General features: G+C 51.8%; 100 protein-coding genes, 1 tRNA gene and 6 pseudogenes (2 of these 107 cut by a window edge). 54 read left to right on the forward strand and 53 right to left on the reverse strand.

The features are described from left to right. From RSJ68_10135 to RSJ68_10175, 9 genes are all read right to left on the reverse strand, one after another. On the reverse strand, nt 1-324 hold the 5' portion of the coding sequence (locus RSJ68_10135) for an immunity 41 family protein (protein WNU96769.1). Its footprint begins 54 nt before the window's first position; the window shows 324 of its 378 coding nt (coding positions 1-324); its start codon is at nt 322-324; its stop codon lies beyond the left edge, outside the window. Between the two features lie 5 nt (nt 325-329). Next, nucleotides 330-1,007 (reverse strand): polymorphic toxin-type HINT domain-containing protein, encoded by a 678-nt coding sequence (locus RSJ68_10140; protein WNU96770.1) that lies wholly within the window; start codon nt 1,005-1,007, stop codon nt 330-332. Between the two features lie 163 nt (nt 1,008-1,170). Further along, on the reverse strand, nt 1,171-1,590 hold the full coding sequence (locus RSJ68_10145; GenBank protein WNU96771.1) for a DUF4265 domain-containing protein: 420 nt from the start codon (nt 1,588-1,590) through the stop codon (nt 1,171-1,173). Next, nucleotides 1,587-2,324, reverse strand: coding sequence for a polymorphic toxin-type HINT domain-containing protein (locus tag RSJ68_10150; GenBank protein ID WNU98392.1), 738 nt, complete (start codon nt 2,322-2,324; stop codon nt 1,587-1,589). Before RSJ68_10150 ends, RSJ68_10145 begins: the two co-directional genes overlap by 4 nt. A 153-nt stretch (nt 2,325-2,477) precedes the next feature. Next, entirely contained in the window at nt 2,478-2,708 is a 231-nt protein-coding gene (locus RSJ68_10155) for a hypothetical protein (protein ID WNU96772.1), read from the reverse strand. Beyond that, entirely contained in the window at nt 2,696-4,090 is a 1,395-nt protein-coding gene (locus tag RSJ68_10160) for a MafB family polymorphic toxin (GenBank protein WNU96773.1), read from the reverse strand. The genes RSJ68_10155 and RSJ68_10160 overlap by 13 nt, the downstream gene beginning before the upstream one ends. A gap of 3 nt (nt 4,091-4,093) precedes the next feature. Then, nucleotides 4,094-5,044 carry an adhesin gene (locus tag RSJ68_10165; GenBank protein WNU96774.1) on the reverse strand — a complete coding sequence of 317 codons (951 nt, stop codon included), beginning with the start codon at nt 5,042-5,044 and terminating at the stop codon, nt 4,094-4,096. A gap of 169 nt (nt 5,045-5,213) precedes the next feature. After that, nucleotides 5,214-5,462 (reverse strand): methionine-binding protein, encoded by a 249-nt coding sequence (locus tag RSJ68_10170; protein ID WNU96775.1) that lies wholly within the window; start codon nt 5,460-5,462, stop codon nt 5,214-5,216. Between the two features lie 357 nt (nt 5,463-5,819). Next, nucleotides 5,820-6,821 carry a thiamine ABC transporter substrate-binding protein gene (locus RSJ68_10175; GenBank protein ID WNU96776.1) on the reverse strand — a complete coding sequence of 334 codons (1,002 nt, stop codon included), beginning with the start codon at nt 6,819-6,821 and terminating at the stop codon, nt 5,820-5,822. Between the two features lie 62 nt (nt 6,822-6,883). Between RSJ68_10175 and RSJ68_10180 the strand changes: the two genes are divergently transcribed. From RSJ68_10180 to glmU, 4 genes are all read left to right on the forward strand, one after another. Further along, complete coding sequence (locus RSJ68_10180; GenBank protein ID WNU96777.1) at nt 6,884-7,540, forward strand: pyrimidine 5'-nucleotidase; 657 nt, start codon at nt 6,884-6,886, stop codon at nt 7,538-7,540. A 62-nt stretch (nt 7,541-7,602) separates the two neighbouring features. After that, entirely contained in the window at nt 7,603-7,893 is a 291-nt protein-coding gene (locus RSJ68_10185; protein WNU96778.1) for a spore cortex protein, read from the forward strand. 108 nt (nt 7,894-8,001) lie between these two features. Next, nucleotides 8,002-8,193, forward strand: a complete 192-nt coding sequence (locus RSJ68_10190) for a hypothetical protein (GenBank protein WNU96779.1) — start codon at nt 8,002-8,004, stop codon at nt 8,191-8,193. Between the two features lie 113 nt (nt 8,194-8,306). Beyond that, nucleotides 8,307-9,680: a bifunctional UDP-N-acetylglucosamine diphosphorylase/glucosamine-1-phosphate N-acetyltransferase GlmU gene (gene glmU, locus RSJ68_10195; protein WNU96780.1), complete on the forward strand. Its 1,374-nt coding sequence runs from the start codon at nt 8,307-8,309 to the stop codon at nt 9,678-9,680. An 850-nt stretch (nt 9,681-10,530) separates the two neighbouring features. On the opposite strand, the pseudogene RSJ68_10200 reads toward glmU, so the two are convergent. Together RSJ68_10200 and RSJ68_10205 are read right to left on the reverse strand one after the other, a co-directional pair. Then, nucleotides 10,531-10,641, reverse strand: a pseudogene (locus tag RSJ68_10200) (IS5/IS1182 family transposase). Nucleotides 10,642-11,098: 457 nt separating this feature from the next. Further along, complete coding sequence (locus RSJ68_10205; protein ID WNU96781.1) at nt 11,099-20,395, reverse strand: ESPR-type extended signal peptide-containing protein; 9,297 nt, start codon at nt 20,393-20,395, stop codon at nt 11,099-11,101. A gap of 568 nt (nt 20,396-20,963) precedes the next feature. On the opposite strand from RSJ68_10205, the gene RSJ68_10210 reads away from it, so the two are divergent. The 10 genes and pseudogenes from RSJ68_10210 (at nt 20,964) to RSJ68_10255 (ending at nt 29,063) form a co-directional block, all read left to right on the forward strand. Continuing rightward, nucleotides 20,964-21,212, forward strand: a complete 249-nt coding sequence (locus RSJ68_10210) for a BolA family protein (protein ID WNU96782.1) — start codon at nt 20,964-20,966, stop codon at nt 21,210-21,212. A gap of 155 nt (nt 21,213-21,367) precedes the next feature. After that, complete coding sequence (locus RSJ68_10215) at nt 21,368-22,714, forward strand: replication initiation factor domain-containing protein (GenBank protein WNU96783.1); 1,347 nt, start codon at nt 21,368-21,370, stop codon at nt 22,712-22,714. 45 nt (nt 22,715-22,759) lie between these two features. Further along, nucleotides 22,760-23,050: a hypothetical protein gene (locus tag RSJ68_10220; GenBank protein WNU96784.1), complete on the forward strand. Its 291-nt coding sequence runs from the start codon at nt 22,760-22,762 to the stop codon at nt 23,048-23,050. Nucleotides 23,051-23,054: 4 nt separating this feature from the next. Then, complete coding sequence (locus RSJ68_10225; GenBank protein ID WNU96785.1) at nt 23,055-23,252, forward strand: hypothetical protein; 198 nt, start codon at nt 23,055-23,057, stop codon at nt 23,250-23,252. A 170-nt stretch (nt 23,253-23,422) separates the two neighbouring features. Beyond that, nucleotides 23,423-23,665 carry a hypothetical protein gene (locus RSJ68_10230; GenBank protein WNU96786.1) on the forward strand — a complete coding sequence of 81 codons (243 nt, stop codon included), beginning with the start codon at nt 23,423-23,425 and terminating at the stop codon, nt 23,663-23,665. A 15-nt stretch (nt 23,666-23,680) separates the two neighbouring features. Next, a complete protein-coding gene (locus RSJ68_10235; protein ID WNU96787.1) occupies nt 23,681-23,992 on the forward strand; it encodes a hypothetical protein in 312 nt (103 codons plus the stop codon). A gap of 344 nt (nt 23,993-24,336) precedes the next feature. After that, nucleotides 24,337-26,031, forward strand: coding sequence for an IgG-binding virulence factor TspB family protein (locus tag RSJ68_10240; protein ID WNU96788.1), 1,695 nt, complete (start codon nt 24,337-24,339; stop codon nt 26,029-26,031). 8 nt (nt 26,032-26,039) lie between these two features. After that, complete coding sequence (locus RSJ68_10245; protein WNU96789.1) at nt 26,040-26,321, forward strand: DUF2523 family protein; 282 nt, start codon at nt 26,040-26,042, stop codon at nt 26,319-26,321. 2 nt (nt 26,322-26,323) lie between these two features. Beyond that, complete coding sequence (locus RSJ68_10250) at nt 26,324-27,499, forward strand: zonular occludens toxin domain-containing protein (protein ID WNU96790.1); 1,176 nt, start codon at nt 26,324-26,326, stop codon at nt 27,497-27,499. A 602-nt stretch (nt 27,500-28,101) separates the two neighbouring features. Next, a pseudogene (locus RSJ68_10255) lies at nt 28,102-29,063 on the forward strand (IS110 family transposase). A 169-nt stretch (nt 29,064-29,232) separates the two neighbouring features. Here the strand turns inward: RSJ68_10255 and ftsY are convergent. Continuing rightward, nucleotides 29,233-30,684 carry a signal recognition particle-docking protein FtsY gene (gene ftsY, locus RSJ68_10260; protein WNU96791.1) on the reverse strand — a complete coding sequence of 484 codons (1,452 nt, stop codon included), beginning with the start codon at nt 30,682-30,684 and terminating at the stop codon, nt 29,233-29,235. A gap of 146 nt (nt 30,685-30,830) precedes the next feature. Between ftsY and msrAB the strand changes: the two genes are divergently transcribed. Further along, nucleotides 30,831-32,399, forward strand: a complete 1,569-nt coding sequence (gene msrAB / locus RSJ68_10265) for a bifunctional peptide-methionine (S)-S-oxide reductase MsrA/peptide-methionine (R)-S-oxide reductase MsrB (GenBank protein ID WNU96792.1) — start codon at nt 30,831-30,833, stop codon at nt 32,397-32,399. A 91-nt stretch (nt 32,400-32,490) separates the two neighbouring features. Here msrAB and RSJ68_10270 read toward each other — a convergent pair whose 3' ends face one another. From RSJ68_10270 to bioH, 3 genes are all read right to left on the reverse strand, one after another. Further along, nucleotides 32,491-33,279 carry a methyltransferase gene (locus RSJ68_10270; protein ID WNU96793.1) on the reverse strand — a complete coding sequence of 263 codons (789 nt, stop codon included), beginning with the start codon at nt 33,277-33,279 and terminating at the stop codon, nt 32,491-32,493. A 148-nt stretch (nt 33,280-33,427) separates the two neighbouring features. Continuing rightward, nucleotides 33,428-34,927 carry a DASS family sodium-coupled anion symporter gene (locus RSJ68_10275; GenBank protein ID WNU96794.1) on the reverse strand — a complete coding sequence of 500 codons (1,500 nt, stop codon included), beginning with the start codon at nt 34,925-34,927 and terminating at the stop codon, nt 33,428-33,430. A gap of 314 nt (nt 34,928-35,241) precedes the next feature. Beyond that, on the reverse strand, nt 35,242-35,988 hold the full coding sequence (gene bioH, locus RSJ68_10280; GenBank protein WNU96795.1) for a pimeloyl-ACP methyl ester esterase BioH: 747 nt from the start codon (nt 35,986-35,988) through the stop codon (nt 35,242-35,244). On the opposite strand from bioH, the gene RSJ68_10285 reads away from it, so the two are divergent. The 4 genes from RSJ68_10285 to RSJ68_10300 all read left to right on the forward strand — a co-directional run bounded on the left by RSJ68_10285 (nt 35,987) and on the right by RSJ68_10300 (nt 38,738). Then, nucleotides 35,987-36,739 (forward strand): ComF family protein, encoded by a 753-nt coding sequence (locus RSJ68_10285; protein ID WNU96796.1) that lies wholly within the window; start codon nt 35,987-35,989, stop codon nt 36,737-36,739. The two genes, bioH and RSJ68_10285, sit on opposite strands and share 2 nt — an antisense overlap. A 63-nt stretch (nt 36,740-36,802) precedes the next feature. Next, complete coding sequence (gene trmL, locus RSJ68_10290; GenBank protein WNU96797.1) at nt 36,803-37,267, forward strand: tRNA (uridine(34)/cytosine(34)/5-carboxymethylaminomethyluridine(34)-2'-O)-methyltransferase TrmL; 465 nt, start codon at nt 36,803-36,805, stop codon at nt 37,265-37,267. Between the two features lie 150 nt (nt 37,268-37,417). Continuing rightward, entirely contained in the window at nt 37,418-38,143 is a 726-nt protein-coding gene (locus RSJ68_10295; protein ID WNU96798.1) for a septal ring lytic transglycosylase RlpA family protein, read from the forward strand. A gap of 262 nt (nt 38,144-38,405) precedes the next feature. Further along, complete coding sequence (locus tag RSJ68_10300; protein WNU96799.1) at nt 38,406-38,738, forward strand: zinc ribbon domain-containing protein YjdM; 333 nt, start codon at nt 38,406-38,408, stop codon at nt 38,736-38,738. A gap of 164 nt (nt 38,739-38,902) precedes the next feature. Here the strand turns inward: RSJ68_10300 and RSJ68_10305 are convergent, their stop codons facing one another. The 4 genes and pseudogenes from RSJ68_10305 to RSJ68_10320 all read right to left on the reverse strand — a co-directional run bounded on the left by RSJ68_10305 (nt 38,903) and on the right by RSJ68_10320 (nt 40,715). Then, the gene (locus tag RSJ68_10305; GenBank protein WNU96800.1) at nt 38,903-39,421 is read right to left on the reverse strand and encodes a c-type cytochrome; all 519 of its coding nucleotides are present in this window, start codon (nt 39,419-39,421) and stop codon (nt 38,903-38,905) included. Between the two features lie 394 nt (nt 39,422-39,815). Then, a pseudogene (locus RSJ68_10310) lies at nt 39,816-39,929 on the reverse strand (IS5/IS1182 family transposase). A 6-nt stretch (nt 39,930-39,935) separates the two neighbouring features. After that, nucleotides 39,936-40,106 (reverse strand): zf-HC2 domain-containing protein, encoded by a 171-nt coding sequence (locus RSJ68_10315; GenBank protein WNU96801.1) that lies wholly within the window; start codon nt 40,104-40,106, stop codon nt 39,936-39,938. An 18-nt stretch (nt 40,107-40,124) separates the two neighbouring features. Then, the gene (locus tag RSJ68_10320; protein ID WNU96802.1) at nt 40,125-40,715 is read right to left on the reverse strand and encodes a sigma-70 family RNA polymerase sigma factor; all 591 of its coding nucleotides are present in this window, start codon (nt 40,713-40,715) and stop codon (nt 40,125-40,127) included. A gap of 204 nt (nt 40,716-40,919) precedes the next feature. Here RSJ68_10320 and RSJ68_10325 point away from each other — a divergent pair, with 204 nt between their 5' ends. From RSJ68_10325 to dinG, 3 genes are all read left to right on the forward strand, one after another. Then, a complete protein-coding gene (locus RSJ68_10325; GenBank protein ID WNU96803.1) occupies nt 40,920-41,186 on the forward strand; it encodes a DUF3079 domain-containing protein in 267 nt (88 codons plus the stop codon). A 314-nt stretch (nt 41,187-41,500) separates the two neighbouring features. Next, nucleotides 41,501-41,641, forward strand: a complete 141-nt coding sequence (locus RSJ68_10330; GenBank protein ID WNU96804.1) for a hypothetical protein — start codon at nt 41,501-41,503, stop codon at nt 41,639-41,641. A 43-nt stretch (nt 41,642-41,684) separates the two neighbouring features. Then, nucleotides 41,685-43,835, forward strand: a complete 2,151-nt coding sequence (dinG, locus tag RSJ68_10335) for an ATP-dependent DNA helicase DinG (GenBank protein ID WNU96805.1) — start codon at nt 41,685-41,687, stop codon at nt 43,833-43,835. Between the two features lie 68 nt (nt 43,836-43,903). Here the strand turns inward: dinG and RSJ68_10340 are convergent, their stop codons facing one another. Further along, entirely contained in the window at nt 43,904-45,673 is a 1,770-nt protein-coding gene (locus RSJ68_10340; protein ID WNU96806.1) for an acyl-CoA dehydrogenase family protein, read from the reverse strand. A gap of 340 nt (nt 45,674-46,013) precedes the next feature. On the opposite strand from RSJ68_10340, the gene RSJ68_10345 reads away from it, so the two are divergent. Then, nucleotides 46,014-47,876, forward strand: coding sequence for an RNB domain-containing ribonuclease (locus RSJ68_10345; GenBank protein WNU96807.1), 1,863 nt, complete (start codon nt 46,014-46,016; stop codon nt 47,874-47,876). 405 nt (nt 47,877-48,281) lie between these two features. Here RSJ68_10345 and RSJ68_10350 read toward each other — a convergent pair. After that, nucleotides 48,282-48,984: pseudogene (locus RSJ68_10350) on the reverse strand (site-specific DNA-methyltransferase). 132 nt (nt 48,985-49,116) lie between these two features. Between RSJ68_10350 and RSJ68_10355 the strand changes: the two are divergent. Genes RSJ68_10355 through RSJ68_10365 form a run of 3 tightly spaced genes read left to right on the forward strand, consistent with a single transcriptional unit; the run spans nt 49,117 to nt 50,332 of the window. Next, nucleotides 49,117-49,467, forward strand: coding sequence for a helix-turn-helix domain-containing protein (locus tag RSJ68_10355; GenBank protein ID WNU96808.1), 351 nt, complete (start codon nt 49,117-49,119; stop codon nt 49,465-49,467). Continuing rightward, complete coding sequence (locus tag RSJ68_10360) at nt 49,371-49,952, forward strand: DDE-type integrase/transposase/recombinase (GenBank protein WNU96809.1); 582 nt, start codon at nt 49,371-49,373, stop codon at nt 49,950-49,952. Before RSJ68_10355 ends, RSJ68_10360 begins: the two co-directional genes overlap by 97 nt. Before the next feature lie 14 nt (nt 49,953-49,966). Then, nucleotides 49,967-50,332, forward strand: coding sequence for an IS3 family transposase (locus RSJ68_10365; protein ID WNU96810.1), 366 nt, complete (start codon nt 49,967-49,969; stop codon nt 50,330-50,332). A 210-nt stretch (nt 50,333-50,542) separates the two neighbouring features. Here the strand turns inward: RSJ68_10365 and RSJ68_10370 are convergent, their stop codons facing one another. The 3 genes from RSJ68_10370 to recQ form a co-directional block, all read right to left on the reverse strand. Continuing rightward, a complete protein-coding gene (locus tag RSJ68_10370) occupies nt 50,543-53,206 on the reverse strand; it encodes a DEAD/DEAH box helicase family protein (protein ID WNU96811.1) in 2,664 nt (887 codons plus the stop codon). A 185-nt stretch (nt 53,207-53,391) separates the two neighbouring features. After that, nucleotides 53,392-55,317, reverse strand: coding sequence for a site-specific DNA-methyltransferase (locus RSJ68_10375; protein WNU98393.1), 1,926 nt, complete (start codon nt 55,315-55,317; stop codon nt 53,392-53,394). A gap of 207 nt (nt 55,318-55,524) precedes the next feature. After that, nucleotides 55,525-57,837: a DNA helicase RecQ gene (gene recQ / locus RSJ68_10380; protein WNU98394.1), complete on the reverse strand. Its 2,313-nt coding sequence runs from the start codon at nt 57,835-57,837 to the stop codon at nt 55,525-55,527. A gap of 384 nt (nt 57,838-58,221) precedes the next feature. Here recQ and RSJ68_10385 point away from each other — a divergent pair, with 384 nt between their 5' ends. Next, nucleotides 58,222-58,668, forward strand: coding sequence for a hypothetical protein (locus RSJ68_10385; protein ID WNU96812.1), 447 nt, complete (start codon nt 58,222-58,224; stop codon nt 58,666-58,668). A 191-nt stretch (nt 58,669-58,859) separates the two neighbouring features. On the opposite strand, the gene RSJ68_10390 is transcribed toward RSJ68_10385, so the two are convergent. Further along, a complete protein-coding gene (locus tag RSJ68_10390; protein WNU96813.1) occupies nt 58,860-59,429 on the reverse strand; it encodes an L-threonylcarbamoyladenylate synthase in 570 nt (189 codons plus the stop codon). A 27-nt stretch (nt 59,430-59,456) separates the two neighbouring features. Between RSJ68_10390 and RSJ68_10395 the strand changes: the two are divergent. Further along, nucleotides 59,457-59,567 (forward strand): annotated as a pseudogene (locus tag RSJ68_10395) (IS5/IS1182 family transposase). Between the two features lie 22 nt (nt 59,568-59,589). On the opposite strand, the gene purD reads toward RSJ68_10395, so the two are convergent. Beyond that, nucleotides 59,590-60,861 carry a phosphoribosylamine--glycine ligase gene (gene purD / locus RSJ68_10400; protein ID WNU96814.1) on the reverse strand — a complete coding sequence of 424 codons (1,272 nt, stop codon included), beginning with the start codon at nt 60,859-60,861 and terminating at the stop codon, nt 59,590-59,592. A gap of 158 nt (nt 60,862-61,019) precedes the next feature. Here purD and RSJ68_10405 point away from each other — a divergent pair, with 158 nt between their 5' ends. Beyond that, the gene (locus tag RSJ68_10405) at nt 61,020-61,340 is read left to right on the forward strand and encodes a DUF4298 domain-containing protein (GenBank protein WNU96815.1); all 321 of its coding nucleotides are present in this window, start codon (nt 61,020-61,022) and stop codon (nt 61,338-61,340) included. Between the two features lie 49 nt (nt 61,341-61,389). On the opposite strand, the gene RSJ68_10410 is transcribed toward RSJ68_10405, so the two are convergent. The 5 genes from RSJ68_10410 to RSJ68_10430 all read right to left on the reverse strand — a co-directional run bounded on the left by RSJ68_10410 (nt 61,390) and on the right by RSJ68_10430 (nt 65,627). Beyond that, nucleotides 61,390-62,001, reverse strand: coding sequence for a YigZ family protein (locus RSJ68_10410; protein WNU96816.1), 612 nt, complete (start codon nt 61,999-62,001; stop codon nt 61,390-61,392). Nucleotides 62,002-62,063: 62 nt separating this feature from the next. Further along, entirely contained in the window at nt 62,064-62,999 is a 936-nt protein-coding gene (locus RSJ68_10415; GenBank protein ID WNU96817.1) for an electron transfer flavoprotein subunit alpha/FixB family protein, read from the reverse strand. Between the two features lie 10 nt (nt 63,000-63,009). Then, on the reverse strand, nt 63,010-63,759 hold the full coding sequence (locus tag RSJ68_10420) for an electron transfer flavoprotein subunit beta/FixA family protein (GenBank protein ID WNU96818.1): 750 nt from the start codon (nt 63,757-63,759) through the stop codon (nt 63,010-63,012). A 209-nt stretch (nt 63,760-63,968) separates the two neighbouring features. Further along, the gene (waaC, locus tag RSJ68_10425; protein WNU96819.1) at nt 63,969-64,955 is read right to left on the reverse strand and encodes a lipopolysaccharide heptosyltransferase I; all 987 of its coding nucleotides are present in this window, start codon (nt 64,953-64,955) and stop codon (nt 63,969-63,971) included. Between the two features lie 36 nt (nt 64,956-64,991). Then, a complete protein-coding gene (locus tag RSJ68_10430) occupies nt 64,992-65,627 on the reverse strand; it encodes a nicotinamidase (GenBank protein ID WNU96820.1) in 636 nt (211 codons plus the stop codon). 114 nt (nt 65,628-65,741) lie between these two features. Between RSJ68_10430 and tsaA the strand changes: the two genes are divergently transcribed. Continuing rightward, nucleotides 65,742-66,416: a tRNA (N6-threonylcarbamoyladenosine(37)-N6)-methyltransferase TrmO gene (tsaA, locus tag RSJ68_10435; protein WNU96821.1), complete on the forward strand. Its 675-nt coding sequence runs from the start codon at nt 65,742-65,744 to the stop codon at nt 66,414-66,416. Between the two features lie 491 nt (nt 66,417-66,907). Here the strand turns inward: tsaA and gap are convergent, their stop codons facing one another. Then, nucleotides 66,908-67,912: a type I glyceraldehyde-3-phosphate dehydrogenase gene (gene gap, locus RSJ68_10440; protein ID WNU96822.1), complete on the reverse strand. Its 1,005-nt coding sequence runs from the start codon at nt 67,910-67,912 to the stop codon at nt 66,908-66,910. Nucleotides 67,913-68,479: 567 nt separating this feature from the next. On the opposite strand from gap, the gene lpxC reads away from it, so the two are divergent. Next, complete coding sequence (lpxC, locus tag RSJ68_10445; GenBank protein ID WNU96823.1) at nt 68,480-69,394, forward strand: UDP-3-O-acyl-N-acetylglucosamine deacetylase; 915 nt, start codon at nt 68,480-68,482, stop codon at nt 69,392-69,394. A gap of 328 nt (nt 69,395-69,722) precedes the next feature. Here lpxC and ggt read toward each other — a convergent pair whose 3' ends face one another. Continuing rightward, on the reverse strand, nt 69,723-71,492 hold the full coding sequence (ggt, locus tag RSJ68_10450; GenBank protein ID WNU96824.1) for a gamma-glutamyltransferase: 1,770 nt from the start codon (nt 71,490-71,492) through the stop codon (nt 69,723-69,725). 478 nt (nt 71,493-71,970) lie between these two features. On the opposite strand from ggt, the gene gnd reads away from it, so the two are divergent. Then, complete coding sequence (gene gnd, locus RSJ68_10455; protein WNU96825.1) at nt 71,971-73,419, forward strand: decarboxylating NADP(+)-dependent phosphogluconate dehydrogenase; 1,449 nt, start codon at nt 71,971-71,973, stop codon at nt 73,417-73,419. Between the two features lie 256 nt (nt 73,420-73,675). Here gnd and RSJ68_10460 read toward each other — a convergent pair whose 3' ends face one another. Continuing rightward, the gene (locus RSJ68_10460; protein ID WNU96826.1) at nt 73,676-74,626 is read right to left on the reverse strand and encodes a D-2-hydroxyacid dehydrogenase; all 951 of its coding nucleotides are present in this window, start codon (nt 74,624-74,626) and stop codon (nt 73,676-73,678) included. A gap of 129 nt (nt 74,627-74,755) precedes the next feature. Between RSJ68_10460 and RSJ68_10465 the strand changes: the two genes are divergently transcribed. The 3 genes from RSJ68_10465 (at nt 74,756) to RSJ68_10475 (ending at nt 75,897) form a co-directional block, all read left to right on the forward strand. After that, the gene (locus RSJ68_10465; protein ID WNU96827.1) at nt 74,756-75,007 is read left to right on the forward strand and encodes a DUF2061 domain-containing protein; all 252 of its coding nucleotides are present in this window, start codon (nt 74,756-74,758) and stop codon (nt 75,005-75,007) included. A gap of 139 nt (nt 75,008-75,146) precedes the next feature. Continuing rightward, nucleotides 75,147-75,407: a hypothetical protein gene (locus RSJ68_10470; GenBank protein WNU96828.1), complete on the forward strand. Its 261-nt coding sequence runs from the start codon at nt 75,147-75,149 to the stop codon at nt 75,405-75,407. A 160-nt stretch (nt 75,408-75,567) separates the two neighbouring features. Next, a complete protein-coding gene (locus RSJ68_10475) occupies nt 75,568-75,897 on the forward strand; it encodes an FKBP-type peptidyl-prolyl cis-trans isomerase (protein WNU96829.1) in 330 nt (109 codons plus the stop codon). Nucleotides 75,898-76,043: 146 nt separating this feature from the next. Here the strand turns inward: RSJ68_10475 and RSJ68_10480 are convergent, their stop codons facing one another. Beyond that, the gene (locus RSJ68_10480) at nt 76,044-77,381 is read right to left on the reverse strand and encodes a TolC family protein (protein WNU96830.1); all 1,338 of its coding nucleotides are present in this window, start codon (nt 77,379-77,381) and stop codon (nt 76,044-76,046) included. Nucleotides 77,382-77,803: 422 nt separating this feature from the next. Between RSJ68_10480 and RSJ68_10485 the strand changes: the two genes are divergently transcribed. The 7 genes and pseudogenes from RSJ68_10485 to RSJ68_10515 all read left to right on the forward strand — a co-directional run bounded on the left by RSJ68_10485 (nt 77,804) and on the right by RSJ68_10515 (nt 83,856). Next, nucleotides 77,804-77,977, forward strand: a complete 174-nt coding sequence (locus RSJ68_10485; GenBank protein WNU96831.1) for a hypothetical protein — start codon at nt 77,804-77,806, stop codon at nt 77,975-77,977. 147 nt (nt 77,978-78,124) lie between these two features. Continuing rightward, nucleotides 78,125-78,355, forward strand: a complete 231-nt coding sequence (locus RSJ68_10490; protein WNU96832.1) for a Blp family class II bacteriocin — start codon at nt 78,125-78,127, stop codon at nt 78,353-78,355. A 472-nt stretch (nt 78,356-78,827) separates the two neighbouring features. Beyond that, nucleotides 78,828-78,932, forward strand: a complete 105-nt coding sequence (locus tag RSJ68_10495; GenBank protein ID WNU96833.1) for a bacteriocin — start codon at nt 78,828-78,830, stop codon at nt 78,930-78,932. A 432-nt stretch (nt 78,933-79,364) separates the two neighbouring features. Beyond that, the gene (locus RSJ68_10500; protein ID WNU96834.1) at nt 79,365-79,541 is read left to right on the forward strand and encodes a hypothetical protein; all 177 of its coding nucleotides are present in this window, start codon (nt 79,365-79,367) and stop codon (nt 79,539-79,541) included. A 540-nt stretch (nt 79,542-80,081) separates the two neighbouring features. Beyond that, complete coding sequence (locus tag RSJ68_10505; protein WNU96835.1) at nt 80,082-81,374, forward strand: HlyD family secretion protein; 1,293 nt, start codon at nt 80,082-80,084, stop codon at nt 81,372-81,374. Continuing rightward, complete coding sequence (locus RSJ68_10510; protein WNU96836.1) at nt 81,371-83,485, forward strand: peptidase domain-containing ABC transporter; 2,115 nt, start codon at nt 81,371-81,373, stop codon at nt 83,483-83,485. Before RSJ68_10505 ends, RSJ68_10510 begins: the two co-directional genes overlap by 4 nt. Nucleotides 83,486-83,610: 125 nt before the next feature. Further along, nucleotides 83,611-83,856, forward strand: a pseudogene (locus RSJ68_10515) (glutamate--tRNA ligase family protein). A gap of 35 nt (nt 83,857-83,891) precedes the next feature. Here the strand turns inward: RSJ68_10515 and RSJ68_10520 are convergent. Beyond that, nucleotides 83,892-84,986 carry an ABC transporter substrate-binding protein gene (locus RSJ68_10520; GenBank protein WNU96837.1) on the reverse strand — a complete coding sequence of 365 codons (1,095 nt, stop codon included), beginning with the start codon at nt 84,984-84,986 and terminating at the stop codon, nt 83,892-83,894. A 159-nt stretch (nt 84,987-85,145) separates the two neighbouring features. On the opposite strand from RSJ68_10520, the gene gltX reads away from it, so the two are divergent. After that, nucleotides 85,146-86,540: a glutamate--tRNA ligase gene (gene gltX / locus RSJ68_10525; GenBank protein WNU96838.1), complete on the forward strand. Its 1,395-nt coding sequence runs from the start codon at nt 85,146-85,148 to the stop codon at nt 86,538-86,540. A 344-nt stretch (nt 86,541-86,884) separates the two neighbouring features. Here the strand turns inward: gltX and RSJ68_10530 are convergent, their stop codons facing one another. From RSJ68_10530 to RSJ68_10565, 8 genes are all read right to left on the reverse strand, one after another. Continuing rightward, nucleotides 86,885-88,183, reverse strand: a complete 1,299-nt coding sequence (locus RSJ68_10530; protein WNU96839.1) for a pitrilysin family protein — start codon at nt 88,181-88,183, stop codon at nt 86,885-86,887. Nucleotides 88,184-88,477: 294 nt separating this feature from the next. After that, nucleotides 88,478-90,334, reverse strand: a complete 1,857-nt coding sequence (locus tag RSJ68_10535) for an ABC transporter ATP-binding protein (GenBank protein WNU96840.1) — start codon at nt 90,332-90,334, stop codon at nt 88,478-88,480. A 278-nt stretch (nt 90,335-90,612) separates the two neighbouring features. Beyond that, on the reverse strand, nt 90,613-90,741 hold the full coding sequence (locus RSJ68_10540) for a hypothetical protein (protein WNU96841.1): 129 nt from the start codon (nt 90,739-90,741) through the stop codon (nt 90,613-90,615). A 68-nt stretch (nt 90,742-90,809) separates the two neighbouring features. Then, nucleotides 90,810-91,646 (reverse strand): GNAT family N-acetyltransferase, encoded by an 837-nt coding sequence (locus RSJ68_10545; GenBank protein ID WNU96842.1) that lies wholly within the window; start codon nt 91,644-91,646, stop codon nt 90,810-90,812. A 117-nt stretch (nt 91,647-91,763) separates the two neighbouring features. Then, nucleotides 91,764-92,009, reverse strand: coding sequence for a hypothetical protein (locus RSJ68_10550; protein WNU96843.1), 246 nt, complete (start codon nt 92,007-92,009; stop codon nt 91,764-91,766). A gap of 182 nt (nt 92,010-92,191) precedes the next feature. Next, complete coding sequence (locus RSJ68_10555; GenBank protein ID WNU96844.1) at nt 92,192-93,691, reverse strand: DNA recombination protein RmuC; 1,500 nt, start codon at nt 93,689-93,691, stop codon at nt 92,192-92,194. Nucleotides 93,692-95,226: 1,535 nt separating this feature from the next. Beyond that, the gene (locus RSJ68_10560; GenBank protein ID WNU98395.1) at nt 95,227-96,165 is read right to left on the reverse strand and encodes an ABC transporter ATP-binding protein; all 939 of its coding nucleotides are present in this window, start codon (nt 96,163-96,165) and stop codon (nt 95,227-95,229) included. Nucleotides 96,166-96,246: 81 nt separating this feature from the next. Then, nucleotides 96,247-97,125 (reverse strand): NUDIX domain-containing protein, encoded by an 879-nt coding sequence (locus RSJ68_10565; protein WNU96845.1) that lies wholly within the window; start codon nt 97,123-97,125, stop codon nt 96,247-96,249. A gap of 160 nt (nt 97,126-97,285) precedes the next feature. Between RSJ68_10565 and RSJ68_10570 the strand changes: the two genes are divergently transcribed. The 5 genes from RSJ68_10570 (at nt 97,286) to RSJ68_10590 (ending at nt 99,885) form a co-directional block, all read left to right on the forward strand. Beyond that, nucleotides 97,286-97,882 (forward strand): carbonic anhydrase, encoded by a 597-nt coding sequence (locus RSJ68_10570; protein WNU96846.1) that lies wholly within the window; start codon nt 97,286-97,288, stop codon nt 97,880-97,882. A 57-nt stretch (nt 97,883-97,939) separates the two neighbouring features. Further along, nucleotides 97,940-98,551, forward strand: a complete 612-nt coding sequence (gene nadD, locus RSJ68_10575; protein WNU96847.1) for a nicotinate-nucleotide adenylyltransferase — start codon at nt 97,940-97,942, stop codon at nt 98,549-98,551. A gap of 67 nt (nt 98,552-98,618) precedes the next feature. After that, a complete protein-coding gene (gene rsfS / locus RSJ68_10580) occupies nt 98,619-99,005 on the forward strand; it encodes a ribosome silencing factor (GenBank protein ID WNU96848.1) in 387 nt (128 codons plus the stop codon). A 197-nt stretch (nt 99,006-99,202) separates the two neighbouring features. Next, nucleotides 99,203-99,673: a 23S rRNA (pseudouridine(1915)-N(3))-methyltransferase RlmH gene (gene rlmH / locus RSJ68_10585; protein WNU96849.1), complete on the forward strand. Its 471-nt coding sequence runs from the start codon at nt 99,203-99,205 to the stop codon at nt 99,671-99,673. Between the two features lie 135 nt (nt 99,674-99,808). Beyond that, nucleotides 99,809-99,885 (forward strand) — tRNA-Met (locus RSJ68_10590). Between the two features lie 264 nt (nt 99,886-100,149). Here the strand turns inward: RSJ68_10590 and RSJ68_10595 are convergent. Further along, complete coding sequence (locus RSJ68_10595) at nt 100,150-100,425, reverse strand: hypothetical protein (protein ID WNU96850.1); 276 nt, start codon at nt 100,423-100,425, stop codon at nt 100,150-100,152. 223 nt (nt 100,426-100,648) lie between these two features. Here RSJ68_10595 and RSJ68_10600 point away from each other — a divergent pair, with 223 nt between their 5' ends. Beyond that, nucleotides 100,649-101,074: a CopD family protein gene (locus RSJ68_10600; GenBank protein ID WNU96851.1), complete on the forward strand. Its 426-nt coding sequence runs from the start codon at nt 100,649-100,651 to the stop codon at nt 101,072-101,074. A 54-nt stretch (nt 101,075-101,128) separates the two neighbouring features. Then, nucleotides 101,129-101,593 (forward strand): CYTH domain-containing protein, encoded by a 465-nt coding sequence (locus RSJ68_10605; protein ID WNU96852.1) that lies wholly within the window; start codon nt 101,129-101,131, stop codon nt 101,591-101,593. A gap of 231 nt (nt 101,594-101,824) precedes the next feature. Here the strand turns inward: RSJ68_10605 and RSJ68_10610 are convergent, their stop codons facing one another. Continuing rightward, complete coding sequence (locus tag RSJ68_10610) at nt 101,825-103,147, reverse strand: murein transglycosylase A (protein ID WNU96853.1); 1,323 nt, start codon at nt 103,145-103,147, stop codon at nt 101,825-101,827. A gap of 505 nt (nt 103,148-103,652) precedes the next feature. Between RSJ68_10610 and efeU the strand changes: the two genes are divergently transcribed. The 3 genes from efeU to efeB all read left to right on the forward strand — a co-directional run bounded on the left by efeU (nt 103,653) and on the right by efeB (nt 107,200). After that, entirely contained in the window at nt 103,653-104,489 is an 837-nt protein-coding gene (gene efeU / locus RSJ68_10615; GenBank protein ID WNU96854.1) for an iron uptake transporter permease EfeU, read from the forward strand. A gap of 54 nt (nt 104,490-104,543) precedes the next feature. Continuing rightward, nucleotides 104,544-105,707 carry an iron uptake system protein EfeO gene (gene efeO, locus RSJ68_10620; GenBank protein WNU96855.1) on the forward strand — a complete coding sequence of 388 codons (1,164 nt, stop codon included), beginning with the start codon at nt 104,544-104,546 and terminating at the stop codon, nt 105,705-105,707. A gap of 221 nt (nt 105,708-105,928) precedes the next feature. Next, complete coding sequence (gene efeB, locus RSJ68_10625; protein ID WNU96856.1) at nt 105,929-107,200, forward strand: iron uptake transporter deferrochelatase/peroxidase subunit; 1,272 nt, start codon at nt 105,929-105,931, stop codon at nt 107,198-107,200. A gap of 611 nt (nt 107,201-107,811) precedes the next feature. Here the strand turns inward: efeB and RSJ68_10630 are convergent. The 6 genes from RSJ68_10630 to RSJ68_10655 form a co-directional block, all read right to left on the reverse strand. Continuing rightward, nucleotides 107,812-108,498 carry a putative DNA-binding domain-containing protein gene (locus tag RSJ68_10630; protein WNU96857.1) on the reverse strand — a complete coding sequence of 229 codons (687 nt, stop codon included), beginning with the start codon at nt 108,496-108,498 and terminating at the stop codon, nt 107,812-107,814. Continuing rightward, nucleotides 108,488-109,330, reverse strand: a complete 843-nt coding sequence (locus tag RSJ68_10635) for a DUF692 family protein (GenBank protein ID WNU96858.1) — start codon at nt 109,328-109,330, stop codon at nt 108,488-108,490. The genes RSJ68_10630 and RSJ68_10635 overlap by 11 nt, the downstream gene beginning before the upstream one ends. 107 nt (nt 109,331-109,437) lie before the next feature. Next, entirely contained in the window at nt 109,438-109,749 is a 312-nt protein-coding gene (locus RSJ68_10640; protein WNU96859.1) for a hypothetical protein, read from the reverse strand. Nucleotides 109,750-109,830: 81 nt separating this feature from the next. After that, nucleotides 109,831-110,286, reverse strand: coding sequence for a DoxX family protein (locus RSJ68_10645; protein ID WNU96860.1), 456 nt, complete (start codon nt 110,284-110,286; stop codon nt 109,831-109,833). A gap of 188 nt (nt 110,287-110,474) precedes the next feature. Further along, nucleotides 110,475-111,341 (reverse strand): ribosome small subunit-dependent GTPase A, encoded by an 867-nt coding sequence (rsgA, locus tag RSJ68_10650; protein ID WNU96861.1) that lies wholly within the window; start codon nt 111,339-111,341, stop codon nt 110,475-110,477. 213 nt (nt 111,342-111,554) lie between these two features. Then, on the reverse strand, nt 111,555-112,283 hold the full coding sequence (locus tag RSJ68_10655; protein ID WNU96862.1) for a TIGR00730 family Rossman fold protein: 729 nt from the start codon (nt 112,281-112,283) through the stop codon (nt 111,555-111,557). 205 nt (nt 112,284-112,488) lie between these two features. On the opposite strand from RSJ68_10655, the gene truC reads away from it, so the two are divergent. Further along, nucleotides 112,489-113,196, forward strand: a complete 708-nt coding sequence (truC, locus tag RSJ68_10660; protein ID WNU96863.1) for a tRNA pseudouridine(65) synthase TruC — start codon at nt 112,489-112,491, stop codon at nt 113,194-113,196. 819 nt (nt 113,197-114,015) lie between these two features. Here the strand turns inward: truC and purB are convergent. Continuing rightward, nucleotides 114,016-115,343: the 3' portion of an adenylosuccinate lyase gene (gene purB / locus RSJ68_10665; GenBank protein WNU96864.1), read on the reverse strand. The gene runs 43 nt beyond the window's last position; 1,328 of the gene's 1,371 nt are visible here — the last part of the coding sequence; its start codon lies off the right edge, out of view — the gene reads right to left on this strand; its stop codon occupies nt 114,016-114,018.

Below are 115,343 nucleotides of genomic sequence, written 5' to 3' on the forward strand. Positions count from 1 at the left end.
AATATAACGAAGTATTGTTCTGAATCTTTCATAACGTTCATTAATTTCTACACTATCAGATAGCCAAGGGGAAGCTTTAATTTCGAAAACCTTCCAATTCGGAATCATTAAAAAATCAATAATGGTACAAATTCCAATTACAACATATCTTGGTATATCCATTGGATAAGGATATTTTTTTCTAACCTCAATTAAATCATTCTCCAACTTCCAATATTCTTCATCATCCCACACCCCATCATCATACCATTTGCCAATAAATGAATTTTCGTCATATTCCTCAAAACAAGGAATATTTCTTTTGAAGTTGTTTAACTTACACATAATAATTAATCTCCAATACGATTTAGATTTTTATCAAATGTGCCATTTCTTGTTTCTTTTTTGTTCAGCTTTTCGGGTGAAGATGCCTCTTTCCAAGCTCCTCCGTTGTGTCCGTCCTTATCGCGACTGATATAACTATTTCCTTTTTTAAAAATGGCAGCATCATTTCTCGTTCTTTCTTTTATTTTTCTATATCCCAATTCCTTTGCTGCTGCATATGCTTCTGAATCATTCCGATATACGGGGGTAGATGGTGTTTTTCTTGGCGGACACTCATTATGAACCCAAACCCCTTCCGTTTCCGCCTTATCGCCCTTAACGAAGTAAGTATGCCAGTCGGCAACGGTCAGATTGTAGGCTTGCAGCGGTTCTTGTTTGACGGTAACGCTCTGAACGGTCTGCCCTGCACCGTTTTCGGCAAACAGCCTGCTTCCCGCTTTCAAATCTTCCGCTTTAATCCATTTGCCGTCCGAATAAAACGGGTGGATACGGTTGGAAACGAGGGTCTGTATTTTACCGAGGCCGTCTGAAACTTCAATGTAAACGGTTTCTTGATACGGATTGCCGTATTGGGCGGTAACGGGTTTGTATCCCGTTTCTCCGCTTGCTTCGTCCTTGGCAAAGACGCGGTCGCCGGCCCGGATACGGGCAATGGCTTTGTAGCCGTCTGCCGTTTTGACCAAGGTGCTGCCGTGGAAGGAGCAGGTGTAGGATGTTGAAGAACTTAGTTTTCAATATCCTGTTTCAAATGAAGGAAAGGTCGTCTGAAAATTAAACACGGTTTCAGACGACCTTTTAATCGTTAGGTTTACAATCTAACGTAATCCACTCTTACTTATAGATCGATTAAGAGGAGCCCAAACAAGCTTCCCTGTAGCTGAGGATATTTGCTTCCTCATATCTATTTAAAATTTCTTTTAAATCAAAATCATATTTTTTGGGCGGAAAATTAACCGATAAATAATTCTCTCCATTTTTTCTGATTTTACCACTGTGTTCTTCTATGGCTGCCAATAAGTCCTTTGGGAAATGATCCAAAACAACGATGTTTATCGTGGTATTTCCTGAAGCTTTTATCAAGTGGTCGAAAAACAGCATTTTATCCTCACGTTCTATGGCAACAATGTCGTTTAAAGCCAAATTCGGTGCGAAAAGAGGAATCTCTTGAATAAGAAAATTTCCATCAGGCATTATGTTTCCTAACAGTATTTCTTCTGCAATATTGCTTTCCAAATCGTAATAGACGACAGTAAGTTTCGATTTCATTTGTTACTCTTCTTAATGTTGCAGCCTCTGCATAATACCTGCCCGTTTTTAGGTGTACCTTGACCACCCTTAGATTTAGGGATGACATGATCCACTTGTCTTTCATTTGAAGTAGGAGAGGTATTTTTTATAGATTGTTTGGCTGGAATTGTTTCAATACCGCAATTAGCGCACTTAACTTGACCATTATTTTGAATCCTATTCAAATCAATAACGGCTTCTTTTCCCGCTTTAGTAAAGTCTTTTCCTGCCCGATCGTTTTTACTGAGCCGTTCCGCGCGAAGTTTTGCTTTCTCTAAATTATTTGAACCGCCATACGGACACTCATTATGAACCCAAACCCCTTCCGTTTCCGCCTTATCGCCCTTGACGAAGTAAGTATGCCAGTCGGCAACGGTCAGATTGTAGGCTTGCAGCGGTTCTTGTTTGACGGTAACGCTCTGAACGGTCTGCCCTGCACCGTTTTCGGCAAACAGCCTGCTTCCCGCTTTCAAATCTTCCGCTTTAATCCATTTGCCGTCCGAATAAAACGGGTGGATGCGGTTGGAAACGAGGGTTTGTATTTTACCGAGGCCGTCTGAAACTTCAACGTAAACGGTTTCTTGATACGGATTGCCGTATTGGGCGGTAACGGGTTTGTATCCCGTTTCTCCGCTTGCCTCGTCCTTGGCAAAAACGCGGTCGCCGGCCCGGATACGGGCAATGGCTTTGTAGCCGTCTGCCGTTTTGACCAAGGTGCTGCCGTGGAAGGAGCAGGTGTAGGATGTTGAGAAAACGTAGGTTGGATCGAAATCCGATATCTCATTTAAATTGAAGGAAGGTCGTCTGAAAATTAAACACATTTTCAGACGACCTTTCGATTGTGGAATTTTCAGCCCAACCTATGCTTACTCAATTAAACTGTCAATCAATTCTTTTATGTCATTACGGGTCAGTTCCATACCCGGTTCACCGATAAGTGCTAAATCATAGATTATATTACGCGATTCTGGAGAATTATCTTTTGACCAAGCATACAGAAAATCAAAAGCAAGATTCGCAATTTTTTCATCCGAAGCATTTTGATTGAACAATCTGAGTAGTTCAGAATATGCGTATTGTTGAGTTATTTTTTCCATGAATCTAATTCCTGCTTTGTTGGTGGATAATGCTGAGAGGTTACACTTTGTCCGTTAATTGATTTAGGATGAACCATAGTTACGTTCCCGCTATGATCATAACTTTCCATCCATTGTCGGGTACTGCCTGTTTTAGGATTATATTCTGTAACAAAGCTATTACCCCTCGTTCTTCCCTCGGTTCTAGCAAATCGCTCAGCTTCATAATACCTGATTCTCCCATCAGGTAAAGTTTTTGTCCTAGACGCACTATTTTGAGCACCTTCCAAACCTGACAATTTCTTAGCTAATGCCGATTGGGCATTGGCAGAATGCGCATCCCCATATTGCTTGTATTTGGCTTGTGTGGCAGCAGAGAAATCTCCACTAACCGCGGCTTTCCCCGGTTTTGCCGCCTTTGCCAACTTTGCGGCTTTGGCGGGGGCGGCAACGTTGAAGGCGGCTTCGACGGTTTCGGCGGCATTGGGATTTTCCGCCGTCCAATCGCGGACAGTTTTGCCGATTTTTTCTTCCGATTTTGCCAAACTCCTCAAATGGTCGATGGCGGCAATGGCGTTGTCCGGCGACATGGTGCTGATGGCCGCTGCAGTCGCCATATCGATGGCAAAACCCGTCCCTTGAACTGCATCGCCTACGCCGATGGCTTCTCCGGCGCTGAGAAAGGGATTGAGGGCACCTGCGGCGACACCATTGATAAATTCCATGCTGTTACCCCAGCGGTTGAGCCCGGGGTTGTGTTCGAACATTTTTTTATTGGCTTCTCCGGCACGGTCGGAAAAATTTTTCGGTATGTTGCCGAATCTGTCCGCAAACCGTTGCTGCGTCGAACGGTTGTCGTCGTGAACAACAGTCTGCCTCCTTACCTGGCCTTTGGCAACGTAGGAGTAAATATCCCGGGCGCCGTGAGGTGCGGGGTAGCCGCCTCCCTGCGGGCCGTCGTAACCGTCGGCAGGGTGGTGTTCGTAGCCGTCCCATGACATGCTGGCAAAGGTCATGCCCGTACCGTCGGTTACTTTGCCGCCTGTCCAACTGTCGCTTTTGCTGGCACTGTTGTCAAACGGGGAATGGACTTCATGTCCGTGTCCGGAAAAGCGGACGATATATCCGGGATTACTGAAGATGGTTGCGGTTTCCATCTGTAAATTGCCCAACCGCTGTGTGATGGTGGGCGAAATGGTCATCAGTCCGGTACGCTCGGCCACGGTTCCGCGTGCTTTGCCGAAGAGGTGGAATTTTTTGCCGGGGTCGAAATTCTCCCGTCGGAGCAAATCCTGCACTACAGGGTCGTTCCTTAAGTCCGCCGCGAGGGCGGGCTGCCCGAAGGCAGCCGCCGTTACGGCGCAGGCGGCAAGGAGGTTTGTCAGTCTGCGCAGCGGTTTCACGGTTTATTCTCCTTCACGGCGGCGGATGACTTCGTCGCTGACATCAAGGTTTTGGGCATTGCCTTGTTTGAAGTCGGGGCGGTTTTGGGCGGTTGTGTCGCCGTAGGGGGTGATGTCGGAGAAATCGACCATCAGGCCGTCTGAAGCTTTGACGGTTTTGCTGACTTTGTAAGGACCGGTCCAAAGGGCGTATTTTTCTTTGTATTGGGATTCGTAGGCGGCAGAGGTAGGTTTGATCAGCAGTTTCCGGCTGTTGCGGTCAACGGCGAAATACTCGAGCTTGGTTTGGGCTTTAAGGGTTTCGGCGTTGTAGATGTGCAGTTCGGTACGGCTGCGGATGGTGCCGAATACGTCGACGGTTACGAATACGTCGGTGTCGGCGTATTCGGGCGGTACGACTTCTATGCCGCGCAGGTAGAAGATGGTTTGGACGAGGTTGGTCAGGAAGGAAACGTCGCGGGGGTTGGTAATCAGGGTTTCGTTGCGGTAGTCGCCCATGCCGTTGACGGACAGTCCGGCAGACCGTTCGCCTTTGCGTCCGTTGTTTCTGGTCAGGGCGGCAGCGGGGGCGTTCAAAAGCGATGTGGAAGTGGTAACGCTGGAGAGCGCATCGGCTTTGGTAGTGGCAGTAGTATCGTAGGTGGGATAGGTGTATTGGGTGGCGCTGTCGGGGTTGTTTTGGTAGCCGCCGCGAATCAATGCGTCGATGGAGTAGCGTCCGCCGGTAATGTTGCCCGATCCTTGATCGCCCATGGTAGAAACGTAAAGGGCGACTTTTCGGCCTTTCAGGGCAGACAGATCCATTTCTTTGACGGCGGCACGGGACGAAGCGGCGACGAGTTCTTGTTCGACGGCAAAGCGTTTGCCGCCGCCGTGTGAAGGAATGCCGGTCAGTGTACCGCAGCCGGTGAGCAGGAGGGCGGATAGGGTAAGTGTAGAGAGAAGAATTTTCATGTTGTTCCTTAGATTTTGCGTATTAAAAAAACGGAGGTCGGTTAACCTTCCTTAGTTTAATTTAATTTTAAACAAAAAATGTAAAGAACAACTTAAACGGTATATTTGAAGGACAAAAGGATAATGTCGTCTGAAAGCAGAAATTAATTTTTCAGACGACCTTTTGATCTTAATAAACCCGACGCGCGGGATACGGGCGCGGGTAAGGCGGGTAGGGATAGCCGTAGCGGTGTACCGGCTCGCTGTCCTGATAGATGACGGTCGTCCCCGGCGGGGCGTTGACGGTAACGGTTTTGTTGATGGTGGTTTGGGAATGGACGGGCAGGTCGAGGACGGCGGTGCGCCCGTATGGGGTTTCGGTGTAGAAACAGCCGCCAAGTGCGGTCAGCGTGAAGGCGTAGAGCAGGGGCTTCTTCATGGGTTTCCTTCATTCAAAACGAAACGGTAAGGGTCGTCTGAAACGTGGTTTCGATCAGTTTGAAACCGTTTTGGGGTTTTCAGACGACCCTTTTTATCGCCAATATCCTTAACTTTAAATACGGCATATCGTCAAATTCCGTCATTCCCGCGAAGGCGGGAATCCATCGAAAAACTTGAGAAACCTTGATTTGAAAAACAGTTTCCAAATTTCAAAAATGGATTTCCGCCGTAGCCTGTCCTCGCGTAGGCGGGGGCGGGAAGGACGGTACCCGATAAGTTGCGTATCGAAAATAAAGTCATTTGACTATATCCGGCCGACAGGATGGGGCGGCGGATTTTCAGACGACCTTCCCGCTTACCTTAACACGGTCTTCGTCCAGCGGCTGACCCATTGTTTCTGTTTGATGTCGATGTCGTTGCGGCTGGGCGAGTCGGTGTGTTTCGGGGCTTGGGCGAACTCGAAGACTTTGGGCAGCGGCGTGTTTTTCACGGCGGGATAGACCCACATTTCGGTCGGCAGGGCTTTTTGTACTTCGCCGCTTTGCAGCCACTGTACGAGTTTCGCTGCCAGCTCGGGCTGTTTCGCGCCCTTCAAGACTGCCGCGCCTTCGACTTGGCGGAACACGCCGCCTTTGAGGAAGAGGTTACCGGTCGGCGGCACGCTGTATTTGCCTTTGGAGTAGTGGACTTCGGCGGCGGGGCTGGCGGCATAGCTGACGACAAGCGGGTAGGCGCCGCCGTTTTGGGTGAAGTCGGTGTAATAGGCTTCACTCCAGCCTTTGGCGACTTTTACGCCATTTTGACGCATCTGCGCCCACCATTTGAACGCGCCCTCTTCGCCCATGCCGCCGATGTTCGCCATCAGGAAGGCAAGTCCGGGCGAGGAGGTGGCGGGCGAGGGCGTAACCAGCAGGTTTTTATATTCTGGGCGGGTCAAGTCCTGCAAGGTTTTGGGCAGCGGCAGTTTTTTCTGTTCAAACCATTTTTTGTCGTAGTTGAGGGTAACGTAGCCGTAATTCACTGCCGCGATGACGGGCATCCCCGCTGAAACGGGCGCGGATTTGGGCTGCGCCGCCGCCAGTATGCCTGCTTCGCGCGCTTTGCCGATGTTGGCGTTGTCCAAACCGTAAACCGCGTCGGCAATCGGGTTGGCCTTGCTGAGAATCAGCTTGTTGAGCATTTCGTTGCCGCTGCCCGCCTTGATGACGGAGACTTTGGCGTCGTTGGCTTTTTCAAACTGCGCGATGACGGATTGGGGCAGGCTGAAGGATTTGTGCACGGCAAGGCGCACTTCGGTCTGGGCAGATAAGTTTGCCGAAGCCAGCAAGAGGGCGAGGGCGGATAATTTCAGTTTCATTCTCTAACCTTTGTACGGGTAAAATACGACACATCATAACAAAATCCGCACCAACACACGACATGAACCTTTCCCCCGTTTGGCTCTTTGACCTCGACAACACGCTGCACAACGCCGATGCAGGCATTTTCTACATCATCAACCGCGCCATGACCGACTACATGGCACAACGCCTCAAGCTCTCCGAAGAAGCGGCATCCGACCTGCGTCAGGACTATTGGCACCGATACGGCGCGACGCTTGCCGGCCTGCAAATCCACCATCCCGAAATCGACATCCGCGAGTTTCTGCGCGAAAGCCATCCCATCGCGCAAATCTTGGCAAAATTGGAGGGCATGGAGGGAACCGAAAGCGTTTTAGGTCGTCTGAAAGGACGCAAAGCCGTTTTTTCCAACGGCCCTTCGTTTTACGTCCGCGCCATCATCGGGGCATTAGGTTTGGAAAACCGTTTTGACGCACTTCTCGGCACGGACGACTTCGGGCTGCGCTACAAGCCCGACCCGCAAGCCTACCTGACCGTCTGCCGCCTGCTCGACGTTGCGCCCGAACAGTGCATCATGATCGACGACAGCGCGGACAACCTGCACCAAGCCAAAGAGCTGGGCATGAAAACCGTATGGTTCGGCAGCAAAGCCCATCCCCTGCCCTTTACCGACGCCGTTGCAAAAGATATGCAGGCGCTCGCCGAATGTGCCGAAAAACTGTCGGTACTCGTCTGAAACCTTTACAATATCGGGTTTGAACAACGGCACAAATCCGCCCGACCACAAGGACAACCATCATGCGATACACCGCCCTCATCCTCGCCGCCGCAGCCGCCCTGACCGGCTGTACTTGGGAAACCTACCAAAACGAATCCGGCCACACCTCCCTGCGCCCCAAATACGAAAAAGGCACGCGCATCTATTACGAAGACGGCACCTACTCCCGCGATATGCGTTACAACCAATACCGCCCCGAACGCCGCACCCTCAAACCGCTGCACGGCGACCAAGAAAACGTACGCGGCACGACATGGAACAAACCCCAAGGCGCCGGACACGCCGCGCCCGAAACGCAAACTGAAGAATAATCCGCCCGCAGAGGTCGTCTGAAACCGTTTTTTCCGTTTCAGACGACCTCAAACATAACCGCCATCCCGTTCGTCCCATATCTGCCGTCTTTCAAAAAGGAGAAAACCATGCGCCCCCTCGCCCTGATTTTCGTTACCGCCACCATCCTGAGCGGCTGCACCACAGACCGCTACGACTTCGACAGCCGTCCCGCCGACACATCTGCGCGCACGCCCCTGAAGCCGACCACACTCGACCGCTTGGAACACGGCAGCCATGCCGACTCGTACCGCTGGAACCCCAAACCCAATAAACCATAATCCCCACGTCCGCACACCAAACCCAAATAAAAAGGTCGTCTGAAACCCCAAAATCCCGTTCAGACGACCCCTAAATACCCCTTTCATCAACATTGCATTCGAGAAAGCCCATCATGTCCGCCACACCCCTCAACATCGTCATCCTCGCCGCCGGCAAAGGCACGCGCATGTATTCCAAAATGCCCAAAGTGCTGCACCGCGTCGGCGGCAAGCCCATGGTCGAGCGCGTTATCGACACTGCCGCCGCGCTGAATCCGCAAAACATCTGCGTCGTCATCGGACACGGCAAAGACCAAGTTTTGGACACCGTCAAACGCGACGTCGTCTGGGTCGAACAAACCGAACAGCTCGGCACCGGCCACGCCGTCAAAACCGCCCTGCCGCACCTTTCCGCCGAAGGACGCACGCTGGTGTTGTACGGCGACGTCCCCCTGATTGACACCGCTACCCTCGAAACCCTGCTCGAAGCCGCCGGCAGCGAAGTCGGCCTGTTGACCGACGTTCCCGCCGACCCGACCGGCTTGGGCCGCATCATCCGCGACAGCCAAGGCAGCGTAACCGCCATCGTTGAAGAAAAAGACGCCGACGCCACCCAAAAAGCCGTCCGCGAAATCAACACAGGCATCCTCGTCCTGCCCAACGCCAAACTGGAAAACTGGCTGAACAGCCTCTCCAGCAACAACGCCCAAGGCGAATACTACCTGACCGACCTCATCGCCAAAGCCGTTGCCGACGGCATCAAAGTCCATCCCGTCCAAGTGCGCGCCTCCCACCTCGCCGCCGGCGTGAACAACAAACTCCAGCTCGCCGAACTCGAACGCATCTTCCAAACCGAACAGGCGCAAGCCCTGCTCAAAGCAGGCGTTACCCTGCGCGACCCCGCCCGCTTCGACTTAAGGGGTCGTCTGAAACACGGACAAGACGTCGTGATTGACGTCAACGTCGTCCTCGAAGGTGACATCGAAATCGGCGACAACGTCGAAATCGGCGCAAACTGCGTCATCAAAAACGCCAAAATCGGCGCAAACAGCAAAATCGCCCCCTTCTCCCACTTCGAAGACTGCGAAATCGGACAAAACAACCAAATCGGCCCTTACGCCCGCCTGCGTCCGCAAGCCCGCCTTTCAGACGACGTACACGTCGGCAACTTCGTCGAAATCAAAAACGCCGTCATCCGCAAAGGCACCAAAGCCAACCACCTCACCTACATCGGCGACGCCGAAGTCGGCAGCAAAACCAACTTCGGCGCAGGCACAATCATCGCCAACTACGACGGCGTGAACAAATACAAAACCGTCATCGGCGACGAAGTCCGCATCGGCTCCAACTGCGTCTTAGTCGCCCCCGTCAAACTCGGCAACAAAGTTACGACAGGAGCAGGCAGCACGATTACCAAAAACGTCGAAGACAACAAACTCGCCCTCGCCCGCGCCCGCCAAACCGTCATCGAAGGCTGGGTGCGCCCCGAAAAAGGCGATAAGAAATAAAGCAGTAAACCGCCCTGCGCAACTCGTTGCAGCAACAGCAATCTGTCCCTTCCCCCGTCCGGCGGGGGAAGGTTAGGATGGGGGTGGCTTTGCGACTTTAGGTCAAATCAAATTCGTACAACCCGTAGAGCCACCCTCTTCCCAACCCTCTCCCGCCAGACGGGAGAGGGGGCAGGTTGCAGATAAAAACGAGGTCGTCTGAAAACTTTGGGATTTGAGTTTTGGAGAAACTCGTTCATCCCCGTTTTCAGACGACCTCGTTTATTCAATCAATACAGACTTGAGATAACCCAAGTAGCGTGGGCTGCGCCCACGAAATCTACCATCTGACAATTCAAATCAGACAACAGCCGAATGGACATCGATTTCGTCATTTATCTCGCGGGCAAAGCCCACGCTACTCGTTGCAGCAACAGCAACCTGTCCCTTCCCCCGTCCGGCGGGGGAAGGTTAGGATGGGGGTGGCTTTGTGACTTTAGGTAATAAAATTCGTGCGAACCGTAGAGCCACCCTCTCCCCAGCCCTCTCCCGCCGGACGGGAGAGGGAGGCGGGTTGCAAGTTAAAACAAGGTCGTCTGAAAACTTTGAGATTTGGGTTTTAAAGAAACTCGTTCCCGATTTTTTCAGACGACCTTTTACTCAATCAAAACAGACTTGTGATAACTCAAGTAGCGTGGGCTTTGCCCACAAAACCTACCACCTGACAATCCAAATCAGACAACAGCCGAATGGATATCGATTTCGGCATTTATCTCGTGGGCAAAGCCCACGCTACCCGTTGCGGCAACGGCAACCTGTCCCTTCCCCCGTCTGGCGGGGGAAGGTTAGGATGGGGGTGGTTTCTGAGGTTTAGGTATAGTGGATTAAATTTAAACCAGTACGGCGTTGCCTCGCCTTGCCGTACTATTTGTACTGTCTGCGGCTTCGTCGCCTTGTCCTGATTTAAATTTAATCCACTATAAAATCAAATTCGTGCAATCCGCACCCCCCCCTCTCCCCAGCCCTCTCCCGCCGGACGGTAGTGGGAGCAGGTTGCAAGTTAAAACAAGGTCGTCTGAAAACTTTGAGATTTGAGTTTGGGAGAAACAAACTCGCTCCCCCGTTTTCAGACGACCTTTTTAACCAACGGGCTAGGAATAACCCCAATCCGTAGCGTGGGCTTTGCCCGCGAACCCGCTGTCCGACAATCTGAACTGGGCGTTATCTTTATATTCATTTCGTGGCAGAGACCACGCTACGGGTCGTCTGAAAAAACCTTAGCGTTTTGTTTTAATCAAGTGTTTGCGAAACCGAACATGTTCGGAAAGCAATTCCCGTCCCATTCAATCTATATAGAAAATAGAAAAAGGTCGTCTGAAAACCCTGTTTCGGGTTTTCAGACGACCTTTGCTTTGCCTTCAAACAGCTTTAGGTCAGGATTACCATTGGTAGCCGACACCTGCGGTCGCGCCGTAGTGGCCGCGCGAGTTTCCGGTAGCGGTACCTTTGATGACCCAGTTGCCGCCGTCGGAGATGCTGGAGAAGCCGACTGCGTAGCCGCTTTCACCGCGGTAAACGCCGCCTGCAACCGCCATCATGCTCTTACCCGGCAGGTAGGCTTGCGGCAGACCGGCGACCGCCATGGCTGCTGCGGTACCGGCTTTGGAGTCGCTTTCCACATTGTCAATACGTTGGTTGATTTGGTTGCCCATGTTCACCACGTAATTGCCGATGTTGGTCACGCTTTGGTTAATCGCCTGGTTGGTGTAATACAACTGGCTGCCGTTGATCGCATCGGTCGAATCCGCCGATACCACACCTGCCGCCACACCTTGTACCTGACGGGTCTCGTCCGTGCCGTTGCCGACGGTAACGACGCCGGCGACTTTGTTCGCGGCGGCAGCCGAACCTGCTTTGCCTGCCACGGCTTTGTCGTTCAGGCCGCCGTAGGTATAGGCTTCGCCTTTGGCCGCATCAGCCGTACGGATGCCTTGGGTTTGGGCGCGGTCGCCGAGGTAGACGGAGTCGTTGACTGTGGCTTTGATGTTGCTGCCCAATGCGTAGGCGTTGTCGGCGGATACGTTGTTGTTGTTACCGATGGAGTAAGAGCTGTTGCCGCTTACTACGGTCGGGTCACCGATGGCGCCGGAGTTTTTGCCGCTGACGATGTTGCCGGTACCGATGGCGATGGTGTTCTCGGCGTTGGCTTTGGCGCCTTTACCGATGGCGATGGCGTTGGTGCCTTTGGAGGCGGCCTGGAAGCCGACCGCCGTGGCGTATGCGCCGCTCGCGCTGGAGTCTTCGCCGTTGCGTGCCTGTACGTCGGGGTTCACTTCGCCGTCGTTGGTATGGAAGAACTTGATGCCTTGTTCGTTCATACGGCCTACGGCTTCGATGACGTTGTTGGTCACGTACATGCCTTGGTCTTCGACGTTGTAGGTCACGAGGCTGTAACCGTTGGACTGGGCAATCTTGGTCTCGTTCGTGACGTTGGTCACGTTCGGATTGTTGCTGTTGTCCACCAGGGTAATGTTTTTGATATTACCCAAGCCTGCTTTGCCGTCTGCTTCGACTGACGGCGGTGCGGTGTTGACGTTGCCGCCGTTGCTGCCGATCAGTTCGTAAACCCGGTGCAGTTGTCCGCCGTTGACGGCATCGGTGCTGCCTGCGGCGACGGTGCCTGCGGCGACGCCGGTTACTTTCTTACCGCCTGCGTTGATACCGTCGGCAGTGATGTTGACATCGCCTGCTTTCAGACCGTCTTTGCCCAGCGCCACTTTGTCGCCGACGTTGACGCCGTTGTTGTTCACAACCGTATCGCCTGCTTTGACGCTGTCGACTTTCAGGTCTTTGTTGAGGCCGACCTGAATGCCGTTCGCGCCTGCGGTGGTGGTGATGTTGGCATCGCCTTTAACGGCGACGGTATCGCCCAGTTTGTTGGCAACGGTCGTACCGCTGTCGCCTGCGAAGCTGATGCCTTTATTGTCCACCGCGTCTTTCGCCGCGACGCCTTTGGCGATGTCGGCTTTGACGGCTTTAGACAGGTCAACGGCGTAGTCGGTTACGTTGTCGGCGTCTTTGTTGCCTTTGGTCACGACGATGTTGTCGGAACCTGCGGAGACGCTCGCGCCGTCTGCGTTGACGGTGTAAACGGTTTGACCGTTCGCACCCTGTTTGCCGGTAACGCTTGCAATGTTGGTACCGGCTTCGACTTCGGTCTTGGCGGCGGCAGTCAGACGGTTCAACTGTCCGACGTTGGCGGCATCGGTGTCTTTCACACCGGCGGCAACGTTGCTGATGGCTTTGTTGCCTGCGTTGATGCCGTCGGCGGTGATGTTCACATCGCCTGCTTTCAGACCGTCTTTGCCCAATGCCACTTTATCGCCGACTTTGACGCCGTCGTTGTTCACAACGGTATCGCCTGCGGTGAAGCTGTCGGCTTTGAGGTTGGGCGCGGTCGCCACTTTGTAAGTGGTGCTGCCGTCGGCATTTTGCTCTGGTGTGACGACGATGTTGTCATTGCCGCTGTCCACTTTGGACGTGGCTTTCGCCGCGGCTGCTTTGAGCTGTGCAACGTTCACTGCGTCAGTGTCGGCTTCGCCTGCAGCGATGTCGGTGACTTTGTTGCCGCCGTTGTTCAGACCGTCTTTGGTCAGGCTGACAGGTTTGCCTGCCTTGCCGTTGCCCACAGTCAGTCCGTTGTCGGTCAGAACGCTGCCGCCTACGGTCACTTTGTCGAAGGAGACGTCGTCTGAAGTCGCTACGGTGATGTTCTTACCGTCGCGGCTGACTTTGACGTTTTTGCCTTCTTTGAAGGTTACGGTGTCGCCTGCGCCGATTTTTTCAGACGAGGTTTCGTCGTTGGCGTTCAGGTTCCAGCCTTTGTCGGCAGTTTCTTTCACTGCGGCAATGGCGTCGTGGACGTTGTCTTTGCCGGTACCGCCGATGTCGGTAGTGGTCACGTTGCCTTTGTTGTTGGCCGCGTTACCGCCGAGGATTTTCTCCAGGTTGGCTTGGGCTGCGTTCAACTGCTCTTCGCTTGCGGCTTGGCCTTTAGTGGCAAAGTCCGCACCGCCCAGGGTGGTGTTGCTCAGACCGGAAATCAGACCGGCGGTACCGTCGATTACGAGCGGTTTGTTGCCGTTGCCGGCTTTGCCGACGGTAATCTTGTCGGCCAGCGAGAAGCCGATGCCGTTTTCGTCGGCGCGGGTCAGGATGTTGCCGTCGCCTTTGACGCTCAGGCTGTCACCCAGTTTCTTCGCACCGGTCGTGCCGTTGTCGGCGGCAAAGGTCAGGCCTTTGTTGTCCACCGCGTCTTTCGCCGCGACGCCTTTGGCGATGTCGGCTTTGGCTTCGTCAGTCAAATCCAGCGTGTAATCGGTAACACCGTCGGCGTCTTTCGCACCTTCGCTGACTTTAACCGCACCGCCCGCCGCTTGGCTGAGGGTGGTCTTGTCGGCGTTAACCGTGTACTCGGTGTTGTTGCCGTCCACTTTTTCGCTGACGGTCACGTTCTTACCGGCAACGACGGTGGTGGTTTTTTCGGTGGCGGCGAGTTGTTCGTTCAGCTGGGCGACGTTGACGGCGTCGGTGGCTTTCACACCTTTGGCTACGTTGCTGATGGCTTTGTTGCCTGCATTGATACCGTCGGCAGTGATGTTCACATCGCCTGCTTTCAGACCGTCTTTGCCCAGCGCCACTTTGTCGCCGACTTTGACGCCGTTGTTGTTCACAACGGTCTCGCCTGCGGTCAGGCTGTCAGCCTTCAGGTCTTTAGCGGTAGAAACTTTGTAAACGTTAGAACCGCCTGTTTTGTCGGTTTCAACGACGATGTTGTCGTCGCCGCTTTCCACACGACCTGAATTGGCTTTTAACTGGGCAACGTTGACGGCATCAGTATCTGCCTCGCCTGCGGCGACGTTGGAGATTTTATTGCCGCCGTTGTCCAAACCGTCTTTGGTCAGGCTGACAGCTTGTTTGCCGCTGTTTGGTGCCGGCGTCAGGATGATGCCGGTTGCCGTAGTGTCGACTTTGTTGCCGTCTTTGTCGGAAATGCTGCTGCCGTCGGCTTTGAACGCGCTGTGGCCGCCGTCGGTATTGCTCAATTCGATGCCTTTTGCGTTCAGCAAGTTGGTATTGCCGCTCGCTTCGGTCAGTTCGATATTGCCCGCGACGGATTTGGTGGTATTGCCTGCCTTGTCGGTCAAAGTATTGCCTTCGGCTGTCGAAGCGTTGACTTCACCGTCTTTTCCAACCAAGGTAACGTTGCCGCCATTGATGGTCGTGGAGCTGCCGTCGGTATCGAACCGCGCGCTGTTCAAACCTTGCAAATCTTTGGCAAGTTTGACGTTGAGCGTACCGTTAAGGTCGTCTGAAACCACGCCGATGTTGTTGTCGGACAGTTTCGCCGCATCCGCACCGCCTTTAACCAAGACTTGGTTGCCGAGTTTGCGCTCGAAATTCTTGTCTGCGTTGTCACCGCCGAAAGTCAGGCCTTTTTGCAGCTCGGTACCGATGTTGTCCAACGCGCCTTGTACGGTGTTGACAGGTGCGGCCTGCGTACCGTCGGTTTTGGTTACGACCAGATTCGGTACTTCAACCGCGCCGGTAGTCGGATTGACGGTTGCGCCCAATGCGGTTGCCAACGGAGTGAGCTGGCTGACGTTGACGGCGTCGGTATTGTTCACACCGGCAGCGATGTCGGTTACTTTCTTACCGCCGTTAGACAGACCTTCGGTCGTCAGTTTGACGGGATTTGCCGCCGTGCCGACGGTCACGCCGTCTGCAGAAACGGTGGTTTTGCCGCCTGCTGCGTCGACGAATTCAGACGAGGTCAGACCTTTCAGCTCTTTCGCCAGTTTGACGTTGAGCGTGCCGGTCGTGTCGTCTGAAACCACGCCGATGTTGTTACTGTCGGACAGTTTAGCTTCATCTGCCTCACCGCCTTTAACAGTCACAGTGCTGCCCAAACGTCGAGTTGAGGGCGTCCCGGCATCAGCGGCAAACGTCAGAGGAGTGCGTACTGCATCGCTTAACGCACTTAATGCTTCTCCGACAGTATGGTAAGTCGCTACGCTGCTATTATCCGGATTACCTGAAATAACTGTGTAATCCGGTGCAGTAATAGTACCGTCGGCAGGATTAACCTTCGTGCCAAGTGCTTTGGCAACTTTGTCAAGCTGGGATACGTTTACCGCATCGTTTTGCTTCTGTCCATCTTTAACGTTACCGATAGTCGTCGGAGTCGAAGTTTGAGGGTCGGTCGGATTCAATGCGGCAATGGTTACGTCATTGCCTGTATAGACAGAGTTATCCTCTACATCGACAAACTTAACGGTGCGTGTTTGCGTAAGCGGATCAACGGTTACTTCGCGTCTCAACATTTTGCCGTTGGAACCAATATAGGAGAACGGTGTTGAATTACTAACCGTAGTCAATGTAGTTACATGGACGTTTTTAATTGCATCCGATAACTGCTCAAAATTCACTGCATCAGACGCCTCTGTACCTTTGGCAACATTGATAATTTTGTTGTTTGCCATATCCAAGCCGCCATTTGCCGTAATCTTGCCGGCAAAAGTCGGATTATCAACGGTATTGATGCTGACTGCGCCTTTATTTTGGCTCAAACGGATATTTTGACCTGCTTCCAACGTAATGGTCGCACCATTGGTAATTTCTTCCAAAGAATAGTTTTCAGCAACACCATTGGTATTGTTGGTTTTAGCCGTATTCAGCTTGAACGACTTGTAAGAGGCGTTGTTGATGGAAGCAATGGCATCATGAATAGTGCTTTCACCCGTACCGCCGATGTTAGTCATCTTAATAGTGCCGTCATTCGTAATGGCTGCGTTTCCACCCAATACGCCGACTGCGCTCTTACCGATGTTGTTCATGACGTTTTGAGTCGCATAAAGCTGGCTGCCGTTGATGGCATCGGTGCTGCTGTCGCTGATGCGGCCTGCGGCGACGTTGGTAATCGTACGCTCTTTGCCTGCCGTGCCGATGCTGAGTGTGGATGAAGGTGCGTTACCTGCGAAGTTGCCGAAGGTCAGGCCGCCAACGGTAGCAGAGGTCGTCTGAACGGCTGCTTCAGTTGCGGAATTGGCACCCAATGCGATGGAGTCTGCATGAGCAGCATTGGCGTTTTTACCGAGCGCAATAGCGTTGCTTGCAGAGGCTTTTGCCGCATCGCCGAAGGCAAAGGTGTCGCCTGCGGTGGCTTTGGCGTTTTTACCGAAGGCTACGGCACGGTTTTGCGTGGCTTGGGCGTTGTAGCCGATGGCGATGGCATCTTCCCCTTGTGCGTCTGCTTCGTTACCCAATGCTAAGGCATTGCTGGCAGAAGCTTTGCTTTGGCGGCCTGCCGCGACAGTACCGAAAGCAGTTGCGCGGGTATTGTGCCCCAACGCGGTCGCACCTGCCGCCGTGGACTGGCTGTATGCGCCGATTGCGGTGGCGGAATCTTGGTTGGCGATTGCGCCGTCACCGACCGCTACGCTGGATTTGCCCAATGCTTTGGAAGACTGACCGCCTGCGAAGGAGTTTTGACCATAGGCGTTGGACGCTTGACCGACGGCGGTAGCGTTGGTGCCGCTGGCTTTGGTGTTCGCACCGATGGCGACGGAGCCTTCACCTTTAGTCAAACCGTTGACACTCGCATCGGATGCCGTGTCTTCGTTGACAGTAGCGTTTTTACCAATGGCGATAGAGTTGGAAATTACCGCCTGCGCGCCCGTACCGACGGCTACGGCAAATTCGCCCGCAGCTTGGGCATCTGCGCCTGCTGCCAGAGCATCCAATCCGGTTGCGCCGTTATTGTTGTAGTTGCCTCGGGTATCAGAGGCCGTATTAACGCTGTAAAAATGGCTGGAGCTGCCGCCGCCTAATTGGTCGATTTTGTTGTTCATCGCTTCCAAAGCGTCGTGAACATTGGCTTTGCCTGTACCGCCCAAATTGTTCAGGGTCAGATTGCCTGCATCGTCGATTTGGGTACTGCCACCCAAGGCGTTTTTGACGTTGTTACCCAAGTTGAGCAGGTAAGAATTGGTCGCGTAAAGCTGGCTGCCGTTGATGGCGTCGGTGCTGGTTGCGCTGATAACACCCGCAGAGACGTTTTGAATTTGACGGGTAAAGTTGTTGGCGGGGGTGGTTGCATCGACTTTACCGACGGAAACCGTACCGTAAGACCATGTACCGGCGGCTGTGTAGTTACCGTTCAGTGTGTAATCGCCACTGTGGTGCGCTTCGGTCAAACTGCCGCCACCCAAAGCAACATCGTTTTCATTGACGGCATGGGATTCGTAACCCAAGGCAAGTGCTTTGACAGCATCAGCTTTGGTGTATGCACCCAAAGTAACCGCACCTGCTTTTGCCGAAGCCGCAGATACACCCAAGGCGACAGTATTGCCTTCCGCAGCATTGGCGGAATGACCGATAGCAATAGCTTCTGCTGCGAGTGCTTTAGTCGTATTACCAAAGGCAATCGAGCTGTTGCCCGTTGCTTGGGTGTCAAGACCCATCGCCATTGCATAGTCTTCTGAAGCGACAGCGTTGCTGCCGATGGCAATGCCGTTGAGCTTGCTGTCGGTTACCTTTGCCATGTTACCGATGGCTACGGCAAAACGACCGGAGGCATTAGAATCGATACCCAATGCGACCGCCTCACTGCCCGATGCGTTGGCACGCTGACCCACCGCGACGGAAGAAACGGCTCCGGCAACAGTCTCGTGACCGATGGCTACGGTTTCGTGTGCGCTGGCATTGGCAGTCTTACCGATGGCGACGGAATTGTCGCCGCTGGCTTTGGAAACCATACCGACGGCAACTGCGGATTCTTTTTCTGCCAAGGCCGTTTTACCGATGGCGACGGTGTTGCTGAAGCTGCCTTTTGCAGCTTCACCGATGGCGACAGTGGAAGTGACGTTCAGTTTTTGGGCATCCGTACCCATGCCTGCTTCCCTACCGATAGCGACGTTGTTCGCACCGGACACGAATGCGCCGGAACGCAAGCCGAGGGCAATATTGTCTACGCCGGTAGCGTTGTTGCCCGTACCTTTACCGATGGAGATTTGGCGTTCGTTGGTATAGGCATTGCGACCGCTGTCCGCGCCGATATAGACGGTGTCCGCGCCGACTGTGCGTCCTGCGGAAACGGCAGCATCGTAAACACCTGCGTTCGTACCTACTACGATATTGCCCGTACCTGCCGCTACGGCTTTGTTACCGATGGCAACGGCGTTGTTGGCGGTGGCTTGGCTGTTTTGTCCGAGCGAAGTAGAAGTTTCTGCAGTAGCAGTCGCTTCTTTACCGACTGCGACGCTGCTCATACCGGTTGCCTGAGTGGCAAAACCGACAGCAATCGCGCCTTTGGCAGAAGCAGTGGTTTGCGGACCGGCAGCCAAGGCGTTTTCAGCACCTGCATTGCTGTCCACGCCTAAGGCTGTGGCGCGCAGGCCGTTTGCCGTGCTGTTTTTACCGACGGCAGTAGTATCTTTTGGGGTAGCATTTGCGGCCGAACCGATGGCGATGGCATCCGAATTGCCTGCTTTGGCTCCATAGCCGATGGCTGTTGAGTAATGACCAACCGCAGTCGCCCCTTTATCCGCCGCCTGACCGCCGCCAATCGCGATGGAGGACGTGCCCTGTGCATTTGCTTTACCGCCGATGGCAACACCGTAAGCTCCCGAACCTGCAGCCAACTCACCCACAGCAATCGCCCGTTGCGCTGAAGCCACGGCAGTACCCATTATTGCCAAGCTGGCAGGACCTGATGCTTTGGCACCTCTGCCGGATGAACTCGAACCGCCGATAGCGACGGCACTCAATCCCGAAGTAGTGGAGTTAAAACCGATTGCAACACCGTTGCCTGCGATATCGGTTACAACGGAGCTGGTACCAATCGCAACGGAGGAACTGCCCTGCGCATTCGAGCTGTCGCCGACTGCGATACTGCCGCTTTTGGTTTTGGCCAGGTATCCGATGGAAATGTTTTTAGGCTCCGAACCTGTCGCACCGGTACCGATGTAAACAGAATGGCTGCTGTTGGAATCAACGCCCGCCGACGAACCGATGGCGATGACATTATTGACTCCCGAACCGCCTTTCAGTGCGCTCTCGCCAATGGAAATATTGCGGCCGCCGGAAGAAACGGTATCGCCTGCCAATTTCCCGATACTGACATCAGCCTCACCTTTTGCTGATGCCGTCTGACCCATGGCGATAGATTGATTGTGGTTGGCACTTGCCGCCGCACCAATGGCAATTGCACCGGTTGCACGGGACGGCTCATCACTCGGACCTGCAGTGGAAGAATTGGCACCGATAACGACATTGGTTTCCCCTTTGGAAGATGCCCCTTGTCCCATCACGACGGATTTGCCTTGTTTGGGTATGGTTCCGGGTATGACATCTGAAGCTTTCGTAGTCTCGTCGCCGCAAACCACGTTGTAGCTGACGGTATCGAAATAGCAGGTGTTGTAGTCGGTACCTTCGACAGCTTCAGCGACGGTTTTGCCGTTGGCAAGGGTTTGTCCGTTATTTTCTGCCGCCATAACTTGACCGCTTGCAAGCAGCAGACCGGACATAATGGCGGTAAACGCGAAGCGCACGCCTGCGGAGGCAACGATGCCGCCTATACCTGATGAAGCCGTTTTCCCATGCGCTTTGGCGAATTCTGCCACCGCGTTCCACGTCTGTGTGGTTTCGTTCCATACGACACGATAGATTTTATTCATGCTGTCTCTCTGTTTTAAAATGTTAAACAAATAAATTTAATATATTATTGGTTTTCGGAAGTACCTGATTTTTAAAATTCCGGACCAACACTGAAAATGAAAACACCGTATTCGATACCGATATTTCAATTGCAAAAATCATTCAACGGATATGACGGATATTGTCACTTTCGAACAAATTTCAGAATTTATCTATACCTAAGATAACAATCTCCCAAGCCTCGTTTATCGACCTTTTGGCTATTTATATATCCGCTTATCTTTGATATCTTCTATTTTCTTAACTTTATTTTGCAATTAAAGTGAAACTTTATCTTTTATTTGAAAGCAATTTATATGCCAAAACCCTTTTCCTGAATTTATCCGTACTGAAAAAATGATATTTTTAAGTATCCGGAATCCAAAATAAGAAAAGAGGTCGTCTGAAAACGTTTCAGACGACCTCTGTAAAACTTATGCTTATTAAATATTAATGAATGATGTTTCGGATACCATCTTCAGCAAGTTGGCGATGTTAAGCGGCATTATTCTGTATAATGCCGCTATGTTTTTGAAACAAGGAATACAAATGCTTACCCCAGAACAAGTCAAATCGCTGATTGAAGGCGTCGCCGCTTGCGAACACGTCGAAGTCGAAGGCGACGGACATCACTTCTTCGCCGTCATCGTCTCTTCCGAGTTTGAAGGCAAAGCCCGCCTCGCCCGCCACCGCCTGATTAAAGACGGTCTGAAGGCGCAATTGGCCAGCAACGAATTGCACGCGCTGTCGATTTCCGTTGCCGCCACCCCTGCGGAATGGGCGGCGAAGCAGCAATAAGCCAACCGTACAGCAGGCAAGAAGAAGGTCGTCTGAAAACGTTTCAGACGACCTTATATATTGCCATCCCAAAGGGACGGCTAACAATATTTAACGCCCTTTTACTTTGAAAGTAACAGGGCTTTTTTGTTGCCCGTCGTTTAAGGGGTACCGCTATGAAAGACAAGATGGAAGATATCAAGAAAGCGTTTGCCGCCGACATGGCGGACGCGCAAGCGGACGGCAAGGCGGCGGCAGACGCTTCAAATCTTCCCCCCTTATCTAACAGGGGGGGTACAGAATCCGAAGACGTCGGCACATTCCAAGAAGCCTTTGAATGTTACGAAACCTATATCTTAGACGGTAAAGGCAACCTCTTAGGCGTTCCGCTCCGTCGCGGTGTATCCGATTCAGCCTTTATCGACCAAATCAGTTTTTCATTTCACGAAAAAACCTTTTTCGACAAATACGGTGTCCGTGTAAGCCTTTTGGAAGACGAAGATTTCATCCGCGCTGCCTCCATGCTCGCCGAAGAAGTTTTCGGTTTCGGTATCTACAAAGAGTCCAAAGGTTCGGGCGGTCGTTTCTATGAGCGTTGCTGGTTGATGGGTTCGGAAGACGCCCTGTACGGTCGCGTCCATTTTGGCGGCCAACAAAATACCATTCTTTTCGAACTCACCGGCACAGGTTGCGGCGTCGCAAAAGAAGGCTGGGAATCCCGACTTTTCGCATTCCTGACCAATGCAATCCGCCCAAAAATAACCCGCGTTGACGTAGCCAAAGACTTTTTTAACGGCGAATACAGCCCGAACCAAGCCCGTGAAGACCGTAATAAAGGTCTGTTTACCTGCCATCACGTCAAACCAAAAGGCGAATGTTTGGGTTCCGACTGGGAAGAAGACGACGAAGCCAAAATGACTAAAGGCAAGACCTACGGTATCGGCTCCCGTGAATCGTCCAAATACGTTCGCGTCTATGAAAAAGGCAAGCAGTTGGGCGATAAAACAAGCAAATGGACGCGCTTTGAAATTGAATTCAAAGCAAAAGACATCGTTATCCCTTTCGAAGTTTTGCAGAATCCGGGTGAATATTTCGGCGGTGCATATCCGATTTGCGAACGCTTCGCACAAAAGGCAACGCGCATACACGCGGTTAAGGAAGATAAGGTCATTTCAGCCGACCGTTACCTTGAATGGGTGAAGAAGCAGTTCGGACGTGCGGCGAATGGTCTGAAATTCATTTTTCCCGAATTGGACAAAGCCAAACTGTTTGAACTGATTGAGCCGAATCATCACAAGCTGCCAAAGTCTTTGGCACCCGAAGCCTATGACTGCGCCTTTTTGAAAGCCCAAGCCATTCATGAGCAGCCTGCATTCAAACCGTATAAAGACCCTTTCGATATGTACGCATATTACGAGAATCTTGAAAAGCAGCTTGAGCAGCAAAAAGACGTCACAAATGAAGAAAGCTACAACAACTTTATCTACGACAAATTCGCAAGATTACCGTTTTCATGGGCTTAAAGCGTCTGCCCGCAAAGACGTTTAATCACACAAGGAAACCAAAAAATGAATATCCAACTTCAAGGCCACATCGTCGGCGTTAAAAAATTCAGCGGACAAATCGAAGGCAAGAACTTCGATTATTGCCGCCTGATTGTCGCCACGCCCTTAGACAGCTCCCAAGGTAACGCATTGGGCAGTTCTACCACTGAATACGATTTTGGCGGCTCTGCAAATTTCGAGCAGTTCCGAAACGCCCAATTTCCGATCGAAGCAAACCTAAACGTAGAAATCGTCACTACGGGCAAGACTCAAAAACTGAAAGTCATCGGTTTTCAAGCCGTTAAGAAAGGCTGATTGAATGCAGAAAGTCTATGTTGTCCAGTCCGTATCAACAGGGGACTTTCTGTATCTCTCCCCTGAAACGGGCGACATCGGACATACAAAATTAATCACGAACGCCGATTATTTCTACGACTTCGAAGAAGCCGTGAACGCCGGCTTAGAAGAAATCGGCAATCAATACGAATTTGTCGTATTCGGATTTTTGAAAGATTGAAAAATGAAACAGAAAGTGCCCCTCTCATTCAAATTAAGTTTGGGCGGGTTGGTTTTTTTCCTACTGGTTTTAATTGCATCAGTTTGGTACCTGTACGGTTAAAAGACTTGCGGTCAGTCTCAAAACAACCGCATCACTTTTTTATCAACCCTTATTGAAAGGAAAACGCTATGAAACTCTTAAACGTAGCAAAAAAATATGGCAATAAAGTTATTGCTGCAACAGCCCTGACAACCGCTTCCGCTTTGGCTGCTGCCGACGGCGTCGATTTGTCCGGTATCGGTACGACCGCTGCCACCGAGATTGCAAAATTTGCCGTAATGGTATCCGCAATCGGTGCTGCCGTTCTGTCGGTTATCGTGTTGATGCAAGGCTTCCGCATGGCCTTCAGCATGGTTAAAACGGCCAAATAACTGAAAGGGTAGGACATGGGGTATCGCGTCGGATTGCAATGCTTTTCTACAACGGAAGAAGCGCATGACTATGTATTGTCTCAAGTCCTACCTACCGTAACGGCGGATGTCAAAGTCGTACGCCCTTACAAAAACGGCAAAGACTGGTATTTGAACGAGCAGAAAATCAATTTGAGCTTCCCGCAATGCGACATAGCCGAACAAATACAATTCGGCGTATTGGTCGGCGCGCCGTTCATCGTCTTATTGGTGCTCGTATTCGGTATCAGGATGATAAAACGGCTGATTGAATCGGTTACGGAGCATCAAGGTGGTGGCGATGATTGACTTTTGGTTTTTATACGGATTCGGCGCGGTCTGTTTGGCATCGCTGATATTTTTTTGATATTCAAAAAGGGTATAATCCCGACTTTCTGCAACCGTTACGAAAGTTAGGATTATGTTTATTTCAGAATACCATTTAATTCAGTTTCAAACTGGTTCACATGTTTACAGGGACTTGCCGCAGGCGTTGATTTATTACAGGGAATTGATGAGAAAAGGTGTTTTTAAAGCTCCTTTTTCTTTTGATATTTTTAGAAATTTCTTTCATAGATATGATAGTGATTTTATAGAAATTCAGTTTCCCGATGCTTCGACTCTGCTAATTAAATTAGATGAAGCTAAATGTTATGTATCACATCCAAGAACGAAGTTTTTTAAAGATTATTCTATGTTGTAGTCTATTTATATCAGTTAAAGCCTTTGCTGAAGGACCTGTTGGACATTTTGAACGAGTCGAAGTCTATGATGATGGTCGATATAAAGGCATTAGGGGAATTAATAAGAGTACCCCCTATAAACATGGTAGAGTTTGGCAGGGGGTATTTGATAGTCATACTGGACAATATGCTAGTTTTGATGGGCAAGACTTAAGAGTTCGCCATGCTAGAACAGGATTAACTTCATCATCTAAAATTTCTACGACCATCGAAAGCCGCGTCTCCAAATCCACAGTCTTCCGAAACCTCCTATCCCGTGCAAGATTAGGCGGCAAATACGCCGTCCAACGCGCCGCGGGCAAACTCGGTGCAGGTCTTTTAGGCGGTCCCGCCGGGTGGGCAATAACCGCGGCTCTGACAGCATATGACCTTGCCGCCCCGCACGCAGCTAGCGAAGGCTATTACTATGACGAAAAATACGAAGACTTCGTCAAGCCCGTAACCTATGTCTATTGCGTGGCAAGTTCGGGCGTATGTACCGACCAGCGAGTTCAAGAAACAGTCATGAATCCAAAAGCCGTATACGCGGATATGGGACCCAATCCATCAGATGCCGAAATCAATAAAAAACTGTGTTCTAAATTAGATGTTCAGCATTTCGGTTTTGAATATCCCGACCGTTTTAGTAAAAAAGACGCAAAATTCAACGCAAGAAAAGATACCTGTGAGGTTGAGTTTAATGTTTTGAAGGAAGTCGGTTTTTTGAGTCCGGGCAAAACGACCACATCGGAAACACGTGTAATGGAACGAGTACCCAAAGTCAAAGAGCCCATACCGCAAAGCGTATTTGATAAAGCCGTCCAACCGTCGGCAGACGCCAGCCCGTCTAAATATGTCAACGCAACCGCAAATCAAGATGGCAGTGTTCCGGGCGAATCACAGGGAAATCCAACCGTACCGAATGGCACAGTAGTAACCCTCGGCCCTGCAACCGGACCTGATAATAAGCCAGTACAGGTAACAATCAATTTTAGAACAGGTTCAGACGGCAATACATCGGCAGACGTAAAAGTAACCCCGCGACCCGACCTCACACCGGGCAGTCCTGCCGCTCCGAATTACACGCCTGCTCCCGTCCCTCCGCCTGCAACAACCCCTACAACAACACCGGGCGATAATGGCAAACCCGATGGACAGCCGAATAAAACACCTGACGACAATCCGAAGGACAACCCTAAACCCGACCCCGACGACAGCCCTAGCGGCAAAGACAAACCAAAACCCGACGATAAGCCCGACCCTGACGGCAAAGACTATCCAAAAAAGGACGAAAGACCTAAAGAGGACGATAAGCCAAAGGAGGACGGAGGTTTGCTCTGTAAAGTGTTCCCGAACATTTTGGCCTGTGATGAATTGCCCGAAAAAGAAGAACCCAATTTAGAGATTCCTCAAGAAACTATCGATTTGAACTTCACACCTGACAATACCTTTAGCGAGTATGGCGAATGCCCTGCTCCCGTAACGTTTCAGGCGTTGGGCGCGGAATACAAAATCAGTCTTGAGCCGGCGTGTAATTTAGCTGCCATGATGCGCCCCTTTATTATCGCAATGGCTTGGCTGGTGGCTTCGTTCTTCGTGGCCAGAGTTGTCAGAAATAACGCATAGGGGGATTTATGAAATTTTTAGCTGCTCTTGCTCCATATTTGATAAACCATGTTGTCAAATACATTCTGACTGCCTTAGGGGTGTCTATAATTACCTATGTTGGTTTTGACGCCCTTATGAGTAATCTCAAAAATCAATTTATAAGCAGCATGGGGGCGGTTCCCGCCGGCGCGATCCAAATTTTTTATATCGCAGGTGGCGGCGTGGTTTTGAACATCATGTTTGGGATGTTAGCCTTTGTCGTTACTTTTAAAACCCTGTCTAAATTAAGCTTCGGCAAGAAAGGATAAAGATGGCAGCCATTACCCTGATTACAGGTAAACCAAGAATAGGCAAAACCGCTTTTGCTGTCGAACTGCTTATGTTTGATGACTTCTATAAAGGTCGAAAAATTTTCTCCAACATCAACGGCCTTTTGATAGACCATCATAAACCGCCGGAAGGGCATAGCTGGGAAGACATGCATGAATGGCTGAAATGGAGAGAGAATATAGGCTCTGTCGTCATATATGACGAAGTGCAATATCTATTCCCGACACGTTCCAGCGGTTCAAAAATGCCTGAAAACGTCGCCTTTTTGAACATTCACGGCCATTACGGTATCGACATGATACTAATCACACAATCGCCCAAGTTGCTTGACGTGAATTTGCGCGAAGTCGTGAATAAGCATATCCATATAGCTGCAAACAAAATGGGTGGCCTGACAAGGTTGGAATGGAACGAAGTAGCCTTAAACCCAACTCAACAGGCAAGAAACGCCTTGTCCAGTTCGCATAAAATCAGACAGGAGGTTTTTGAATACTACAAATCCGCCGAAGTGCATACCGCCCATTCGCATGTCAAATCAAGGTGGTATTACGTAATAATTGCCATGTTGTTTATCCTGCCGTGTATCTTAGGTTTGGTCGGATTCATGGGCTATAAGATGTATCAGGGTTATAAGGAAAAAGCAGGAATAACGGCACAGGCCGAAGCAGCAAATGAAGATACAGGTTTCAAAAATCCGCTTGACCCTGAAAGCCAAAAAGAAATGATGCCGCAAAGCGGTATTCAGGGGCAAAACCTCAAACCTGAAGACTTTGTGCCAACGCTCGCCGAAAAGCCCGAAAGCAAACCCATCTACAACGGCGTCCGCCAAGTCAAAACATTTGAGTACCCTGTCGGCTGCGTCGATGGCGGAAAAAGTGGCTGTACCTGCTATTCCGCCCAAGGAACACCCTTAAAAGAGATAACCAAAGCCATGTGCAAAGACTACGCTAAAAACGGCTTGCCGTTTAATCCGTATAAGGACGAACAACAACAGGCAGCCCAACAGCCACAAACCGCCCCGCAGACCGCCTATGAGCCTGAAAACAGCCAAGTCATCACAATGGGCGGGCAAAGCCCAAAAAACCTAATGTATGACGGCTACGTCGAAGCAGGTCAACAGTTTGCACAACGCGGCGGGGTTGTAGGTACTCAATGAAATAAAGGTCGTCTGAAATTCAGACAACCTTTTTTATTATGTTTTATTTAAAGATAAATATTATGTTTTTTGTTTGGTTTCAATGATATGGTTTTTGCCCGGCGAAATTTTCATTAATATATCTAAAAGGTGACCTTTATTTTTAAGGAATTGGGATTTAAAGAGTCAAGGGGGAAGTTTTGTAAAGATTGGGAGTGTTTTTTGCCCAATCTTTATGAATACCCCCTTTACTCTTTAAAGCACAAAATTACGCTTGTGGTAGGTGGGCAGGAAGGGTTTTATTTCCTGCCCGCCTGCCACGTGGCGAACGTCCCCGAAGGGTCGCCGAAGGCAAATATTAAGATTTAAGCAATTTTATTTCTTCCGGCGACGTTAAAAATCCCATTTTTAAGCAAAATTGAGCTCCACCGGCTGCAATAAAATGCCAAAATGAATCATGCTATACTTAAACCCGGCAAAGGATTAGCTACCCTATGCCGAAGCCGTCCAGCCTGACAACGACCAAGCCTAAAGGCTGTCAAGAAGATTAGGCGGGCGGCTTTATTGTTTGTTAAATTGAGTAGTATCAAAGAACCTAGATTCTGAATAAGTAAGGGTAATCTATGCGAAACGCCGTAGGACTTGATATATCAAAGACGACTTTTGACGCAACCGCCATCATTGGCGGCATCGAAAATTCTGCCAAGTTTGATAACGACAGCAAAGGCTTTGAGCAGTTCAAACACTGGTTGACAGAATTAGGCTGTACTGACGCGCATATCTGCATGGAAGCCACGGGCAACTACTACGAAGGCATCGCCGACTACATAGGCAGCCTGTACAAAGTATCAGTCGTCAACCCGCTGAAAATCAGCAAATACGCCGAAAGCAGGTTTACCCGAACCAAAACAGACAAACAAGACGCAAAACTGATAGCCGAATACTGTCAGACGGCCAAAGCCCAAGACCTCGTGATCCGAAAACCAGTCATAAACGACGGCTACAAACTCAAACGTCTCTCCGCTCTCTATGCCCAACTGACCGCAGACAGCACCGCCAAAAAAACAGACTCGAAGCCGCAAAAGACACCTTTGTCGTCAAAATCTGCGAAAGCAACATCAAGCATTTGCAGCGGCAAATAAAGGCAGTCAAAAAAGAACTGGAGAAACTCACGAAGCAACCCGCATTGAAAGAACAGACCGACAGACTGGCCACCATACCCGCCATCGGCAGGCTGACCGCCGTCATGCTGCTGAACTACCTTTCAGGCGCGGATTTCCAAACATCAAACAAGTTTGCAGCGTTCGCAGGATTAACGCCTCAAATCAAAGATTCCGGCACATCGGTAAGAGGCAAACCGAGTCTGACTAAGTACGGCAATCGAAGACTACGCGCCATGCTCTTCATGCCCGCCATGGTCGCCTATCGGATAAAGGCATTCCCAGACTTCATTTCACGCCTTGAAGCCAAGAACAAACCCAAAAAGGTAATTATTGCCGCCATCATGCGTAAACTTGCCGTCATCGCCTATCACGTCCACAAAAAAGGCGAAGACTACGACCCGAACCGCTATAAAGCGGCGTGATTGAACCAAAAAAATCACGGCATTTCAAATGAAACGCCGTGACATCGTTGTGTGCAAATATCACTCAATTTAAATATTATGCAAATCAACGGTTTGTAAATTAAATGTAAAGATGATATTGTCAAGTAAAGTAGTATCTTCTTGTTTACTGTTTTACCATGCGGCGGTATCAATCGAGCAACGCGTCCACAAAAGCGCGCGCGTCAAACGGGCGCAAATCGTCTATGCCTTCGCCCACGCCGATATAGCGGACGGGGACGGGGCGGTCGGAGGCAAGCGCGGCGAGGATGCCGCCTTTTGCCGTACCGTCGAGTTTGGTCACAATCAGTCCCGTCAGCCCCAGCGCATCGTCAAAGGCTTTGACTTGGTTGACGGCGTTTTGCCCGATGTTGGCATCGAGGACGACGATGATTTCGTGCGGCGCGTCGGGCATCGCTTTTTGCAACACGCGCTTCACTTTTTTGATTTCTTCCATCAAATGAAGCTGCGTGGGCAGGCGGCCGGCGGTGTCGGCAAGCACGATGTCGATGCCGCGCGCTTTGGCGGCTTGGACGGCATCGAAGCAGACGGCGGCGGAATCGCCCGTGGTTTGCGAAATGACGGTAACGTTGTTGCGTTCGCCCCATGCTTGAAGCTGCTCGCGAGCGGCGGCGCGAAAGGTGTCGCCGGCGGCAAGCAGCACGGATTTGCCCTGCGCTTGGAAATATTTGGCGAGTTTGCCGATGGAAGTGGTTTTGCCCGCGCCGTTGATGCCCGCCAACATGATGACGAACGGCTCTTTCGTGTCGGGCAAGACCAGCGGTTTTTCCAACGGCTTAATCAAGTCGTACAAGGCTTCTTTTAATGCGCCGCGCAACTCGTTGCCGTCTTTCAGCCCCTTGAGGCTGACGCGGTTGCGCACGTCTTTCATCAGGTATTCCGTCGCTTCCATGCCCATGTCGCTGGTAATCAGCACGGTTTCCAGCTCTTCGTACAAATCTTCGTCGATTTGCCCGCCGCCGAACACGCCCGCCAGCGATTTCGCCATTTTGTCGCGCGATTTGGTCAAACCCTGTTTCAAACGCGCCGCCCAGCCGAGTTTGGGTTCGGTTTCGGACGGCTCAGAGGTTTCAGACGACGTGGCGACGGCTGTATTTTCAAAGGCTGCTACGGAATGTTCTTCGGATGCGGCAGGCGCGGCTTCAGCTTGGGTTTCTAAGGCTTCGACAGCTTCTGCGGTTTCAGACGACCCGTCGCTGACCGCGTCATGGACGTGTTCTACTGCTGCGGAAACATTTTCGGCAGCGGTTTCGCTGACCGCTTCCACGCGTTCTTCCACTTTTTCGACCGTTTCAGACGACATTTCGCTGACTGCCTCGCGGATGTGTTCGACCGTTTCGGAAACATGTTCAGCCACAGTCTCGCGGATTTCTTCGGCACGTTCTTTTGCGTTTTCTACCGCCGTTTCGACTGCCGCCGTCAGCTCTTCCGCTTTTTCGCTGATGTTTTCCTGAACCGTTTCAAGCGTTTGCGAAACGGTGGTTTCGGCGCGCTCTACGGCTTCGGCGGCGGTTTCCTGAATGCGGGTTTCTTCTTGAGCGGGCGTTTCCTGTTTTTTCTTGCGGCGGAAGAAGCTGAACATTGAATTTTCCTTTTAATTTTAGAAGCTTGAAATAGGGCGTATTGTAGCGTATTTTACGCGGCAAGGTCGTCTGAAAATCCAGGCTGTAAGGTTTTGGCATCTTCAACGTCTAATAATACAAACCATCCACACAGGAAACATTAGAGATGAAACCCCGTACCTTCTTTTCCCTTTGCGCCAAGTTCGGCTGTCTGTTTGCGCTGGGCGCTTGTTCTCCCAAAATCGCCGATGCCGAAGCCGCGACCGTGCCGCACACCTTGTCCACTTTGAAAACCGCGGACAACCGCCCCGCCAGCGTTTATTTGAAAAAAGACAAACCCACCCTGATTAAATTCTGGGCGAGCTGGTGTCCTTTGTGTTTGTCCGAATTGGGGCAGACCGAAAAATGGGCGCAGGATAAGCGGTTCAGCTCCGCCAACCTGATTACCGTTGCGTCCCCCGGCTTTTTGCACGAGAAAAAAGACGGCGACTTTCAAAAATGGTATGCCGGTTTGAACTATCCCAAGCTGCCCGTCGTGACCGACAACGGCGGCACCATCGCCCAAAGCCTGAATATCAGCGTTTACCCTTCGTGGGCGTTAATCGGTAAAGACGGCGACGTGCAGCGCATCGTCAAAGGCAGCATCAACGAAGCGCAGGCATTGGCGTTAATCCGTGACCCGAATGCCGATTTAGGTCGTCTGAAAAACGCGTTCTACAAACCCGACACACAGAAAAAGGATTCAAAAATCATGAACACGCGCACCATCTACCTCGCCGGCGGCTGCTTCTGGGGCTTGGAAGCCTATTTCCAACGCATAGACGGCGTGGTGGACGCCGTATCCGGCTACGCCAACGGCAAAACAAAAAATCCGAGCTACGAAGATGTGTCCTACCGCGACACGGGCCATGCCGAGACCGTCAAAGTCACCTACGATGCCGACAAACTCAGCCTCGACGACATCCTGCAATACTATTTCCGCGTCGTTGACCCGACCAGCCTCAACAAACAAGGCAACGACACCGGCACGCAATACCGCAGCGGCGTGTACTACACCGATCCCGCCGAAAAAGCCGTCATTGCCGCCGCCCTCAAACGCGAGCAGCAAAAATACAAACAGCCCCTCGTCGTCGAAAACGAGCCGCTGAAAAACTTCTACGACGCCGAGGAATACCATCAGGACTACCTGATTAAAAACCCCAACGGCTACTGCCACATCGACATCCGCAAAGCCGACGAACCGCTGCCGGGCAAAACCAAAGCCGCCCCGCAAGGCAAAGGCTTCGACGCGGCAACGTATAAAAAACCCAGCGATGCCGAACTCAAACGCATCCTGACCGAAGAGCAATACCAAGTGACCCAAAAAAGCGCGACCGAATACGCCTTCAGCCACGAATACGACCACCTGTTCAAACCCGGCATTTATGTGGACGTCGTCAGCGGCGAACCCCTGTTCAGCTCCGCCGACAAATTCGATTCCGGCTGCGGCTGGCCGAGCTTCACCCGCCCGATTAACGCCGCCGCCGTTACCGAACACGACGATTTCAGCTACAACATGCGCCGCACCGAAGTGCGCAGCCATGCCGCCGATTCGCACTTGGGACACGTCTTCCCCGACGGCCCGCAAGATAAAGGCGGACTGCGCTACTGCATCAACGGCGCAAGTTTGAAATTCATCCCGCTGGAACAAATGGACGCGGCAGGCTACGGCGCGTTGAAAGGCAAAGTGAAATAAAGGCGCGATAACACGAAAGGTCGTCTGAAAACGTTTTAACGCCATTCGTTAGACGTTTTCAGACGACCTTTCATTCATTCTGCCAAACCGTTCAGCCTTTCGGATAAAACCGCACCACATTTTCTCCTTCGGGCAGCGTCAGTTTCTTCACGGCATGGCCGTACACGGTTTCGAGCGTGACGGTCAGACCGCCTTCGGTTTCAAAAATCTTATCCACAAACGCATCAGCCGCTTGGGCATCGCTGAATTTCAAAGCGTGCCACAAGCCCAGGGTTTCCATGTCCTGCCGGAACGTCGCCGCCTTGCGGTAGCTCAATTCGAGCTTGGCGGTATCGGTCACGGGGTCGTAGAAACCGTTGTCGGCAAGCATGTCGCCGAGGTCGTGCATATCGATTAAGGTCGGCGTTTCACAGGCTATCCCTGCGCTTTTCAGACGACCTGTCAGCTCGGTCAGGCTGTCGCGGCCAAAATGGGTGAAGAATAATAAACCGTCTGTTTTCAAAGCGTTTGCCCAATTTTTCAGGACGGGCAGGATTTCGTCCGCGCGGGGCAGGCTGAGGTTCGCCCACAACATATCGGCACAGGCTTCGGGCAGCGGGTCGGTCAAGGCTTGGCAGTGTTGCGGGACGGTTTTGCCGGTGAGTTTTTGCCAAAAACCGCTTTTGCGCGCGGCTGCGGCGGTTTGGAGGAAATCGGCGCGCGGGTCGTATTCTTCGAATACGGCGTTCGGATAACGCGCGGCAAGCAGGCTGCGGCTGATGTCCGCGTCCGCACCGACCAGCAGGATGCGTTTGGGCGCGTTGCGGACGATTTGCAGCCGCTCGTCGGTGTCTTGGGCCAGATGGCGGTGGATTTGCCAGCGTTTGTCTTGTAGGTTCATGTTTCAGACGACCTTTTTCTTCTTTTTTGAAGGGGTGGTTTTTTGCGGTGTGATTTAGGTTGGCGCAGGTTTCAAACCAAATTATACAAGGTTAAAGACCGGCAGAAATGCGCCTGCCGGTCTTTGTTTGAGCGGATTTCAGACGACCTTACCAATAGCCCAAAGCCTTCCACCACAATCCGCCGACAACGATAAATACCAGCAGGTTTACCACGCTCATGATAAAGCCCGCCTTCCACCATTCGCCCAGCGTCGTATAGCCCGAACCGAAAACAACAGGCGCGGTGCCGGTGGCGTAGTGGGTCAGTGTCATCATCAGGCTTGACGCGGCGGCAAGCATCAGACCGAACCCCATCGGCGGCGCACCCAAAAACAGTCCTGCCGCGTAAAACGCGCCGAACATCGCCGTAATGTGGGCGGTGGTGCTGGCGAACATATAATGCGCGTACATATAAATCAGCATCAGCAAAGCCGACGCGCCGACCCAGCCCATGCCGGTATTTTTAATGTTGCTGCCGAGCATATCCGAAAACCAGCCGATCAGACCGAGCTTGTTCAGGAAAGAAGCCATCATCACCAGCGCGGAGAACCATACTACCGTATCCCACGCCCCTTTTTCCTTCAAGACATCGTCCCAAGTCAGCACGCCCGACAAAAGCAGCAGCGACAAGCCTATAAAGGCGGTGGTGGTGGGGCTGACGGCGAAAGCCTTGCCGAAAATCATCGCCGGAACGCCTGCCCACAAAATCAGCAATACGGCAAAAATCGCCAACATGGTTTTCTCGCCGCGGTTCATCGGCCCCTGTTCTCTCAGGTGGTCTTTGGCAAACTGCGCCGCGTTGGGCGTTTCCTTGATTTCGGGCGGATAAATGAAATACAGCACCAGCGGCATCAGAAACATCGCCACCAAACCCGGCAGCAGCATCGCCAAAGCCCAAGTGCCCCAGCTCAAATGAATCTCGCTGTTTGTTGCCTTGGCAATCAAATCGACCACCAGCGGATTGGGGGCGGTGGCGGTGATGAACATTGCCGATGAAATCGGATTGCTGTGGTAATTCACCAAAGCCAGATAGCGGCCGATGCGCCCCTGCGTTCCTTTTTCAGGGTCGGAATCATAGCTGGACGAAATCGCTTTCATCACGGGGTGGATAATGCCGCCGCCGCGCGCGGTGTTGCTGGGCGTGACCGGCGCGAGAATCAGCTCCGACAGGGCCAGGCTGTAACCGATACCCAGCGTTTTCTTGCCGAACACCGAAATAAAATAATAGCCGATACGTGCGCCCAAACCCGTTTTCAAAATCCCGCGCGAAATCATGATCGAAATACCGATCAGCCAAATCAGCGGGTCGGCAAACGAACTCAAGGCATCCTTAATTGCCACATCCGCCGGCTTTTTAATCGGATTGCCGTCCGCACCCAGCTCGGGTACCGTTACCTGCGTTAAAGCCACCATCATCATGGCGATAATCGACAATGCCCCGATCGGCATCGCCTTGCCGATAATCGCCGCAATCACGCCGACAAACATCGCCAACAAATGCCAAGCCTGCGGCGTCACGCCGTCAGGGACGGGGATGACGAACCAAATCAATAATGCCAAGCCCACCGCAATCGCAGCAGGGATGGGTTTGAAACCGATTTTTTCCATACCGACACTCCTTTTTGAATCGACAATATAGTGGATTAACAAAAATCAGGACAAGGCGGCGAAGCCGCAGACAGTACAGACAGTACGGAACCGATCCACTTGGTGCTTCAGCACCTTAGAGAATCGTTCTCTTTGAGCTGAGGCGAGGCAACGCCGTACCGATTTAAAGTTAATCCACTATATATACAAAGAAAATAATACTGCCACTATAACGCCGACCGGCAATAAATGTAAGTATCGCAGCGTAGGTTTAAATCAAGAAAAGGCGGGGGATTGGATTCACGTCTGCAGTGATATCACAGCAGAAAAGCTTTTCAGACGACCTTTTCGACAAAACCGCGGTAACGTTCGGCAAATTCGTCGGCGTGGCTTAAAAACGGGGCGTGTGCCGCTTTTTCCATCAATACCAATTCGCTGTCCGCCAGATGGCGGTTGAGGTATTCGCCCATGCGCGGCGGGGTGATGGCGTCTTTTTGTCCGAACACCAAAAGCGAGGGGGCTTGGATGCTTGAAAGCAGGGGGCGGGCATCGGCTTGGTTGACGGCGTCCAGCGCGGCTTGCAGGGCGGGCGGTGAGCCGTGGCGGGAGAGGTCGGGCAGGATGTTGCCTATGATTTCGGCGGCGTTTGGTGTGTGCAGCAACTGTAATTGTAGAAACTGTTTGATATGTTTGGCATAATCCTGCCGGAACGCGCCGACCATCTTGCCCAAAGCGGGATTGGACAGCCCTTCGGGGTAGTCCGCGGCGGCGGTCAGGCGGGCGAAACTTGCGGTCAGGCAGAGCGAGCGGACTTTGTCGGGACGGCGTGCGGCAAGATGGAGCGCGACCAAGCCGCCGAGCGACCAGCCGAGGATGTGGGCGGGCGTGTCGATTTCTTTGGCGAAGGCTTCGGCAATCGCGGCGATGTTGAAGTTTTCGGCAAAGGGCGCGTCGCCGTGTCTGGGCAGGTCGAGCGCGCGGATGTCCCAATCGGCGGGTAGGCGCGGAATGAGGTCGTCGAAGACGTGGCGGTTCGCTGCCCAGCCGTGTATCAGATAAACTTTTTTGGCGGAGTGCGGCATGGCTGTTTTCTCTATGGATGTGTTTTCTTGGTGGCGCAATGCGGGATGGTGGCACAAAAGCCGTTGCGTATTATGCCACGCCTTGGTTTCAGCGTGCGAAACCCGGCCGTATGGCGGTTTTTGCGGCGGTTGCGCGGCGGACTTGGAAGAGTTTTTTACGGACGCGGCAAACAGTTGCCCCTTGTGTTTCCGCACTATACAGGGCGGGGCGGTGTGCGGAGGCTGTCAGAAGAAGCCGCCGGCATTTGAGCGGATGTGGGCTTCGCTGTATTATGAGCCGCCCGTCAGCAGTATGATACGCGCGTTGAAGCATTTGGCAGACCTCGGCATGAGCCGTCCGCTGGCGGAACTGATGCGCCGCCATGCGCCCGACTGGCTGGAAACGAAGCATTTCGATTTTGTGCTGCCCGTGCCGTTGAGCAAAGAAAGGCGGCTGCACCGCGGCTTCAACCAAAGCGAGGAATTGGCGGATATTCTGTCCGAACATTACGGCTGGACGCTGCTGCCGCGGCAGACGGTTTTCAGACGACATCGCGAGCCGCAAAGTACGCTGAAAAGCGCAGACAGGGTTCGCAATATAAAAAATGCTTTTGAAATCAATGGTCATATCCCGAAAAACTGTAATATTTTGTTAATCGACGATGTGTTCACCACCGGTTCGACGCTGAACGAATTGGCGCGGACGCTGAAAAAATCAGGTGCAGGCAAGATTTTTTGCTGGAGTTTGGCGCGTCCGCCAATGAAAAAATAGCTAAAGTTTTTGACACCTGCGGAACATTTCGGCATTATGCCCCTCTATAAGTGATTGATTTATATGTTTACCATAGTTTTGTACCAACCCGAAATCCCGCCCAATACGGGCAATATCATCCGATTGTGCGCCAACACCGGAGCCGATTTGCATCTGGTCAAGCCGCTCGGTTTTCCGCTGGATTCGGCAAAAATGAAACGCGCAGGTTTGGATTATCACGAGTTTGCAAAACTGACGGTACACGAGAATTTCGAAGATTGTCTCAAAGCCTTGGAAGGCCGCCGCATTTTCGCGCTGACCACCAAAGGCAAAACCCGTCCCGACGAAGTTTCCTTTGTTGAGGGCGATGTCTTTTTATTCGGCCCCGAGACACGCGGCCTGCCCGCCGAAATCCTCGACACCCTGCCCCAAGGGCAAAAGCTGCGCCTGCCCATGAAGCCCGGCAGCCGGAGCATGAATCTTTCCAACACCGTCGCCGTGATTCTGTTTGAAGCATGGCGGCAAAACGGTTACGCAGGCGGTGTATAACATCCGCTGGGGAGTCTCCCTGAGCCGTTTGACAAAAACCAAGACGATACTGTCCGACAACAGCTTGGTTTTTGTCAAACCGCCGATACGTCGTCTGAAACCGCCTGGGAGCCATCCCACCGCGTTATCAACTCAAGAACGGACTACGTTTTGACTTTATCTAAAACTACCCTTTTCTCCACCCTGACTGCCGTCGCAATCAGCATCCTTTCCATTCATTCCGCCTCAGCCGACTCCATCGTTCGTGCCGAGAAGCTGCATTCCTCCGCCAACCGCAGCTACAAAGTCGCCGGCAAACGCTACACGCCGATGACCAAAGTATCCTCCTTCGTCCAAACCGGCAACGCCTCATGGTACGGCAGCCAGTTCCACGGCCGTAAAACCTCCAGTGGCGAGCGTTACAATATGAACGCCCTGACCGCCGCCCACAAAACCCTCCCCATTCCCAGCTACGCCCGTGTGACCAACACCAAAAACGGTAAAAGCGTCATCGTCCGCGTCAACGACCGCGGTCCTTTCCACGGCAACCGCGTGATCGACGTGTCCAAAGCCGCTGCCCAGCAATTGGGTTTCATCAACCAAGGCACGGGACACGTCAAAGTCGAACAAATCGTTCCGGGTCAAAACGTCCAAGCCTACAACGGTCAAGATATTTTCGTCGATTTGAAATCCTTCGGTACCGAGCGCGAAGCGCAAGCCTATATGAACCAGGCTGCGGCAAACCTTTCTTACGGCAAAATGAATCCGAAAGTTTCCATGGAGAAACGCGACTACGAATACGTCGTCAAAATGGGCCCGTTCACCTCGCAAGAGCGTGCCGCCGAAGCCGAAGCCAAAGCACGCGGTCTGATTCAGGCAGCTTCGCTGTCCCTCTAAGCCGCATTCGTGTTTTCAGACGACCTGTTGCAAGACAGGTCGTTTTGTATTGAAGCATGGGTATAAAGCCGTCGTATCCTTGCATCCTTTTCCTTATATAGTGGATTAAAATAGTGGATTAAAATAGTGGATTAAAATTGCAATGATACGGCGTTGCCAACGCCCTTATGTACTACCCGTACACGGCGGGCGTTGACGCCTTGTCTCATTTTTATTTTAATCCACTATAATTCCCCGCTTCTCAACCAAAGGAATCCCCACCATGTCCCTCCCACCTTGCCCGCAATGCCAATCCGAATACACCTACGAAGACGGCAGCCAATACATCTGTCCCGAATGCGCGTTTGAATGGACGGAAAACGACGGCGAAGCCGCCGAAGAAACCCTGAGCGTCAAAGATGCCAACGGTGCCGTGTTGCAAGACGGCGACAACGTCGTCCTGATTAAAGACCTCAAAGTCAAAGGCAGCTCCATGGTCATCAAGCAAGGAACCAAGGTAAAAGGCATACGCCTGCAAGAAGGCGACCACAATATCGGTTGCAAAATCGACGGCAGCGCGATGAATTTGAAATCAGATTTTGTCAAAAAAGCATGATGTTGGTATAATAATTGTTGGTGGGTCGCTAGGCCGACCTGAAAACCGTTTGTAAAGCTACTTGTCTCCGTAAGGGTTGCTTTCAAACGGTTTTCGCCTTTTTTAAAGCTGTTTTCCCATAAAAAAACGCACCTTATTGCAAGGTGCGTTTTGATTTGTACGGTTTAGAATTTGGCACCGGATTGGTTGGCCATATAATCGACCGCCGCTTTGACTTCGTCGTCGCTCAGGCTGGTATTGCCGCCTTTTGCCGGCATGGTGTTGAAGCCTTCGAGTGCATGTTTGTGCAAGGTTTCTTTGCCTTGTTTGATACGCGGAGCCCAATCGTCATTTTTACCGACAACAGGAGCGCCCGGGATGGTACCGCCGTGGCACATTTTACAGCTGGCTTCGAAAACGGCCTTGCCGTCCACTTTGGCGGAAGAGGCATCTGCCGGTTTTTCTTCCGGTTTGGCTTCAGCAGGAGCAGCGTCTTTTACTTCCGAAGCAGCTTTGGCGGCAGTATCTTCTACTTTGCTTGCTGCTTCTTGAACAGCAGGGGCAACGGTATCAACGGCAGAAGCGGCAGCATCTTTAACATCGGAAGCAACAGCAGTAGCCGCTTCCTTAGTTTCCTGTTTGGCTTCTTGGGAACAAGCCGACAAAGCGGCCATCATCATCGCAGCAATTAGTAGTTTGTTCATGTTCTATCTTTCTTAAATTTTTTAGTTAAGATACTGTTTTATAAAACAGCTGAAAAAATTCTAACACACATCATTTTCATGTTCCCACTGATGTAGTGGTTTGTAGTAAAAATATTGGCATAAGTCATATTTTGTTTTGAAAAAAGGCAGAAAATGTTGACACCTATACAACCATTCCTATATAGCCTCCGGCTTATTGGGCGGTTTGAATCTTGTTTGCCATGCCTTTAAATCCGCCCAAATCCTGCCCAATTGCAAAATCCCGGCTTTAAAAGCCGGCTTTTTATGGGCGCGCCATTTCATCCCAACTCATGCTCAAACCAATCAATCCCTATTTTCTTTCATGCAAAAAGGTCGTCTGAAACTCTACATCAGGTTTCAGACGACCTTTTTATAGTGGATTAACTTTAAACCGGTACGGCGTTACCTCGCCTTGCCGTACTATCTGTACTGTCTGCGGCTTCGTCGCCTTGTCCTGATTTAAATTTAATCCACTATACCTTATCCGCCAGCTTCAAAACATCTTTTTCATGGCTTTCTGAATAAGGTCGAGTTGTTTTTTATATTCGCGGCAATGGGGGCATATCAGCAGGTGGCTGCCCAGAAAAACGCGTTCGGGAACGGTCAGGCGGGTTTCGTCCTGTTTTTTGGAGAGCAGGTAGGCGGTTTTGCGGCATTTGTTCATCGTGGTTTCCTAACGGGTTTAACCGGCATGTTCTGCATTGCCGAACCATTTGATTTGCAGGCATTGGCGCAGGGTTTCGCGGGCGCGGTGCATGATGGTGTGGTAGTTGGACGTGCTGATGCCGCATTGCTCGCGGATTTCGTCGGACGAGAATCCGAGGATTTCCTTCATGGTAAACACGCGGGCGGTGTTTTCGGGCATTTGGTAGAGGCAGGTTTGCAGGATTTCACGAAACTCTTTGTTATCCAACGTTTTTTCGGGCGAGGCCCAAGTTTGCGGATGGCCGTCCGCCGTCCAATGTCCGTCTGATGCAAACCGTTCTTCAAAGATTTCGTCCAACATTTCTTCCGCAGGCGTGGCGAATACTTCGCGCTGCCGTCTGATTTGGCGCAGGCAGTCGATAATTTTGTTTTTCAAAATGGCAAAAAACCAGCTGCCCACTTGTGCTTCTCCTTTAAAACCTTCGGCAGCGCGGTAGGCGGAAAGCATGGTTTCCTGCACAAGGTCTTCCGCCAAATCGGGGCGGTCGGGCAATTGGATGCGGGCAAAACGCAGGAGCAGCTTGCGGGATTCGGCAAGCTCGGCGTCAGTCAATTCGGGGAAGGGCATAATGTATTATTATCGAATGAATAGGTACGGATTTTACGCCGATATAGGGAAGGCGTGTGATGAAACAGACGGACGCACAGACTCTGCCTTTCAGACGACCTTATACATTTCTTAACCATCCAGCGTAAAAAGACGTACAAAAACCAAGCTGCCGCAATCGAATCATTTATAATTTCATGAAAATAAAAACAAGGATTTCACACCATGGCAAAAAAATTCCCCATCTTCCCCAAAGCGCCGGAGCGCATCTGCTGGGGTTGCGACAAATATTGTAAAGAAGACGATTTGCAATGCGGCAACGGCTGCGAGCGCATCCAGCACCCCATCGAATTGGACGGGCGCGAGTGGTATAAAAAAGGCGACTGGAGCAATTTGTTGAGCGAAGAGCAGCAAATCGAACTGGGCTTGAAAGAAGCGCCCAAACCCGCCAAGCCGCATATCAAACTGCCGTTGCGGAACAAGACGGCTTAATCCCGCCAATTTTAAGGGGTCGTCTGAAAACCGAAGGGGTGCAATCATGCGACCTTATTTTTATAGTGGTTTAAAGTTAATCCACTATATTTCAACGATACACCAAGAAATTGACCCCACCCGCGCCAAACCGCCGCTACCTATCTCTATAGCAAACATTCTTAACTTTAAATGCGGTAACTCATCAAATTCCGTCATTCCCGCCCCCGCCTACGCGTGGACAGGCTACGGCAGGAATCCATCTTAAAACTTGAGAAACCCTGATTTGAAAAACAGTTTTTGAATTTCAAAAATGGATTCCCGCCTGTGCGGGAATGACGGCAACAGAAACGGCAACGGTTCAAATCCCCTGTCCCAATGTGGCTTCCCTTACCAAAGGTCGTCTGAAAACGCCAAAATATGCTTTTCAGACGACCTTTCCCATCTCTCCCGAACCCGTCCGCGAAAAATGTTAAAATAACCAATTCATAAGCAAATCCACCTTTTCAGACGACCTCGATGCTCACCGATTTAGAAAAAAACGCCATCCGCGACCATTACCAAAATATCGGCAAAAACCTGCCCGGTTTCCGTCCGCGCGCTTCGCAGCGGGAAATGATTGCGGCGGTTGCCAACGCTTTTTCGCGGACGTTGACGCGCGAAGAAGGCGGCGAGCCGCCCAAGCGCGAGGGCGAGAGCATTGCCGTTATCGAAGGGCCGACCGGCGTGGGCAAATCGCTTGCCTACCTGCTGGCGGGCGGCATTATGGCGCAGACGCGCGGCAAGCGGCTGATTGTGAGCAGCGCGACGGTTGCTTTGCAGGAGCAGCTGGTGGACCGCGATCTGCCGTTTCTGGTCGAAAAAAGCGGTTTGGAACTGACCTTCGCGCTTGCCAAAGGGCGCGGTCGCTATCTCTGCCCCTACAAACTCTACCAACTCACGCAAAGCAACGCCCAGCAAAACCTGCTCGGCTTTGAAGCCCCCGCCGTCTTGTGGGACAGCAAACCCAAGCCCGAAGAATTGAAGCTGCTGCGCGACATCGCCGACGAATTTTCCGCCCGACGGTTCAACGGCGACCGCGACACTTGGCCGGAAAAAATCGACGACACCATCTGGATGAAGGTGAACAACGACAACTACGGCTGCCTCAAAGCCGCCTGCCCCAACCGCCCGGAATGCCCGTTTTACCTTGCCCGCGACACGCTGGAAACCGTCGATGTCGTCGTCACCAACCACGATTTGCTGATGGTCGACATCAGCATGGGCGGCGGCGTGATTTTGCCCGACCCTGAAAACAGCTTCTACTGCATCGACGAAGCGCACCACCTGCCCAAGAAAGCACTCAGCCAGTTTGCCGCCGAGCATTCGTGGAACCAAGCGGTGTGGGCGTTGGAAAAACTGCAGCAGGTTACCGGCAAAATCGCCACGCTCACCGACAAAGGTGAGTTGGCGAACCTTGCCGACGAAGCCGCCGCCTCGCTGCTCGAAAGCCTGCACGAATGGCAGTTCCACCTCGCCGAGGAGCCTTCTTTGAGCTTGGGGTCGTCTGAAAACGACAGACGAACAAACAGCGAACCGACTTGGCTGTGGGAAGACGGCAAAATCCCCGAAGGCCTCGAAACCACCGTTTCCAACACCGCCATCGCCGCCCGCAGCCTCTACAAACACATCAACAGCCTCAACGACGCCCTGTCCGCCGCCCGCCGCGACAAAGACCAAAACAGTGCGCAAATCGACCGCCTGAGTACCGAATTCGGCGTATTCCGCGCCCGCATCGAACAAATCACCGCCACATGGGACTTGCTCTCCACCGTCCCCCTTGAGGGCGAAGAACCGTTGGCAAAATGGATTACCCGCCGCGCCGACGACAAAAACGACTACATTTTCAACGCCAGCCCCATCAGCAGCGCGTCCCACCTTGCCAACAGCCTGTGGCGGCGTGCGGCAGGCGCAGTGTTGACCTCCGCCACCCTGCAATCCTTGGGCAGCTTCAACCTGATCCTGCGCCAAACCGGACTGCAATGGCTGCCCGAAACCACTACCCTCGCCCTAGAAAGCCCGTTTGATTTCGACGCGCAAGGCGAACTCTACATTCCGCCCGTACACGCCAGTCCCAAAGACCCCGCCGCGCACACCGCCGCCATCGTCGAATGGCTGCCCAAGCTCATTTCGCCCACCGAAGCCATCGGCACGCTCGTCCTGTTTTCCTCGCGCAAACAAATGCAGGATGTCGCCCTGCGCCTGCCCGACGACTACCTGCCGCTCTTGCTCGTACAAGGCGAATTGCCCAAAGCCGTCCTCCTGCAAAAACACCACCAAGCCATAGAAGAAGGCAAAGCCAGCATCATCTTCGGACTCGACAGCTTCGCCGAAGGACTCGACCTGCCCGGCACCGCCTGTGTGCAAGTCATCATCGCCAAGCTCCCCTTCGCCATGCCCGACAACCCCATCGAAAAAACCCAAAACCGCTGGATAGAACAGCGCGGCGGCAACCCCTTCATCGAAATCACCGTCCCCGAAGCCGGCATCAAACTCATCCAAGCCGTCGGCCGCCTCATCCGCACCGAACAAGACTACGGCCGCGTGACCATCCTCGACAACCGCGTCAAAACACAGCGATACGGCCAACAATTATTAGCCAGCCTGCCACCGTTTAAAAGGATAGGTTGAAACCCATAAAAAGGTCGTCTGAAACCTGATTTCCAGTTTCAGACGACCTTTTTTCAAACCCGTATCCGTCAATAAAGTTCTAACGGCACATCCAGCAATGCCTGCGCGTTTTCAATCTGCGCGGCACAGGTGTAAACCTGCGGTAGGACGTGGGCGCAATAGACGCGGGCGTTGTGTTGCTGCGCGGCGTAGAAACTGCTGCCGAAGTCGTCGGCGTCGTCCTTTTGGGCGGCTTCGGCGGCAAGGTAGGCGCGGGCGAGTCCGATGGCGCCGAGCGTCAGCCCCATTTGTTGCAGGTAGGCGTTGGACGCAGCGGCGGCGAGGGCGGGACGGTCGGCGTATCCGACCATGCGGGCGATGCTTTGTTCCGCCGTTTCAATGGCTTGCGCCAGTTGCTGCGCAGCGGCGGGTTCGGCGGCGGCGAGTTTGTCCGCCAGCTCTTTGCCTTCGGCGAGCAGCTTCAAAGGCAGCGCACCGTTTTTGCCGGTGGTTTTGCGCCCTGCCAAATCAGCGGCCTGTATGCCGTTGGTGCCTTCGTAAATCGGCGTAATCCGCACGTCGCGCAGGTATTGCGCCACGCCGCTTTCTTCGACGTAACCCGCGCCGCCGTAAATCTGGACGGCGAGGTTGGTCAGGACGACGCCGTTGTCGGTCGGCCAAGCCTTGACGATGGGAATCAGGAAATCCAGTTCGCGCTCCGCTTCTTTGCGCAATACGTTGTCGGGGCAGGCGGCGGCAAAATCGGTCAGGGCGGCGGCACGCAGATACAGGGCGCGTTGGGCGGCGAGCGTTGCCTTTTGTATCAACAACATACGGCGCACGTCGGGATGGCGGATAATCGCCACGTCGTCTGAACCGTCTGTCTCGTCGCGCCCTTGCACGCGCTCTTTGGCATAGGCGAGCGCGTTTTGGTAGGCGCGTTCGGCGACGGCGTGGCCTTCGATGCCGACGTTCAGCCGCGCGGTTTTCATCATGGTAAACATATACGCCAAACCCTTGCCCGCCCTGCCGACCAGATAGCCTTCGGCGTTGTCGAACTCCATCGTACAGGTCGGGCTGGCGTGTATGCCGAGCTTGTGTTCGATGCCGATGGCGCGCACGCCGTTGCGTCCGCCCAAGCTGCCGTCCGCGTTCACCAAATATTTCGGCACGATAAACATCGACACGCCCTGCACGCCCGGCGCGGCATCGGGCAGGCGCGCAAGCACCAGATGGACGATGTTTTCCGTCATTTCCTGATCGCCCCAAGTGATGAAGATTTTCTGGCCGCTGAGGGCATACGCACCGTTTTCTTTCGGTACGGCGCGGGTGGCGATATGGTTCAAATCCGAACCCGCCTGCGGTTCGCTCAAATTCATCGTTCCCGCCCATTCGCCGCTGCACATTTTCGGCAGGTAGGTCTGTTTCTGCTCCTCGCTGCCGTGTTTGAACAGCGCGTCCACCGCCCCCAGCGTCAGCATCGGCATGAGCGACAGGGCGAGGTTGGCGGCGCACCACATCTCTTCACACGCCGCCGACACGACCGCCGGCAGCCCCTGCCCGCCAAACTCCGCCGGTGCGCGCAAACCCGCCCAGCCCGCTTCGCAGAAATCATAGTAGGCACGCGCCAAATCGGGATGAGTGGTGATCAGGTCGTCTGAAAAACCCGCGCCGTAGAGGTCGCCGGTACGGTTGGTGCTCGCCCATTGCTCCGAGGCAAACCGTGCCGCTTCGTCCAGCACCGCATCCACCGTTTCCGCATCCAAACCTTCCGCATGGGGCAGTTGCAGGACTTCGTCCAACCTGCCGTGCACGCGGATGCCGAAACGCAATTCGTTTACAGGGGCCGTGTAGCTCATGGAATCTCTCCGAAGTGAATGATTTGAAATGGATTTGGGATAAATTGGTATAGTTATACTAATCCTAAACCACAGGTTTGCAAAGCGCAGGTTTTCAGACGACCTCAGGCAAAATGCAAGGCTATCCTTTTATTTTTAAAAAAATTATTTCAAATCAGGCAGCATGAGCGGAGCGCAGCAGGTTTGAGCGCGGTCAAAGTCGTCAAAGGTCGTCTGAAAAGGCGGTTTCTATGAAATGAGAAGGGGAGGGCAAGTTTTTCAGACGACCTTTTGTCCGTCTTTATCAACAAGAATCTGCTAAAATCGTCCGTTTCCCACTTCAACCTGACAGCAGCAATACATGAATATCTTTTACGAAGAGTCCGGCCAATTCAAAGTCGCCGCCATCGTCCAAAAAAACGACGCCACCTACCAAGTCGATACCCAACACGGCAAGCGCACCAAAGTGAAGGCGAATAATGTCTTTGCCGAGTTCGACGGCGATATGGCGGCGTTTTTGGAGAACGCGCAGGCGCAGGCGGCGGACATCGACACCGATTTATTGTGGGAAGTATGCGGCGAAGAAGAATTTTCCGCCGAAGCCATCGCCGAAGAATATTACGGTCATGCGCCGACCAAAACCGAGCTGGCGGCGACCTTGATTGCGCTGTACGCCGCGCCGATGTATTTCTACAAAAAAGCCAAAGGCGTGTTCAAAGCCGCACCTGAAGAAACTTTGAAACAAGCGCTTGCCGCCATCGAACGTAAAAAACAACAAAACGCGCAAATCGACGCTTGGGCGGAAGCCTTGAAACGCGGCGAGATGCCGTCTGAAATCGCAGCGGATTTGAAAACCATCCTGCACGCGCCCGACAAGCAGTCGCTGACCTACAAAGCCTTTACCAAAGCCGCCGACGCGCTGAAAACCTCCGCCTACGAATTGGCGAAAAAAACGGGCGGCATTACGTCCATCCCCCAATATCTGCAAGACGGTTTTGAAATCAAATACTTCCCCAAAGGAACAGGTTTCCCCGACCTCCCCCTGCCCGAAATGCCCGACCTGCCCAAAGCCGACGTTACCGCCTTTTCCATTGACGACGAATCGACCACCGAAGTCGATGACGCTTTAAGCCTGACCGATTTGGGCAACGGCACGAAGCGCGTCGGCATCCACATTGCCGCGCCGTCGCTCGCCATTAAACCAGGCGACAAAATGGAAAAAAACATCATGGAACGCTTGAGCACGGTCTATTTCCCCGGCGGCAAAATCACCATGCTGCCCGAAAACTGGATTGCCGCGTTCAGCCTCGATGCGGGCGCGTACCGCCCTGCCGTCAGCATTTATTTTGATGTGGACAGCGAGTTCAACGTCGGCGAGCCGACCTGCAAAATCGAAGCCGTCAACATCGCCGAAAATCTGCGCATCCAAACCATCGAGCCGCATTTCAACGCCGAAACCGGCTTGGACGAAGCCGGCGAAATGATGTTCGCCCATCATCAAGACCTGATTTGGTTCCACCAATTTGCCGTCGCCCTGCAAAAAGCACGCGGCAAATACGAGCCCGACCGCGCGCCGCAATACGATTACAGCATTGAATTGGATGAAGAAGGCAAAGTCTCCGTCGTCCGCCGCGAACGCGGTTCGCCCATCGACATGCTGGTCAGCGAAATGATGATACTCGCCAACAGCACTTGGGCGCAGATGCTCCATGACAACGACCTGCCCGGCCTCTTCCGCGTGCAACCCGCAGGAAAAGTGCGCATGAGCACCAAATCCGGGCCGCACATCGGCATGGGCGTGCAACATTACGGCTGGTTCACCTCGCCGCTGCGCCGCGCCGCCGACTACATCAATCAAAAACAACTCCTCAGCCTGATAGACGACACCGCCGAACCGCTCTTCCAGCAAAGCGATGCCGAACTCTTCGCCGCACTGCGCGATTTCGACACCGCCTACGCCGCCTACGCCGATTTCCAACGGCAGATGGAAGCCTACTGGAGCCTCGTGTACCTGCAACAGCAAGGCACAAGCGAGCTGACCGCAACCATCCTCAAAGAAGACCTCGTCCGCATCGAAGGCCTGCTGCTGGTAACCCGCGCCACCGGCATCCCGTTCGACGCGCTGCCCAAATCGCAAGTCCTGCTCAAAATCACCGAACTTGACCCCGAAAAGCAGTTTATCGCGTTGAATTATGTGAAAGCCGTCGCACCTGCGGTTGCGTAAGGAGAGGTATATAAAACATCGTCTGAAATCCGACGTAAGAAATCGTTACGTTGTTTACACCACAGGTTGAGAAAAATAAACCTGCAAGACCTCAAACGGTGTCGCCGTTCAAACTACGGTGTAAACGACGCGGCGATTTCCTATATACCGCCAGGTGGATTGTGTTGTGTACCGTTTAGCGTTGTCATTGTATAAATTCCGCTTTGTTGCACATCTTTATGCAATAAATCTCACGAAGTCCAAGCACCATGTGAGCCATTATCAATATTTTTATAACGAGCATTTGTTTCTTCTGTTCGCGGTAACAGTTTGATTTATAGTTCGGTAATATTTTTTGTATAACAAATCAGGTAGTCATGATTTTCCGGAAAATATTTGCATCATTTTAGGGCTGAATTTCTTTTCCCAAATGATTTGTTCTACAAAGTTCTCCGCCCGCAAACACTTCATCACACAACAGTTTCAACTGCGCCTGTTCGTTGTCGTCAATGCTGATAAAAATCACGCCGTCTTCGCGCAGCAGGGTTTTTGCCAGATGCAGGCGCGGCAGCATCATGGAGAGCCAGTTGCTGTGGTAATGGCCGCTGTCTTTGCCGTTTTTGCGCCACGCGCCTTGGAACACGCCGTCGCGCTTCAGGTAGCCCGCGTCGTCGGTATCGCCCACGCGGCAGACGTATTCTTTACGGCTTTCGGAGAATTTGTCGGGATAAATAAAGGAACCGTTGCCGGTGTTGTAGGCGGGCCGATGAAAATCATCTTCACGCTGCCGGCGTAGGATTTTTGCAGGATTTTCAGGGCTTCGAGGTTTTCGGCTTCGATAAACACGTGTTGCGTGCTATCGAAATCTGCGGGTTCTTCCTTGCAGGGGACAGGGGACGAGGGTGCGGGAAGTGGGGCTTTGCAGGTTGAGATAGGCGGCGGTTTTGCCCGCCCAATCGATTTGATAACGTTCGCCCGCGTCAGCAAAGTTTTTCTGCGCCGAGAACGAGTTTGAGTTTTTCAAAGTCGATTTGGTCTTCGGAAAAGAGTTGTTTGAGTTTTAACATGTTGTTTTATTTTATAAATCATTTATAAATTTTGTTCGGTTGCCATTTTTTCGCCTTTGCAATAGGGGTCGGAAGATAAGTTATTTTACTGGGATTGGCTAAGATACTGAAGCAGTATTAATAGGTCGTCTGAAAAATGTGAACTGCACCCCAAAAGTTGGACATCCCCTCCAACTCACAAGGTGCAGTTTTTTATGGGCAAATATACATTACACTTCAAATACCAAGCCATACTCCACTACCTGCATATACGCAGCCGACAGCGTACCGCAGACCACTACGGCATCTCACGAACCCACCTGAGACGATGGATACGCGCCTATCAAGAAGGCGGTATCGGCGCACTCGAACATCCCCAATCCAAAACCATGCACCAACACCGCAAAAACCCCTTCATCGCAGATAAACTCGACCAAGAAAAAACACAGGCAGAGCTTATCGAAGAGTTGTGCTATATGCGCGCAGAGGTCGCCTACCTAAAGGAGTTAAAAGCCCTCAGCCAAAAGCGGACCGCAAAGGACAAAGCCAAACCGTCCAAACACTGAGGGCGCAACACCCGCTCAAATACCTGCTGCACATCGCAAACCTGCCCAAAAGCAGCTTTTACTACCACCACCAAGACCGACCCGACCCCGACGCAGCCGACAAAGCCCTCCTTGTCGAAACCTACCGGCGGCATAAAGGACGCTACGGACAAAGGCGCATTGCCGCAGCATTGGATTGGAACCGCAAAAAAGCGGCGCGGTTGATGAAGCAGTTGGAACTGAAAGCCCTCATACGGGCGAAAAAAGCCTACCGCCATCCCGCCATGGGCGAAATATCGGAAAACCTCCTCAAACGCCGGTTCAAAGCCCGAAAGCCCAACGAAAAATGGCTGACCGACGTGACCGAACTCAAAGGGAAGGACGGCAAACTGTACCTCTCGCCAATCTTGGACTTGTTCAACCGCGAGATCGTCGCCTACGCCATGAGCCGCAGAGCCGACAGCGAAATGGTGAAGGAAATGCTCGAAAAAGCCGCCCCCGTCTGACTGATAAAGGAACGATGCTTCATTGCGAAATCGGTGCTGGCGAAGGAAATGTCCGCCCCCGTCTGACTGATAAAGGAACGATGCTTCATTCGGACCAAGGTGTGCTGTACCGTACGGCGGGGTATAGGGAATTGCTTGCGGAGCATTCCATGGTTCAAAGCATGTCGCGTAAGGCGAACTGTTGGGACAATGCGCCGATGGAGAGTTTCTTTGCGGTGTTGAAGACGGAGTGTTTCTATAACGCAGGGGAATTGACGGTGGACGAATTGATGAAACAGATAGATGACTATATGGATTACTACAACCGGGAGCGTTGCAGTTTGAAATTGAAAAAGCCGAGTCCTGTCGCATACAGAACCCGGCTTGCACAGAGCGCCTGAATAGGCTTTTATGAGTGTCCAAGATTTGGGGGCCAGTTCAGTTTTCAGACGACCTTTTCCTTTTAGCGCATTGCTCCTTCATCATACGGCAAAAGAAAGAAGGCCGGTAAACATATTCATAAAAATTCAACTCAAAATATACCCGCTTCGCCGTTCCCGTAAAGACAGAAATAACGAAGCGGGTAAAGACGGAATAAAGCTGTTTTATGTTTAAATATCCGGCGAAAGGCCTGCCTCCAAACCGCTTATCGAATCCGTCTCCCGATATTTCAATCCGTCCAATGCCGCAAAATGCTGCTTGCCGCATTCGATTTTCAGCCGTTCGTTTTCGCGCAGCTTGCCCGCATCTACCCCCGCCTGAATGCCTTTGCCGGTATTTTTGGTTTCCGCAACGAAATACACTTTGTCCTGAACCTGTTTTACCACCGCCCAATCGGGATTGTAGTTGCCCAGCGGGGTCGGGATTTTGAACCAGCCGGGCAGTTTGAAGTAAAACGCCACGCCGCCTTCATTTTTCGCATCATAATCCTCGCAATTTTGGGCAAAGGCTTTTTCCGTGCCGGAATCCAAGGGGATGTAGTTTTCGCAAATGGTTTTTTGCGGTTTTCTGATTTCGAATGTAAAGTCGTTTTCATAAAACTCGATGCCTTCGCGCTCCATGTCTTCCAACAGCTTTTGGTCGTACACTTCGCCGGTTTGTTCATACTCGATTCCTGCCGCCATCAGTGCGTACAGGCTGCGGTTTACCGCTTCGGCGGCAAGGTCGATGAAGCGTTGCGGGTTGCCTGCCACATCTTTCAGACGACCCGACTGTGTGATGATTTCATACACCGTGCGCCGCGTCAGCCCCGTTTTTCTTTGGATTTCGCCGAGTATATCCGGGATTTCCCATTGAACGTCCATGTCGCGGCTGTGGCTTTTAGTTTCAACCGTTTCGATACCCTTGGTTGATATTTGTTTCAAATGTGCTTTTTGGATGCGGATTTTCGGCTTCTGGATTTTGGGCAGGCCTGCTACTGCCGCCGAAGCCTGTTTAATCAATTCTTCCGTATCGAAGCGCACGCGGTAGCGCGTTTTGTATTTCAACTTGTCCCAAATTGCCTGAAATTCGGGGTCGAGCGGAAAATCTTTGCGGAATAGCTGTTTTTTCTTCTTATTGCCGTCCTTGATGTTTTCGGCGGCAAATTTAATACCGCATTCGTCTTCGTATTCCTTTTGCAGGTTGGCGGCAAACGATTCGTAGCTTTCGTTCGGCACCACGGTCAGTATGTTCACCTTTTCATTTTCATCTTCATCGCGCACGCGACGACCTTTCTGATTAACGGCTATACGCAGCCCGCGCCCGATTTCTTGGCGTTTTTTCAGCGGCGAGCGGGTTTCGTTGAGCGTGCAGATTTGGAATACATTGGGGTTGTCCCAGCCTTCTTTCAGCGCGGAATGGGAAAAGATAAAGCGCAGCGGGCTGCCGAAGGAAAGCAGGGTTTCCTTGTCGCGCATAATGAGGCGGTAGGTATCGTTGTCCGCCTGCGTTGTGCCGTCGGTGTTTTTCAGACGACCTTTCTTGTCTTGCGAGAAATAGCCGCCGTGTACGCCTGTCGTATCGGTATTGCCTGCAAGCTCCCGATAGATTTCTTCAAACCAAAGGGCAAACTTGCCTGCTGTTCCGTCTGCCGCACGGTAGTTCTCCACGCGGTCGATGAAGAATAGCGACAACACCTTAATCCCCAGCGGATTCAGCCGTTTCTCCTTCGCCAAATGCTCCCTTACCGTTTCGCGGATTTGGTTTTTCATGATTTCATCGCGCACCGCGTCGCCATCTCCGCCGCGCGTAATGATTTTACCGCTTGAGAACGCCAATTCCTGATTATCAAAATCCATGCCGTCAATGATGAAACCGTGGCGGTAGGCTTCGTTGCCGCCCGATTTTTCAAACAAATCGTCTCCCGATTTGACGGACACCTTTTTCTTCTTGGTTTCCTTTTTATCCTGATAATGAATGTTCAAATCGGCTTTCAGACGGCCTTTGGCCGCCTGCTTTACTTCCAGCAGCTCCGCAAATGCGCCGTTCACATCGTTTTCCGCCAATACCGGCAAGACTTCGATTTGCTTTACCAGCTTCAAATTGTATGCCTGCACGGGATTCAGACTGTAAACCTTGTGGTAAGGGTTTTTATGCGTTGCCGAATAGCGCAGGGTAAAGAGCGGATTGAGCGATTCCAAGGCATTCAGACGACCTTCCGTTTCCATATTTTGCGGCTCGTCGATGATGACGATGGGACACGTTTCCTGAATAAACTTAATCGGTGCTTCCCCGCTTTCATTTACCTTGTTGATAACGTTTCCATCTTTTTCAAACGACTGGATGTTGATCACCAAAATCTCGATATGGTCGTTTACCGCAAAAGCGCGCAAGTCCGACAGCCGGCCGCTTGAATATTCCGCATAACGCATCACGGGCCTGCCAAACACCCCGTCAAAATGCACCTTCGTAATTTCCAGGCTTTTCAACACGCCTTCGCGTATCGGCACGCTCGGCACGACAATCACAAACTTCTTCCAGCCGTAGCGGCGGTTTAATTCGTAAACCGTACGCAGATAGACATAGGTTTTGCCCGTCCCCGTTTCCATTTCCAAAGAAAAATTCAGCCCGTGCGCTCCAATTTCCGTTTCAGGCTGTCCGTTTTGCTTTTGCACCGCATTCAGATTCCGGCCTAACGTTTCCCAATCTAAATCCAAGCCGTTGCCGACAAACCGCCCTGTCCCCTGACTGGTCAAATCAAATGTCCGGGCATGGTTCGGCTGCCCTGCAAAAAGATTCGCAACGGCATTTACCGCATCAAGCTGATAGGGCAGTTCTTCAAATTTCAGTTCCATTTTTATTTCCTTCTATCCGCTGTCGCGCGGAAAATCTACCTCTTTGCCGTCATTCCCGCGCAGGCGGGAATCCAGACTTTTTTATTTCAAGAGCGTTTGAGAGATGCTGTAATTTCAAACTTCTGGATTCCCGCCTGCGCGGGAATGACGGCAGACGGCACTTCCGGTTTCCCGCTTTCGGCTGACTACACGCAATCGAACATCACGCCCGCGTCCTTCATCTGTAATACGGTATTGCTTTTGAGCGCGTCGTCGCCCTCGAACAGCCTGTCCAAGGCCGCCACCTTGACGGAATGCTTCGCCAGCACGGCATCAATCAAACCTTGATCCACACGTTCCAACAGGAAAGCGTACAGCCCGCCCGTATCCTCGTCTTCCACGAAATACACGTCGTCTGAAAACGAAACCTTGCAAGTCAACTTCAAACCCATACGCAGCATCAATTCGTAGAGCAGATTTTCAGACGACGTTTCAGACAGCACGGAATCGATATTCAACGACAATTCGCGTTGCAGGGCTTCCGTATCCGACTGCTCGGGCTGCCGCCATTGTTTGAAACCGCTTTCGGCAAGTTTGAAAACTTTAAAACCCGTATCTATTTCCGATCCGTCTTGAAGGTCGTCTGAAATCTGCCTGCCCGCGCGGCGGATGCGTTCTTTGGCAATTTCGGCAATCGTGTCGAAACCCGCCTTGCGCGCTTCGGACTTTTCGTCGGTTTCTTCGGGGAGTTGGACACAGATGAAACGGCGGCTGCCGCCGTCTTCGGCATTAAGCTGCATCACGGCGTGGGCGGTGGTGCCGCTGCCGGAGAAGAAGTCCATAATCAAATCCCCACCATAAACTTTAAAATTAATTAAATATTTTATTAAAGTGACAGGTTTAGTGTGATCAAATAAATCTACATTAAATATTTCTTTCAATTCTTTAGTAGCATCTTCATTAGTGCCAACATTTTGTTCTTTTTTATTTATAACGGGAGTTGTAATATGATCCCGTATGAAGTTTGTTGGTCTTTTATTTCCTTTGTTTATTCTTTGGAAACGAATAGACATTTTTTCCGTTTTTGCTATAAAAGTTGTTCCATTGTTTATTTCCTCATCTAATTTTTTTTGTGTCCATTTAAATTCCCCTTTCAATCGTACATCATTTAACGGTTGCCCATTCTTAACTATAATATTATTTAATAAATTAACTTTTTCATATTCTCCAGAATATAACACCCCTTCTTCAATAAATTTTAATTTTAAAGAACTAGCAGGAAAAATTAATTCTCTTTTAGAATTTCCTGAATTTAAAAGAGGTTCATCGCCATCGCTCTGCATTTCGGCATTGTACTTTTCATTATCTCTATTCTTTTCATAGCACAATATATATTCATTTGTTTTCCGGGATTTATTAGATAAGCTTGGTGGTGTTGATGTTTTAACCCATGAAAAACATTCAACAAAATTCTCCGCCCCAAACACTTCATCACACAACAATTTCAACTGCGCCTGTTCGTTGTCGTCAATGCTGATAAAAATCACACCGTCTTCGCGTAGCAGGGTTTTCGCCAGATGTAGGCGCGGCAGCATCATGGAGAGCCAGTTGCTGTGGTAATGGCCGCTGTCTTTGCCGTTTTTGCGCCACGCGCCTTGGAATACGCCGTCGCGCTTCAGGTAGCCCGCGTCGTCGGTATCGCCCACGCGTCGGGCGTATTCTTCGCGGCTTTCGGAGAATTTGTCGGGATAAATAAAGGAATCGCTGCCGGTATTGTAGGGCGGATCGATGTAAATCATCTTCACGCTGCCGGCGTAGGATTTTTGCAGGATTTTCAGTGCTTCGAGGTTTTCGGCTTCGATAAACACGTTTTGCGTGCCGTCGAAATCTGCGGATTCTTCTTTGCAGGGAACGAGGGTGCGGGAAGTGGGGCTTTGCAGGTTGAGATAGGCGGCGGTTTTACCCGCCCAATCCAGTTGATAACGTTCGCCCGCGCCGGCAAGGTTTTCTGCGCCGAGGACGAGTTTGAGCTTTTCAAAGTCGATTTGGTCTTCACAAAAGACTTCGGGAAAGAGTTGTTTGAGTTTTAATATGTTGTTTTGTCTGAAATTATTTTCTAGATCGTGTATAATTTCGGTTCGGTTCGGTTCGGTTCGGTTCGGTTCGGTTCGGTTCGGTTCGGTTCGGTTCGGTTCGGTTCGGTTCGGTTGCCATTTTTTCGCCTTTGCAATAGGGGTCGGAAGATAAGTTATTTTACTGGGATTGGCTAAGATACTGAAGCGGTATTAATAGGTCGTCTGAAAACCTTTTACGGGGTTTTCAGACGACCTTTTTGATTGTCAATCCGCCGTGCAGATTTCTACGATTTCTTCGCCGTATTTGTCCAACCATTCTTCGCTCACATCATCAATTTTGGAAAGCTCAATTAAGGTTTGCGGCCGCGCTTTGGCGATGGCGCGTAAAGTCTGTTTTCTGGCGACGGCGTGCATCTCTCCGCCTTCATATCGAGCGGTGTCGAGACACCATTGGAACAGGCGGCGGGCGAGCTGGCGTTCTGCCTGTTTCGGCTCGGAAAGCCCGTCTGCGTAAGGGCGGCAAATATCGAGTATTGCCTGCCCGTATTGGGCAATTCTTTCGCTGCCTATGCCGTAGATACTGAGCAGGTCGGCTTCTTCGGCGGGCGTGAAGACGACGAGGTCGGTCAGGCTGATGTTGGAAAGGACTTTGCCCAAGGCGCATTGTTTGGCGGCTGCCTGATCGGCACGCCAGGTTTCCAGCTTTTGCTGTAATTGCTGTTCGCGCTCGGTTTGGGGGGTGAATAGGGGTTCTTCGTTGCCCGTTTGTCCGCTTTGGTTTTCGGCTGCGTTCCCGCAGACATTGAGGATGTCGATGCCGAATTTGTTGATTTTCGCCTCACCCAAACCGTAGATTTGGTGCAAATCTTCAAGTGTTTGCGGCATTTTTTCGACGATGTCGCGCAGGGTTTTGTCGCCGCAGACGACGTAAGCAGGGACTTCTTCGGCATGGGCGCGCTGCTGCCGCCAATGCCGCAATGCCTGCCATAGGCGTTCTTCGCGTTCGGTACGCAGCCAGTTGTCTTTTGGCTTTTGAGTGGCGGCTTTTTCGCGGCGCAATGGGCGCAACATGACTTCGGTTTCGCCTTTGAGGACTTTTTTTGCGGCTTCGGTCAGTTGCAATGCCTGATATTGGGCGATGTTGACGGTGAGGTAGCCGAGGCTGATGCATTGGCGGATAACGCTGCGCCATTCTTTGTCGGTTTGCCTGCTGCCGATGCCGAAGGTGGAGAGTCTGTCGTGGCCGTTGCGCTGTATCCAGTCATCGCTTTTACCGCGCAGCAGGTTGGTAATATAGCCGGCGGCAAAGCGTTGTCCGGCGCGATACACGCAACTGAGTAGCTTTTGTACGAGGACAGTACCGTCGAAGCGTACGGGCGGATGCAGGCAGTTGTCGCAATGGCCGCAAGGGGCGGATTCTTCGCCGAAATATTTGAGCAGGAGGACGCGGCGGCAGGCGGCGGTTTCGCAGACGGAAAGCATGGCATCGAGCTTCTGCATTTCGATTTGTTTCTGCACTTCGTCGCTGTTGCCTTCGGCGATGCGCTCGCGCAGCAATACCCAGTCGTTCAGACCGTAACACAGCCAACTCACGGCAGGCAGCCCGTCCCGCCCGGCGCGGCCGGATTCTTGGTAGAAATGTTCGACGCTTTGGGGCATATCGAGATGGGCGACGAAGCGCACGTCCGGTTTGTCTATACCCATACCGAAGGCAACGGTGGCGACGACGATAATGTTGTCTTCTCGGGTAAAACGGCGTTGGTTTGCTTCGCGCACTTCCATTCTCAAGCCGGCATGGTAGGGAATCGCGTCCAATCCGTTTTCGCAGAGGAATTGGGCGATGTCTTCGACTTTTTTGCGGCTGAGGCAATAGACGATGCCGCTTTGCCCTTCCATTTCTTTGCGGATGAAGTCGAGAAGCTGCTTTTTGCCGTTGTTTTTTTCGATAACCTGATAATAGATATTCGGGCGGTCAAAGCTGGAGATGAATTCGGGCGCGTCTTCAAGATGGAGGAAATGTTTGATGTCGGCGCGGGTCGCCGCATCGGCGGTCGCAGTCAGGGCAATGCGCGGCACTTGCGGATAGCGTTCGGCAAGCAGCCCTAATTGCTGGTATTCGGGGCGGAAATCGTGTCCCCATTGGCTGACGCAATGCGCTTCGTCTATGGCGAAAAGGCAGATGGTTTGCTGATCAAGAAAACGCAGGAAACGGTCGGTAACGAGCCGCTCCGGTGCGACGTAGAGCAGTTTCAGACGACCTTGGGCGAGTTTGTCCGCCACTTCGCGGGCTTCTTCCACTGTTGTGCTGCTGTTGACCGCTGCCGCTTCTATGCCTGCAGCGTGCAGGCTCGCTACTTGGTCGTTCATCAGGGCAATCAGCGGCGAAACGACGATGGCGACGCCTTCGCGCATCAACGCGGGAATTTGGTAACACAACGACTTGCCCCCGCCCGTCGGCATCAATACCATCAGGCTTCCGCCGCCTGCCAATGTATTGACGACAGCCTCCTGCTTGCCGCGAAATTCGGGATAGCCGAATACTTCGTGCAAAATCTGTTGGGCGGAAGGCTGGGGCATGATGATTCCGTAGGAAGGGAAAAACGTTATTTTAGCGGTTTTAGACACTGCCTGCATGGGGGATATTTGAGTTATCCACATGTGGTCGTCTGAAAACGGATTATGCTTGGTTGGGTATCGCAGATTGATTTTTGATTGAGACAAGATGGCGGAACTGCCGACAATACGGATATGGGAAACTGGTTTATCCAATGCGTTACCGTTCTCTTTAATCTCCGGCAAAGCGGCGGCATACCGGTTTCCAGTCAATCGACTAGAAAATCTGTTTTCAGACGACCTTTTCATTTTTTGGCGGTTTTAAGACTTTGCAAAGCCGATTTACTGCCCCGCCGTCTTCGCGCATAATACGGCAGTCTAATAATTTATCCTAAGCAACCAAAACTTATGAACATCAAACACTTTTCCCTTATTTCGACTTTATCGGCGGCCCTGCTCCTGAGCGCCTGTCAAACGACTACGACCACAAGCGGCGGCGTCAGCGGCAACTGGGACAACATCGGCACGATTTCCGACGGCAATATCAAAGTGGCGATTGATAAAAACAGCATCAAGAAAAACGGTACTTTGGTCACTTTCCGCGATAGAAAAACCGTATCGAAGATGAAAGAAGAACGTTTCGTCAACACGCCTGCCTACAAAACCGCCATCGGCGACTGGGAAATCCATTGCACCAACAAAACCTACCGCCTGACTGCTTTGCAGCTTCTTGACGAACATGGCAAAGAAATCTCCAAACACAGCTACACCGCGACAAATATCCGCCCAATGAGCGTGATGAACGGTACGATTACCGAAAAACAATTTGAAGCCGTATGCGGCAGCAAGCTCTGATGCCCAACTTATCTACATACTTATCCACAAGATAATCAAATCAAAAGGTCGTCTGAAAACCATGAATATGGGGATTCAGACGACCTTTTTGGTTCTTTCGGGAAAGTTATATTCAGGATTATCCACATTTTCTCAAATGAACGGTTTATCGGTTCAAACCACAATTCCTAATCATCCCATCCATCCGATTTCTAACGCAAACGAACACCCGTTTCCCCATCAATAATCTGACTCGGCGACTTTTGTTTGCCGATTAAACCGCCAACTACCCATACATTCCTTCCAAACTGCCTTCTCACTTCCCGCTCCGTCTTACACGCGCGTTTGCCTGCGCGGTTGCACGAAGTCGAGACCAAAGGCGTTTTCAAAGTCTGACACAAGCGGCGCGCACCTGCATGGGCAGGAACCCTGACCGCCAACTTGCTGCGTCTTTTTCCGCGCAATGCGGGCAAAACGTCAGCAGCCGCAGGAAGCAGAAAGGTTTTGGGCGCAGGCCATTCGTTTCTGAGCATGGTTTGAATGTTTTCAGACGACCTCTGGAGCAGGGGCTGTAATTGCTCCAATTGGTTGCCAATGACAATCATGCCTTTATGTTGCGGTCTTTTTTTCAGATGAATCAGTCGGTTGAGCGCTTTAGGCAAGGTCGGGATACAGCCTATGCCGTAGCAGGACTCGGTAGGATAGGCGACCAAGCCGCCTTTTTTAAGATGGGATTGCAGCTTGCAACGTGTCGAAGCTGAAAGGATTCTGGGAAATAACATGATAGGGAAGGTCGTCTGAAACACAATTATAGTGGATTAACTTTAAATCAGGACAAGGCGACGAAGCCACAGACAGTACAGATAGTACGGCAAGGCGAGGCAACGCCGTACTGGTTTAAAGTTAACCCACTATACATTTTCAGACGACCTGTTTCTTTGATTAACGGTTGATTGCTTTGTCGGCAATGTCTTTACGGTATTGCATGCCGTTGAAGCTGATTTTTTCCAATGCGCTATACGCCTTGGCTTTGGCTTGCGCCACATCGTCGCCCAATCCTACGACACACAATACACGGCCTCCGTTGGTCAATATGTCGCCTTTCTCGTTTGCCGTTGTGCCTGCATGGAAAACTTTGCCGATTTGATTGGCAGCATCCAGACCGGAAATAACATCACCTTTTTTAGGCGTTTCGGGGTAATTTTGCGCCGCCAGCACCACGCCTACGGCAGTTTGCGGGTTCCATTCCGCGGTTACGCTATCGAGTTTGCCGTCTATTGCGGCTTCGACCAAATCCGACAAGTCGCTGTTCAGACGGCTCATAATCGGCTGGGTTTCGGGATCGCCAAAACGGCAGTTAAACTCAATCGTATAAGGTGCGCCGCTTTGATCAATCATCAAACCTGCGTACAGGAAGCCGGTAAACTCATGCCCTTCCGCTTTCATACCCGCTACGGTCGGCAAAATAATCTCGTTCATCGCGCGCTCATACACGGCAGGCGTTACCACAGGTGCGGGACTGTACGCGCCCATACCGCCCGTATTCGGGCCTTTATCGCCGTCTAAAAGACGCTTGTGGTCTTGGCTGGTCGCCATAGGCAATACATGATTGCCATCAACCATGACGATAAAGCTCGCTTCTTCGCCTTGCAGGAAATCTTCGATCACAACACGCGCGCCGGCATTGCCCATTTTGTTGGCCAGCAGCATATCGTCAATCACAGCATGCGCTTCATCCAAAGTCATTGCCACAATCACGCCTTTACCTGCCGCCAAACCATCGGCTTTGATGACGATGGGCGCACCTTTCTGATTGACGTAATCATGTGCAGCATCGGCGTTTTCAAAGGTTTGATATTGCGCGGTTGGAATGTTGTATTTCGCCATAAATGCTTTGGCGAAATCTTTAGAACTTTCCAACTGCGCCGCATATTGTGTCGGACCAAATATTTTCAGCCCTGCGGTACGGAAATCATCCACAATACCCGCTGCCAAAGGCGCTTCAGGACCAACTACGGTAAAAGCAATATTTTCTTTACGGCAGAATTCAATCAAATCCTGATGCGCAGTCAAGGCAATATTTTGCAACTTGGGTTCAATCGCCGTACCGGCATTACCGGGCGCAACAAATACTGTTTCCACTTTGGGCGACTGCGCCAATTTCCAAGCCAGCGCGTGTTCGCGACCGCCATTACCGATAACCAGCAGTTTCATGCCATCTCCTTGACAAATATGTACTTTTAACGAAAACTCGATACAAGGGGACTTTTGTCCCATTTGAAGAAATTTTAGTGGAATCAAACAAAAGACAGCTTCATTCCACTCTGCAACCTATTTGACTTATCCACAAAATTAAAAAAGGACAAGCAACCATGCAAAAACGTATTGATGAAATCCAAAGCAAATACCGCGAATGGTGTCATCTACTACCGCAATTGGAAGAAGACATCCGGCGTTGGAAACATGCTGTCGCTTTGATTCGCGATATGGACAATTTTTATACCCACGAGTATCAGGCGTGCCATCAAGCCATTGAGGACGGGGCAGAACTGGATTTGAGTACGGAAGGCGAATACAGCATTATGAGTGAGGATGCGTTATGGAACGCGCTGGGAGAATTCCATCAATTAGCCTGGCTATATTTGCGCTCCAGCGTCGATGCCTTAGACAGATATACGCAAGAAGATTTATGAGAGAAGAGGTCGTCTGAAATACCATCCAAAGCATTTTCAGACGACCTTTTCATTCAAAAGGCTTTTCCGTATTTAATTCAATTTGCCGAGTATTCTTCCAAGCCGAAACACAGGCCTCATAATTTGCCAACGACAAACTTACCGTCAATCGGCAATCCAACTGTAAATCCTGCTCCAATATATCCGCCTGATATTGTTTGGCAATGCGTATTGCTTCATTCAAAAACGGATATTCACATTTCAGCCAAACGGTTTTTTCAATATTCTTTTCAACTACTTCCGCAACTGCCAACGCCTGAGCCGTTGCCTCTTTATACGCATGTATCAGACCGGGAACACCCAATAAAGTACCGCCGAAATAGCGGACGACCACGACCAAAACATCGGTTACGCCCACCGAATCAATCTGCCCCAAAATCGGCCGACCCGCGCTTCCTGACGGTTCTCCATCATCGTTGGCACGGAATTGCGTACCATCCACACCCAGACGATAGGCATAGCACCAATGCCGCGCTTTATGATGTTCTTCCTTTAACGGATCGAGATATTTTTTCACATCAGCTAATGTCCGAATCGGATAGGCAAATGCAATAAAACGGCTGCCTTTATCTTTAAACTCAGCCTGCGTCGGAGAAGTAATGGTTTTATAAGTCGTAATCATGCTGAAATGTTTTCAGACGACCTCATTAATAACAAGGTCGTCTGAACGTTTCACGTGAAACATCAATTTTTCAATGCTTCTGTTAATTGCGGGACGATTTCGAATAAATCGCCTACCAATCCGTAATCGGCCACATTGAAAATCGGCGCATCAGCATCTTTGTTGATTGCGACAATCACTTTACTGTCCTGCATACCGGCAACATGTTGAATCGCACCTGAAATACCGATTGCAAAATAGAGCTGAGGTGCAACCACTTTACCGGTTTGTCCGACTTGTACGTCATTCGGCGCATATTCGGCATCAACTGCCGCACGGGATGCACCGATTGCCGCACCTAAAACATCCGCCAACGGTGTCAGCACTTCATTGAATTTTTCCGCACTACCCAACGCACGGCCACCGGAGACAATGACTTTTGCCTGAGTCAATTCAGGACGATCGGAATGGGAAAGCTGGCGGTTCACAAAACGGCTCAGGTTTTGGGCAGGAGTAGCTTCAACATTAACCGCCTCAGCATGGCCACCTTGTGTCGGAGCTGCGTCAAAAGCCGTTGCACGGAAGGTCAGCACCAATTTCTCTGAATCGGCTTGCATGGTTTCAAATGCATTCCCTGCATAAATCGGGCGCACAAAAGTCGTGTTATCCACAATCGCAGTCAAATCAGAAATTTGCGGTACATCTAATAAAGCGGCTACGCGGGGCAGAAGGTTTTTACCGAATGTGGTTGCCGTTGCTGCAACATAGCGGTAATCCGCCGCCAATTTGACAACCAGCGGAGCCAGTTCTTCAGCCAAACCTTCGGCATAATGAGCAGCATCCGCAACCAAAACTTTTTCCACACCCGCTACTTGTTTCGCGGATTCTACTACGGCCGATGCGCCGTTTCCGGCAACCAATAAATCGACTTTACCCAGTTTGGCAGCAGCGGTAACGGCATGCAAAGTGGCAGGATTCAACTGTTTGTTGTCGTGTTCAGCAATAATCAATACGCTCATTTCAGTCTCCTCAAATCACTTTGGCTTCGTTTTTCAATTTTTCAACCAATTCGGCAACATTTGCCACTTTAACGCCTGCCTGACGCGCTTTAGGCTCGGCAAATTTCACCGTTTTCAGACGAGGTGAAATATCCGCAACCAAATCAGCAGGAGCCAGTTTTTCCAAAGGTTTTTTCTTTGCCGCCATAATATTGGGGAGTTTGACAAAGCGCGGCTCGTTCAAACGCAAATCCGCGCTGATAACAGCAGGCAGTTTCAATGCTAGGGTTTCTTCGCCGCCATCAATTTCGCGCACAATCTGCACTTCGTCGCCTTCAATTTGTACTTTGGACGCGAACGTACCTTGCGCCGCATTCAGCAAAGCAGCCAGCATTTGCGCCACTTGGTTAGCATCGTCATCAATCGCTTGTTTGCCCAAAAAGAAAATTTGTGGATTTTCTTTGTCCGCAACGGCTTTCAGCAGCTTGGCAACTGCCAGCGGCTCCAATTTAGTATCGGTTTCAACATGAATTGCACGGTCGGCACCCATCGCCAAAGCTGTACGCAACGTTTCTTCGCATTTTTTCTCGCCCAAAGAAACCGCTACGATTTCGCTTACTTTTCCGGCTTCTTTCAAACGGACGGCTTCTTCCACAGCGATTTCGTCAAACGGATTCATCGACATTTTGACATTGCCGATATCCACATCCGAACCATCGGCTTTTACACGAACTTTGACGTTGTAGTCCACTACGCGCTTTACTGCGACCAGTGCTTTCATTGAATTCTCCTAAAAAGAACGTCGCTTTCACCATCCAGCGAAACCAAACCTTCTTCTCTATAAAATCAAATCCGTTTTTTCTTAAAAACGAATTCATTCAGAAATCTTTCAGATAATGATTGCCGATTATACCATTTTTAAAGCATTTACTCAGGCTGAAGGATATACATTCCTACACTCAACAAACTGGAAAATGTCATGTCGCTATATCAGTTTAAGACGACCTTTGAGCCTTCATCAGCAGCCACACAATCCATCAACGTTTGATAAACCAAATCCGCAGTCGGAATCTGCCCGATATTGCCCAAATTTTTTGCAATAGGCGAAACCTGAACGCCTGTTTTAATCGGATCAGTATTGGTATAAATGCCGACCACAGGTTTTTCCAAAGCATTTGCCAAATGCAACAAACCGGTATCCACACCAACAATTCCGACCGCGTGTTTCAGCAGATACGCCGCCTGCAATAAATTCATTTTGTCGCACACAATAGCAAACGGCAGCCCATCTGCAATTTTTTCGGCACGCGTTTTTTCAGCTTCATTTCCCCAAGGCAGGTAAATATTGCATTGCTGTTCTTCATTCAACTTTTGCAGCAATGTCCGCCAGTTTTCCATAGACCATAACTTACTGTCTCGACTAGTCGCGTGCAAAGCCGCATAATACGGCTGCTCTAAATTTTTCAGACGACCTGCTTCGGGAACAGTCAAACCGAATACCTGCGTTTCAGGCACAGCATACCCAAATACTTGGGCGAACAGCTCACGGTTGCGCCAAACGGCATTTTTACCTTTGGGTACAGCGTATGTTTTCGCATACGCAACCGCAGCCAATCCCTCGCGCGCGCTGTTTTTATCCAAACCATAAATAGAGGATTTTGCCATTTTGGCGAAACACGCGCTTTTAATCAGACCTTGACTGTCCAATACAAAATCAAATGCTTCCTGCCGCAAAGCCTGTTTCAGACGACCTATTTCCTGCCAAGTTTCTGCTTGAAAAAGATGTTTGCGCCATTGCCGCCATTTCATCACATGGATTTTTTTCACAAACGGATGCAGGCGCGCAATATCCGCAAATCCGGCTTCACACAGCCAATGCAGTTCTACATCAGGGCATTGTCGCGCCAAATCTTCGATTGCGGGCAAAGTGTGAATTAAATCGCCCATACTGGACAAGCGGACAAGCAAAATTTTCATATTTAGGAAGGGTGTTTCACGTGAAACAATTTTAACTTATTGATTATTAATATATTTTTTAATTTCTTCAGCGTTTTTTAAGATAATTGCACCGGCAGAACACATTTCCTGCCATGCCGTTTCGATGGTATCCGGCGCAATGCCCCGACAAGCCGCTTCATTAACGATAACCTGCCAATTGCTACCTTTGAGCAACTGCAAAACCGTTGTTTTAACACAATAATCCGTAGCCAACCCGCCGACAATGACCGTATCCGTATTTTGACAACGCAGCCATTCAATCAGCCCTGTGCTCAGTTTTTCTTCGATATCGTGAAAACACGCTCCGTAAGGATGCAATTCAGGATCAACACCTTTCCAAACGCAATAATCGTATTCTTTGGCAGAAGGCAGTCCGTCCAACAATTCATAGCCGCGCGTACCGACCATCGCATGAGCCACCCAAGTCAAATCCGCATCAGGCAAACCTGTCGGCTTTAACATATCAACAGGGTTATCCACAAGCCATTTCGCTGCCGCATGATGCGCATCTTTCGTCATCACGCGCAAATCCGCCAAAGCGGCTTGGGCATTCAACTCTTCGACAATCAAATGCCCCTCGTTCACAGGCAGCTCTTTAGGACACAAAGGCGTAAAAGTTTTTTGTGCATCAACATCAATGGAAACAATCATCTCATCATTTCAAAGCGATTAAAATGCCCTGTATTATAACAAATTACTGCCCAAAAGCGGTAAAACCGGCTGTGATAAGATAACGTTTTCCCAAAAAACTTGTCCACAATCCTCATGACTTACACCATCGTCCCCATCGCCACCGCCCGCTCGCCCTACAAACAGAAATTCGGCGTCGCCCGTCAGCCCGGCTTGGTTCCCGCCGCAGAAGTCTGTATCGAGCTGAATCCCGAATTTACCGCAGACAGCGTACGCGGATTGGAACACTTCGATTATGTGTGGATAAGTTTTATCTTTCACGGCGTACTGGATGAAGGCTGGGCACAAATGGTGCGCCCGCCACGGCTCGGCGGCAAACAAAAAATGGGAGTATTCGCCACGCGCAGCCCCCACCGCCCCAATCACCTCGGACTGTCGCTCTTAAAACTCGAACGCATCGAAACCGGCAAACCCGTCCGCCTCTATTGTAGCGGCGCAGACCTGCTGGACGGCACACCAATTGTCGACATCAAACCCTACATCCCCTTTGTCGAATCCAAACCCGACGCATCATCCGGCTTCGTCAGCGGCAAACCCGAAGAGCTTGAAGTCGTATGGCTTGAAAACATCGGCGCAGAAAATTTATCTGCCAGCACCCAAAACCTGATCAGCCAAAGCATAGCCCAAGACCCGCGCCCCGCCTATCAGAATATTCCCGAACGGATTTACGTCATGAATATTGAGGATTATGAGGTCAGGTTTCAAATTGAAGGAAACCGTGCGACGGTTATCGGGATAAGTGTCATTTAAAATTTAGTGATTGATTTCATTGAAAAAGGTCGTTTGAAAATCCTAAGATTTCGGTTTTCAGACGACCTTTTTATTCAATCGATACGGGTCTTATTCAATGAACACTTTGGATAAACCGAACCCGTAGAACCTACCACCTGACAACCCAATCAGACAACAGTCGAATGGGCATTCATTGTGTCATTCATCTCGTGGGCAAAGCCCACGCTACACGTTGCTGCAACGACAAATTGTCTCCCTTCCCGCGTCTGGCGGGGGAAGGTTAGGATGGGGGTGGCTTTGTGGGTTTAGGTAAAAGCAAATTCGTACAGCCCGTAGAGTCACCCTCTTTCTAATCCTCTCCTGCCAGACGAGAGAGGGTGCAGGTTACAAATAAAAAATAAGGTCGTCTGAAAATGTGATACCAAGTTTAATAAAACTCGTTCACTCTCGTTTTCAGACGACCTTTTCTCTTACTTATCCACAGACTGGCTTACCCAATCCGAAATCTTTTAGATTTTACCTGCGAAGTATTCCAAAGTGCGGACGAGTTGGCAGGTGTAGGACATTTCGTTGTCGTACCAAGCGACGGTTTTCACCAGTTGTTTGTCGCCTACGGTCATCACGCGGGTTTGGGTCGCGTCGAAGAGCGAGCCGTATTCGATGCCGACGACGTCGGAAGAAACGATTTGATCTTCGGTGTAGCCGTAAGATTCGTTGGCGGCGGCTTTCATCGCAGCGTTGATTTCTTCTTTGGTTACGGGGCGTTCGAGGACAGAAACCAATTCGGTCAGCGAGCCGGTGGCAACGGGGACGCGTTGGGCGGAGCCGTCGAGTTTGCCGTTCAATTCGGGGATAACCAGACCGATGGCTTTGGCGGCGCCGGTGCTGTTGGGCACGATGTTGAGCGCGGCGGCGCGGGCGCGGCGCAAATCGCCTTTGCGGTGCGGCGCGTCAAGGGTGTTTTGGTCGCCGGTATAGGCGTGGATGGTGGTCATCAGGCCTTCGACTACGCCGAACTCTTTTTGCAGGACTGCCGCCATCGGGGCAAGGCAGTTGGTGGTGCAGGAAGCGGCGGAAATAACGGTTTCGCTGCCGTCCAAAATGTCTTGGTTCACGCCATATACGACGGTTTTTACGTCATTGCCGCCGGGCGCGGAAATAACGACTTTGCGCGCACCGGCGCGGATGTGGGCTTCGGCTTTGGTTTTGCTGGTAAAGAAGCCGGTACATTCGAGGACGACGTCCACGCCCAAATCGCCCCAAGGCAATTCTTCAGGATTCGGATTGGAGAAGACTTTGATTTCTTTGCCGTTCACCACGATGGCATCGTCTTTCAATTCGGCAGTACCTTGGAATCGGCCTTGGGTGCTGTCGTATTTGAAAAGGTGCAGCAGCATTTCGGCAGGGGTCAGGTCGTTGACGGCGACGACTTCGATACCTTCGGCTTTTTCAATTTGACGCAATGCCAGACGGCCGATGCGGCCGAAACCGTTAATCGCTACTTTGATGCTCATTTTCATACTCCTTGTAGTAGGGAAAGGGGAAAAATTTCAGTAAGGGTATTGTATCCTGAAATAAAACTACTACCTAGAATTACACGAAGCTACTTTAAAAATGTTTGATTTAAATAAAAAAACCATGAAATAGGTCGTCTGAAAACGTACATTGGCAAGATTTGCATCCATATTTGGGGATAAATTCCGGTCGGTTTTTAAATTAATATGTAATTATTTAAAAAAATGGTGATTATGATGAGTACGTTCCTATTTTGTGGATAACCTGATTACTGATTGTATAATCAGATTGTTGTATTCATTTAAAGGCTGCGTTCAAGTTCTGTTTTGTGTGAGAACAAAGTCGGATAATCTGTAATTGTTTGAATTTTCTGTGGATAAAATCAGATTTGTCCACTTCGATTACACGGTATATTGTGGATAATCTTATCGGTACAAAAGGTCGTCTGAAAAATCTATTGTTCTGAAACGCCTACATTAGCAAATACTATTAAAAATAATGGATTATTTTTTCCTTTTTATCGTATTATCCAAACATCAAACCAATGATTACTAAGGAGGCGGTTTATGCTGCAACGAACTTTGGCAAAATCCATCAGCGTAACCGGCGTCGGATTGCATTCGGGCGAACGGGTTGCGTTGACCTTACACCCTGCGCCTGAAAACAGCGGGATTTCCTTCCGCCGTACCGATTTGGACGGCGAAATGGGCGAAACCATCAAACTTACGCCCTACCTCATCAACGATACGCGCCTGTCGTCCACCATCGTAACCGATAAAGGCGTGCGCGTCGGTACCATCGAACACATCATGTCCGCGCTATCTGCCTACGGCATCGACAATGCACTGATTGAATTGAACGCGCCCGAAATCCCGATTATGGACGGCTCCAGCCTGCCGTTTATTTATCTTTTGCAAGATGCGGGCGTTGTTGATCAAAAGGCGCAAAAACGGTTTTTGAAAATCCTCAAACCTGTCGAAGTCAAGGAAGCGGGCAAATGGGTGCGTTTTACGCCGTATGAAGGCTTTAAAGTGACGCTGACCATCGAATTCGACCATCCGGTTTTCAACCGCAGCTCGCCCACTTTTGAAATCGATTTCGCGGGCAAGTCCTACATCGACGAAATCGCGCGCGCGCGTACCTTCGGCTTTATGCACGAAGTGGAAATGATGCGCGCCCACAATCTCGGGCTGGGCGGCAATTTGAACAACGCCATTGTGATTGACGACATGGACGTTTTGAATCCGGAAGGTTTGCGTTATCCCGACGAGTTCGTCCGCCACAAAATCCTCGATGCCATCGGAGATTTGTATATCGTCGGACACCCGATTATCGGCGCATTTGAGGGCTACAAATCCGGCCATGCCATCAACAACGCTTTATTGCGCGCGGTTTTGGCAGACGAAACCGCTTACGAATGGGTGGAATTCGCCGACGACGAAGATTTGCCGTCCGCCTTCCACGAGCTGCCCGCGGCTTGAGATAAGACGGCGTACAAAAAGGCTGTGGATGATTGTTCGTCCACAGCCTTTTTATTGAATAACTTAGAAGGTCGTCTGAAATCTTAAAACCAAGGTTTCAGACGAGCTTTTTTCTATAAAACGAAACAAAAAAACCATCTCCCGCCAATATTTCAGACATGATTATCCACATGACTATCTAATCTATCCTTCTGAAAAATAGAAAGATTATATTTTTTCTCAAATTTTATACACATTTTATCCATAGCTTTTCTCCAGCGATAAAAAGGTCGTCTGAAAACCCAAATTCGGATTTCAGACGACCTTTTATCCACAAGCCGATCGGTGATTAATCGCCCATGACTTTGCCTTCTCGGCGCGGGTCGGCACCGCCGAGCAAACCGTCTTTGCCGATTACAATGCCTTGTACGCCGGAATTCAAATCGCGAATTTGGACTTTGTAGCCCAGTTTTTCCAATGCTGGCGCTTTGTCCGCCGCAGCGGTTTTTTCCTCGATTTCATACTGGCTGCCGCGATTGAGCATATTCGGCAGGGAGATTGCCGCCTGAATGTCCATGCCCCAATCGATATGTGCCACCAGCGTTTTGGCGACGAAACCGATAATACGGCTGCCGCCCGGCGAACCGACCGCCAGATAAGGCTTGCCGTCTTTCATCACAATGGTCGGCGCCATTGAAGAACGCGGCCGTTTGCCACCCGCCACGCTGTTGGCAACGGTTTTACCGTTCGCGCCGACAGGGTTGAAGGCAAAATCGGTCAATTCATTGTTGAGCAGATAGCCGTTTGCCATCAGCCCCGAGCCGAACGCGTTTTCAATCGAAGTCGTCATCGACACGACGTTGCCGTCTTTATCCACAACCACCAAATGGCTGGTGGACGGCAGCTCTACCGCCATGCCCTGCGCGTATGCCTTACCGACCCGACCCGCCTGAATGTTTTCCAACGCTTTGTCGGATCGGCGGATTTCTTCGGCACGCGGTTTCAGGTATGCCTGAGAAATCAGGGCGCGGGTCGGGACGTTGACAAACGCGGGATCGCCGACGTAATAATCGCGGTCGGCAAACGCAATCCGCGACGCATCGCCTATCCAGCGCCAACTGTGGATATTTTCCGCGCCTAATGCCTTCATATCCTGATTTTGCAGGACGCCCAAAATCTCACCCAAAGCAATCGCACCCGAACTTGGCGCGCCCATGCCGCAGACTTCGTATTCACGATACGGCGCGCAAACCGGTTCGCGCTCGATAACGCGGTAGTTTTTCAAATCCGTCATGCTGATTTTGCCGGGGTTATCCACAGCGCCGGTAACGGCACGGACAATATTCTGCGCCTGCGCCCCTTGATAAAACGGCGCACTGCCTTTTTCCGCCAAAAGGCGTACGGAGCGGGCAAATTCAGGGTTTTTCAACACCGTTCCCGCTGCCAAAGGCTTGCCGTCGGGCAGGAAATACGCGGCGGTTTTCGGATAACGTTTCAAAGGCTCCAAATTTTGCTCGATGGATTTCGCCATGCGCGGTGAAACGGTAAAGCCTTGTTCCGCCAAAGCAATCGGTTTGTCAAACAGACTTGCCCAAGGCAATTTGCCGTAACGCTTGTGGACATCTTCCAGCAGCTTCGGAATCCCCGGCACACCGACCGAACGGCCGCCGACCACTGCGTTCATAAAGCCCATCGGCTTGCCGTTTTCATCCAAGAAAAGCGCCGGCGTTGCCGCTTTCGGCGCCGTTTCTCGGGCATCAAACGTCGTCAGTTTTTTCGCCTTATTGTCCCAATACACCAAAAACGCGCCGCCGCCCAAACCGGAAGACTGCGGTTCGGTCAGACCCAAGGTTGTCTGCATGGCGATCATCGCATCTATCGCGCTGCCGCCGCGTTTCAAAACCTCATATCCCGCCTCTGTCGCCAACGGATTGGCAGACGCCGCCATATAATGTTTGGCGCGGATCAATTTCTGCTCGGTCAGCCCCGTCCCTTGTTCCGGCGCATGGTTATCCACAGCCGTCGGCACAGGCGCGGCATCAGGTTTCTGCATCGGCTGGTGCGCGCACGCTGCCAAAACCAAAACAGCCAACAGGTTTAAGCTAAAGGAAAATTTCATATCTGCTCCCTTTTAGTTGAGATATTTTTCAGACGACCTGCGGTTGAAAAACACAAAAGGTCGCCTGAAACATGAAAACTGATTGGACTCTTTATCTCGTCATACAGTTCCATTCAAGCCCGGTATAAAACCGGCAGGCTGTGTGTATAGCCAGAAAGTTATACACAAATAAAAACTAAATTTCAAAATTATCCACATCTGCAAACAAGGCAAACGTCAGTTTATCCGCATCCAAAGTCTGCATTCAACTTATTGAACTAAATTAGGAATTAAAGTTATGCACAAGCAAATGCGCGACTCAATATAATCATCTATTTATTATTTAAAATCTTATTTATAGTTTGTTTCCCAACGCGCAGCCAAAGCCCGCAACGTAAAGGCATCTTTTCAAAAAATTAGATAGTTAAGGATTGTTAAACCTCTGTAAATCAGATAGAGTTACGGCTGATAAATTAAATTAATAATGGAGCTTCCATCAATGAAAGGCGATATCGGCGTCATCGGCTTGGCCGTTATGGGTCAAAATTTGATTTTGAATATGAATGATCACGGTTTCAAAGTCGTGGCGTACAACCGGACCACTGCTAAAGTAGACGATTTTCTCAACGGCGCAGCCAAAGGCACCAACATTATCGGTGCCTATTCATTGCAAGATTTAGTGGATAAACTGGAAAAACCGCGCAAAATCATGATGATGGTACGCGCAGGTTCTGTCGTTGACGACTTTATCGAGCAACTTGTCCCGCTTTTGGAACAAGGCGACATTATTATTGACGGCGGCAACGCCAACTATCCCGATTCCACCCGCCGCACCCACGAGCTGGCGGCAAAAGGCATCCGCTTTATCGGCGCGGGCGTTTCCGGCGGCGAAGAAGGCGCGCGTCACGGCCCGTCCATTATGCCCGGCGGCGACGAAGCCGCATGGCCTGCCGTCAAACCCATTTTCCAAGCCATTGCCGCCAAAACCCCGCAAGGCGAACCCTGCTGTGACTGGGTCGGCCGCGACGGCGCAGGCCATTTCGTCAAAATGGTGCACAACGGCATCGAATACGGCGATATGCAGTTGATTTGTGAAGCCTACCAATTCATGAAAGACGGCTTGGGTCTGAGCTACGACGAAATGCACCGCATTTTCAGCGAATGGAACCAAACCGAGCTGGATTCCTACCTGATTGAAATTACAGCCGCGATTTTGGGCTATAAAGACGAAAACGGCGAACCTTTGGTCGAAAAAATCCTCGATACCGCCGGACAAAAAGGCACAGGCAAATGGACCGGCATCAACGCCCTCGATTTGGGCATCCCGCTGACGCTGATTTCCGAAGCCGTATTCGCCCGCTGTGTGTCCGCGTTCAAAGACCAACGCGTTCAAACCGGCCGCTTGTTCGGCAAAACCGTTACCCCCGTTGACGGCGACAAGGCCACATGGGTCGAAGCCCTGCGCCAAGCGTTGTTGGCATCCAAAATCATCTCCTACGCACAAGGCTTCATGCTCATCCGCGAAGCCAGCGAAAACAACGATTGGGCATTGAACTACGGCAACACCGCCCTTCTGTGGCGCGAAGGCTGCATCATCCGCAGCGCGTTCTTGGGCAACATCCGCGACGCATACGAAGCCAATCCCGATTTAGTGTTCTTGGGTTCCGATCCCTATTTCAAAGGCGTATTGGAAAACTGCCTGCCCGCATGGCGCAAAGTTGTCGCCAAAGCCATCGAATGCGGTATCCCTATGCCCTGCATGGCTTCCGCGATTACCTTCCTCGACGGCTACACTACCGAACGCCTGCCCGCCAACCTGCTGCAAGCCCAACGCGACTACTTCGGCGCGCACACCTACGAGCGCACCGACAAACCGCGCGGCGAGTTCTTCCACACCAACTGGACAGGCAAAGGCGGCGATACGGCATCGACCACTTACGATATTTGATTTGTCTGAATCAGCGAAAAGGTCGTCTGAAAACCAAAATTTTGGTTTCAGACGACCTTTGCCGTTTGAAAGCATCGGTTTTTGATAAAATCCACGGATTGCTCACAACTTATCCACAATCTGAACTTCATCCCAATTCAATCAAACCAAATCTAATTCATTGAAAACTATCAACATACAAAAAGGTCATCTGAAAATTTTCAGACGACCTTTTAAATTGTTCACAAAATTATCAACAGGACTAGGGTTATCGGCATCAAACCAGATTCTGCGGATTGCCTGCGACGAAGCGGTTGATGTTGTCCACAAGGATGTCAAACAGACGGTTGGCGGCCTCTTGGCTTGCCCATGCAATGTGTGGCGTGACAATGAGGTTGGGCAGTCGAGCTTTCAGCAGAGGGTTGCCGTCGCGCGGCGGCTCTTGTGTTAACACGTCAAAACCTGCCCCGCCGATTTGGCCGTATTTCAACGCCGCAACCAAAGCGGCTTCATCAACCAAGCCGCCGCGCCCGCAGTTGATGAGGATGGCGCCGGGCTTCATCTGTTGCAACTCGGCTTCGCCTATCATATTTTCCGTTTGCGGCGTGAGCGGGCAATGCAGCGACAGCGCGTCGGCAGTGCGGACGGCTTCGTCAAAGGAAACGTAGCCGTCGCGGACGGTTTCGGCGTGTTTGTGTTCGACAAACACGACCTTCATTTTGAACGCCTGTGCATAAGTTGCCAGCGTCTGTCCGATGTTGCCGCGACCGAAAATCGCCAGTGTTTTGCCGTTCAAATCGCGCATCGGTGCGCCGAGGTGGCAGAAAAACGGCGAGTTTTCCCACAAGCCTGCTGCAACGTCTCGCTGATAGGCAGGCAGGTTGCGCATCAGGGTAATCATCATCATAAACGCGTGTTCCGCCACGGATTCATTGCCGTAAGCGCGGATGTTGCACACGCTCACGCCCGCTTGCTTGGCGGCAGCAAGGTCAACATTGTTGACGCCCGTCGCGGCTAGCGCAATCAGTTTGAGCTGCGGGTTGGCGGCGATGTGTTCGGCGGAAATCACGACTTTGTTGGTAATGATGATGTCCGCGCCCTGTATGCGCTCGGCGGTCTGATGCGCCTCAGTCGAACCATAGCTGCTTAAAGTATGCGGAAAATCAAAGTCAAACGGACGGTCGGCAAGCGTGTCGCGGTCGAGAACGGCAATGCACAGTGGATTCATATTTCACCTATCAAAAATAAAATAATGATTTAAATAAACTAATTTTGAATGAAATATTCAAAAGATACGGCGTAGTTGAGAATGGTTATTATCCGAATCATACAGACATCACCATATCAGGAAACCATCATGATTAAAACCATGACCTTTGCCATTTTACATTTCGCCACCGCGTTTGGCGTTGCCTATATTTTGACCGGCAGCATCGGCATCTCAAGCGCAGTCGCGCTGGTCGAGCCGCTTGCCAACACCGTCGTTTTCTATTTCCACGAAAAAGCATGGCGACGCTACGAAAAAAATAAAACCGTAAAACAAGAATGGGCTACGCCGCTGCACCATTGTGGACAAGTCTTGTCCGAAGGTCGTCTGAAAACGGGATAGGGTATATTGTTTCTTATTAGTAAATATTCTTTCAACAAAATCGATATTTATCAATCAAAACGAAACCAATAAAATGCTTTCCATCGCTTGAACGCCTATACAGTTCATCTTAATACTCAACATCATAAGGAAAGTAATCATGAAAAAAGCACTCTTCGCCTCCCTCATCGCCGTTGCCGCCGCAGCATCTTTCGCTGACAGCCGCATTCCTGAATGGAACCATGCCAACGACTCCGGCCCCATTCCGGGCTTAACCCAAGTCGAATATCACGACGCGCACGATATGCGTAAAGATGATGACCGCGTGAAATTCACCGCACCTGCCACAGGCGTGCGCGAAATCACCGGCATCGGCTACAACGACACCTATGCCCGCTCGTTGCAAAACGGCTCAAATTGATTGCCCATCAGTTGAAGTTGAAAGGTCGTCTGAAAACGTACCCATCCGTTTTCAGACGACCTTTTGCTTTATCGGAAACGGCAGCTATGATACCCTTCAGCGCGGAATATCGAAGAGTCGATATTGTTAACTGATTGAAAACGCTATGAAAGGATAAAACATGAGCGGTTTGATTATTGAAGATTTGCAGGAAGGCCACGGCAAAGAGGCCGTGAAAGGCAAGGAAATTACCGTGCATTACACCGGTTGGCTGGAAGACGGCACCAAATTCGACTCCAGCCTCGACCGCCGTCAGCCGCTGACAATTACGCTGGGCGTGGGTCAGGTCATTCAAGGCTGGGACGAAGGTTTCGGCGGCATGAAGGAAGGCGGCAAACGCAAGCTGACCATTCCCGCCGAAATGGGCTACGGCGCACGCGGCGCGGGCGGCGTGATTCCGCCTAACGCAACGTTGGTGTTTGAAGTAGAGCTGTTGAAAGTTTATGAATAATGCCTGACGGCGTCAGGATGAATTTTCTGCTTTGAACTGGGCGAAAGGTCGTCTGAAAACCGAATGTTGAGGTTTTCAGACGACTTTTTTGTATCTCATATTGCTTTAGTGAAATCCTGTTTTAATGGTTCTACAAATTTTCGAAATTAAAACAAAGCCGCACTCAGCCTGCGGATGCGGTTTTCGTCTCCCAATACGCCTGCGCTTTGCAACAGTTGCAAATAAGCCTTGATATAGCCGTATTTGGCTTCGGCGAGTTTTTGTTCTGCATCCGATGCCGCCTGTTGCGCCTGTATTTCCTCCAGATTGTTACGGATACCGACCTGCCGTCCCAAACGGGTTGCTTCCAGCTTGGCACGGTTGCTTTCTAAAAGGCGCTGTTGAGCCGTAATCTGAATTTTATTGCTGCGGATCGTGTCATACGCCTGTTTGACGGCAAGGCGGGTTTTACGTTCGGCTGCCGTCAGCAGCTCGCGTTGCTGCATCTCGCGCGATGCGGCTTCCTTGATTCGGCCCGATATTTTGCCGCCCGTAAAAAGCGGCATGCTGACCTGTATATTGAATGTTGCCCCTTTGCTTCGGTAATCTTGGTCGAAACTGCCCGCACCGTATGCACTGTAATCGTAGTGGTAAGTGCCCCTGCTGTCCGTATAACCACCGTTGACAGTTACCGTCGGCATCCTTGTTCCTTTTGCGGCCTTTACTTCCTGCTGCGCGTTTTCCAGATTCTTACGCTGCAACTGCCATTCCGGATTATGCGCCTGCGCCAAGGCCTGCCATTCCTGTTCTTGGGAATTGTCCAATAAATCGACAGGTTCGTTCCCGCCCTTCATATTCAAAACGGTAATTTCGTCAGGATTCAGCCCTGTCAGATTGGCAAGCGTGCTTTCCGACGTTTTCAGCCTGGTCAGCGTATCTACTTCTTTAGCCAGCGCATTGTCGTAGCCCGACATGGCCTCATGGGTATCCAACACCGTAGCCGCTCCTTGACGGAACATTTCCTGTGCGCGCTTGACCTGTTTTTCATAAGCTTCTTTTTCCGCGCGGACCGCCCGCAGCTTGTCCCTATACATCAATACATCAAAATAGGCATTTGCCACTTCTATCCGCAGTTCGTTACCGCTGTTGTCCAACCGGATATCCGCCATCTCTTCAGCCAATTTCCCCTGTTTGTATTGAGCAAATTTGCTGCGGTCGAACAATACTTGGCTGATTTGGACATTCCAACCGTTGCTTTGGGTATTGAAAGATAGCGAATAAGGCTGTTTCTGATATTGGTAATTGGCGCTTGTCTGAGGCAGAAGCTCTGCCCGGGCCTGTACCTTTTTCGCCGCTTCAGCATCGCGTTCGTATTTTGCCGCAGAATAATCGGCGGAATATTCCAATGCAGCCTGCCAAGCATCAAACAGCGTGAAAGAATGAGCGGCAGGGGAAATCAGGCAAACAGGTAAAACGCACCAAAACGTCAATTTAATATCAGACATGACTAGTATTATTTCCTAAAAATAAAATAATTAGTGGATATATTTTCTAAAATAGTTTTCTCGGATAAAAAATATTACAACGCTATAAAAAAAAGATGAAAATTATCATACGGCATTGAAAAACTATAATTCTGATTTTCTAATAATTAATGTTTGTAAAGATATAAGATTTAATTATGTGTTTATCTTAAAAAGGCAAATAACCGAAACTGCGTTATTTAAGATATTGCCTTTAAAGGGTAAGGTAAAAAGATTTTGATTCAAATATGGTAATGATAACTTAAATTATCTTTGCGTATTCGTGCAAAATTAAACAGAACTAATTCCCATTTGTCTCTGTCCCACTAACACGCAACCGATGAAACGGGAAAACATAAAAGCCGTTACATCCTTATTAATCAACGTGATATGAGGTAATAATCATGAAAGATCTGAAACAGCACGAATTGGAACAAGTAGCCGGCGGTTACAATTTCAAAGATTTCCGAAAAGACTGGAAAGATTTTTGGAAAGAAATGGGCAACGGCTTCTCCAAAGCCGGCGACGCTTTGAACGACGCATGGAAAGAAGCCCGCGAAGCCGTGCGCAACAACTGAATCATAGATTCGGTATAAGGATACAGAGAAAGAAAACATTTTTCGCAGAAATATTTTCTTTCTCCGTAAGACGGGAGGCGGAGAGCCGCCTTCCGGTTTTAACCGGGCTTTATGCCTTTTGTAAAACTTAATCTTTAGGAGATTATTATGCAAACTTTAGCTATGAACGAATCTTTTGTCCGTGAATTGACTATGGATGAATTGAACCTGATTGCAGGCGGTGCTTGGAGCTGGAAAGAGTTTGGTAGAAGTACAGCAAGTGGTGCTGTAGGTGGTGCTATTGCGGGCTCATTTGAAGGTGGTGTAGGAGCTATTCCTGGTGCAGGTATTGGAGCTGTTGTAGGGGCTGGAACTTATTTGGCAACCGGTTGGTGGTAAACAACTTAAGGCAAATAACTAAAGCCTTATAGTATTTCCGGATGCGGTAGAAATTACCACATCCGGAAACTTTCTAGAATTTTATAATAATCAGATAGTTAGGGTAATATTATGAAGACATTGACATATATAATTTTCTTTCTTATTTTTTCATTAGCGATGTATTTAGCTAATAATTGGCAATTACCAAGGATATTTCTGACTTCTGCCATTGCAACCATTGTATACATTATACTTACTGAACTTTGGAAAAAATACATAAAAAACAATAATACATAATTTTAAAATTTAAATTATTATAGTTTATGAATAAAAAACAAATGATAGTTGCAGATATATTCCATATTCTTGGGAATTGTAGGGTTTATATCCGGTGTCGCAATAGGCTTGCACAGTTTGAATTGATTTGAATTTTATATGCTGCATCAATGATGTGAACAATATTTTAGTTTATCGGTTTAAGGAGTTCGTTATGAAACAATTGGACATCAAAGATTTGGAAAAAATTTCCGGCGGTATTACCGAAGGAGGCTGCGTCCTTCCTGTCATCAATTTTCCGTGGATGAGATGGTTTTGATCGGATAAGGTTCTGCCCCGAAGGTGCAACCGTTTAGGTAAGGATGCCCATGCGGTTGCTTTGACGGACAGGATCTTTTCAGACGACATGTTGTTTGGAATGGCTTTGGGAAATTGAGATGAATAAAAAGCGCAGCTTGAAATCGATATTGTTTTTGGATTTTGCCGTATTCGCCGTCTTGTCTGCGGTGTATTATTTTTTTTCCAAATACGCTTTATCCCGTTCGCTATTGCTTGGTTTTTTATCGGCAATGTTTATATTTCTCATGACCTTGGCGGGCGAAAAACTTTTGAAAAACCGAACGGAAGAGTAGGTAGGAACGGTTTATCGTATGGACGGCGATCGGATTTTTGGTAAAGGCAAGCGGTTTCGGGCTGTTTTGACTGTGTGCAAATATGTCTTTGCCGTATTCTGTCTGATGTAAGGATATTTGTGGAAGAATATATTATTTTATCAATAGGAATATTCCTTGCTTTGCTCTCTATAATTCTTGTGAAGTTAGGATTGGTCGAAACTGTGATTGTTAAAAATAAAAAAGTATTCTATATCGGTATGGCAATCATGTTGGTCGGAATGGTCATTACAATTTTAAATTATTGGAAAATGTGAAAAATTTATCTTTCCTTCAAGGTTTTCTTATATACAGCGTTATTTTCTGTTCTGCATTGGTTTGTTTACCCCATGCTGCCTGAAGCCTACAAAAACCAATATATTCTGGACAATCGTCATCCTTGCCATGACTGTTATTTATTGCCATTTGTCGAAAAGGAAGTAGGACTATGAAGAAGATTGAAAAAAACACCAAAAAATTATTGAAAAATGCGGCGGTTTCGGGCGTGGTTTACTTTTCGGTAATCTTGGTAACATCGTATTTTTTCATTTATCCGAATTTTGCCAAGTCGCTGCGCCATGCTGCGGTTTCCACGTTGATATTCGTACCGCTTATCCTGCTTCTGAACAAATTTTTTAATAAAAAATACCATGATTCAAGACAAGAAAACTAAAACCCTTTATATCATTATTTTCAGCATTGTCGCGATTGTCGGCTTTTTGTGCGGGATTGCCGTCGGCTTGAACAGTTTTAAATAGTGATTGAGATATGCTTTAGGATGTTTTTCAGACGACGTATTGAGAAATCGAGTGTAATGAATGGCTGATAACAACAGTTTTTTCCGCCCAGAAATTTTCGAGGCGAAGAAGAACAAGTGGACGGGGCATGTCGTCATGACCCGCCCGTTTTCTTTTGTGTTTCTGACGGGCTGCGCGGCTTCGGCGGCAGCGGCGATTTTATTGTTTGCCTTTTTCGGCAGCTATACGCGCAAGACCAATGTCGAGGGGCAGTTGATGCCTGTATCGGGTCTAGTGCGGGTTTATCCTGCGGATACCGGCATCGTTACCGAGAAAATGGTGAAAGAAGGCGATTTTGTGCAAGAAGGCGATGTTCTGCTGAAGCTTTCGATGCCGCGTTACAACGGCGAGGGCAATATCCGCGACCGTCTGGTCAAGGAGGCGGAAGCGAAAAAGGAAATGCTGCTTCATGAAATAGAGCGGCAGAAGAAGTTGCAGGAAGGGGAGGCGCGGACGGCTTCCGACAGCGTCAGCCATCTGGAAAACCAGCTTGCCGATGTGCGCGGCCAGATTTCGGGACAGAAAAAGCGTGTGGCGCTTGCCGAAGAGCTGATTGCGAAATACCGCCCCCTTTTGAAAAAAGGTTTTATTTCCGAACAGCAGATGATGGATTATGAAAACGGCCGCCTCGACCAACTGTCCCAACTGAATGCGCTGCGGCGGGAAGAGTCCGGCATTGTCCGCGAGTTGAACGCGCAGCGGCAGACCTTGGAAACCCTGCCCGAAAAACAGCAGACGGAGTTGAGCCAGTTGAACCGCAGCGTGGCGGAAATCACGCAGGAAACGCTGAATCTGGATTCCCAGCAGGAACAGGTCATCCGCGCGAGCAAGTCGGGTTATGTCAGTACGTCCAATGTGGAGGTCGGTCAGCAGGTAACGGCTTCAACCCTGTTGCTGAGCATTGTGCCGGGCAAGACGGATTTGGTGGCAAACCTTTATGTACCGAGCAATGCCATCGGCTTTATCAAGCCTGACGATAAAGTGATTCTGCGTTATCAGGCTTATCCTTATCAAAAATTCGGCCATGCCGAGGGCAAAATCATTTCCATTGCGAAAACGGCTATGGGCAAACAGGAGCTTGCCAATTTGGGCGGTGTTTACCCGGCCGATGCGGAAGAAAATCCGTCACGTCCGAACGAGTCGGTTTATCTGGTAAAGGTCAAACCTGAAAAGCAGACGGTCAAGGTTTACGGTGAAGAAAAGCCGTTGCAGGTGGGGATGGCTTTGGAGGCCGACATCCTGAACGAGCGTAAGAAACTTTATGAATGGGTACTCGACCCGCTTTACAGCATTGCAGGGAAATTAGGCCGATGAGTTATTTGGAACGGTTGTCTTTCGGATTCAGCAAAAAACTGCCGGTGGTTTTGCAGACGGAAATTGCCGAGTGTGGCTTGGCATGTCTGACTGCGATTGCGGGCTATTTCGGCTATCACACGGATTTGCGCACGTTGCGGCAGAAATATTCGATTTCGCAGACGGGTACGACCATGGCGAACATCGTGCATTACGCCAACGATTTGAACCTGACTTCGCGTCCGCTACGTTTGGATTTGAACGACCTGCCCAATTTGAAAACCCCCTGTATCCTGCATTGGGATTTGAACCATTTTGTAGTCTTGAAAGAAGTCGGCAAAAACGGCATTACCATCATGGATCCCGCTGTCGGAATGCGGAAAATCCCGATGGAGGAAGTGTCGCAAAAATTTACCGGCATTGCGCTGGAAATGTGGCCGAACACGCATTTCGAAGCGAAAAACGACAAGCAGAAAGTTAAAATTTCCGCTTTGGTCAAAGGCATTACCGGCATCGGCAAATCGCTTATCCAAGTATTGATTTTGGCGTTTGCTTTAGAAATTTTCGGTTTGGTCAGCCCGTTTTTCACTCAATGGGTTATCGACCATGTGATTGTTTCCGCCGACCGAAACCTTTTGCTGACGCTGGCACTCGGATTCGGTCTGATGAAAATCATCGAACAACTGACTTCCCTGCTTCAGGCATGGGTCAATATGCACCTGACGACCACGCTGAACGTACAATGGAAGGCGAATATGTTCAAACGCCTGCTCGAGCTGCCCAGCGATTATTTCAGCAAACGGCATTTGGGCGACGTAATATCGCGCTTTCACGCCATCGACGACATTCAGGACACGCTAACTTCGACTGCGTTCAAAACCGTTTTGAGCGGCATTATGGCGGTCTTTACTTTGGGATTGATGTTTTTTTACAGCCCTATGCTGACCGTCGTCGTATTGATTGCGCTGGTGTTGTACATCATCATCCGTATCGCGGCCTATTATCCGCTGCGTAATGCGACCGAAGAAAACATTGTTCATGAAGCCAAGCAAAACACTTATTTCATGGAAACCGTGCGCGGCATTCATACCGTCAAACTGTTTGAGAAAGACGAACAGCGCCACAGCTCATGGATGACGTTGTTTGTCGATACCGTCAATGCCCATCTGACCACCCTGAAGCTGACCAACGTTTTCGATTTCGCCAACAAACTTTTGTTCGGCATCGAAGGCATCGTCATCATCTATCTGGGCGCAACCCGCGTATTGGACGGCGTGTTTTCCGTTGGCGCGCTGATGGCTTTCCTTGCCTACAAAGACCAGTTTGAAAACCGGGTGGGAGATTTGGTCAACCAATACATCAAAATCAAAATGTTGGGGCTGTATGCCGAGCGCCTTGCGGACATTGTATTGACCGAAACGGAAGCGGAAGAAGTTGCAGATCCCTATGTTCCCGAGATTTCGGGCGATATTGATATTGCCGTAGAAAACGTGTCGTTCCGCTACTCCGACAGCGAACCCTATGTCCTGCAAAACTTCAGCTTGAACATCAAACAGGGAGAATCCATCGCTTTTACGGGCAGTTCCGGCTGCGGCAAATCGACGCTGATGAATATTCTAATCGGCAACCTCAAGCCCGAATCGGGAAAAGTATTGGTGAACGGGCACGACATCCACAAACTTTCGCCCAAGTTCATCCGCGGCTTGAGCGGCACGGTAACACAGGACGACGTATTGTTCGCAGGCTCGATTGCCGAAAACATCTGCTTTTTTGATGAAACGCCAAATATGGAATTAATAGTGCAATGTGCGGCGATGGCGATGATACATGAAGACATTATCAGAATGCCTATGGGCTACGAAACCCTGATTGGCGATATGGGTAATGCCTTGTCCGGCGGACAGAAACAGCGCGTCATCTTGGCACGTGCGCTGTACAAAAGACCGCGCATCCTGTTTTTGGACGAGGCCACCAGCAATCTGGACATGAAGAACGAACTGGCAATCAATGAAAACCTGAAATTGCTCAACATTACCAAAATCATGGTGGCACACCGCAAGGAAACCATCGAATCCGCCGGCAGGGTGGTGCGGATGCAGAAAGCAGGAACCCAACAAAACGTCCATGCGTAGGTAAGCTTCAAAAAAGGTCGTCTGAAAACCGAATTTTCAGGTTTTCAGGTTTTCAGACGACCTTTCATTGTCCGATTCCGTCTAAAAACAGTAAAATACCCGTTTTAAAATATTCTGGAGCCATCATGACCGTCAAAACCCGTTTCGCCCCCAGCCCCACCGGCTACCTGCACATCGGCGGCGTGCGCACCGCCTTGTTTTCATGGGCGTTTGCCCGCCATCATAAAGGCGAGTTCCTATTGCGTATCGAAGACACCGACTTGGCGCGTTCCACCGCCGAATCCGTCAACATCATCCTCGACGGCATGAAATGGGTCGGTCTCGATTACGACAACGCCGACAACGTCGTGTATCAAACCCGCCGTTTCGACTGCTATACGGCCTGAGCCTATGATTTTTGCAGCCGCTATTTCAATCGGATGTAAAACGTACCGTCCGGCACGACGGGCAGGTATTTGCGGTAGAAGTCCAGATAGGTCTTGTTTGGGTCTATGTCGGCAAACTGCTGCGGATACAGGGTTTTGGCGATAAATTGCGCGCTGGCCAAATCGGAGAGCGAGCGGGAGGCGGTGTGGTAGATGCCGTAAACGCGTTTGTTTTTGACGGCAGGAATGTCTGCCCAACCTTTGCGTTTGACAAATCCGGCCAGGCGGCGTTGCGCATCGGCCTGGCTGATGCCTATGCCCATCGCCATAATGCCAGGCTTGTCTTTATGGCCGTTTTCCGTCCCCGAAATGACGATGACGTCGGGTTTGGCCGTCAGGAATTTTTCAGGGTTTATCGGTCCCCAGTTTTTAACGTAAGGCGCGGCGATATTGTTGCCGCCTGCTGTGTCGGCAATCGCGCCCCACATATCTTTGCCGAAGGTGTAGCTGTATTCGGACGGGCCTTTGTCGCCGAACTCGATATAGATTTTCGGTTTGGACTGCTTGGCGCGCGCGACGCGTTTTTGGATATCGGCAATGCCTCGGGCGTATTCGGCGGCAATTTTTTGGGCGCGCGCCTGCGTACCGTTGAGTTCGCCGAAAATTTCCGCACTGCGCGTGTGCCGCGCGACGGTTTCGGCGTTGAAATCGACCACGACGACGGGTATGCCTGCCGCTTTAATGCGCGGCAGGTGGGTGGCGACGGCCTTATACTGCCAGTCGGCCAGAATCAATACGTCCGGCTTGAGCGCGAGCGTTTTCTCCAGTGAAAACGTGCCGGTGTTGATGTTGCCGATGTCCGCAATGTTTTGCAGCGTAGGCAGCTTCTGTTTGAACATCGCCCAGCTGCCGGGATTGAATTTCTCCCAAAACTCACGCGAAATGCCGATGACGTTTTTAAATTTGTCCGCGCCCGTTACCGCGATATAGTCGGGATAGTAAAACGCCAAAACCGCGCGTTTGACAGGGACATCGACTTTGACTTCGCGTCCCAATACGTCTTTGATAGTTTTGATTTCGGCTTGGGCAAAAAGGGGCAGGAGGGCGAGGGCGGCAAATAAAGCGCGTTTGTTCATGAGCGGATACTTTCAAAGAAATGATTATCATTTGTCTTGTTTTCAGGAGAAAAGTTCCCAGACGGTCCTTCTGCGCCGACATTATTTTCAGACGGCCTTACATTGTTTAAACCTTGCCGAAAAAGTAAAATACCTGTTTTCAAAGACTTTGGAGCCATCATGACCGTCAAAACCCGTTTCGCCCCCAGCCCCACCGGCTACCTGCACATCGGCGGCGTACGCACCGCCTTGTTTTCATGGGCGTTTGCCCGCCATCATAAAGGCGAGTTCCTATTGCGTATCGAAGACACCGACTTGGCGCGTTCCACCGCCGAATCCGTCAACATCATCCTCGACGGCATGAAATGGGTCGGTCTCGATTACGACAACGCCGACAACGTCGTGTACCAAACCCGCCGTTTCGACCGCTATAAAGAAGTCATCGCCGAACTCTTGGAAAAAGGCGCTGCCTACTACTGCTATTGCAGCAAAGAAGAGCTGGAAGCCATGCGCGAGAAAGCCGAAAAAGAAGGCACGGCGACTTACGACCGCCGCTGGCGTCCCGAAGCAGGCAAAACCCTGCCCGAAATCCCTGCCGACGTGCAACCCGTCGTCCGCTTCAAAACGCCTTTGGACGGCGTCACCAAATGGACAGACTTGGTCAAAGGTGAAATCTCCATCCCCAATGAAGCGCTCGACGACCTGATTATCGCCCGCGCCGACGGCACGCCGACCTACAACTTCTGCGTCGTCGTGGACGACTACGACATGGGCGTTACCCACGTTATCCGCGGCGACGACCATGTGAACAACACCCCGAAACAAATCAACATCTTAAAAGCCATCGGCGCGAACCTGCCCGAATACGGCCACCTGCCCATGATTCTCAACGAACAAGGCAAAAAAATCTCCAAACGCAGCGGCGATACCGTCGCCATTACCGATTTCGGCGCGATGGGCATCCTGCCCGAAGCCATGCTCAACTATCTGGCGCGTTTGGGCTGGGCGCACGGCGACGACGAATTTTTCACGATGGAACAATTCATCGAATGGTTTGATTTGAAAGACGTTTCCCCGTCTCCAAGCCGCATGGACTTGAAAAAGCTCTACTGGATAAACGGCGAACACATCAAAATCACGCCCAACGAAAAACTCGCCGAACTCGTCAAACCCCGCCTCGCCCTGCGCGACATTTACGACACGGCAAAACCCGCGTTGGAAGACGTGTTGGCACTGGTCAAAGACCGCGCCCAAGACCTGAACACGCTCGCCGACGAGTGCCTCTACTTCTACGTCAAACAAACGCCCGCCGAAGCGGACGTGCAGAAACATTGGGACGACGAAGCCGCCACCCGTATGCTGCGCTTCGCCGAACGCCTCGAAGGGCTGGAAGACTGGAACGCCGAAGCCATCCACGACCTGTTCAAACCCTTCTGCGACGAAGAAGGCATCAAAATGGGCAAACTCGGCATGCCCCTGCGCCTCGCCGTCTGCGGCACGGCGAAAACGCCCAGCGTCGATGCCGTGTTGGCATTAATCGGCAAGGAAGAAGTGTTGAAACGGATACGTTCTTAAAGCGTTGAAAAGGTCGTCTGAAAATGTTCAGACGACCTTTTTGATTTTTCCGATACCCATTAATTTCTTGTGAAATGGACGGCAGGTTGGAACAGAAAACACCTGCTCCGTCATTCCCGTGCAGGCGGGAATCCTGCTCCTTCGTTTGAGGGAATGTTTAGAAATCACTATTATTTCAACCTTCCAGACTCCCGACTGCGCGAGTAAATGCCGGCATGGGGACTTGTCGTTTGAATCCGCTATAACAAGCGTTTGGAAGAAGAAAGCCGTTTCGAGCATAAAAAACGTCGTCTGAAACCTAAAACCGGTTTTCAGACGACGTTTGCGTTTATTCAGCCTGAACTTTACTGCGCACCGACCACGACGATATTCAGGTCTTCGGGGCGGACGCGTTTTTGCCAGGCGGCTTTGACGTCGGCGGCGGTCAGTTTGGCGACGGCTTTGGGGTAGGCTTCAAGGTAGTCGTCGGGCAGGTTATAGACGCCGATGAGGTTCAGGTAACCGAGCAGTTTGGCGTTGGAATCGAAACGCAGGGGGAAGCTGCCTGTGATGTTGGCTTTTGCCTGAGCCATTTCTTCTTCGGTCGGACCTTCGGCGATGAACTGCCTGATGACTTCCTGTGCGGCGGCAAGCGAGGCGCGGGCGGCGGGTTTGCGCGAAGAATAAGCGATGGTGAACATGCCTGCCTGACGTTCCGGAGTAAGGTTGCTGTACACGCCGTAGGTGTCGCCCCTCTGATTGCGCAGGACTTCCATCAGGCGGCTGTCGAATCCGCCGCCGCCGAGGACGTAGTTGCCGGCAACAAGCGCGTAGTAATCGGGGTCGTTGCGGGTAATCAGCGGCATTCCAAGCATGATTTGTGCCTGTTCGCCGGCGAAGGGGATGTCGCGGCGTTGTGCAGGATGTTTTTTGACGGGTGGAACGTCGGCCGATGCGGCAGCACGGTCAGGCAGTCCGGACAATGCGTCTTGCACGAGGCGGTCGGCGCCTTTGCGGTCTATATCGCCGACGATGGCGACGACGGCATTGTTTTTGCCGTAGTGGGTGCGGTAAAACGCGCGGATGTCGTTAAGCGTGATGCCGTTTATGCTTTGTACGGTGGTGTATGCGTCTTTGCCGTAAGGGTGGTCGGGATAGGAGAGGCGCGCCAATGTTCGGGCGGCGGTGAAGTCGGGTTTGGTTTCCTGTTGTTGCAGGAAGGTGGCGGCTTGCGTTTGGTTGCGGCGGAACACAGCTTCGTCGAAACGCGGGCGGGTCAGTGCGCCGTTGAACAGGGAAACGGCTTTTTTGAGTATGTCCGGACGGCTCAGGCTGCGCAGGGTGGCGGTGGCGGTTTCGTTGTCCGTACCGCTGCCGATTTCAACTGCCAATCCGTTGGTTTGGGCGTTGAAGGTTTCTTCGTCCATTTCTTTTGTGCCGCTGGTCAACAGGGCGGCGGTGAAGGCGGCGGTTTCGCTTTTGCCGTCGGGATCGGACGCGTTGCCTGCGCCTCGGAAGCTGACTGCCATGTCGATAATCGGATTTTCATGCCGCTCGGCCAAGAGGACCTGCACGCCTTGCGGGGTGGTCCAGCGTTGGATGTTGACCGCTGCCTGTACGGACAGGGGCAGGATAAGGGCGAGGAAGGCAGGAGCGTATTTCATTGTTTTTCCTTTCGGACGGTATTCTTCAGGGGCAGTATAGTGCAAGTACGCGGAATGAAACACCCTTTGACGGGAAGGTTGCGGCGGTTTAATTGTCTGGCCGCCGAAAATTAAGGGTCGTCTGAAACCTGATTTTCGGTTTCAGACGACCCTTTCATCCTTCGGTCAGATTCGTAATTTATAACCAAAAAAGAAGGGCGCAATCTTGCGCCCTGACGAGATGATTTTGAACTGGGGTCGTCTGAAATTCAAAACCGGATTTTCAGACGACCTTTTGTCTTTACCTTAATACCCTCAGTTATGCTCCCACTCGACATGTTCGCTCAAGAAACCGCCGCTCTGGTGCGCCCAGAGTTTGGCGTAGAGGCCTTGTTTTTCGAGGAGTTCGGCGTGGCTGCCTTCTTCGATGATGCGGCCTTTGTCCAAGACGATGAGCCTGTCCATCGCGGCGATGGTGGAGAGGCGGTGGGCGATGGCGATGACGGTTTTGCCGTCCATCATTTTGTCGAGACTTTCTTGGATGGCGGCTTCGACTTCGGAGTCAAGCGCGCTGGTGGCTTCGTCGAGCAGCAGGATCGGTGCGTCTTTGAGCATGACGCGGGCTATGGCGATGCGCTGACGTTGGCCGCCGGAGAGTTTCACGCCGCGTTCGCCGACGTGCGCGTCATAGCCGCGCCGCCCTTTGGCGTCGGAAAGGTTGGGGATGAAGTCGGCGGCTTCGGCGCGTTCGGCGGCGGAAATCATTTCGGCGTCGGTGGCGTCGGGGCGGCCGTAAACGATGTTGTCGCGCACGGAGCGGTGCAGCAGCGAGGTGTCTTGCGTGACCAAACCGATTTGGGCGCGCAGGCTTTCTTGGGTCACGCTGTCCACGTTTTGCCCGTCAATCGAAATCGTGCCGCTTTGCGGTTCGTAGAAGCGCAAAAGCAGGTTGACGATGGTGGATTTGCCCGCGCCGCTGCGTCCGATAAGCCCGACTTTTTCACCCGGGCGGATGGTGAGGTTGAAGCCGTTGAGCAGCGGTTTGCCGGCTTCGTAGGAGAAATCGACGTGTTCGAACTTGATTTCGCCTTGCGACACTTTCAGCGGCAGGGCGTTCGGCTTGTCGAGGATGGTTTGCGGTTTGGACAGGGTCGCCATGCCGTCGTTGACGGTGCCGATGTTTTCAAACAATCGGGCGGATTCCCACATGATGTATTGCGACAGGCCGTTGACACGCAACGCCATAGCGGTGGCAGTGGCAACCGCGCCGACGCCGACTTGTCCGTGATACCAAAGCCAGATGCCCAGCGCGGTCGTGCCGGCGGTCAGCGAGCTGTTGACGATGAAGCTGCATGTGTGCTGGAGCGTCGCCAAACGCATTTGGGCGTGTACCGTAACCATAAATTCTTCCATCGACTGCTTGGCGTAGGCCGCTTCGCGCGCCCCGTGGGAGAAGAGTTTGACGGTGGTGATGTTGGAATAGGCGTCGGTAATGCGGCCGGTCATCAGCGAGCGCGCATCCGCCTGACGCGAAGCGGTTTTGCCGAGCTTGGGAATCAGGAAGCGCATCACTAAGGCGAAGCCAATCATCCAGCCGATAAAGGGCAGCAGCAGCCAGCCGTCGAGCGCGACCAGAATCACGCCGGAGGTGATGAAATACACCAGCACATAAACGACCATGTCGGCAACCGTCATCACCACGTCGCGCAACGCCAGCGCGGTCTGCATGACTTTGGCGGACACGCGGCCGGCAAATTCGTCCTGATAGAAACCGAGGCTCTGCCCCAGCATCAGACGGTGGAAATTCCAGCGCAGGCGCATGGGGAACACGCCTTGCAGGGTTTGCAGGCGCACGTTGGACGCGAGGAAGGTCCAGAGGGCGAAAAACACCATCATCGCCGCCATCGCCGTCAATGCCCAGCCTTTTTCGGCAAACAGGGTGGCGGGCGTGTATTTGCTGAGCCAGTCCACGACTTTGCCCATAAATTGAAACAGCAGCGCTTCCATGATGCCGATGCCGGCGGTAAACACCGCCAAAACGGCAATCCATTTGCGCAAGCCTTCGATGTTGCTCCAGATAAAACGCCACAGCCCTTTTTCAGGCGTTTTCGGGGCGGCTTCGGGGTAAGGGTCGATTCGGGATTCGAACCATGAGAATATTTTTTGAATCATTGTATTGGGTTTAATTGAGAGAGAATGGATTTCAGACGACCTCTACGGTGGGGACAGGTCGTCTGAAAACAAGTATCGGGAGTTAAAGGCATTATTTTACGGGAAAAAACGGCGGGAAGACACCGTAAAGGAGAAGTGAGGACGATAATTCGGCAGATGTTTTGCCGAGAGCGGGTTTGCCAATCTGATTTAGGTTTTGCCGAAACAAAGGTCGTCTGAAAATCCGAATGATGTTTTCAGACGACCTTTGAGTTATCGCGGGTTCACTATTATGGCTGTTATCGGGTATGGCTGCTTTCGATGCCGGTTTTGATTTCGCCATAGACTTGCGAGCTGCCGCCTGTTCCCGTTGCAGAAGTACAGGCGGCAAGGAAGAAGAGGGCGGTGAGGCTGAGGACGGTTTTCATGGGGTTCCTTTCTCGGAAGGGAAAGAGGTCGTCTGAAACCGTATTTGGTTTTCAGACGACCTTTTGGGTTATTTAGGATCGCAGCGGAAATGGTATGCGCAGATTTCGAAGCCGTTTTTGAAATACAGACGGTGCGCATCGACGCGGTCGTGATTGACGTGGACGTTGAGGTGGATTTTAGTCACGCCTGTTTCCGCGCCGATTTTGCGGACTTCTGCCAACAGGCGGGAGGCGTAGCCTTTGCGGCGGCTTTGCGGCAGGGTAACGATGTCGTCGATGTGGATATGGCGGCCGCTGGCGAGGTTGCAGGATTCGCGGAAGCCGCAGACAGCGACGGCGTTGTGTTTGCCTTCTTCGAAAATACCCAAGAGGCGATAGCCGGCGGGGCGTTGGACGGTGTTGATTTGTTCGGTGAATTTGCTGATGTCGGTCAATGAAGAACGCAGGACGCTGAGGGCGGCGAAGGCGGTGGATGTGTCTTCGGGCGGGATTTCGCGCAAAACGTAGTCGGCAGCGGCGGCTTGGACCGGCGCTTTTTCGGCGGCGTGTTTTTCTTCGATGGCTTGCGCCAGCGGGACGCGTTCGGCAGGTTCTCCTTGCGCTTTGGCTTCCTGTTCTTTCAAAAGCTCTTTGCAGTCGATGATGCGCAAGTCGTTGTCGGCGGCAAAGTCCATCAGGAAACGGAACATCTGCGGATTGTCTTCTTCGAGTTTCTTATCGATGGCGACGCAGCGGACGTTGTCCACCAGAATGGGGCGCACCCAGTTGGAGTAGGACAGCCGGTTGTCTTTGGTGAATGAGGACAATATGCCGCACAGGCGTTCTGCCCAGTCGCTGGGACGGAAAATCTTGCCTTTGTTGGTTGTGCCGTGAATCACGACTTCGTAAGGGTTGCAGACTAACATGGCGGTTTCCTGTGTAGAGTTTGAAATTAGGGCGGACACATGAAAACAGGATATTCAAATTGCCGCTGTTCCTTTTGCGGAAAGGACGGCGCGGGTCATTCCTGTTTGAATGTACGGTCAGATAGTGGGCGGGATAAATGCTTTGTGTCCGTTTTTGATTGATTTCACTATAAGAATGTTCATGATTATACCGCACAGTCTGGGCTTCGTGGCAGTCGGGCGGATGTAAGCCGCTTTTGAGGTCGTCTGAAACTGAAAGAAGCCGGTTTCGCTGAAATAAATAAAGCAGAGCTTGTCCGAACCTTTTTCAGACGACCTGTTTGCCGCAGCATTGTTTTTTCCGTCCTGCCAACCTGCTTGCATTGATACTGCTTAATTACTTAATTATCGGCTCTCATTCCTGCCCCGCTCAGGCGGAGGCGGGAGGGGCGGTTGAGGGCCGGTGTCGTTCAAAAGCAAAGCGAATCAGTTAAAAATAAAAAAGGCGCATGATGCGCCCTTTTTGTCTTTGGTACATCGTCTGAAACCCGACGACGAAGAAACCGTCAATCTTCTTCCCCTTCCGGCAAACCTTTATCCTGCAAGGCGGATTCTTGGGCGGTTTCCGCCAAATCGCGTTGCAGGCGTTTGGTGGTTTTGACGCCCAGCGCGCGCAGTTTTTCGGCGCGGCTGACGAGGTTGCCGCGTCCTTGCGAGAGCTGTTTGTAGGCTTGTTGGAACTGGCTTTGCGCTTGGTCGATGTTCTTGCCGACGGCCTCGAGCGTTTGGACGAAGCCGGTGAATTTGTCGTAAAGCCTGCCGCCTTCTGCCGCGATGGCGAGGGCGTTTTGGTTTTGCTGTTCGTTGCGCCAGATGTGGGCGACGGTGCGCAGGGTGGCGAGCAGCGTACTCGGGCCGACCGGCATGATGCGCTTGTCGAAACATTCTTGGAACAGGGCGGCATCGTGTTGCAGGGCGAGCAGGTAGGCGGGTTCGACGGGGATGAACATAAACACGAAGTCCAGCGTGCGCACGCCTTCGAGGTCGGTATAGTCTTTTTGCGACAGGCTGCGGATGTGGGCGCGGATACTGGCGACGTGGGCGGCGAGTTCGCGCTCGACGGTTTCGGCGTCGGCGGCTTGGGTATAGCGGACGTAGGCGGTCAGCGAGACTTTGGAATCGATGACGATTTGCTTGCCTTCGGGCAGGTTGACGAGGACGTCGGGCTGGAGGCGGCGCGCGCCGTCTTCTTCTTGGCGGACGGCGGCGGCTTGGACGGTGTATTCGCGTCCTTTTTGCAGGCCGGAATGTTCCAAAACGCTTTCCAAAATCATCTCGCCCCAGTTGCCTTGGGTTTTGTTTTGCGTGCCGGTGAGCGCGTCGGTGAGGGCTTTGGCGTCGCTGTGCAGTTGGGTGTTGAGGGTTTGCAGGCGTTTGAGTTCGTTTTCGAGGGTCAGCCGTTCGCGCGCTTCTTTTTCGTAGGTTTGCTGAACCAGCTCGCTGAAGCCGTGGATGCGTTCGTTGAGCGGGGTCAGCAGTTGGCTGAGGTGGTCGCGGTTTTGCTCGGTGAAACGGCGGCTTTTCTCTTCCAAAATGGTGTTGGCAAGGTTTTGGAACTGGTCGCCCAGGCTTTGGCGGGCTTCGGCAAGGAGCTTGAGCTTTTCGTCGGCGGCGAGGCGTTCCTGTTCGAGCTGGATGTGGAGGCGTTCGTTGCGGACATGCAGGTTGTGCGCGTTTTCCTGAAGCTCGGCGTAATCTTGTTTCAGACGACCTGCTTCCTGTTCGCGCTCTTGAAGATAGCCGATTTGGCGTTCGGCGGCGGCGAAGCGGTTGCCCAATTCCTGCAACTCGCCCTGCAAATCTTGGACATGATAGCGCGCGTCGGCAAGCTCGGATGCGGTTTGCGCCTGATTTTGTTCGGCAAATTCAAGATGCTGGCGGCACTCGGTAAGCGATTGCATCAGGGCAAACTGCTGCGTCTGCGCCTTGTTGCGGGCGAGCAGCCAAGTGATGAGCGCGCCGGACAAAAAGGCGAGCGCGGCGGTTAGGAGGAGCGGGACATTCATAGGTCGTCTGAAAACGGAAAAAGCAAAAACGGCAATATAGCATGTTTGCAGGGCAAGCTCGCTGTGCACTTGAGTAGGATAGGGCGGAATGGCTGATAAACCGATGCCGGGCAGCGGATTTCAGAATGCAGGGCGAAGCAGTCGTACCGAATCAATTTGATGGGGGCGTAAACGGCATCGACGAAACAGAAAGCTTTTTCAGACGACCCCGCCAACCTATAAAGATAGGTAGGTCGTCTGAAAACCTAAAAACAAGCTTTACACGCTTCGCTGCGCCCAAATAGGGCTTTGACTGCCGACAGCTTGGAAAACCGCCCTCTTTGGGCAAAGCGAAATAAGCCGCAGCGCCGGATGAGAGATTTGCTGAGCAATTTCAGAAGAAAACAGCGGATTCCGGTTTGTCGGGCAGGGATTTTGGTTTCAGACGACCTGTTTTTGCCAAAAATAGATGGGTTATTTAAAAAATGGCAATGGCAATTATAGTCTTAGACTAAAAATCCAAAATCCAAGCGGAAAAGTGTTGTTTTTTATCTGATTGAAAAATAAAAGGAAAATTTAAAAATTTTCTAAAATGATGTAATTTGGCAACAAAAAATCCGAGAGTATCTATTCTAAAATAAATAATTTGTAATCGGCTTGTAACTAAGACATCGGTGTCATTCTTCAAGACATCGGTGTCATTTTCAAAAATAAAAATAATTTATCAAAATAATTACATTAAAGCATTAATACCGCTATTTTCTTTACAAAAAAACTGTATAATTTATCAATTAAGGCGGTATCATGGCTCCTGTCGATACGGCAGACACGCTGCCGACAAATGCAGATGTTGTTAAATAACATTTGGTAAGTATGAGAAAGGATTATCCGAAATGAAAAATTTATTGACCTTAGCCGCAGCCTCTTTAATCGGTATGGCCGGTGTTACCGCTTCAGCCTCTATGGTTGCCCGCAATATCGAAACCGTTGCAAAAAAATAATTTGAAAACAAACGAAATATTTTAAACGCTTCCCAAACCCTCACAAACAACCTTCCCGCCCGCGGCGGAGCGGCTTTCGGCTTTCAACTGATTCTGGCATCAGATGCCGACACAAGCGCGAACCGCAGACCGCCCAGTTCGGCGGCGGGAACAAAAGAAAGAGAGATGACCATGAAAAACTTAATTAAATTGGCAGCCGCCTCCCTGATTGGCATGTCCGGTCTGACCGCCGGCGCGACGACCGCCGCCAAAAACATCGCCGAAGCCGGCAAATAATAAGCCGACCCTACGATAATATCCGCAACACAAACATAAGAAAGAGACTCAAAATGAAAGAATTGATCAAACTCGCCGCCGCATCGCTGATCGGTATGTCCGGTCTGGCCGCCGGCGCAACCCACATCGCCGACAATATGCGTACCGCGATTAAAAAATAAGCTCGGGCTGTTTTAAAACCCCAAGCTCTTGGAAGTAAAAGCAAAGGTCGTCTGAAAAGTTTCAGACGACCTTTTTTAATTTGCACAATGTGTCAACAGACAGGCGGGACACAAAACATCAGCGCGATGATTCAAACCAGACGATTTGTTCTTTATCGATATGTATCGGCACGGTATCGCCGTCGGGTAGCTGTCCGGCGGGTAGGAGGGTGGTCAGTTCGCCGTATTCGGGGTGGGCGAAGGTCAGGCGCAGGCTGTCGGGTAGGGGGGTGAGGGACAGGATGCGGCAGGGTGTGCTTTGCGGGTCGGGGCGGATGGCGTGCGTAGGGATGTGGCGCGTATCGTCGGTGTTGGGCAGCCCGAGCAGGCGGGCGGCCTGGGCGTCGGCCGGGCGGCGGAAGAGTTCGGCGGGCGTGCCGTATTGGAGGATGCGCCCTTCGTGCATGAGGGCGATATGGTCTGCCAGCGCGGCGGCTTCTTCGGGGGAATGGGTTACGAGGACGGCGGGGATGTTTTGACGGCGGATGCTCTCGTCGGTCAGGCGGTAGAGGGTGTGGCGCAGGTGGGTGTCGAGGCTGGAGAAGGCTTCGTCCAAGAGGAGCAGGGACGGTTTGATAATCAGGGCGCGGGCGAGGGCGAGGCGTTGCTGTTCGCCGCCGGAGAGGCTGCCGGGTTTGCGGCGGGCTTCGTTTTCCAAACCGATGTCGCGCAGCGCCTGCATGGTTTGCGCTTCGATTTCGGCTTTGGGCAGGAGGCGCATTTTGAGTCCGAAGCCGACGTTTTCTTGGGCGGTCAGGTGCGGGAACAGGGCGTAGTCTTGAAACATCAGCGAGACGTTGCGTTTTTCGGGCGGGACGGCGGTGATGTCCTGCCCGTCCAGCCAGACTTCGCCGCTGTCGGGTTTGACGATGCCTGCGATGATTTTGAGCAGGGTGGATTTGCCGCAGCCGGAGCGTCCGAGGACGGCGAGGGTTTCACCTGCGGACACGGTCAGGCTGATGCGGTCGGCGACGGTTTTGCTGTCGAAGCGTTTGCAGATGTCGGTAAGTCGGAGCATGGGTTTCAGACGACCTTTTGGGGAATCGGGAAAGGAAAACGGCGGGGCGTTAATGGTTTTGTACTGTTTTATTTTTTGCATTCAGCGGCAAAGGCTGTCCAGCCATAGGCTTAACGGATGCTGCCTGTCGAGCGCGCCGTAGCGTTTGAGGGCTTCGAGGGTAACGAGCTGGGCATCGTGCATCATGGTTTGGGACAACATGGTTTCGATGAGTTGCGAAACGTTCATCAATTCAAACCCTGCGACTTCGCCGTCTTGGTTTTCGGGGCGGACGGATTCGGGCAGGACGATGTCGAAGATGTGCAGGATTTCGTTGTGGATACCGCGCGATACGGGGCGCAGGCTGTGGATTCGGGCGGCGGGTCGGAGGGTGTCGAGGGCGGGCGGCATCAGTCCGGCTTCTTCTTCGCTTTCGCGGCAGACGGCTTCAAACGGGGTTTCGCCGCTGGCAATGCCGCCGCCGACGAGGTTGTCGAGTTTGTCGGGATCGACGGCTTTGTGCGGGCTGCGGCGGCCTATCCAAAAATGCCAGCCGCCGTCGGTTTGCACCAGTCCGTTGAGGTGGACGGCTTGGCTCATGAGTCCGAACGGGCGGAAGGCGGCGCGTTCCAACGCAAAAAGCACCTTGCCTGCGTCGCCGCACACGTCAAACTTTTCGTCGCGCCAGCCGTACAGCAGTCCGAGGCTTTTCCATTCGTGCGCCAAGTGCTGCAAACTGTCGCCCATCGCCAGCCAGTTGTCCGTTTGCAGGCAGAGGTCGTCTGAAATTTCAGAAAGCCCTTCCTGCCAGTCTTGTTTGATCCGTTCGCGCCAAAACGGATTCAGACGACCCAAAGCCAGCCCGTTCAGATAGAGCGTGTTCCAGTCGTCTGCCGCGCCGTAACTTGCCCGCGCCCAATCGTAGAGCGCGTCGTGGGTGCGGCGGTCGATCGTTTCGGAAAAACAAGGGTGCGAAGACATGGCCGTTCCTCAGTCCAATCATAAACATAAAGCGGATTGTATCTGCTTTGTTTCAATTTGCAATCAACTCTATCCATAGCCGGACGGTACACGATGCAAAGCCAAACCGCCCGAAAACCGCTATACTATAATCGTCCCATTCTTTCGGAGATCCAACACCATGAGCGAATTGAGCGAAATTCTCGCCTATAACCAAAATTTTGTCGAATCGGGCGAATACGAAAAATATTTAACCGACAAATATCCCGGCCGCGAACTGGCCATCCTGTCCTGCATGGACGCGCGCATCATCGAGCTGCTGCCCAACGCGCTCGGACTGAAAAACGGCGACGCCAAAGTCATCAAAAACGCCGGCGCAGTCGTTACCCATCCCTGGGGATCCGTCATGCGCAGCCTTTTGGTCGCCGTGTTCGAACTTAAAGTCAAAGAAATCATGGTCATCGCCCACCACGACTGCGGCATGAAGGGGCTGAACGCCGCCGGTTTCCTTGAAAAAGTACACGAAAGCGACATTCCCGACGACCGCATCGAAACCCTGCGCAACGCCGGCATCGACCTCGACGACTGGCTGACCGGTTTCGACAACGTAGAAGACAGCGTCCGCCACACCGTCAAAGTCATCCGCAACCACCCGCTCATGCCCGCCGACATCGCCGTCCACGGACTCGTCATCCACCCGACCACCGGCAAACTCACCCTGGTTGTCGACGGCAGCCCCGAGGCAAAAAGCCTTTCAGACGACCCCGCCAACCCATAAACCCGAAAGGTCGTCTGAAACCCAAACAAAGCGCACACCCCACACCCAAGGACACCCATGAAAAACATCGGACTTTTCGGCGGCACCTTCGACCCCATCCACAACGGCCACCTCCACATCGCCCGCGCCTTCGCCGACGAAATCGGACTCGACACCGTCGTCTTCCTGCCCGCAGGCGACCCCTACCACAAAGACCCGTCCCGCGCCTGTGCCCAAGACCGCCTCATCATGACCGAACTGGCTATCGCCGACGACCCCCGCTTCGCCGCCAGCGACTGCGACATCGTCCGCGACGGCGCAACGTACACCTTCGACACCGTCCAAATCTTCCGCCAGCAATTCCCCGCCGCCCAACTTTGGTGGCTCATGGGCAGCGACAGCCTCATGAAACTGCACACTTGGAAAAAATGGCAGACCCTCGTGCGCCAAACCCACATCGCCGTCGCCATGCGCCAAGGCGACAACCTCAACCAAACCCCGCGCGAACTCCACGCCTGGCTGGGCGAAGCCCTCCAAAACGGCAGCGTCCGTATCCTCAACGCCCCCCTGCACAACACCTCCTCCACCCAAATCCGCCAAACCCTCCAAAGCGGCAGACTTTCAGACGACCTCCCGCCCCAAGTCGCCCGCCACATCCGCGAACACAAACTGTACCAAAGCGGAAAATAGCGTAAATTCATACAGATAAGTTATAATACCGTCCAAACCCCATTTCATTCCCACCATTAGGAAAACAATGAACGAACAAGAACTGCAGGACCTGCAAAAAATGGTCGAAACCGCCGTCGAAGCCCTCGAAGACATCAAAGCCAAAGACATCTCCGTCCTCGAAACCCAAGAAAAAACCTCACTGTTCGCCCGCATGATCATCGCCAGCGGCGACAGCACCCGCCAAGTCAAAGCCCTCGCCAACAACGTCGCCGTCAGCCTCAAAGAAGCCGGCTTCGAAATCCTCAGCACCGAAGGCGACAGCGGCGAATGGACGCTCGTTGACGCAGGCGACCTCGTCGTCCATGTCATGCTGCCCGCCGTCCGCGACTTCTACGACATCGACACCCTCTGGGGCGGCGAAAAACCCAGCTTCCACGCCGGCGCGCAAAAACCCTGGCACGCCGCCGACTAAGCAGCCATCCCAAGCCGTCTGTGCATACAGACGGCTTTATTGCGCACACCTGAACCCCCTTTGCCCAAACCGAAGTTTTCAGACGACCCCTTGACCGAACAACCAAAATATCGGATTCAAAAATCCCGTTTCACCATCATTCAAACCAAAAGGTCGTCTGAAAACTTTCAGACGACCCCATCCGACCAAGGAAAACCATGAACATCACCGTCCTCGCCGTCGGCACCAAAATGCCCCGCTGGGTGGACGAAGCCGTCGGCGAATACGCCAAACGCTTCGGACGCGACGTCGCCTACACCCTCAAAGAAATCAAACCCGAAAAACGCGGCGCAGGCGTCAACGCCGCACAAGGCATGGCGGCGGAAGAAAAACGCATCCTCGAAGCCATCCCCCAAGGCGCATTCCTCATCGTCCTCGACGAACGCGGCAAAGCCTCAACCTCCGTCGAGCTGGCGGAACACCTCAAAAGCTGGCAGCAAAACGGCGAACACGTCTGCTTCGTCATCGGCGGCGCCGACGGCATGACCGACCGCCTCAAACAACAAGCCCGCATGATGATGCGCCTCTCCAGCCTCACTCTCCCGCACGGCATGGTGCGTGTTCTGCTGACCGAACAGCTCTACCGCGCCGTTTCCATCCTCCACAACCATCCCTACCACCGCGAATGACAAAAGCCGTACCCATAGGCAGGCTTTTCGGCTTAAAAGTAATTACTTGAAGTTATAGGATTTTTTGTTACAAACAATTTAATCAAGAAAATCCTTGACACCTTCCCGGAATGAAAGTATAGTTTTAGCTTCTGACGCGGGATGGAGCAGCATGGTAGCTCGTCGGGCTCATAACCCGAAGGTCGTAGGTTCGAATCCTGCTCCCGCAACCAATTTTAAAAACCCTCAGTTTTCCGAGGGTTTTTTGTTGCCCGCCATTTCGGTAAAACGGCAAACAGGTTGGTTGCTGCGGGAAGGCGTTATGACCGGTTCGTTTATTTTTGATACATTCTCTGTCCTCGCGCAGGTGGGGCGGAAATGGCGCGCCGACAAATAAGCGGTATCGATGTAAACGGGCCGGCTATGCCGTATTGTAAAAGGTCGTCTGAAAACTTTCAGACGACCTTCAATCTTTTTTCTCAATATGCCGCAACGGCTTAACGTTTTTTCTTGGCGTTTTTCTTTTCGGCGGCGGCAAGGCGCATGGCGACGAATTCGACCATCAGTTCTTTTTTCGTCCAGAAGAAGTTTTTCATTTTTTCCAGAGAATAGATTTTGCGTACCATCATGGGCAGGCCGGCATGGATGATGGCGGCGACTTCGCCGTTGCGGGTTTCGTCCGCCATGGCGGTTTTGAGGTCGGTCTGGTTGGTGGCGAGGTAGTCGCCGAGTTGTTTTTGAACGCTGGTGCTGATTTCAAATTGCTTAATCATGTTTTCTTTCCGTTTTGTGTTTGTCCCGCAGGGAATGGCGGCTATTAGTTTTAATTACATGCGCATTTTAACAAAATTTAATCTTATTGCATATAAACAGTCTGGAATTATGATGTGATTTACCATTTTTCGGGCGTAAAACAGACAGTCGTTGACATAAAGAAAACAGCCGCTGCGGTTTGGCGGGTAAAATATGCGTTTTCGAGCGTGAGGTCGTCTGAAAATGTATTTGTGGTTTAAGCTCTTGCATGTGTTTTTTGTGATTTCGTGGTTTGCCGGGCTGTTTTACCTGCCGCGGATTTTTGTGAATCTGGCGCAGGTCGAAGCGGCGGAGCAGCCGGTGGAATATGAGCGGCTCTCGGCGATGTCGCGGCGGCTGTATAAGTTTATGTCGCCGTTGGGGTTCGGGACGCTGGTGTTCGGCATTTTGATTCCGTTTGTGACGGGCTGGTGGGGGCAGGGCTGGCTGCACGTGAAGCTGTTGATGGGCCTGCTGCTTTTGGCTTATCAATTTTATTGCGGCGCGCTGCTTCGCGGCTTTGAGGAAAAACGCAATACGCATTCGCACAAGTGGTACAGGGTGTTTAACGAAGTGCCTGTATTGATGATGGTCGTGGCTTTGTATATGGTGGTGTTCAAGCCGTTTTAAGGTGTGTGCAAAACCTGTTTTCAGACGACCTTCTTTTATATTGGAATCAAACAGATGACTATTGAAATCGAACGCCGCTTCCTGTTGAAAAACGATGACTGGAAGCGCGAAGCCTCCGCGCCGCAGGTGTTGCGGCAGGGCTATTTGAGCGTGGAAAAAGAGCGCACCATCCGCGTGCGCATTATTGACGACAAGGCTTGGCTGACTTTGAAAGGCTATATTTCGGATGTCAGCCGCAGCGAGTTTGAATACGAAATTCCTTTGGCGCACGCGCGGCAGATGATGGAGACGATGTGTCCGTTTAAGATGGAAAAACACCGTTATCGGGTGGAATTTAAGGGCTTTGTGTTTGAAATCGACGAGTATTTCGGCGACAACGCGCCTTTGGTGGTGGCGGAGGTCGAGCTGCCTGCGGAAGATGCGCCGTTTGAAAAACCGGACTGGCTGGGCGCGGAGATTACGTCGGAAGGAAAATTTACCAATGCGTATTTGAGCAAGCATCCTTATTCGACTTGGTAGGCGGGTTGGGGAATAACGGTACGCCGCCGATACAGGTAGCAGATTGTAGCGTGGGCTTTGCTCACGGAAAACGGTTTGGAAGAGTGTCCGGTTCGGGATTAGATTGGCGGATTCGCGGGCAAAACCCGCGCTACGGCCGGCTTAATTTAATGCGCTATATCGGCTTGTTTGGTGATCAAAAGGTCGTCTGAAAACCGGTTTTCAGACGACCTTTTGACTTTTTAGCCGATGTTAAGGCTGATAGCCGGGTTTCATGCCGTTGGGCAGGAGTTGCCAGACGTAGCCTGTGGTTTTCATTTTGCCGGCAACTTCGCCTGCTTCGTCGCCGTAGCCCCAGAAGTAGTCCACGCGGACGGCGCCTTTGATGGCGCTGCCTGTGTCTTGCGCCATGATGAGGCGGTTGAGGGCTTTTTTGGTGGTCGGATGGGCGGTGGCGACAAACAGCGGCGCGCCTAAGGTGATGTAGTGGCGGTCGATGGCGCCTGCGTATTCACCCAAGAGCGGTGTGCCCAATGCGCCGACCGGGCCGGCTTCGCTGCTGCCGGTCAGTTCGCGGAAGAAGACGTAGCTGGGGTTTTGTCCCAAGACTTCGGCGAGGCGGCCGGGGTTTTGCTTCATGTAGGCTTTGATGCCCTGCATGCTGGTTTGTGCGAGGGGGAGGTAGCCTTTGTCCGCCATGTAGCGTCCGATGGAGACGTAGGGGTGTTCGTTTTTGTCGGCGAATCCGACGCGGATGTATTTGCCGGACGGGGTTTTCAGACGACCCGAACCTTGGATGTGCATGAAGAAGAGTTCGACGGGGTCTTCTGCGTAACCGAGGATGGGGGCTTTGCCGTTGAGCGCGCCGCCGTTGATTTGGTTGCGGGTGTAATAAGGAACGAAGCGGCTGCCTTCAAATCTGCCTTTGAGGGCGGTGCTGCGGGCGGTAATGGGGAATTGGGACAGGTCGGCGGTGTGTGTGCCGCTGTTGTCGATGACGCCGCTGTTGGCACCGGTTTGGCGGATGCGGACGGTGGCTTTGCTGCCTCTCAAATTGGCGGACAGGGGGACGGAGACGAAGTCGTTGGGGATGCCGTAGATGGGGAAGCGGGCTTTGCTTGTGGCTTTGTCATCGCCGAGCAGGACGGGTTCGTAGTAGCCGGTAATGGTACCTGCGGGGTTGCCGTTGTTGCTGACCTGCCAAGGGGTGAAATAGCGTTCGAAGAAATGTTTGGCTTGGAAATGGTGGAGGGGCGTCTGCATGGCTTGGGCGCAGACATCTTGCCAGCCTGCGCGGTTTTTGAGTTTCTCGCAGCCTAAGCGGAAGGATTGGAGGCTTTGGGCGAAGTGTTGGGTGTTCCAGTGCGGCAGTTCTTGGTGGGACACGACGGTGTAGGTCGCGCCGCCGCCGCTGACAGTAGTGCCTGCGGGGTCGGGCGTGCCGGTTGGGCGGTCGGGGCCTTTGATGGTGGTGGTGTCGACTTCGGGGAGTTTTTTGATGCGTTTGCTCGGGCAGGCGGAGAGGACGGCTGCGGCGATGGTGAGGAGTGTGATGCGGTATAGGTGTTTTTTCATAATGCTGTCTTAAAGGTCGTCTGAAATCGGGTGGATGGGAACGTGGTTTGCAGACGGGATATTGGTTCGTTTATTCAAGAGCTTGGGATTCTAACACAGTTTTTCCGCCTGCTTTGGCTCAAGGCGTGAGGTCGTCTGAAAGCGGATGGGGTGGGTGTTCAGACGACCTTGTGTGTTGTGGCGGCTATTGTTGATGGACGGGATATATTTTGGCTGCCGTATCGGCAGTTGGGAGATGGGCTGTTTGCGGAAAACCGGTATGTTTATCCGATACTTTCGTCATTTCCTTGTTAACATTCGTAACTGTGTTTATTACTTAAAAATAAAAATTATTTGCATTTGTTTAATTATCGGTTTATAAATATTTAGGCATAAGGTCGTCTGAATTTTCTTGGAGAAGGTTTATTGCAGCTGAATAGGATAGATAAGGCGGCGGGTGAAACGGATTGGGTAAAAGAATAAATGGTTTAGTTTTGGATATTTAGTTTTAAGGTTTGTTTTATATATGTTGATTGCTTTTTTGATTATGCTGCGCGAGGGCATCGAGGCCGCCCTGATTGTGGGCATCGTCGCCGGTTTTTTGAAACAGTCGGGACATTCGCGGCTGATGCCTAAGGTGTGGCTGGGTGTGGCTTTGGCTGCGCTGATGTGTTTGGGCATCGGATACGGCATCCATTCGGCAACGGGCGAGATTCCTCAGAAGGAGCAGGAATTTGTGGTCGGCGTTATCGGTTTGGTGGCGGTGGCGATGCTGACTTATATGATTTTATGGATGAAAAAAGCCGCCCGTTCGATGAAGCAGCAGCTTCAGGATTCGGTTCAGACGGCCTTAAACCGCGGCAACGGCCAAGGTTGGGCTTTGGTCGGCATGGCTTTTCTGGCTGTGGCGCGCGAGGGGCTGGAGAGTGTGTTTTTCCTCTTGGCGGTGTTTCAGCAGAGTCCGACTTGGTCTATGCCCGTCGGCGCGGTATTGGGGCTGCTGGCCGCAGTGGTCATCGGCGCGCTGATTTATCAGGGCGGTATGCGTCTGAATCTGGCGAAGTTTTTCCGCTGGACGGGCGCGTTTTTGATTGTGGTGGCCGCCGGTTTGGTGGCCGGCTCGCTGCGCGCGCTGCATGAGGCGGGCGTGTGGAACCACCTGCAAGAGGTGGTGTTTGATTCTTCCAAATACCTGCATGAAGACAGCCCGCTGGGCGTGCTGCTCGGCGGCTTCTTCGGCTATACCGACCACCCGACGCAGGGCGAGGTGCTGGCGTGGCTGCTGTATTTGGTTCCGGTCATGATTTGGTTTCTGCACGGCAGCAGGCCCGCCGCGGTGCAGAGGTCGTCTGAAAGCCATTAGTGGCGCTTAAAAATTCCGTATCTCATTCTTATCAACATGCCAAAGAGGTTTGAAATGAAAAAACTCAATATAACTGCTTTATCCGTGATGCTGGCTTTGGGTCTGACCGCGTGTCAGCCGCCCGAAGCGGAAAAATCCGCGCCTGCCGCGTCAGGTGCATCAAGCGCGAATGCTGGCGGCTCCGTCAATATCGGCGTGAACGATACCGCCTGCGAACCGATGGAACTGACCGTACCGAGCGGACAAGTCGTGTTCAACATCAAAAACAACAGCGGCCGCAAGCTCGAATGGGAAATCCTCAAAGGCGTGATGGTGGTCGACGAGCGCGAAAACATCGCCCCCGGACTTTCCGACAAAATGACCGTTACCCTGCTGCCGGGCGAATACGAAATGACCTGCGGCCTCTTGACCAACCCGCGCGGCAAGTTGGTGGTAACCGACAGCGGCTTTAAAGACACCGGCAACGAAGCCGATTTGGAAAAACTTGCCAAACCGCTTGCCGACTATAAAGTTTACGTCCAAGGCGAAGCCAAAGAGCTGGTTGCCAAAACCAAAGCCTTCACTGACGCCGTCAAAGCGGGCGACATCGAAAAAGCCAAATCCCTGTTTGCCGCCACCCGCACCCACTACGAACGCATCGAGCCGATTGCCGAACTCTTCAACGAACTCGACCCCGCCATCGACGCGCGTGAAGACGACTTCAAAGACAAAACCGAAGACGCGGCCTTCACCGGCTTCCACCGCATCGAACACGCCCTGTGGGTCAAAAAAGACGTATCCGGCGTGAAAGACATTGCCGACAAACTCATGAAAGACGTTGAAGCCCTGCAAAAAGAAATCGACGCCCTCTCCTTCCCGCCGAACAAAGTCGTCGGCGGCGCGGCAGTGTTGATTGAAGAAGTTGCCGGCAGCAAAATCAGCGGCGAAGAAGACCGTTACAGCCACACCGACTTGAGCGACTTCCAAGCCAACATCGAAGGCGCGCAAAAAATCGTCGAACTCTTCCGTCCGATGATTGCCGAGAAAAACAAAGCCCTGCTCGAGAAAGTCGATGCCAACTTCAAACAAGTAACCGACATCCTCGCCAAATACAAAACCAAAGACGGCTTTGAAACCTACGACAAACTCAGCGAAGCAGACCGCAAAACCCTTCAGGCACCGATTAACGCCCTTGCCGAAGACCTGAGCCAACTGCGCGGCACACTGGGTCTCAAATAAACCTGACCCGCCCGTTTCAGACGACCCCTTGCCACTCAAGAGGTCGTCTGAAAACTTATCGCTGACAGCAGTAATCGCAGTCGTAGCATGGGCTTTGCTCGCGAAAAAACCCAAAGCCGTATAGGTCGGACACTTCTATCCGACAAAGCACAAACCGCGACACACCTTGCCGTCATGCCAAACGTCGGATTCAAGAACCCGACCTACATTCAGGACAAACCATGAGCCAAGACAACAACCCACAACCCGCCCAACCAACCAAACGCACCCTGTTCAAAACCGTCCTCGCCGCAGGCGCAGCCGGTGCGGCAGGCTGGTTCGCCGGCAAACAACAAGGCGAAACCGCCGCCGAGACCCGCCACAACGAACACTCCCCGCAAGCCTACCCCTGCTACGGCACACACCAAGCCGGCATCACCACCCCGCACCAACTCTTCGGCATCATGTGCGCCTTCGACGTCACCGCCAAAGACCCCAAACAACTCGAAAACCTCTTCCGCACCCTCACCACCCGCATCGAATTCCTCACCCAAGGCGGCGAATACCAAGACGGCGACGAAAAACTCCCCCCCGCAGGCAGCGGCCTGCTCGGCAAAACCTTCCGCCCCGACGGCCTCACCATCACCGTCGGCGTCGGCAGCAGTCTCTTTGACGACCGCTTCGGACTCAAAGACAAAAAACCCCGCCACCTCCAAGAAATGCGTGACTTTCCCAACGACCGCCTCCAAAAATCATGGTGCGACGGCGACCTCAGCCTCCAAATCTGCGCCTTCACCCCCGAAACCTGCCAAGCCGCCCTGCGCGACATCATCAAAAACACCGCCCAAACCGCCGTCATCCGCTGGAGCATAGACGGCTGGCTGCCCAAAGCCGAACCCGGCGCCATCGCCGCCCGCAACCTCTTAGGCTTCCGCGACGGCTCCGGCAACCCCGACGTGTCCGATCCCAAAATTGCCGACCAAGTCCTCTGGACAGGCATCGCCGCCAACAGCCAAGACGAACCCGCCTGGGCGAAAAACGGCAGCTACCAAGCCGTCCGCCTCATCCGCCACTTCGTCGAATTCTGGGACAGAACCCCCTTGCAGGAACAAACCGAAATCTTCGGCAGACGCAAATACAGCGGCGCCCCCATGGACGGCAAAAAAGAGAGCGATACCGCCGACTTCGCCAAAGACCCCGACGGCAAAACCACCCCCAAAGACAGCCACATGAGGCTCGCCAACCCGCGCGATCCCGAGTTCATGAAAAAACACCTGCTCTACCGCCGCGCCTTCAACTACTCCCGCGGCCTCGCCGCCAACGGCCAGCTCGACGTCGGCTTAGTGTTCATCTGCTACCAAGCCAACCTCGCCGACGGCTTCATCTTCGTCCAAAACCTGCTCAACGGCGAACCGCTGGAAGAATACATCAGCCCCTTCGGCGGCGGCTATTTCTTCATCCTCCCCGGTGTAGAAAAAGGCGGCTTCCTCGCCCAAAGCCTGCTCAGCGCGTGAACACAGATTTAGGATAAACCAACCCGTAGCATGGGCTTTGCCCACGACCTTTCACCAAACATCCGAATCCAATTATCCCTGTTCATTCTGACGGCGCAGAGGTCTTATCCGTAAAGCTCTCTCTGCAAAAAGGTCGTCTGAAAACTAAGTATTCCGGTTTTCAGACGACCTTTCCGTCAAATAGGCACAGACTTGGGACAAACCGAACCCGTAGCGTAGGCTTCGCCCACGACCTTTTCCCCAAACATCCGAATCCAATCATATCCGTTTATTCCGTGGGTAGAACCCACGCTACGGGCGGCTGGCTCTCCCGTCTGGCGGGAGAAGGTAGGTTCTACGGCTTGCACGAATTTGATTTTACCTAAACACACAAAACCACCCCCATCCTAACCTTCCCCCGCCAGACGGGGGAAGGAACAAATTGCCGTTGCAGCAAATCGTAGCGTGGGCTTCGCCCACGATCTACCGTCCGAATATCCGAATCCAATCCTCCCTGTTCATTCCATGGGTAGAAACTACGCTACGAGCAGCTGAATTTTTGATACAACATCATCCGCCGTCATTCCCGCCCCCGCCTACGCGAGGACAGGCTACGGCGGGAATCCATCGGCTTATGCGGCAACCAAAATGCCTTGTTCCAGCCAGTCCGACCATTTTTGCGTTAAGGCATCCTGCCAGCCGTTTTCAGACGACATGAACTCTGCCAGCATGGTTTGCAGGCCGTTCAGGGAAGCGGGCGTGTCTGCCAGCGTTTCCAGCAATAATGCGTCGAAATCGTCAAGGGTTTGGTACATCACATCGTCTTCACTGTCTCGCCACACCAAAACGGCGGTTTCCGCCGCCTGCAATTCATCGGTAACGTCATACTGATAACGGCGCACAAAGGCGGTGGGAGAAAGGGTGTACGCCAAATCGTCTGAATCGGCGGGCGAGGCTTGGCTGTCGGTTTGGGCGACTTCGGCGAGCAGTTGGGTGTGTTCGAAGTCCATCAGTGCCAAGAGGTCGTCTGAAAGCGGCAGGCTTTGGCAGTATTGGAGGAACTCTCCGGCAATTTCTTGAAAATAAGGGGTTTGGGCGCGCGCGTCTCGGATGAAGCCTTCTTTCAGACGACTCCATTCTCCGTTGTCGAGATATTGCGGCGTTTCGGTGTAACAGCGGTCAATGAAGCTGTGGATATTGTTGCGTATCAGGCGGATATAAACGTTCAGGCGCTCTTGCGGCAAGCCGTCGGCGGCTTCGCCCTCGCGTATGGCTTGGGCGAAACAGTGTTGGTATTGGGCGGAGGTTTCAGGCTGCACGGCGATATTCCTTTCCGGCACGCGTTTGATAGTCGGCGATTTTGGCGACTTCGGCTTCGAGTTCGGCAAAAGGCGGGAAATTGAAATCGCGTTCCAACAGAGTGGGCGGGATGGTCGGCAGCTTGGTGTAGGTGAGTTCAAGTAAGTCCCAAACGGTCGGTAAAACCGCCGCCCCGTGGGTATCAATCAATAATTCGGGCGTTTCAACATCGTGTCCGGCGATGTGGATGTAACACACGCGCCCTGCGTCAACGTTTTCTAAAAAAGCCTCTGGCGACAACAGTCCGTGATTGACGGCGTTGACGTAGATATTGTTCACATCGAGATGAATGCCGCAGTCGGCTTCGCGTGCAACGGCATTGAGGAACTCGACTTCGTTCATCTCGGCAAGCGGGGAATGCAGGTAGTAGGAAGTGTTTTCTACGGCGATGCGGCAGCCCAATCGGTCTTGCACTTCGCGGATACGCCGCGCGGTATGCCGCACCATTTCTTCAGTGAAGGGCAGCGGCAACAGGTCGTAGAGATGACCGCCGTCGTGGCAGTAGCTCAAATGGTCGGAGAAAAACGTGCAATCGTAACGGCGCATCATTTCTTTGATTCCGTCTATCAAGGCGGTATCCAGCGGGGCTTGTCCGCCCAGCGACATGGATAATCCGTGCAACGCCAATGGCAGCCGTTCCGCCACGCGGTCAAACTGTTTGCGCGCCCTACCGCCCATTTTCAGCCAGTTTTCGGGTGCGGCTTCGATAAAGCGTATCGGGCTGTCGTCTGAAAGCGAGAGGAAGTCTTCCGCCAAGTCGCGGCGGTAGCCTAAGCCTGCGTGTTGAATCATGATGTTGCTCCGTTTTGGATGGTATTCCGACGGTTTTGGTAGGAAATTGCTGTCAAAATCATATAAAAAGCCGCATTTGTCAATAAAATGCGGCTTTTTGTTCTAAATTATTTAGAACCGCATTTGCCTTCGCCGCATTTGCCTTCAACTGCTTTAGCTTTGGCTTTTGCTGCTTTGGCGTTTTTAGCGGGGGTTTTTTTCACGGTTGAACCGCATTTACCCTCGCCACATTTGCCTTCGCCTGCTTTAGGAGCAGCGGCACCGCATGAACCTTCAGCAGCTTTAACCGCACCGCAAGAGCCTTGGGCAGATTTTTGAACGCCTGCTTTGCTGCTTACCGGTTTGTCAGCGGCAACAACGCCGGCAGCCAAAGACAAAGACAAAGCACCTGCAAGGGCAGCGGCTACATTTTTTTTCATATTGATTTCCTTTTCAAAGTATCAAGTTAAACAGATTAAGAATTTGAGTTGGCGCGTTTAAAGTCCGCTCCACGACCTTTTTTATTGATTTCCGACGCGGCATTTCGGGCAAAACCGTTTTTTCAACAGCGCATCCATCGATAAACAGCCCGCGCCTTGAAGCAGAATCGGGATTAAAACCACGATATAAATCAAAGCCATTTTATAGCCGTTGTCGCAAACATTATAACCCGCACCAGCATGGACTGCCGCCCATGCTACCCCCGTTACAATGATCAATCCCAAGGCAGACAGGCGGGTTGCCAATCCTAAAAGCAGCAAAACCGGAAAAACCAGCTCCGCCCACATCGCCAAGTTCCAATTCACGCTGTCGGGCAGCAAATTGAACGGAAAGGGGAATTGGTCATTGATTTCGGCAAACCAGTTTTCGCCGCTCCATTTCTGCATACCCGATTCCCAAAATTCGTAAGCGGCAAAAAGGCGCAAAGCCAATAAACCTAAAGCCGATTGCCACGGGGCTGTGATATTCGTTTTCATGATAACCGTTTCATAAAATCATTTCATGCCCGATTAGACGCGGCAGTCTGAAAATGCTTACAAGCGAATTGAAAAAATTTTGTTTGTTATTGTTTTATATAGATATTAATGTTCAGAAGGTCGTCTGAAAACAGTTTTTCAAGTTTTCAGACGACCTTTTTTAGTTTACCAAGACCAACCGCTTCTCCCTATCTCAACAACTCATCCGTTATCCGTTGCAAAAATTCGATGCGTTCGGGTTTGGCTTCGCCTGCTTCTGCGGCGGCTTTGACGGCGCAGCCGGGTTCGGCGCGGTGGGTGCAGTTGTGGAAGCGGCATTGCCCGACGAGGTGGCGCAGGTCGGGGAAGTATTGCAGCAGGTCGGCGGCTTGGAGGTGGTGCAGGCCGAATTCTTGCAAACCGGGGGAGTCGATTAATTGGGTTGCTTCGTTTAAATCGTAAAGCTGGGCGTGGGTGGTGGTGTGTTTGCCGGAGTCGAGCGCGGTGGAGATGTCGCCGGTGCGGGCGGTTTGGTTGCCCAAGAGGGCGTTGGTCAGGGTGGATTTGCCCATGCCGCTTTGTCCGAGCAGGATGTTGGTATGCCCTTGCAGGACGGGGCGCAGGATGTCGGCGTTTTCCAGCGCGCGGGTTTCGATGACGGGATAACCGAGCGTTTCGTAGAATTTGAGTTTTTCGCGCCAGAGGGCGGTTTCGGGCAGATCGGCTTTGTTCAGGACGATGACGGCTTGGATGCCCGCGGCTTCGGCGGCTAGGAGGGCGCGTTGCAGCAGGGCTTCGCTGGGCGAGGGAACGGCGGCGGTAACGATAAGGAGCTGGCTGACGTTGGCGGCGATGAGCTTGGTTTTCCAAGCGTCTTGGCGGTAGAGCAGGCTTTCGCGCGGCAGGTAGTCTTCGATGACGGCTTGTTCAGCGTTGACGGTTTGGATATGCACGCGGTCGCCGCAGGCGAAGTCCACCCGCTTTTTGCGCGTGCTGGCTTCGTAGGTTTTGCCGTCGGGCGTGCGCACGATGTAGCGGCGGCCGTAGCTGGTGATGATTTGAGCGGTATCGGTCATGAACGGTTGGGTCGGGTGGAGTGGATAAAGGGAATATTCGCAGCGGCGTAGCTGCCTTGCGGCGAAGAGAAAAGGTATTGTACCGAAATAGGCAGGGGTCGTCTGAAACGATTCTATAGTGGATTAACTTTAAACCGATACGGCGTTGCCGCTTGTCTTGATTTCAACGCAACCCGCGAGATTCGGAAGGTTTTCAGACGACCTCTCAGCCCATCACAATCCGAGCGACCACGCGTTGACGCCTTCGGAAAAATCTTCCAAACGGTTTTCGTAGTGCGCGAAGATTTCTTCGATGATTTCGTCTTCGCCGTCAATCAGTCGGATTAAATCCATATCAGCTTCCGAAATCAGCCCGCGCCCGAGCAGCTCTTTGCGTATCCAGTCCAACAAGCCCGACCAGAAATCCTTACCCACCAAGATAATCGGGCGGTCGGGTGTTTTGCCCGTCTGCACCAGCGTCAGGCTTTCAAACAGTTCGTCCAGCGTGCCGAAGCCGCCGGGCATGACAACATACGCGACCGCGTGTTTCACAAACATCACTTTACGCGGGAAGAAATGTTGGAACTTGATGGACAAATCCTGATACGGATTGGCTTTTTGTTCGTGCGGCAACACGATATTCAGCCCGACCGCCGGGCTTGCGCCCGCAAACGCACCCTTGTTCGCCGCTTCCATAATCCCCGGCCCACCGCCCGAAATGACGGAAAAACCGGCATCCGAGAGCTTGCGCGCCAGCCGCAGCGTAAATTCGTAGTCGGGATGGTTTTCCGGCGTGCGCGCGCTGCCGTAAATGCTGACCGCAGGCTGAATCGCCCGCAGCTCCTCGCCCGCTTCGACAAATTCCGAAATAATCTTCAAAACATGATACGACTCCCGCGCCTGAATCTCGCGGCGCGCCTCATCGGGCAACATAGGCTTGGGCAGTTTTTTGAGCAGGCTCACGGTTTTTCCTTCATCTTGTTGAATCTCCACATTGTAACCGACAGAACCCGGGGTCGTCTGAAAACGCAAGCAGGAATGACGGCAAATGTTCCTTATTTGAACCGAATCGTGCGTTTCAGCCCGTCAACCCGCACGAAAGAGACAAGATTGCCGTTGCAGCCGCGCCGCTTGCGTTACAATTCCCCATTTCCACCCATATCCTGCCATGCTCGACATCCTCTACCGCGACAGCCGCACCATCGCCGTCAATAAACCCGCCGGAATGCTCGTACACCGAAGCTGGCTCGACCGCCACGAAACACAATTCGTCATGCAGACCCTGCGCGACCAAATCGGACAACACGTCTATCCCGCCCACCGCCTCGACCGCCCTACATCCGGCGTCCTCCTGTTTGCCCTCGACCCCGAAGCCGCCCGCCTGCTGACGCAGCAGTTCGAACAAAAAAACACACGCAAAACCTACTGGGCAATCGTGCGCGGATATTTGCCCGACGACGGACTCATCGACTACCCCCTCAAATATCAGCCCGACAAAATCGCCGAATCCCAAACCGAAGCCACCCTCCAAGAAGCCCAAACCCAATACCGCTGCCTTGCGCGCACCGAATTGCCCTTCCAATCCGCCGCCCGCTACCCGACCTCACGCTACTCGTGGGCAGAATTCATCCCGAACACAGGCCGCAAACACCAACTCCGCCGCCACATGAAACACATCTTCCACCCCATCGTCGGCGACACCAACTACGGCGACCTGCGCCAAAACCACGCCACCGCCGTCCACCTCGGTCCCACCCGCCTCATGCTCCACGCCCGAAGCCTGTCGTTCCAAAGCATCGAAAACGGCGAAACCCTGACCGTCTGCGCCGATACCGACGAGAGCTGGCGGATTTGGCTGAATACGTTTGAGGCGTAAGCGAAAAGTCGCGTCAACAGGCGGGCTGGTGATTCTACAAAGCCGGACACGGTTTTCAGACGACCTTTATTCATCAAAACACGCTTTGAGATAACCGAACCCCGTAGCGTGGGCTTTGCCCGCGGGATTTGCCGTCCGTCAGTTTGAATCGGGTGTGTGTACTTGTATTTATTTTGTGGGTATAGCTGAATTACTTTATTTTCGGTATGCAACTTACCGGTCGTCGTCATTCCCGCGCAGGTGGGAATCCATTTTTGAAATTCAGAAACTGTTTTTCAAATCAAGGCTTCTCAGATTTTACGATGGATTCCCGCCTGTGCGGGAATGACGGGATTTGATGATATGCTGTATTTAAAGTTAATTATGCTTGCTATATAACCCGCGCTACGTTTGTTTTGAGGGTGTCTTATCTATTTACTGCTCTGATTAAGAAGTGGGATTTAAGATTGAAAAAAGTCGTCTGAAAACTTTGGTTTCCCAGTTTTCAGACGACCTCGATGAATCAAAACACGCTGTGGATAAGCCGAACCCCGTAGCATGGGCTTTGCCCGCTGAATATAGTCAATTCAAATCAGCAATGTCCTCGCGTAGGCGGGGGCGGGAATGACGGCTGGTGGCGGGTTCCGTATCAAAAACTAAGCCCGTAGCGTGGGTTTTACCCACGAATGAATAGAAATGATTGGACTCAGATATCAAGGCTGAAAGTCGTGGACAAAGCCCACGATACTCTTAATTTGACGAAAGGTCGTCTGAAAACCCTGAATCTTGGTTTTCAGACGACCTTTTGTTTCAACTCAATCTCAAATCATCAAGGCTGCATCAAATCCGTTTCGCCAACTCTTCCGCTTTGCCGATGTAGAGCGCGGGGGTCAGGGCGAGTAGTTGGGATTTGGCTTCGGCGGGGATTTCCAGCGATTCGATGAAGACTTTCAGCACTTCGGGCGTGATGCCGCCTTTGCCGCGCGTCAGGTCTTTCAGTTTTTCGTAAGGATTGGCGACGCCGTGGCGGCGCATTACGGTTTGAATCGGTTCGGCGAGCAGCTCCCAAGTGGCATCCAAATCGGCAGCCAGCGCGGCGGGGTTGGGTTCGAGCTTGTTCAGGCCGCGCAGGTGGGCGGCAAAACCTAATACGGCATAGCCTACGCCTACGCCCATGTTGCGCAGGACGGTGCTGTCGGTCAGGTCGCGCTGCCAGCGGGAGACGGGCAGTTTTTCGGATAAGAAGCCCAATACGGCGTTGGCCATGCCGAGGTTGCCTTCGGAGTTTTCAAAGTCGATGGGGTTGACTTTATGCGGCATGGTGGAAGAGCCGACTTCGCCCGCTTTGACTTTTTGTTTGAAGTAACCCAATGAAATATAACCCCAAACGTCGCGGTTGAAGTCGATCAGGATGGTGTTGATGCGGCTGAGGGTTTGGAAGAATTCAGCCATGTAGTCGTGCGGTTCGATTTGGATGGTGTAGGGGTTGAAGGTCAGGCCGAGGCTGATTTCGACAAAGTTGCGACAGTGGGTTTCCCAATCGACGTCGGGATAGGCGACCATGTGGGCGTTGTAGTTGCCGACCGCGCCGTTGATTTTGCCGAGGAATTCTTGCGCCTGAAGGTTTTTGAACTGGCGTTGCAGGCGGTACACGATGTTGGCGGTTTCTTTGCCCAAGGTGGTCGGCGTGGCGGGCTGGCCGTGGGTGCGGCTCATCATGGGGACGGCGGCAAGGTCGTGCGCCATGCCGGTGAGTTTTTCGATGATTTCGGCAAGTTTGGGCAGGATGACGGTTTCGCGCGCTTCTTGCAGCATCAGGGCGTGGGACAGGTTGTTGATGTCTTCGCTGGTGCAGGCGAAGTGGATGAACTCGCTGGCGGCGGCGACTTCGGGTACGCCGGCGAAGCGCTCTTTGAGCCAGTATTCGATGGCTTTGACATCATGATTGGTGGTCGCTTCGATGGCTTTGACGGCGGCTGCGTCTTCCAGTGAAAAGTTTTCGATGACTTTGTCGATTTCGGCAAGCGTGAAATCGCTGAAGGCGGGAATTTCGGTGATTTTCGGTTCGGCGGCGAGGGCTTTGAGCCAGCTCAATTCGACTTTGACGCGCGCCCTCATCAGGCCGTATTCGGAGAAAATCGGACGCAATGCTTCAACGGATTGGGCGT

Source organism: Neisseria sp. DTU_2020_1000833_1_SI_GRL_NUU_006 (genome assembly GCA_032388755.1).
Classification (GTDB): Bacteria; Pseudomonadota; Gammaproteobacteria; order Burkholderiales; family Neisseriaceae; genus Neisseria; species Neisseria sicca_C.

Coding starts and splice junctions, on each gene's coding strand:
- RSJ68_10145 (WNU96771.1), bottom strand. CDS start 1,590: ATGAAATCGAAACTTACTGTCGTCTATTACGATTTGGAAAGCAATATT.
- RSJ68_10155 (WNU96772.1), bottom strand. CDS start 2,708: ATGGAAAAAATAACTCAACAATACGCATATTCTGAACTACTCAGATTG.
- RSJ68_10165 (WNU96774.1), bottom strand. CDS start 5,044: ATGAAAATTCTTCTCTCTACACTTACCCTATCCGCCCTCCTGCTCACC.
- RSJ68_10170 (WNU96775.1), bottom strand. CDS start 5,462: ATGAAGAAGCCCCTGCTCTACGCCTTCACGCTGACCGCACTTGGCGGC.
- RSJ68_10175 (WNU96776.1), bottom strand. CDS start 6,821: ATGAAACTGAAATTATCCGCCCTCGCCCTCTTGCTGGCTTCGGCAAAC.
- RSJ68_10180 (WNU96777.1), top strand. CDS start 6,884: ATGAACCTTTCCCCCGTTTGGCTCTTTGACCTCGACAACACGCTGCAC.
- RSJ68_10185 (WNU96778.1), top strand. CDS start 7,603: ATGCGATACACCGCCCTCATCCTCGCCGCCGCAGCCGCCCTGACCGGC.
- RSJ68_10190 (WNU96779.1), top strand. CDS start 8,002: ATGCGCCCCCTCGCCCTGATTTTCGTTACCGCCACCATCCTGAGCGGC.
- glmU (WNU96780.1), top strand. CDS start 8,307: ATGTCCGCCACACCCCTCAACATCGTCATCCTCGCCGCCGGCAAAGGC.
- RSJ68_10205 (WNU96781.1), bottom strand. CDS start 20,395: ATGAATAAAATCTATCGTGTCGTATGGAACGAAACCACACAGACGTGG.
- RSJ68_10210 (WNU96782.1), top strand. CDS start 20,964: ATGCTTACCCCAGAACAAGTCAAATCGCTGATTGAAGGCGTCGCCGCT.
- RSJ68_10215 (WNU96783.1), top strand. CDS start 21,368: ATGAAAGACAAGATGGAAGATATCAAGAAAGCGTTTGCCGCCGACATG.
- RSJ68_10220 (WNU96784.1), top strand. CDS start 22,760: ATGAATATCCAACTTCAAGGCCACATCGTCGGCGTTAAAAAATTCAGC.
- RSJ68_10225 (WNU96785.1), top strand. CDS start 23,055: ATGCAGAAAGTCTATGTTGTCCAGTCCGTATCAACAGGGGACTTTCTG.
- RSJ68_10230 (WNU96786.1), top strand. CDS start 23,423: ATGAAACTCTTAAACGTAGCAAAAAAATATGGCAATAAAGTTATTGCT.
- RSJ68_10235 (WNU96787.1), top strand. CDS start 23,681: ATGGGGTATCGCGTCGGATTGCAATGCTTTTCTACAACGGAAGAAGCG.
- RSJ68_10240 (WNU96788.1), top strand. CDS start 24,337: ATGTATCACATCCAAGAACGAAGTTTTTTAAAGATTATTCTATGTTGT.
- RSJ68_10245 (WNU96789.1), top strand. CDS start 26,040: ATGAAATTTTTAGCTGCTCTTGCTCCATATTTGATAAACCATGTTGTC.
- RSJ68_10250 (WNU96790.1), top strand. CDS start 26,324: ATGGCAGCCATTACCCTGATTACAGGTAAACCAAGAATAGGCAAAACC.
- ftsY (WNU96791.1), bottom strand. CDS start 30,684: ATGTTCAGCTTCTTCCGCCGCAAGAAAAAACAGGAAACGCCCGCTCAA.
- msrAB (WNU96792.1), top strand. CDS start 30,831: ATGAAACCCCGTACCTTCTTTTCCCTTTGCGCCAAGTTCGGCTGTCTG.
- RSJ68_10270 (WNU96793.1), bottom strand. CDS start 33,279: ATGAACCTACAAGACAAACGCTGGCAAATCCACCGCCATCTGGCCCAA.
- RSJ68_10275 (WNU96794.1), bottom strand. CDS start 34,927: ATGGAAAAAATCGGTTTCAAACCCATCCCTGCTGCGATTGCGGTGGGC.
- RSJ68_10285 (WNU96796.1), top strand. CDS start 35,987: ATGGCTGTTTTCTCTATGGATGTGTTTTCTTGGTGGCGCAATGCGGGA.
- bioH (WNU96795.1), bottom strand. CDS start 35,988: ATGCCGCACTCCGCCAAAAAAGTTTATCTGATACACGGCTGGGCAGCG.
- trmL (WNU96797.1), top strand. CDS start 36,803: ATGTTTACCATAGTTTTGTACCAACCCGAAATCCCGCCCAATACGGGC.
- RSJ68_10300 (WNU96799.1), top strand. CDS start 38,406: ATGTCCCTCCCACCTTGCCCGCAATGCCAATCCGAATACACCTACGAA.
- RSJ68_10305 (WNU96800.1), bottom strand. CDS start 39,421: ATGAACAAACTACTAATTGCTGCGATGATGATGGCCGCTTTGTCGGCT.
- RSJ68_10315 (WNU96801.1), bottom strand. CDS start 40,106: ATGAACAAATGCCGCAAAACCGCCTACCTGCTCTCCAAAAAACAGGAC.
- RSJ68_10320 (WNU96802.1), bottom strand. CDS start 40,715: ATGCCCTTCCCCGAATTGACTGACGCCGAGCTTGCCGAATCCCGCAAG.
- RSJ68_10325 (WNU96803.1), top strand. CDS start 40,920: ATGGCAAAAAAATTCCCCATCTTCCCCAAAGCGCCGGAGCGCATCTGC.
- RSJ68_10330 (WNU96804.1), top strand. CDS start 41,501: ATGACGGCAACAGAAACGGCAACGGTTCAAATCCCCTGTCCCAATGTG.
- dinG (WNU96805.1), top strand. CDS start 41,685: ATGCTCACCGATTTAGAAAAAAACGCCATCCGCGACCATTACCAAAAT.
- RSJ68_10340 (WNU96806.1), bottom strand. CDS start 45,673: ATGAGCTACACGGCCCCTGTAAACGAATTGCGTTTCGGCATCCGCGTG.
- RSJ68_10345 (WNU96807.1), top strand. CDS start 46,014: ATGAATATCTTTTACGAAGAGTCCGGCCAATTCAAAGTCGCCGCCATC.
- RSJ68_10355 (WNU96808.1), top strand. CDS start 49,117: ATGGGCAAATATACATTACACTTCAAATACCAAGCCATACTCCACTAC.
- RSJ68_10365 (WNU96810.1), top strand. CDS start 49,967: ATGCTTCATTGCGAAATCGGTGCTGGCGAAGGAAATGTCCGCCCCCGT.
- RSJ68_10370 (WNU96811.1), bottom strand. CDS start 53,206: ATGGAACTGAAATTTGAAGAACTGCCCTATCAGCTTGATGCGGTAAAT.
- recQ (WNU98394.1), bottom strand. CDS start 57,837: ATGCCCCAGCCTTCCGCCCAACAGATTTTGCACGAAGTATTCGGCTAT.
- RSJ68_10385 (WNU96812.1), top strand. CDS start 58,222: ATGAACATCAAACACTTTTCCCTTATTTCGACTTTATCGGCGGCCCTG.
- RSJ68_10390 (WNU96813.1), bottom strand. CDS start 59,429: ATGTTATTTCCCAGAATCCTTTCAGCTTCGACACGTTGCAAGCTGCAA.
- purD (WNU96814.1), bottom strand. CDS start 60,861: ATGAAACTGCTGGTTATCGGTAATGGCGGTCGCGAACACGCGCTGGCT.
- RSJ68_10405 (WNU96815.1), top strand. CDS start 61,020: ATGCAAAAACGTATTGATGAAATCCAAAGCAAATACCGCGAATGGTGT.
- RSJ68_10410 (WNU96816.1), bottom strand. CDS start 62,001: ATGATTACGACTTATAAAACCATTACTTCTCCGACGCAGGCTGAGTTT.
- RSJ68_10415 (WNU96817.1), bottom strand. CDS start 62,999: ATGAGCGTATTGATTATTGCTGAACACGACAACAAACAGTTGAATCCT.
- RSJ68_10420 (WNU96818.1), bottom strand. CDS start 63,759: ATGAAAGCACTGGTCGCAGTAAAGCGCGTAGTGGACTACAACGTCAAA.
- waaC (WNU96819.1), bottom strand. CDS start 64,955: ATGAAAATTTTGCTTGTCCGCTTGTCCAGTATGGGCGATTTAATTCAC.
- RSJ68_10430 (WNU96820.1), bottom strand. CDS start 65,627: ATGATTGTTTCCATTGATGTTGATGCACAAAAAACTTTTACGCCTTTG.
- tsaA (WNU96821.1), top strand. CDS start 65,742: ATGACTTACACCATCGTCCCCATCGCCACCGCCCGCTCGCCCTACAAA.
- gap (WNU96822.1), bottom strand. CDS start 67,912: ATGAGCATCAAAGTAGCGATTAACGGTTTCGGCCGCATCGGCCGTCTG.
- lpxC (WNU96823.1), top strand. CDS start 68,480: ATGCTGCAACGAACTTTGGCAAAATCCATCAGCGTAACCGGCGTCGGA.
- ggt (WNU96824.1), bottom strand. CDS start 71,492: ATGAAATTTTCCTTTAGCTTAAACCTGTTGGCTGTTTTGGTTTTGGCA.
- gnd (WNU96825.1), top strand. CDS start 71,971: ATGAAAGGCGATATCGGCGTCATCGGCTTGGCCGTTATGGGTCAAAAT.
- RSJ68_10460 (WNU96826.1), bottom strand. CDS start 74,626: ATGAATCCACTGTGCATTGCCGTTCTCGACCGCGACACGCTTGCCGAC.
- RSJ68_10465 (WNU96827.1), top strand. CDS start 74,756: ATGATTAAAACCATGACCTTTGCCATTTTACATTTCGCCACCGCGTTT.
- RSJ68_10470 (WNU96828.1), top strand. CDS start 75,147: ATGAAAAAAGCACTCTTCGCCTCCCTCATCGCCGTTGCCGCCGCAGCA.
- RSJ68_10475 (WNU96829.1), top strand. CDS start 75,568: ATGAGCGGTTTGATTATTGAAGATTTGCAGGAAGGCCACGGCAAAGAG.
- RSJ68_10480 (WNU96830.1), bottom strand. CDS start 77,381: ATGTCTGATATTAAATTGACGTTTTGGTGCGTTTTACCTGTTTGCCTG.
- RSJ68_10485 (WNU96831.1), top strand. CDS start 77,804: ATGAAAGATCTGAAACAGCACGAATTGGAACAAGTAGCCGGCGGTTAC.
- RSJ68_10490 (WNU96832.1), top strand. CDS start 78,125: ATGCAAACTTTAGCTATGAACGAATCTTTTGTCCGTGAATTGACTATG.
- RSJ68_10495 (WNU96833.1), top strand. CDS start 78,828: ATGAAACAATTGGACATCAAAGATTTGGAAAAAATTTCCGGCGGTATT.
- RSJ68_10505 (WNU96835.1), top strand. CDS start 80,082: ATGGCTGATAACAACAGTTTTTTCCGCCCAGAAATTTTCGAGGCGAAG.
- RSJ68_10510 (WNU96836.1), top strand. CDS start 81,371: ATGAGTTATTTGGAACGGTTGTCTTTCGGATTCAGCAAAAAACTGCCG.
- RSJ68_10520 (WNU96837.1), bottom strand. CDS start 84,986: ATGAACAAACGCGCTTTATTTGCCGCCCTCGCCCTCCTGCCCCTTTTT.
- gltX (WNU96838.1), top strand. CDS start 85,146: ATGACCGTCAAAACCCGTTTCGCCCCCAGCCCCACCGGCTACCTGCAC.
- RSJ68_10530 (WNU96839.1), bottom strand. CDS start 88,183: ATGAAATACGCTCCTGCCTTCCTCGCCCTTATCCTGCCCCTGTCCGTA.
- RSJ68_10535 (WNU96840.1), bottom strand. CDS start 90,334: ATGATTCAAAAAATATTCTCATGGTTCGAATCCCGAATCGACCCTTAC.
- RSJ68_10540 (WNU96841.1), bottom strand. CDS start 90,741: ATGAAAACCGTCCTCAGCCTCACCGCCCTCTTCTTCCTTGCCGCCTGT.
- RSJ68_10545 (WNU96842.1), bottom strand. CDS start 91,646: ATGTTAGTCTGCAACCCTTACGAAGTCGTGATTCACGGCACAACCAAC.
- RSJ68_10550 (WNU96843.1), bottom strand. CDS start 92,009: ATGCAAGCAGGTTGGCAGGACGGAAAAAACAATGCTGCGGCAAACAGG.
- RSJ68_10555 (WNU96844.1), bottom strand. CDS start 93,691: ATGAATGTCCCGCTCCTCCTAACCGCCGCGCTCGCCTTTTTGTCCGGC.
- RSJ68_10560 (WNU98395.1), bottom strand. CDS start 96,165: ATGCTCCGACTTACCGACATCTGCAAACGCTTCGACAGCAAAACCGTC.
- RSJ68_10565 (WNU96845.1), bottom strand. CDS start 97,125: ATGTCTTCGCACCCTTGTTTTTCCGAAACGATCGACCGCCGCACCCAC.
- RSJ68_10570 (WNU96846.1), top strand. CDS start 97,286: ATGAGCGAATTGAGCGAAATTCTCGCCTATAACCAAAATTTTGTCGAA.
- nadD (WNU96847.1), top strand. CDS start 97,940: ATGAAAAACATCGGACTTTTCGGCGGCACCTTCGACCCCATCCACAAC.
- rsfS (WNU96848.1), top strand. CDS start 98,619: ATGAACGAACAAGAACTGCAGGACCTGCAAAAAATGGTCGAAACCGCC.
- rlmH (WNU96849.1), top strand. CDS start 99,203: ATGAACATCACCGTCCTCGCCGTCGGCACCAAAATGCCCCGCTGGGTG.
- RSJ68_10595 (WNU96850.1), bottom strand. CDS start 100,425: ATGATTAAGCAATTTGAAATCAGCACCAGCGTTCAAAAACAACTCGGC.
- RSJ68_10600 (WNU96851.1), top strand. CDS start 100,649: ATGTATTTGTGGTTTAAGCTCTTGCATGTGTTTTTTGTGATTTCGTGG.
- RSJ68_10605 (WNU96852.1), top strand. CDS start 101,129: ATGACTATTGAAATCGAACGCCGCTTCCTGTTGAAAAACGATGACTGG.
- RSJ68_10610 (WNU96853.1), bottom strand. CDS start 103,147: ATGAAAAAACACCTATACCGCATCACACTCCTCACCATCGCCGCAGCC.
- efeU (WNU96854.1), top strand. CDS start 103,653: ATGTTGATTGCTTTTTTGATTATGCTGCGCGAGGGCATCGAGGCCGCC.
- efeO (WNU96855.1), top strand. CDS start 104,544: ATGAAAAAACTCAATATAACTGCTTTATCCGTGATGCTGGCTTTGGGT.
- efeB (WNU96856.1), top strand. CDS start 105,929: ATGAGCCAAGACAACAACCCACAACCCGCCCAACCAACCAAACGCACC.
- RSJ68_10635 (WNU96858.1), bottom strand. CDS start 109,330: ATGATTCAACACGCAGGCTTAGGCTACCGCCGCGACTTGGCGGAAGAC.
- RSJ68_10640 (WNU96859.1), bottom strand. CDS start 109,749: ATGAAAAAAAATGTAGCCGCTGCCCTTGCAGGTGCTTTGTCTTTGTCT.
- RSJ68_10645 (WNU96860.1), bottom strand. CDS start 110,286: ATGAAAACGAATATCACAGCCCCGTGGCAATCGGCTTTAGGTTTATTG.
- rsgA (WNU96861.1), bottom strand. CDS start 111,341: ATGACCGATACCGCTCAAATCATCACCAGCTACGGCCGCCGCTACATC.
- truC (WNU96863.1), top strand. CDS start 112,489: ATGCTCGACATCCTCTACCGCGACAGCCGCACCATCGCCGTCAATAAA.